The 115,343-nt window shown below is 50.3% G+C and carries 108 protein-coding genes (1 of these 108 running past the window's edge); 20 read left to right on the top strand and 88 right to left on the bottom strand.

From position 1 onward, the window contains the following. The first annotated feature begins 30 nt into the window (after positions 1-30). Both D3P07_RS09395 and D3P07_RS09390 read left to right on the top strand, forming a co-directional pair. Entirely contained in the window at positions 31-387 is a 357-nt protein-coding gene (locus D3P07_RS09395; protein ID WP_119799910.1) for a hypothetical protein, read from the top strand. A 298-nt stretch (positions 388-685) separates the two neighbouring features. Further along, on the top strand, positions 686-1,054 hold the full coding sequence (locus D3P07_RS09390) for a hypothetical protein (RefSeq protein ID WP_119799909.1): 369 nt from the start codon (positions 686-688) through the stop codon (positions 1,052-1,054). A 261-nt stretch (positions 1,055-1,315) separates the two neighbouring features. On the opposite strand, the gene D3P07_RS09385 is transcribed toward D3P07_RS09390, so the two are convergent. Both D3P07_RS09385 and D3P07_RS09380 read right to left on the bottom strand, forming a co-directional pair. Continuing rightward, positions 1,316-1,759, bottom strand: a complete 444-nt coding sequence (locus D3P07_RS09385; RefSeq protein ID WP_119799908.1) for a hypothetical protein — start codon at positions 1,757-1,759, stop codon at positions 1,316-1,318. A gap of 498 nt (positions 1,760-2,257) precedes the next feature. Continuing rightward, positions 2,258-2,902, bottom strand: a complete 645-nt coding sequence (locus D3P07_RS09380; RefSeq protein ID WP_182914237.1) for a transposase — start codon at positions 2,900-2,902, stop codon at positions 2,258-2,260. A 419-nt stretch (positions 2,903-3,321) separates the two neighbouring features. On the opposite strand from D3P07_RS09380, the gene D3P07_RS09375 reads away from it, so the two are divergent. The 3 genes from D3P07_RS09375 (at position 3,322) to D3P07_RS09360 (ending at position 5,722) form a co-directional block, all read left to right on the top strand. Continuing rightward, positions 3,322-3,525, top strand: a complete 204-nt coding sequence (locus D3P07_RS09375; protein ID WP_119799906.1) for a transposase — start codon at positions 3,322-3,324, stop codon at positions 3,523-3,525. Positions 3,526-4,893: 1,368 nt separating this feature from the next. After that, complete coding sequence (locus D3P07_RS09365; RefSeq protein ID WP_119799904.1) at positions 4,894-5,523, top strand: TetR/AcrR family transcriptional regulator; 630 nt, start codon at positions 4,894-4,896, stop codon at positions 5,521-5,523. A gap of 22 nt (positions 5,524-5,545) precedes the next feature. Continuing rightward, entirely contained in the window at positions 5,546-5,722 is a 177-nt protein-coding gene (locus tag D3P07_RS09360) for a DUF2197 domain-containing protein (RefSeq protein WP_119799903.1), read from the top strand. Positions 5,723-6,060: 338 nt separating this feature from the next. Here the strand turns inward: D3P07_RS09360 and D3P07_RS09355 are convergent, their stop codons facing one another. From D3P07_RS09355 to D3P07_RS09330, 6 genes are all read right to left on the bottom strand, one after another. Further along, positions 6,061-11,481: an OmpL47-type beta-barrel domain-containing protein gene (locus D3P07_RS09355; RefSeq protein ID WP_182914236.1), complete on the bottom strand. Its 5,421-nt coding sequence runs from the start codon at positions 11,479-11,481 to the stop codon at positions 6,061-6,063. A 277-nt stretch (positions 11,482-11,758) separates the two neighbouring features. After that, positions 11,759-13,054 (bottom strand): DUF6080 domain-containing protein, encoded by a 1,296-nt coding sequence (locus D3P07_RS09350; RefSeq protein ID WP_119799901.1) that lies wholly within the window; start codon positions 13,052-13,054, stop codon positions 11,759-11,761. A 39-nt stretch (positions 13,055-13,093) separates the two neighbouring features. Next, entirely contained in the window at positions 13,094-13,411 is a 318-nt protein-coding gene (locus D3P07_RS09345) for a permease (protein ID WP_119799900.1), read from the bottom strand. Then, on the bottom strand, positions 13,401-13,739 hold the full coding sequence (locus tag D3P07_RS09340) for an EamA family transporter (RefSeq protein ID WP_119799899.1): 339 nt from the start codon (positions 13,737-13,739) through the stop codon (positions 13,401-13,403). The genes D3P07_RS09345 and D3P07_RS09340 overlap by 11 nt, the downstream gene beginning before the upstream one ends. Beyond that, complete coding sequence (locus tag D3P07_RS09335; protein ID WP_259391409.1) at positions 13,703-14,353, bottom strand: HAD family hydrolase; 651 nt, start codon at positions 14,351-14,353, stop codon at positions 13,703-13,705. Before D3P07_RS09335 ends, D3P07_RS09340 begins: the two co-directional genes overlap by 37 nt. Positions 14,354-14,394: 41 nt before the next feature. Then, positions 14,395-15,312 (bottom strand): decaprenyl-phosphate phosphoribosyltransferase, encoded by a 918-nt coding sequence (locus D3P07_RS09330; RefSeq protein WP_119799897.1) that lies wholly within the window; start codon positions 15,310-15,312, stop codon positions 14,395-14,397. A 504-nt stretch (positions 15,313-15,816) separates the two neighbouring features. Between D3P07_RS09330 and D3P07_RS09325 the strand changes: the two genes are divergently transcribed. The 6 genes from D3P07_RS09325 to D3P07_RS09300 all read left to right on the top strand — a co-directional run bounded on the left by D3P07_RS09325 (position 15,817) and on the right by D3P07_RS09300 (position 22,962). Further along, on the top strand, positions 15,817-17,253 hold the full coding sequence (locus D3P07_RS09325) for a PTS mannitol transporter subunit IIBC (RefSeq protein ID WP_119799896.1): 1,437 nt from the start codon (positions 15,817-15,819) through the stop codon (positions 17,251-17,253). A 72-nt stretch (positions 17,254-17,325) separates the two neighbouring features. Then, positions 17,326-19,389 (top strand): BglG family transcription antiterminator, encoded by a 2,064-nt coding sequence (locus D3P07_RS09320; RefSeq protein ID WP_119799895.1) that lies wholly within the window; start codon positions 17,326-17,328, stop codon positions 19,387-19,389. Continuing rightward, entirely contained in the window at positions 19,386-19,817 is a 432-nt protein-coding gene (locus D3P07_RS09315; RefSeq protein ID WP_119799894.1) for a PTS mannitol transporter subunit IIA, read from the top strand. The genes D3P07_RS09320 and D3P07_RS09315 overlap by 4 nt, the downstream gene beginning before the upstream one ends. After that, positions 19,817-20,980 (top strand): mannitol-1-phosphate 5-dehydrogenase, encoded by a 1,164-nt coding sequence (locus D3P07_RS09310; RefSeq protein ID WP_119800032.1) that lies wholly within the window; start codon positions 19,817-19,819, stop codon positions 20,978-20,980. Before D3P07_RS09315 ends, D3P07_RS09310 begins: the two co-directional genes overlap by 1 nt. Beyond that, positions 20,977-22,689 (top strand): phosphoenolpyruvate--protein phosphotransferase, encoded by a 1,713-nt coding sequence (gene ptsP / locus D3P07_RS09305; RefSeq protein ID WP_119799893.1) that lies wholly within the window; start codon positions 20,977-20,979, stop codon positions 22,687-22,689. The genes D3P07_RS09310 and ptsP overlap by 4 nt, the downstream gene beginning before the upstream one ends. Positions 22,690-22,701: 12 nt before the next feature. Beyond that, positions 22,702-22,962 carry an HPr family phosphocarrier protein gene (locus D3P07_RS09300; protein ID WP_119799892.1) on the top strand — a complete coding sequence of 87 codons (261 nt, stop codon included), beginning with the start codon at positions 22,702-22,704 and terminating at the stop codon, positions 22,960-22,962. 194 nt (positions 22,963-23,156) lie between these two features. Here D3P07_RS09300 and D3P07_RS09295 read toward each other — a convergent pair whose 3' ends face one another. From D3P07_RS09295 to D3P07_RS09265, 7 genes are all read right to left on the bottom strand, one after another. Beyond that, the gene (locus D3P07_RS09295) at positions 23,157-23,390 is read right to left on the bottom strand and encodes a hypothetical protein (protein WP_259391407.1); all 234 of its coding nucleotides are present in this window, start codon (positions 23,388-23,390) and stop codon (positions 23,157-23,159) included. A gap of 47 nt (positions 23,391-23,437) precedes the next feature. Then, a complete protein-coding gene (locus D3P07_RS09290) occupies positions 23,438-25,051 on the bottom strand; it encodes an ABC transporter permease (protein ID WP_119799891.1) in 1,614 nt (537 codons plus the stop codon). 1 nt (position 25,052) lies between these two features. Then, complete coding sequence (locus D3P07_RS09285) at positions 25,053-25,928, bottom strand: ABC transporter ATP-binding protein (RefSeq protein ID WP_119799890.1); 876 nt, start codon at positions 25,926-25,928, stop codon at positions 25,053-25,055. 169 nt (positions 25,929-26,097) lie between these two features. Beyond that, entirely contained in the window at positions 26,098-27,183 is a 1,086-nt protein-coding gene (locus D3P07_RS09280) for a sensor histidine kinase (protein ID WP_119799889.1), read from the bottom strand. Next, entirely contained in the window at positions 27,173-27,898 is a 726-nt protein-coding gene (locus tag D3P07_RS09275; RefSeq protein ID WP_119800030.1) for a response regulator transcription factor, read from the bottom strand. Before D3P07_RS09275 ends, D3P07_RS09280 begins: the two co-directional genes overlap by 11 nt. Before the next feature lie 298 nt (positions 27,899-28,196). After that, positions 28,197-29,378: a multidrug effflux MFS transporter gene (locus D3P07_RS09270; RefSeq protein ID WP_119799888.1), complete on the bottom strand. Its 1,182-nt coding sequence runs from the start codon at positions 29,376-29,378 to the stop codon at positions 28,197-28,199. 682 nt (positions 29,379-30,060) lie between these two features. Then, positions 30,061-30,708 carry a GNAT family N-acetyltransferase gene (locus tag D3P07_RS09265; protein ID WP_119799887.1) on the bottom strand — a complete coding sequence of 216 codons (648 nt, stop codon included), beginning with the start codon at positions 30,706-30,708 and terminating at the stop codon, positions 30,061-30,063. A gap of 193 nt (positions 30,709-30,901) precedes the next feature. Between D3P07_RS09265 and D3P07_RS09260 the strand changes: the two genes are divergently transcribed. Next, a complete protein-coding gene (locus D3P07_RS09260; RefSeq protein ID WP_119799886.1) occupies positions 30,902-31,783 on the top strand; it encodes a deoxyribonuclease IV in 882 nt (293 codons plus the stop codon). Between the two features lie 226 nt (positions 31,784-32,009). Further along, the gene (locus D3P07_RS09255; RefSeq protein WP_119799885.1) at positions 32,010-32,942 is read left to right on the top strand and encodes a tyrosine-type recombinase/integrase; all 933 of its coding nucleotides are present in this window, start codon (positions 32,010-32,012) and stop codon (positions 32,940-32,942) included. 171 nt (positions 32,943-33,113) lie between these two features. On the opposite strand, the gene D3P07_RS28025 is transcribed toward D3P07_RS09255, so the two are convergent. The 32 genes from D3P07_RS28025 to aroA all read right to left on the bottom strand — a co-directional run bounded on the left by D3P07_RS28025 (position 33,114) and on the right by aroA (position 65,130). After that, entirely contained in the window at positions 33,114-33,314 is a 201-nt protein-coding gene (locus D3P07_RS28025; protein WP_483870193.1) for a hypothetical protein, read from the bottom strand. Positions 33,315-34,388: 1,074 nt separating this feature from the next. Next, complete coding sequence (locus D3P07_RS09245) at positions 34,389-34,925, bottom strand: flavodoxin family protein (RefSeq protein WP_119799883.1); 537 nt, start codon at positions 34,923-34,925, stop codon at positions 34,389-34,391. 57 nt (positions 34,926-34,982) lie between these two features. Beyond that, positions 34,983-36,239, bottom strand: coding sequence for an ATP-grasp domain-containing protein (locus tag D3P07_RS09240; protein ID WP_119799882.1), 1,257 nt, complete (start codon positions 36,237-36,239; stop codon positions 34,983-34,985). A gap of 162 nt (positions 36,240-36,401) precedes the next feature. Further along, positions 36,402-37,631: an MFS transporter gene (locus tag D3P07_RS09235; RefSeq protein ID WP_119799881.1), complete on the bottom strand. Its 1,230-nt coding sequence runs from the start codon at positions 37,629-37,631 to the stop codon at positions 36,402-36,404. After that, entirely contained in the window at positions 37,621-38,568 is a 948-nt protein-coding gene (locus D3P07_RS09230; protein ID WP_119799880.1) for a transketolase family protein, read from the bottom strand. The genes D3P07_RS09235 and D3P07_RS09230 overlap by 11 nt, the downstream gene beginning before the upstream one ends. Beyond that, positions 38,565-39,368, bottom strand: a complete 804-nt coding sequence (locus D3P07_RS09225; RefSeq protein ID WP_119799879.1) for a 1-deoxy-D-xylulose-5-phosphate synthase N-terminal domain-containing protein — start codon at positions 39,366-39,368, stop codon at positions 38,565-38,567. The genes D3P07_RS09230 and D3P07_RS09225 overlap by 4 nt, the downstream gene beginning before the upstream one ends. Next, positions 39,325-41,214, bottom strand: coding sequence for a M20/M25/M40 family metallo-hydrolase (locus D3P07_RS09220; protein ID WP_119799878.1), 1,890 nt, complete (start codon positions 41,212-41,214; stop codon positions 39,325-39,327). The genes D3P07_RS09225 and D3P07_RS09220 overlap by 44 nt, the downstream gene beginning before the upstream one ends. Then, positions 41,214-42,254, bottom strand: a complete 1,041-nt coding sequence (gene argC / locus D3P07_RS09215; RefSeq protein ID WP_119800029.1) for an N-acetyl-gamma-glutamyl-phosphate reductase — start codon at positions 42,252-42,254, stop codon at positions 41,214-41,216. The genes D3P07_RS09220 and argC overlap by 1 nt, the downstream gene beginning before the upstream one ends. Positions 42,255-42,262: 8 nt before the next feature. Then, positions 42,263-43,585, bottom strand: a complete 1,323-nt coding sequence (locus tag D3P07_RS09210) for a DegT/DnrJ/EryC1/StrS aminotransferase family protein (RefSeq protein ID WP_119799877.1) — start codon at positions 43,583-43,585, stop codon at positions 42,263-42,265. Then, positions 43,582-44,244, bottom strand: a complete 663-nt coding sequence (locus D3P07_RS09205; RefSeq protein WP_119799876.1) for a degT/DnrJ/EryC1/StrS aminotransferase — start codon at positions 44,242-44,244, stop codon at positions 43,582-43,584. The genes D3P07_RS09210 and D3P07_RS09205 overlap by 4 nt, the downstream gene beginning before the upstream one ends. 20 nt (positions 44,245-44,264) lie before the next feature. Next, positions 44,265-45,170, bottom strand: coding sequence for a RimK family alpha-L-glutamate ligase (locus tag D3P07_RS09200; protein ID WP_119799875.1), 906 nt, complete (start codon positions 45,168-45,170; stop codon positions 44,265-44,267). A 9-nt stretch (positions 45,171-45,179) separates the two neighbouring features. Then, positions 45,180-45,353: a lysine biosynthesis protein LysW gene (locus D3P07_RS09195; protein ID WP_119799874.1), complete on the bottom strand. Its 174-nt coding sequence runs from the start codon at positions 45,351-45,353 to the stop codon at positions 45,180-45,182. Positions 45,354-45,528: 175 nt separating this feature from the next. Beyond that, positions 45,529-47,211, bottom strand: a complete 1,683-nt coding sequence (locus tag D3P07_RS09190) for an ABC transporter substrate-binding protein (protein ID WP_119799873.1) — start codon at positions 47,209-47,211, stop codon at positions 45,529-45,531. Between the two features lie 83 nt (positions 47,212-47,294). Then, complete coding sequence (opp4C, locus tag D3P07_RS09185; RefSeq protein WP_119799872.1) at positions 47,295-48,218, bottom strand: oligopeptide ABC transporter permease; 924 nt, start codon at positions 48,216-48,218, stop codon at positions 47,295-47,297. Between the two features lie 15 nt (positions 48,219-48,233). Continuing rightward, positions 48,234-49,184 (bottom strand): ABC transporter permease, encoded by a 951-nt coding sequence (locus D3P07_RS09180; protein ID WP_182914235.1) that lies wholly within the window; start codon positions 49,182-49,184, stop codon positions 48,234-48,236. Positions 49,185-49,209: 25 nt separating this feature from the next. Further along, positions 49,210-50,223: an ABC transporter ATP-binding protein gene (locus tag D3P07_RS09175; RefSeq protein ID WP_119799871.1), complete on the bottom strand. Its 1,014-nt coding sequence runs from the start codon at positions 50,221-50,223 to the stop codon at positions 49,210-49,212. After that, entirely contained in the window at positions 50,220-51,236 is a 1,017-nt protein-coding gene (locus D3P07_RS09170) for an ABC transporter ATP-binding protein (protein ID WP_119799870.1), read from the bottom strand. The genes D3P07_RS09175 and D3P07_RS09170 overlap by 4 nt, the downstream gene beginning before the upstream one ends. A 251-nt stretch (positions 51,237-51,487) precedes the next feature. Then, on the bottom strand, positions 51,488-52,819 hold the full coding sequence (locus D3P07_RS09165) for an LLM class flavin-dependent oxidoreductase (protein ID WP_119799869.1): 1,332 nt from the start codon (positions 52,817-52,819) through the stop codon (positions 51,488-51,490). Continuing rightward, positions 52,798-53,334 carry a GNAT family N-acetyltransferase gene (locus D3P07_RS09160; RefSeq protein ID WP_119799868.1) on the bottom strand — a complete coding sequence of 179 codons (537 nt, stop codon included), beginning with the start codon at positions 53,332-53,334 and terminating at the stop codon, positions 52,798-52,800. The genes D3P07_RS09165 and D3P07_RS09160 overlap by 22 nt, the downstream gene beginning before the upstream one ends. A gap of 66 nt (positions 53,335-53,400) precedes the next feature. After that, entirely contained in the window at positions 53,401-53,883 is a 483-nt protein-coding gene (locus D3P07_RS09155; protein WP_119799867.1) for a DinB family protein, read from the bottom strand. After that, positions 53,880-55,094 (bottom strand): amidohydrolase, encoded by a 1,215-nt coding sequence (locus D3P07_RS09150; protein WP_119799866.1) that lies wholly within the window; start codon positions 55,092-55,094, stop codon positions 53,880-53,882. The genes D3P07_RS09155 and D3P07_RS09150 overlap by 4 nt, the downstream gene beginning before the upstream one ends. 6 nt (positions 55,095-55,100) lie before the next feature. Continuing rightward, positions 55,101-56,108: an LLM class flavin-dependent oxidoreductase gene (locus D3P07_RS09145; protein ID WP_119799865.1), complete on the bottom strand. Its 1,008-nt coding sequence runs from the start codon at positions 56,106-56,108 to the stop codon at positions 55,101-55,103. 14 nt (positions 56,109-56,122) lie between these two features. Continuing rightward, positions 56,123-56,875 carry an amino acid ABC transporter ATP-binding protein gene (locus D3P07_RS09140; protein WP_119799864.1) on the bottom strand — a complete coding sequence of 251 codons (753 nt, stop codon included), beginning with the start codon at positions 56,873-56,875 and terminating at the stop codon, positions 56,123-56,125. Next, positions 56,872-57,582 carry an amino acid ABC transporter permease gene (locus tag D3P07_RS09135; RefSeq protein WP_119799863.1) on the bottom strand — a complete coding sequence of 237 codons (711 nt, stop codon included), beginning with the start codon at positions 57,580-57,582 and terminating at the stop codon, positions 56,872-56,874. The genes D3P07_RS09140 and D3P07_RS09135 overlap by 4 nt, the downstream gene beginning before the upstream one ends. Next, the gene (locus D3P07_RS09130; RefSeq protein WP_119799862.1) at positions 57,579-58,364 is read right to left on the bottom strand and encodes an amino acid ABC transporter permease; all 786 of its coding nucleotides are present in this window, start codon (positions 58,362-58,364) and stop codon (positions 57,579-57,581) included. Before D3P07_RS09130 ends, D3P07_RS09135 begins: the two co-directional genes overlap by 4 nt. A 52-nt stretch (positions 58,365-58,416) precedes the next feature. Then, positions 58,417-59,217 (bottom strand): transporter substrate-binding domain-containing protein, encoded by an 801-nt coding sequence (locus tag D3P07_RS09125; RefSeq protein WP_119799861.1) that lies wholly within the window; start codon positions 59,215-59,217, stop codon positions 58,417-58,419. Positions 59,218-59,409: 192 nt separating this feature from the next. Then, positions 59,410-60,318, bottom strand: a complete 909-nt coding sequence (locus D3P07_RS09120; RefSeq protein WP_119799860.1) for a LysR family transcriptional regulator — start codon at positions 60,316-60,318, stop codon at positions 59,410-59,412. A 271-nt stretch (positions 60,319-60,589) separates the two neighbouring features. Continuing rightward, positions 60,590-61,054: a GNAT family N-acetyltransferase gene (locus tag D3P07_RS09115; protein ID WP_119799859.1), complete on the bottom strand. Its 465-nt coding sequence runs from the start codon at positions 61,052-61,054 to the stop codon at positions 60,590-60,592. A gap of 131 nt (positions 61,055-61,185) precedes the next feature. Next, a complete protein-coding gene (locus tag D3P07_RS09110; protein ID WP_119799858.1) occupies positions 61,186-61,653 on the bottom strand; it encodes an SRPBCC family protein in 468 nt (155 codons plus the stop codon). A 202-nt stretch (positions 61,654-61,855) separates the two neighbouring features. Beyond that, entirely contained in the window at positions 61,856-62,434 is a 579-nt protein-coding gene (locus D3P07_RS09105) for a nucleotidyltransferase family protein (protein ID WP_119800027.1), read from the bottom strand. Positions 62,435-62,534: 100 nt separating this feature from the next. Further along, positions 62,535-63,611 carry a hypothetical protein gene (locus D3P07_RS09100; RefSeq protein ID WP_119799857.1) on the bottom strand — a complete coding sequence of 359 codons (1,077 nt, stop codon included), beginning with the start codon at positions 63,609-63,611 and terminating at the stop codon, positions 62,535-62,537. 166 nt (positions 63,612-63,777) lie between these two features. After that, a complete protein-coding gene (aroA, locus tag D3P07_RS09095) occupies positions 63,778-65,130 on the bottom strand; it encodes a 3-phosphoshikimate 1-carboxyvinyltransferase (RefSeq protein ID WP_119799856.1) in 1,353 nt (450 codons plus the stop codon). 109 nt (positions 65,131-65,239) lie between these two features. Between aroA and D3P07_RS09090 the strand changes: the two genes are divergently transcribed. Further along, complete coding sequence (locus D3P07_RS09090; protein WP_119799855.1) at positions 65,240-66,124, top strand: LysR family transcriptional regulator; 885 nt, start codon at positions 65,240-65,242, stop codon at positions 66,122-66,124. On the opposite strand, the gene D3P07_RS09085 is transcribed toward D3P07_RS09090, so the two are convergent. The 3 genes from D3P07_RS09085 to D3P07_RS09075 all read right to left on the bottom strand — a co-directional run bounded on the left by D3P07_RS09085 (position 66,121) and on the right by D3P07_RS09075 (position 67,655). Next, positions 66,121-66,576: a GNAT family N-acetyltransferase gene (locus tag D3P07_RS09085; protein ID WP_119799854.1), complete on the bottom strand. Its 456-nt coding sequence runs from the start codon at positions 66,574-66,576 to the stop codon at positions 66,121-66,123. The genes D3P07_RS09090 and D3P07_RS09085 overlap by 4 nt on opposite strands. Continuing rightward, positions 66,573-67,097 (bottom strand): hypothetical protein, encoded by a 525-nt coding sequence (locus D3P07_RS09080; RefSeq protein ID WP_119799853.1) that lies wholly within the window; start codon positions 67,095-67,097, stop codon positions 66,573-66,575. The genes D3P07_RS09085 and D3P07_RS09080 overlap by 4 nt, the downstream gene beginning before the upstream one ends. 81 nt (positions 67,098-67,178) lie before the next feature. Further along, positions 67,179-67,655, bottom strand: coding sequence for a GNAT family N-acetyltransferase (locus D3P07_RS09075; RefSeq protein WP_119799852.1), 477 nt, complete (start codon positions 67,653-67,655; stop codon positions 67,179-67,181). Between the two features lie 162 nt (positions 67,656-67,817). On the opposite strand from D3P07_RS09075, the gene D3P07_RS09070 reads away from it, so the two are divergent. After that, positions 67,818-68,360, top strand: a complete 543-nt coding sequence (locus D3P07_RS09070; RefSeq protein ID WP_119799851.1) for an NADPH-dependent FMN reductase — start codon at positions 67,818-67,820, stop codon at positions 68,358-68,360. Positions 68,361-68,427: 67 nt separating this feature from the next. Here the strand turns inward: D3P07_RS09070 and D3P07_RS09065 are convergent, their stop codons facing one another. The 10 genes from D3P07_RS09065 to D3P07_RS09020 all read right to left on the bottom strand — a co-directional run bounded on the left by D3P07_RS09065 (position 68,428) and on the right by D3P07_RS09020 (position 84,087). Continuing rightward, positions 68,428-70,128 (bottom strand): hypothetical protein, encoded by a 1,701-nt coding sequence (locus D3P07_RS09065; protein WP_147384499.1) that lies wholly within the window; start codon positions 70,126-70,128, stop codon positions 68,428-68,430. A gap of 159 nt (positions 70,129-70,287) precedes the next feature. After that, entirely contained in the window at positions 70,288-71,577 is a 1,290-nt protein-coding gene (locus tag D3P07_RS09060; protein ID WP_119799849.1) for an MFS transporter, read from the bottom strand. A gap of 186 nt (positions 71,578-71,763) precedes the next feature. Further along, positions 71,764-73,530 (bottom strand): glycoside hydrolase family 2 protein, encoded by a 1,767-nt coding sequence (locus D3P07_RS09055; RefSeq protein ID WP_119799848.1) that lies wholly within the window; start codon positions 73,528-73,530, stop codon positions 71,764-71,766. Positions 73,531-73,582: 52 nt separating this feature from the next. Then, positions 73,583-74,395, bottom strand: a complete 813-nt coding sequence (locus tag D3P07_RS09050; RefSeq protein WP_119799847.1) for a carbohydrate ABC transporter permease — start codon at positions 74,393-74,395, stop codon at positions 73,583-73,585. Positions 74,396-74,410: 15 nt separating this feature from the next. Continuing rightward, positions 74,411-75,310 (bottom strand): carbohydrate ABC transporter permease, encoded by a 900-nt coding sequence (locus D3P07_RS09045; protein ID WP_182914234.1) that lies wholly within the window; start codon positions 75,308-75,310, stop codon positions 74,411-74,413. 99 nt (positions 75,311-75,409) lie between these two features. Continuing rightward, positions 75,410-76,732 carry an ABC transporter substrate-binding protein gene (locus D3P07_RS09040; RefSeq protein ID WP_119799845.1) on the bottom strand — a complete coding sequence of 441 codons (1,323 nt, stop codon included), beginning with the start codon at positions 76,730-76,732 and terminating at the stop codon, positions 75,410-75,412. A gap of 219 nt (positions 76,733-76,951) precedes the next feature. Beyond that, entirely contained in the window at positions 76,952-78,565 is a 1,614-nt protein-coding gene (locus D3P07_RS09035) for a response regulator (protein WP_119799844.1), read from the bottom strand. After that, a complete protein-coding gene (locus D3P07_RS09030) occupies positions 78,558-80,414 on the bottom strand; it encodes a cache domain-containing sensor histidine kinase (protein ID WP_147384498.1) in 1,857 nt (618 codons plus the stop codon). Before D3P07_RS09030 ends, D3P07_RS09035 begins: the two co-directional genes overlap by 8 nt. 59 nt (positions 80,415-80,473) lie before the next feature. After that, the gene (locus D3P07_RS09025; RefSeq protein ID WP_259391405.1) at positions 80,474-82,942 is read right to left on the bottom strand and encodes a family 43 glycosylhydrolase; all 2,469 of its coding nucleotides are present in this window, start codon (positions 82,940-82,942) and stop codon (positions 80,474-80,476) included. Between the two features lie 77 nt (positions 82,943-83,019). After that, positions 83,020-84,087, bottom strand: coding sequence for a GntR family transcriptional regulator (locus tag D3P07_RS09020; protein WP_119799841.1), 1,068 nt, complete (start codon positions 84,085-84,087; stop codon positions 83,020-83,022). Positions 84,088-84,366: 279 nt separating this feature from the next. On the opposite strand from D3P07_RS09020, the gene D3P07_RS09015 reads away from it, so the two are divergent. After that, a complete protein-coding gene (locus tag D3P07_RS09015) occupies positions 84,367-85,971 on the top strand; it encodes a basic secretory protein-like protein (protein WP_119799840.1) in 1,605 nt (534 codons plus the stop codon). Between the two features lie 75 nt (positions 85,972-86,046). Here the strand turns inward: D3P07_RS09015 and D3P07_RS09010 are convergent, their stop codons facing one another. The 3 genes from D3P07_RS09010 to D3P07_RS09000 all read right to left on the bottom strand — a co-directional run bounded on the left by D3P07_RS09010 (position 86,047) and on the right by D3P07_RS09000 (position 90,300). After that, entirely contained in the window at positions 86,047-88,008 is a 1,962-nt protein-coding gene (locus D3P07_RS09010) for a peptidoglycan D,D-transpeptidase FtsI family protein (RefSeq protein ID WP_119799839.1), read from the bottom strand. 48 nt (positions 88,009-88,056) lie between these two features. Further along, positions 88,057-88,608 (bottom strand): GNAT family N-acetyltransferase, encoded by a 552-nt coding sequence (locus D3P07_RS09005; protein WP_119799838.1) that lies wholly within the window; start codon positions 88,606-88,608, stop codon positions 88,057-88,059. A 354-nt stretch (positions 88,609-88,962) separates the two neighbouring features. Next, complete coding sequence (locus D3P07_RS09000) at positions 88,963-90,300, bottom strand: lytic polysaccharide monooxygenase (RefSeq protein WP_119799837.1); 1,338 nt, start codon at positions 90,298-90,300, stop codon at positions 88,963-88,965. A 621-nt stretch (positions 90,301-90,921) separates the two neighbouring features. Here D3P07_RS09000 and D3P07_RS08995 point away from each other — a divergent pair. Then, positions 90,922-91,116: a hypothetical protein gene (locus D3P07_RS08995; RefSeq protein ID WP_119799836.1), complete on the top strand. Its 195-nt coding sequence runs from the start codon at positions 90,922-90,924 to the stop codon at positions 91,114-91,116. A gap of 197 nt (positions 91,117-91,313) precedes the next feature. Further along, entirely contained in the window at positions 91,314-91,889 is a 576-nt protein-coding gene (locus D3P07_RS08990; protein ID WP_119799835.1) for a dihydrofolate reductase family protein, read from the top strand. 214 nt (positions 91,890-92,103) lie between these two features. Here D3P07_RS08990 and D3P07_RS08985 read toward each other — a convergent pair whose 3' ends face one another. From D3P07_RS08985 to D3P07_RS08950, 8 genes are all read right to left on the bottom strand, one after another. Continuing rightward, entirely contained in the window at positions 92,104-93,027 is a 924-nt protein-coding gene (locus D3P07_RS08985) for a Gfo/Idh/MocA family oxidoreductase (protein WP_119799834.1), read from the bottom strand. After that, a complete protein-coding gene (locus tag D3P07_RS08980; protein ID WP_310732541.1) occupies positions 93,024-94,223 on the bottom strand; it encodes a M20 metallopeptidase family protein in 1,200 nt (399 codons plus the stop codon). The genes D3P07_RS08985 and D3P07_RS08980 overlap by 4 nt, the downstream gene beginning before the upstream one ends. Before the next feature lies 1 nt (position 94,224). Then, on the bottom strand, positions 94,225-95,112 hold the full coding sequence (gene sdaAA, locus D3P07_RS08975; protein WP_119799833.1) for an L-serine ammonia-lyase, iron-sulfur-dependent, subunit alpha: 888 nt from the start codon (positions 95,110-95,112) through the stop codon (positions 94,225-94,227). Further along, entirely contained in the window at positions 95,109-95,792 is a 684-nt protein-coding gene (gene sdaAB, locus D3P07_RS08970) for an L-serine ammonia-lyase, iron-sulfur-dependent subunit beta (protein WP_119799832.1), read from the bottom strand. Before sdaAB ends, sdaAA begins: the two co-directional genes overlap by 4 nt. Before the next feature lie 31 nt (positions 95,793-95,823). Beyond that, positions 95,824-96,894 carry a dihydrodipicolinate synthase family protein gene (locus tag D3P07_RS08965; RefSeq protein ID WP_119799831.1) on the bottom strand — a complete coding sequence of 357 codons (1,071 nt, stop codon included), beginning with the start codon at positions 96,892-96,894 and terminating at the stop codon, positions 95,824-95,826. Next, positions 96,895-97,911, bottom strand: coding sequence for an NAD-dependent epimerase/dehydratase family protein (locus tag D3P07_RS08960; RefSeq protein ID WP_119800025.1), 1,017 nt, complete (start codon positions 97,909-97,911; stop codon positions 96,895-96,897). It abuts the gene before it with no gap. 110 nt (positions 97,912-98,021) lie between these two features. Beyond that, positions 98,022-99,341 carry a hypothetical protein gene (locus D3P07_RS08955; RefSeq protein ID WP_259391404.1) on the bottom strand — a complete coding sequence of 440 codons (1,320 nt, stop codon included), beginning with the start codon at positions 99,339-99,341 and terminating at the stop codon, positions 98,022-98,024. Between the two features lie 274 nt (positions 99,342-99,615). Further along, positions 99,616-100,017, bottom strand: a complete 402-nt coding sequence (locus D3P07_RS08950) for a GNAT family protein (RefSeq protein ID WP_119799829.1) — start codon at positions 100,015-100,017, stop codon at positions 99,616-99,618. Between the two features lie 197 nt (positions 100,018-100,214). Between D3P07_RS08950 and D3P07_RS08945 the strand changes: the two genes are divergently transcribed. Then, on the top strand, positions 100,215-100,940 hold the full coding sequence (locus D3P07_RS08945; protein ID WP_119799828.1) for a MerR family transcriptional regulator: 726 nt from the start codon (positions 100,215-100,217) through the stop codon (positions 100,938-100,940). A 248-nt stretch (positions 100,941-101,188) separates the two neighbouring features. Here D3P07_RS08945 and D3P07_RS08940 read toward each other — a convergent pair whose 3' ends face one another. The 3 genes from D3P07_RS08940 to D3P07_RS08930 all read right to left on the bottom strand — a co-directional run bounded on the left by D3P07_RS08940 (position 101,189) and on the right by D3P07_RS08930 (position 103,359). After that, complete coding sequence (locus D3P07_RS08940) at positions 101,189-102,373, bottom strand: MFS transporter (RefSeq protein WP_259391403.1); 1,185 nt, start codon at positions 102,371-102,373, stop codon at positions 101,189-101,191. A gap of 173 nt (positions 102,374-102,546) precedes the next feature. After that, positions 102,547-102,834: a hypothetical protein gene (locus tag D3P07_RS08935; protein WP_119799827.1), complete on the bottom strand. Its 288-nt coding sequence runs from the start codon at positions 102,832-102,834 to the stop codon at positions 102,547-102,549. A gap of 66 nt (positions 102,835-102,900) precedes the next feature. After that, a complete protein-coding gene (locus D3P07_RS08930) occupies positions 102,901-103,359 on the bottom strand; it encodes a DUF6376 family protein (protein WP_119799826.1) in 459 nt (152 codons plus the stop codon). 153 nt (positions 103,360-103,512) lie between these two features. Between D3P07_RS08930 and D3P07_RS08925 the strand changes: the two genes are divergently transcribed. Then, on the top strand, positions 103,513-104,733 hold the full coding sequence (locus D3P07_RS08925) for an oxalate decarboxylase family bicupin (RefSeq protein WP_119799825.1): 1,221 nt from the start codon (positions 103,513-103,515) through the stop codon (positions 104,731-104,733). Positions 104,734-104,805: 72 nt separating this feature from the next. On the opposite strand, the gene D3P07_RS08920 is transcribed toward D3P07_RS08925, so the two are convergent. From D3P07_RS08920 to D3P07_RS08860, 14 genes are all read right to left on the bottom strand, one after another. Next, on the bottom strand, positions 104,806-105,468 hold the full coding sequence (locus D3P07_RS08920; protein ID WP_119799824.1) for a hypothetical protein: 663 nt from the start codon (positions 105,466-105,468) through the stop codon (positions 104,806-104,808). 80 nt (positions 105,469-105,548) lie between these two features. Further along, positions 105,549-105,692: a hypothetical protein gene (locus tag D3P07_RS26935; RefSeq protein WP_182914233.1), complete on the bottom strand. Its 144-nt coding sequence runs from the start codon at positions 105,690-105,692 to the stop codon at positions 105,549-105,551. 217 nt (positions 105,693-105,909) lie between these two features. Further along, a complete protein-coding gene (locus D3P07_RS08915; protein WP_119799823.1) occupies positions 105,910-107,061 on the bottom strand; it encodes a serine hydrolase domain-containing protein in 1,152 nt (383 codons plus the stop codon). 159 nt (positions 107,062-107,220) lie between these two features. Next, on the bottom strand, positions 107,221-107,757 hold the full coding sequence (locus tag D3P07_RS08910; protein WP_119799822.1) for a YfiT family bacillithiol transferase: 537 nt from the start codon (positions 107,755-107,757) through the stop codon (positions 107,221-107,223). A gap of 128 nt (positions 107,758-107,885) precedes the next feature. Further along, positions 107,886-108,770: a hypothetical protein gene (locus tag D3P07_RS08905; RefSeq protein ID WP_119799821.1), complete on the bottom strand. Its 885-nt coding sequence runs from the start codon at positions 108,768-108,770 to the stop codon at positions 107,886-107,888. Positions 108,771-108,802: 32 nt separating this feature from the next. Beyond that, positions 108,803-109,744, bottom strand: coding sequence for a helix-turn-helix transcriptional regulator (locus tag D3P07_RS08900; RefSeq protein WP_119799820.1), 942 nt, complete (start codon positions 109,742-109,744; stop codon positions 108,803-108,805). A gap of 76 nt (positions 109,745-109,820) precedes the next feature. Beyond that, positions 109,821-110,792 carry an NAD(P)H-quinone oxidoreductase gene (locus D3P07_RS08895; RefSeq protein ID WP_182914232.1) on the bottom strand — a complete coding sequence of 324 codons (972 nt, stop codon included), beginning with the start codon at positions 110,790-110,792 and terminating at the stop codon, positions 109,821-109,823. A gap of 97 nt (positions 110,793-110,889) precedes the next feature. Continuing rightward, positions 110,890-111,612, bottom strand: a complete 723-nt coding sequence (locus D3P07_RS08890; protein ID WP_119799818.1) for a YebC/PmpR family DNA-binding transcriptional regulator — start codon at positions 111,610-111,612, stop codon at positions 110,890-110,892. A gap of 156 nt (positions 111,613-111,768) precedes the next feature. Then, on the bottom strand, positions 111,769-112,419 hold the full coding sequence (locus tag D3P07_RS08885) for a carboxylesterase family protein (RefSeq protein WP_119799817.1): 651 nt from the start codon (positions 112,417-112,419) through the stop codon (positions 111,769-111,771). Further along, on the bottom strand, positions 112,416-113,060 hold the full coding sequence (locus tag D3P07_RS08880) for an HAD family hydrolase (RefSeq protein ID WP_119799816.1): 645 nt from the start codon (positions 113,058-113,060) through the stop codon (positions 112,416-112,418). The genes D3P07_RS08885 and D3P07_RS08880 overlap by 4 nt, the downstream gene beginning before the upstream one ends. A 24-nt stretch (positions 113,061-113,084) precedes the next feature. After that, on the bottom strand, positions 113,085-113,777 hold the full coding sequence (locus D3P07_RS08875) for a class I SAM-dependent methyltransferase (protein ID WP_310732544.1): 693 nt from the start codon (positions 113,775-113,777) through the stop codon (positions 113,085-113,087). 57 nt (positions 113,778-113,834) lie between these two features. Next, positions 113,835-114,305, bottom strand: coding sequence for a hypothetical protein (locus tag D3P07_RS08870; RefSeq protein WP_119799814.1), 471 nt, complete (start codon positions 114,303-114,305; stop codon positions 113,835-113,837). A 35-nt stretch (positions 114,306-114,340) separates the two neighbouring features. Beyond that, on the bottom strand, positions 114,341-114,835 hold the full coding sequence (locus tag D3P07_RS08865) for a GNAT family N-acetyltransferase (protein ID WP_119799813.1): 495 nt from the start codon (positions 114,833-114,835) through the stop codon (positions 114,341-114,343). 14 nt (positions 114,836-114,849) lie between these two features. After that, positions 114,850-115,343, bottom strand: partial view of a hypothetical protein gene (locus D3P07_RS08860; protein WP_147384497.1) — the 3' portion only. The gene runs 217 nt beyond the window's last position; 494 of the gene's 711 nt are visible here — the last part of the coding sequence; the start codon falls outside the window, past its right edge — the gene reads right to left on this strand; the stop codon is at positions 114,850-114,852.

The raw sequence follows: 115,343 nt of genomic DNA, 5'->3' as shown, positions 1-115,343 counted from the left end.
GGGTGTGGAAAAGAAGAAAATGTTGGTGAAATGAACGATGAAATGAGTGCCACTGGTCAGCCAACACAAGAACAACCCGCACAAGAAACTCTTGAGAATGATGGAAGGGAACTTGTAAAGCTGCCAGATAATTATAGAGATGAGGTAATCTACACTACTGTAAATCGTGGAAATGCCTATGAGAAGAGGATCTTGCAGGAGCTGTTGACCATACAACTTCAGTTTTGGAGAATTTTACAAGCAAGGCGTGAGGGCGTCAGGCATGAAGTTGACATGAATTATTGTAACAAAAATTACTTTTATAAGCCGATTTTGAAGCATCTTGTTGATGGACATGAGCCGGGAGGGAATGCACCCCGGCTCTTATTATTATTTGGGGGCAATTGAAGAGTGGCCTTTTATCAATCCACATGGATTGTTTATTTCTCTAATAATCTTTAGGTTGTCAAGAAGACAATTCAATTGAATACCGCGTAAATCGCGGTTTTTTTGTTTTATAGGAACAATTCTTGTCAATTCCCCGGAGGGAGGACGGCTACTTTTTTCGCTTTCATGTATTTCCAATGATCTACTTATATATTTACCTCCATTTGCGAAACAGGCGATTTACTGAGGACTCTTATCCATATCATTCTATTATAAAGTTTCATAATCTATTTTATTACAGATATGGAGGTTGATAGAATTGGCAAATCGAGATGTTAGATTGGCACTGTTTAGAGATAATAACTTTTCTGGAAGAAGAATTTTATTTAGACGCGGTGGAGTAGCTATCAGAGACTTGAACGCATTTGCATTCAATGATGAGCTCTCTAGCTTTAGATTGCGCAATGTTGTAAATAGAAGACAAGTCACGCTTGTATTATTCTCAGATATTAATTTCCGAGGCTCGTTCCGTATATTCCGCGGCAATCAGAATGTATCAAGTCTGGGGGATTTCAACGATTTAACTTCTTCCCTCGTTCTCGTAGGACGCAATTTGACGAATGCTCAGATTAACGAGATTCGTCGTACGGGCGTACCGCCAAGAGATATTTTAAGCATTCGCCAATAAAGTTGTTGCCAAGCGTCAACGGTTGTTGCCTACCTTTGGGGCAAGTTTGTGTCACTGAGAAATCAAGAAAAAGCGATTCCTGACAGCAGTTTAAAGGAATGGCGATGCTAAGGGAGCACCCCTGCATCGCCCTTCCTTTATTTTTGCTGTTTTTAATCATACGGACGATCCCATGGAGAAAAAACTACTTTTGGACAGTCCCTCTATTTTATTTATTAGTCATATTTCAGTGGTCAACAAGGTGCTGTGTGTTTTTAACACTTAATTGTGGATGCCGGCCATAACATGCCAGCTACCGGGAGCGGACAACGTATAGAAATATTGGCCAGCTGTCGTTCCTATAACGATAGGGATAAGAGGAGCTCCTGATACGCCAGGATAGATGTATTGCTGTGAGGACAGGGAAATGGTTTTAGAACCGACCCATACGTTCGTGCAGGATGAGGTGGGTGTTGTATTACATACCTTTTCATACACATTGACGGTGAGGGTGTCGTAATATTGGCCGGTGTTGACGATTACTCCGTTGCCGAAATAGATGGTACCGCCGCTGAGGTTATAGATCGGGCTCGTATAAGAATAAGCAGCGGATGCCGACGGCACGAATGAAACCAACAGGGCGACCATCAGTAGAACGGAGATAAAAGCTCTTTTCATCACGGTACCTATGATCATACGATCAGGAATAAGTTGCTGTTGCATCATCTTTTACGATTCCTCCTTAGAATTGACTGCCGGTCAAACTGATTGATTCAAATTCGAATCATCTTGCAAATTCATGTTCATTCAATAAGTTCCATAATCTCCTTTCCAAAGAGTTTGAAGTTCGTTGTCCAACCCACAATGGATAGGGAGGCATGTTATCAACGCTGAAAGAATGAAAGGGGGGTCACTTACACAAATTCAATTTTATGTATGATTTAAACTCAATAGAACGAAGACATATTTTTACCTTTCGGCAAATGAAGAGCACGGTAACACCTGTCAAGAATATGCCGATTGCCAACAGCCGATTAAGTTCAAGATTGAGTTGCCGTGCCGTTGTATAACCTGTGCGAATTGACAGTGTCATTAAAGAGATTGCAAAAAAATGGAGCCGATAATTTGGTTTGTTTTTTGGTGAGTATTAAATGAATGTCGCGATCAAACTCCCCGCTAGAGGGAAAACGCAAGCCTGAAAGATATCATTGGAATCCAAATCCTTTACCCGTATGACGTAGTTCCACCCTTTGCGCTCAACATGCGCGAATTGTTGTAACTTTCATAACCTCTATCAGCCGTAACAATGGTTTTACCTTTAATGGGGGAACGGTCAACCATAGCAGCTAGCGCCCGTCCCTCGTTGCACAACCTTCGCGGCTGGACAATGGCATCCACGTAAAGTCGGTTGCAGAGGTCATAGGCTGCGTTCAAATGCAGAAGATTAAAACCTTTTGTGTTCGGCCCGCTTTGAAAATAGGTGTCCGTGTCCGCCGGGTCAGTTGTGATATGTAAATCCGAACCGTCAATGGCAAGTAAACGATATTCTCGGTAGTCCTTGATATCCGTATACGCTTGCGTAAAGGCGTGAAACAAGAATTCCACAGCAGACGGCAGGATTTTATTCCTTTGCTGAACAAAAGCAGACGTCGTTGCCGTGTTCACGTCATAGCCCTGCGATTCCAGGAGTTCCTTATACAGGCTGTTGCCACCCATTGAGATCAGGAGTTGCATAACCGTTTCAAAAGGCGCAACTTTTCTTTCGAGTAAAATCTTATTCAGGATTTTTGACATAGGGTGCTGGTGCGGATGACATTTCTCGTATGAGGATGTCAGTGTTTCTTTTAGCGAATTCGCGTACTCATTCATTGGCGAAACCTCCTCGTTTTTTAAGAGGCTACGCCAAGAAGTGTTCATAGAACTGCGAGTCCTCATGGCGAATCGAGAGACAATCGTCCATCGTTTGTCAGCGTCAAGAACCAGATCCATCGCTGGGTCGACATTGTGTTTCCAGAAATGAGGCAGGCATATAAGCACCTCATTGGCTCCGGTTCGCTCGCTACACTGCGTCTCTTTTCAACGCCTGCTGATTTTCAAAAGCTAACCGTTCGCCAGGTACTCGACGGCTGGAAAACAGTCATGAAATGGCACAGCGGTGAACGTAGAATCAGCGGCGAGTTGCTGGTTCTAGCAGCTAAATCAGTCGGCGCAAGGCATGCTGGAAAGCTTACAAGCTCCATCTAAAGCAACTGCTTGCAGAGTACGATCTGGCTACCGGGCAGTTGCAGGTGATCGAGAAAGAATTAGCAGTTACGCATAAACGGATCCCGCTAGCCACGCTAATGCTTGCGATAAAAGGCATAAGCGTCCTGTCTGTTGCAGGCATTCTAGTCGAAGCCGGCGACCTCAGCGGCTATTCGCATGGTAATGCGCTCCTACGGCAAGCCGGCCTCAACTTGGCCGAATCGAGTTCCGGCAAGTGGAACGGCTAGATGTCACTTAGCAAACGCGGCCGACCAAGGCTCCGACATGTCTTGTTCATGGCAACCATGGCTCTAATCTTGAACGATGAATCATTCAAGCGCCTACATGAAGCGAATGTGAAAAGCAAGAACATGAAATCGATACGCTCGGTAATGAAACTGGTCGGCAAGTTCGCTCGCATTCTGGTTGCCATGGCAAGCAGTGGCGAAGCTTACGAACCGAATCGAGCTCTTCTTATGAAACAGGTTGCTTAGCCGCTTCGCCATCCCGCGAAAATTGGCTTACCGATATAATAGGATGGATTGGATTTTGGTGGAATTTTGAAATGGGCATACGTGATCGCCTATAAAATAATGGAATAGATGTTGGTTAAACAGTTTCCAATGGCAAGTCAAGAACAGACCGTTGGAATAGTCCCAAAAAATGTTCCACATGCTAACAGGAATGACCGTTGCGGAGAAGGGGATAAGGATATGAACTACAGAATTGGTTAGAAGGATTCTTTTACACTCGGAGGCAAAACGAGGACGACAAGGACCAAAAATGGAGAAAACCTTAACCAATTTCCTGATCGTTGTGAAGTAAGGATTCCTGTTATGAAGAATTAGCAGCTCAAATGTAGAGAAGCCCTTGATCGTCCGATTGAACTGTGATCCACAAGAGGGTTACCATTCATCAGCCGATTCGAAGGGCTTCTGCTACTAATTGAATATTGTCACCTTCGATTAGGTATTAATAGAACGCAATCGTAGTGAAATCAGCACCTGCGGTAGGACCAGATCAATATTGATGGGGTTCCAGCCCCGCTGAAAGTACCAGAAACAACAAGATTTCCTTGTCCTTGAATCGTTCCTACGTCACTAGCACTTGCGCTTAACGGTAATGCGAGCAACATTGCAACAACAACAAATAACATCACTAATTTACGAGACTTCATTAAACACCATCTCCTCTAATTTGATAAATAGAATATCCAATCGGAGATCACTTCTGTCAGCGACTTGTTGTATGTTCCTTACTTTTCAACTAATGCTGTTCTAAATGATCGATTACACATTATGGTTTTACGATTAGAAGCATCACCCCTTTTACGCATAACCTCGCTAAAGCAGACACTTATAATTAAACTACTTGTACATGTCTACCTATAGTTTATATTTTTACCAGTATAAGTAAATATGTCTATTTTGATTTTTTAAACAGCATTAATGGAAAAATGCCCCTCAAACCTCACAAAGAGGAGCCCCTATACGTACACTGCTTATAATAATTGGACTATAATAGTCACTACTGCAGGCATGAAACTGAACCCTCATAAAGCCGATCTATATGGTTTTTTATTTGATTTTCTTGTACGACTGTACTAAAATTAAAATATGAGTATAAAAAATAAACCAACTGACCAAAAGCAAAGGTCATTCATCGAAAAAGCCCGTAGAGCTCAAATTGTGGAATGTGCGATTGAGACAATCGCAGAAGTAGGTTACACTCAAGCCTCTTTAGGAGAGATTGCAAAACGTGCGAAAATCAGTAAAGGAGTTATTTCTTATCACTTTGAAAATAAAGAGGAATTATTGGAGCAAGTAGCTATCGAATACTATATGGCTTGGCAATCATATATTGCTCCACGAATAGAAGCTCAAAAATCTCCTGAAGAAATGCTTCGGGTGTATATTGAATCCAATCTTTCATTTGTAGATGAAAATCGGCAGCATGTTTTCGCTGTTATTGAATTGCTTTCTAATAAGATAACTGCTGATGGTAAACTTCAGTTTGCAGCAGACCATGATGAAGCTGTTTTAGTTCCAATTGAAAATATTCTCACTCTAGGGATGCAAGAAGGAGTTTTTCGGGAATTTACCAAATCATCGGCAAGGGTGATGGCGCTAACAATAAGAAATGCCATTGACGGGTTCACCATGGAATTAATGAGAAAGCCTCATTTAGATATTCAGGAATATACGAGAGAACTGATTACAATCTTCGATATATCAACTAAGAAGTGATATGTCACCAAGGAGGTTATTAATGTTTTACTATGATGTACTTTGCTATAATTGTAAAAAAACAATCAGAGTATACGAAGGTTCACTAAAATATAAACAAGCCAAGGAAAGAAAGGTTAAGGTTTTTTGTTGTGAAGATTGTGCTGATAAAATACGCATTGAAGCAATTTTAAATTTTATGCGCGGGATTAATCAGTAAATACTCATCTAGAAAAGGTGCCTAAACCATTCCAGAGGAGAGTATTGATTCATGGCTCAGTATCAGGTCACACTAAATCACGAGAGTTATTAAACCAACTGTGACACACTAAATAGATGAAGAGATGAGAGCTGCAGTAAAATTCAGATGATTAACAGTCAATTCAGAGCCGTTACATTACATAAATCATTTAGGGAGTGGCCTTTAACTGATTTACATACATATGTACAAAATACGAGTTTTGTGAAATAGTAAGGAGTGAAAACTGAAAAAAAGGATAAAACTCCGATATGACGGGTTTCATCCTTTTTCCTGCAATTTGAGACATTTATTTGGGGTCATTCGATTTTTCGTTTTTTCTCGATAGCGTTTATTATGATAGTTACCGATTCCGCCCTGGTTGCATGCGCTTGGGGTTTCATCGTGTTATCCGGATAACCGGCAATCATTCCATGCTCTACTGCAGCAACGACTGCCTTTTGTGCCCATGTAGAAATCTCGCCATGATCGGCGAAGGTTTTAGTTGCTTGCACATCCTCTAACTGCAGAGCGTTTACCACCATCACCGCTATTTGCTCACGCGTAATGAAATCGTCAGGCGCAAAGGTATGCTGATCGTATCCATGAATAATTCCGTACGCATTCGCGGTGGAAATGGCCTCTCTTGCCCAATGATTCGTCATATCGGTGAATACGTTGCTTTTTTTATTCGGAACACCAAGCGCTCGAACCAAAATCGCGGTGAATTCTGCTCGGGTAATTGCGCTGTCTGGCTTGAAGGTCCCGTCCCTATAGCCGTTCACTGCGCCAATGCTAGCGAGTTTCTTAATGTTTTCTTCCGCCCAGTGACCTTTCATATCGTTAAAGTGAACGCCAGGTTCATTTTCCACTACAGGTTTCGCAATAACTGCAAATTTAGTAAAGTGGTCGGTTGTACCGCTTACGACGCCCTTCTCCCATTCGATCCCGATATTATTCAGTTCTATCCATTCATTCGTTGCTTCATTGAGCCAGTAAAGGCTGATTTCAACGTTATCTTCTCGAAGTGATTCAGCGGCAAATCGAAGCCTTATGGTCACATCCTTGTCGAATTTTTCTGCTTGATCCTTCTTGAACTCGATCACTTTACTTATCAGCCTTTGTCTATCGGACAAAGGAAGAGCATCTGTGCCTGTGATTTCGTTAATGGTTAAATACAAAGGTTGATGTACCGCTCCAGCAGGGATGATGATTTGCCCCTCGCCAAAAGAAATCGTACTCCCTTCGACTCCTACTAGGTAGGTATTGCTCGGCAGCCCGCTGCCGCTTGAAGGATTGGATTCACGGGTTTTCAGCCGAAATCGTTCGGATGCCGCGTTCCCCACATTTCCTGCCAAATCCCTTCCCCGGATGTGCAAATACCATTCTCCATCGGCGCCGCTTTTCGTGAGCGCTGCTCCGTTCGTAAATGGCATCCAGCCTTCAACCGGAGTAGTAGCGTCGGTTGTCCAAGCATACTGAACCGTGGATGCGTCGGCACCGCTTCCCGTATCGGCAACAGTCACCGTTGTTTCGGTCGATGTCGCCCACGTTTCACTGCCATTCGGGCTGTAGCCAACGGTTGGCGGCGTCTTGTCGATCTTCACCGCGAGCTCAGAAGAGAGCGTATTACCCGCCCTGTCCTCCACCTGGAATATAACCGTATGCTTGCCTTCGTCTGAAATCACGATTGGTGCCTTATTCTCGTAAGTTTGCGCGGTTCCTCCATCTAACGTATAGGTGAAACCGGTGATTTCACCGAATCCCGCCTCGGCATAGGCGCTCACGGTAACGCTTGCGTTCGTCCAATCACCGCTCGTATATGCGCTTCCGTCCGCCTTGGTCAACGTCGGTGTCAGCTTAAGTCCGCTCGTACTGATCTTCACTGTACGTGTTTCAACCGATTCATTACGCGCCGCATCTATTGCCTTGAAGGAGAGCGTATGAATGCCATCATCCCGAAGGACGATATCCGATTGATAGGTCTTCCACGTCGCGCCGTCATCCAGAGAATACTCGAACAAGCTTACACCGTTCGCATCCGATGCCGCTGCGCTTAACGTAACACTCTGGTTGGTCCATGTGCCGTCTTCATAATCGTTTCCGTCCGCTTTCGTCATCGTAATCATAATCGTTGGCGGCGTTTTGTCGATCTTAACCGTGAGTTCAGCAGACAGCGTATTATCCGCCCTGTCCTCCGCCTGGAATATAATCGTATGCATGCCTTCGTCTGAAATTACGATCGGTGCCTTATTCTCGTAAGCTTGTGCGGTTCTTCCATCTAACGTATAGGTAAAACCGGTGATTTCCCCGAATCCCGCCTCAGCATAGACGCTTACGGTAACGCTTGCGTTCGTCCAATCACCGCTCGTATAAGCGCTTCCGTCCGCCTTGGTCAACGTTGGTGTCAGCTTAAGTCCGCTCTTACTGATCTTTACTGTACGTGTTTCAACCGATTCATTACGCGCCGCATCAATTGCCTTGAATGATAGTGTATAAATGCCATCATCACGAAGGACGATATCCGATTGATAGGTCTTCCACGTCGCGCCGTCATCCAGAGAATACTCGAACAAGCTTACACCGTTCGCATCCGATGCCGCTGCGCTTAACATAACATTCTGATTGGTCCATGTGCCGTCTTCATAATCATTTTCGTCCGCTTTCATCATCTTAATCATAATCGTTGGCGGCGTATTGTCGATCTTCACCGTGAGTTCAGCAGACAGCGTATTACCCGCCCTGTCCTCCGCCTGGAATATAATCGTATGCATGCCTTCGTCTGAAATCACGATCGGTGCCTTATTCTCGTAAGCTTGCGCGGTTTCTCCATCTAACGTATAGGTGAAACCGGTGATTTCCCCGAATCTAGCCTCGGCATAGGCGCTCACGGTAACGCTTGCGTTCGTCCAAGCGCCGCTCGTATAAGCGCTTCCGTCCGCTTTGGTCAACGTCGGTGTCAGCTTAAGTCCGCTCGTACTGAGCTTTACTGTACGTGTTTCAACCGATTCATTATGCGCCGTATCAATCGCTTTGAAGGAGAGCGTATAAACGCCATCATCCTGAAGGACGATATCCGATAGATAAGTCCTCCACGTCGCGCCGCTATCAAGAGAATATTCGAACAAGCTTACACCGTTCGCATCCGATGCCGCTGCGCTTAACGTAACACTCTGGTTGGTCCATGTGCCGTCTTCATAATCGTTTCCGTCCGCTTTCGTCATCGTAATCATAATCGTTGGCGGCGTCTTATCCTCAGGGAGCTGATGCTCTACATTGTAGTCCGTTACACTTCGCATTGGATTGTTCGCCAAGTCCAAGATCGTTCCTGACTGCTCATCGTAGGAAAGGAGAACATGCTGACCTTGTTCGAACCTTTCGCTGACAGTAAAAGTGAGGGACTTTGTTCCCGTCCCCTTTATGTCCGTAATCGTCGCAGCATGACCATCCGCGTTAATCGTTACTCCGTCGCTATCTGAAATGCTTACTTCTTCATCGAATGATAAGATAACACGGTCGGGATGTTCACCCTCTATCTTTGCACTTAGGGCTGTAGGAGGAGCCAAGTCTACTCCAATATTGGCGGCTATGCCCTGCAAGACTGGATAGGCCTTGCCTTCTTGTTCGCTCCAGATTTGTGTGAAATCCCAGTCGGGATTGAACGTAGCGCGCTGTTTCATTTCCGATGTGCTTCGTGACTCGCCTTTGCCGGAGTCGGATTGACCGGTCGTTTCTTTGTTATAGATACTTGCGGACACCCTACCGAAATTCCGCCCAACCAGCCCGCCGACGTCGCCGCTGCCCGTGACGCTGCCAACCGCATAAGTATGGGTGATATCGCCCACATTGCGTCCCGTTAGTCCGCCAACCTCCGCCCGACCTGCAACGGAACTGGTGGCGTAGACATTGCTCAACGTGCCTCCCTCATTTCGACCCACCAACCCGCCTATAAAATCCGTGCCGATGATATTGCCGGTAGCATAGGACTGGTTGATCGTACTGCCCCTATCCATGTTTCCCGCCAACCCGCCGACATTGAATTGACCGTTGACGCTGCCATCGGCGTGGGATTGGGCAACGGTGCTGTTATCGCCTAAATTCCCAATTAGCCCGCCGACGCTGAAGGAGCCGCTAACACTGCCGGCGGCGTGTGACAGTGTGATTGCGGCATCGCTGCCAGCGTATCCCACCAAGCCGCCAACATAGGAATCTCCGTTTACTTCTGCTGTCGTGTAAGCCTTATCCACCGTGCCGCCATTGTTGTATCCCACCAGCCCGCCAATAGAATTATGGCCGCTGACGGAGCCAACCTCCAGTCCTACACTGTGTACAACGCTGCCGAAACCGATCATTCCGAACAAGCCGATATTATCGACTCCTTGACGTTTGATCATGAGATTGCGGATCGTGTGGTCCTGGCCGTTGAATGAGCCGGTAAAGGGCTTGCTGGCTTCGCTACCGATGGGTGCGAAGCCGGCGCCATCGCTCGAACTCGTCGCCCACATGTCGGAACGGCTGCTATCGTTGAACGTATCGCCGAAGTCGATATTCTGAGCCAGCGTGTAATTCGCCGTGAGATCCATCGCCATCAATTGCAGGTGATGGGCATTCCGAATGGTCGTTGACCATTCGGACCGAAGAAGCGGCCGAGTCGATCCGTCGACTATAAACCAGGTATTCGTGAAATCCCAGCCGGCATAGCTCGTTTGTGTCAGAGCCTGCGCGGTGGTGAGGCCGGTTTCCATGCAGGTTCCGTATCCGCAGGCGTTGCTCTGGCCGGTCGTTTCCTTATCCCAGAAACCGTTGCTCAATTTAGCTTCGTAATTGTACCCCACCAGACCTCCGACAAATTGGGTGCCGCTGACGATCCCTGTGGCGTAGGACTCGCCTATCAAGCCAAAGTCAGTGCCCCCCACCAACCCGCCGACATAACTCCGTCCGCTGACGGCGCCAGTGGCGTATGACTGACTTACAACACCGTTAAAAAGATTATACCCGACCAGCCCGCCGACATTCTCACCGCTCCCGCTGACGGTACTTGTAGCGTAGGACTGGCTCACTATTCCGCCTTCGTTGTCTCCTACAAGCCCACCGACAATGGAGGTGCCGTTGACGGTCCCGTTAGCGTGGGAGATACTCACTGTGTCGTCATTGCGCCCGACCAGCCCGCCGACATAAGTTGTGCCGCTGACAGCGCCTGCGGCGTGGGAGTTGGTTATTGTGCCGCCGATGCCATTGTAGCCCACTAACCCGCCGACGATACCGCTGTCGATGCCGCTGCTGCTGTTGACAGCGCCGGTAACGTAGGACTGATCCACTGAGCCAAAGTTGCGCCCTGCCAGTCCGCCTATGTAGATTTTTCCAGTGATGGAGACTCCCTCTAGACCGACATTTCTTATCACTCCGCTGGAGCCGACGATCCCGAACAGACCGATGTTCTCGGACAAGGGCTGTTTGATGGTCAGCCCGCGGATGACATGTCCCTGTCCGTCGAATACGCCGGTGAACTGGCTGCTGGCCTTTCCGGCGCCGCCAATGGGGATAAAACCATCGCCATTGCTCCAGTCAGCGGTCTCCGAAGCATCAATATCCGCCTCGAGCTTGTAGTGAGCGCTCAAATGATTTCGCACTGCATTCAATTGATCCAGCGTCATGATGAGGTATGGATCGGCTTCCGTTCCTGAGCCTGTCATCGTACTGTTCGAGTCGGCTAACACTTGAAACGGCACGATTCCTATCAAAAGAAAAAGTGCTGTTAAAAAAGATAGATATCTCCCTTTCGTTCCTCTCATTCCATTCAGTTCACCATTCATTACTGATTTAACCCGCCTTTATTGATAGATTTTTTTCAACATCAACCTATTCCCGAATTATAAATCAATTCATAGATCATGAAATCTAACTGCGGTTATAGGGGCGGTTATAGCAATCGCCCGCCTCATTTCCATTATCCTGGTAAGCAGAAAAAAAAGGACATCACCATCTTACATAGTGAATGTCCCATTATGATGTGTAGCTCTACTCCCCCGCTTTATCCATCTGCGCATACGACTGTTCGATTAAATCGAATGTCTCGATATGCTGGACGACATTGTTGACTAGCGTAACAATGACGAACAACAGGATCAGACCGATCAACACCCTCTTTACTTTCCGTTGGTCCAATTGCATCACGAACCGTGCGGCCAACAGGAAGAAGGCGAATAAGTAATGTCCTGCATATAGGTACATGTCGTAGTGGAACGTTCCCAAGCCGAACCCTATTACAATATGCAAGCCGACGGCAAATCCGATATAAGCGGCCAAAGACCACGCGTCACGCGACCTGATCCCTCTAATGAATCCAAGGATAGCCAGCACGATCAGGGATAGGCCGATAGCCTGCACATACCACGGATACGGAAGCGCAAGGTTGGTTGCGAATGCGACCATCCCCGGCCTCGGATCGATGAATGCCATATCCGGTGTCAGTATAGGGCTTATGACAAGCATATATAGAGCTTTCCAATGATGACTGAGCGAGAATGGAGCGGTATAGCTGAAGCCGCCAGCATGAATCGCTTTTAACCAGGTTGTATACCAGGATTGTCCGAATATAACGTACTGGAGCAGTGTGACAGCAAAGACCAGCACCAGAAAAACAAGCACGATTCGTATAAGCTTCATCAGATTGCTTTTGACTTCCCTGTTGAAGAGGTCGAAGACTAAAGCGCTCATAAACGGCACGATGTTCGTCGAAGTGACGGCGAAATTGCCCAAAGCCAACGAAGCGTTGGGCCATACGGACAGCTTGCCTTCCGCCCTGCTGTACTGCATATAGAGCACCGACAGAATAATGATGAACTGGGCGTACGGATACGAATCCGGAATCATAGCTGTGAATATTTGATAAGAGGCGACGCCAAAAAATATCGCGAACAATAAAGGCGTGAAGCAGCTCTCGCGACGATCCTTGCGCAAGTAATAATAGATCATGACAACATTGAGCGCGTTCATGACCGACTGTACCGTTGCAAAGAAGAATTGATCTGTGAAAAATCTCGAAGCATAAGCGAGCGGATCGGATATGAAATTAAGAAGCGGATGAATGACTGTTGCGTTGCCGTAGTACATCGAAGGGTCAAAATTAAATAAGTTAAGCGTAAACGGCATACCATAGAAAGGACTAACTTCGATCATAGCAGCCATGTTTTGATTCATATAGGTCAGAAACGGTACGTTCATAACGATATAAAATAGGGAAAAACCGACAAGCAGCATTAAAGCTCGGAGATTATCACTCCGATCATGAAACAGATAACGAAAAAAACTCATACTTCATTCTCCAATTCAAAAGATTAGTTCCAGCATCGTTCACGAAACAAGCAGCAATAGTCCGGATACGATGAAGGCGACGCCAGCGATTTTAATCATACCGACGCTTTCCTTGAAGATCCACTTGGCAAAAAGCAGCGTCCAGATAAATGTCATCGCATTGGCCGACATCACCACAGTATAAGGAAGGATATCAAGCAGGTAGATGTTGATCAACGCGCCCGATCCGTAGAACATGAACCCGGTGAGAAGATAAACTTTCGCTTTCTTTAGCGAGAACAATTTGAAGCACACGCCTCCAAGCGACCCGAACAATGTCATCACCAGAAGCAAGGCGAACATCCAGCTATTTATCATAGGATGTTAATGTCACCCCTGTCCCCAGCAAAGCAATGGCCGCCGCCTTTTTCCACGTTATATCCTCGCCAAGGAAAAGATCGCCGTAAATTAATGCAAAAATGTAACTCATGCACATGAGCGGGTATGCGACCGTCAGCTTCTCTAGTGCAAAAGCTTTGAGCATGAACAAGGCGCCCAATCCATAACAGACAAATCCGAGTGCCATGTACAGCAGGTTGGCATGCCCCCATTTCCAGTAAAGCTGGCCCGTAGCGGTGAGAAAAGCGGACACGATCATGTACATTTTTCCTATATGTCGGTTATTGAGGTTATTGCTCTGTTCCATCTTAGCTCCTCCATGCCCGGATAGCTCCGATTGATGAGATAGCGGTTCTTGACCAGCTTGAAGAGCGGCATGTCCGAGAGAGAATCTGAATACGCACAGGATTGGTCATAGTCAATGAGAAGGCTCCTGCTTTTCAAATAGTTGTGGATACGCACGACCTTCTCTTCTCCCTTGCAGTTTACGCCCTCTACCCTATTGGTATAGCGCCCGTCCTCTATGGCAAGATTGGTGCCAATGACTTCGTCGACATAAGGGATTTTTTTGAAAAAGCGCATATAAGCATAGGGAGAAGCGGAGACGAGGAGTATATGATAGCCCTCCGCTTTTTTCGTTTTGAGCTCCTCCATCGCCTCTATGAAGATGTGTTTTTTCAGTACGGTCTCGTAGAAGCGCTCCAGATCTTCTTCCTCCATATGACGGATCGCATAGAAAAAGGATGCCTTAACGTCCTCCACTTTCATAAGCTTCAATGTATAGAGAACCGTTTTGCATACAACTGCGATTGCATGGAACCATGTCAGAGGCTTCTTTTTCATCCCATACCATAAGAACAGAAACATGGAATCCTTGCTAATGATTGTTTTATCGATATCGAAAATGGCAAGTTTGTGCACGTTGTCTATCTTCCTATCTTCTATTAGTCTAGCAGCTAACCTTATTCAAACACGATCAGAATACAAACAACGGAAATGACATACAACACTACAGTAGCCAGTATATGCTTGTCCTGCAGCAAAACACTGTCGGGAGAACCGCCTTTATTCTCGATATGGATTAAATACAAATATCTGAAAATACCATAAATGACAAATGGAATCGTCCACATCAAATGGATCGTCCGCCCCGAAGTAAAGGTGAACAACGAATAACTTACAATGGTGGCGGTCGTTACAATGCTGCTAAGCTGATCCAGGAGCGGCAAGGAATACTGATCCAATACTTTCCGGTGGGTGCCTTTGCCATTCTGCAGCAAGCACAGCTCATGCCTTCTCTTGCCGATAGCCAGGAACAGGGATAACAGCATCGTACAGATAAGGAACCATGGCGTAATCGTCACGTGAATAACGAGCCCGCCGGCAATGGCACGCAAGACGAATCCTGCAGCAATGACCATGATATCGACGATGACGATATGCTTGAGCTTTAAGGAATACGATACGTTAAGCACAAAGTAAAAGAGCAGCAGTCCGGTAAACAGCGGGTTTAAATAATACGATACCCACAGCGAACCGACGAAGAGAGCAGCACCGAATGCTAACGCAGCTTTAGGGTTTAATTGACCGGAAGCCATCGGACGGAATCTCTTCTCGGGATGATTGCGGTCCGCCTCCCTGTCGGTGTAGTCGTTAATAATATATACGCATCCGGAGACAAAGCTAAAGAGCAAAAACCCTAGCCATGTATGCCAAAGCGTCCATGCGCTTATTTTTTCGAATGAAAATAACAATGCGGCGAAGATCAGCAAGTTTTTCGTCCACTGCTTTGGCCTTAATTGCAAAACCAGCAGCTGGAACGTATGCAATGGCTTCGCTGGCGCAGCTTTAGCCGATAAGTCTGATTTGACAAGATTCACTAATAGCAACCTCCTGGAAACTCTAAACGATCGTATGTATGATATTGTTCTGCCAAGCAGTTATTATACCATATCGAATGGCAATGTGTAATTATAAACATATTAATAATTATGTTAACAAAAGTTGCTAGACTCTCTTCCATAACAAAAGAATCGGCAAAAAAAATAAGCGCCTCCCGCTCCGGTGCTTATCCTATTCTGCTTACATGCTTACTCGTATAATTCGTTCAATGCGAATTGCGCTACTCGAGATCGCAATTATGATGGAAGAAGTATGACTCTTAGAATAAAAGTAAATAAAGAAAATAAAGAGCCACTTTTAATGCGCTTATTTCCTATATTATTCATGCTTTTGTGTGCGCCATCATAACATATTGTCAACAGCTTTCATGACGAAAGCTGCTTATCATTTGATTGATATTGAAAACGCTTACGTATTATGATGGCTACAGCTTCAAGAAAGCATTTATGAATAATTAACCCTATTAAGGAGGTCAACTGATCATGAGTCAACAACAGCAATCCGCTTCCGAGCAAGGCGGTGCCAAAGTCGCGATTCAGAAATTCGGAAGATTTTTGAGCGGCATGGTTATGCCTAATATCGGGGCTTTTATTGCTTGGGGCTTGATCACGGCCCTATTCATTCCGACCGGATGGTTCCCGAATGAAAGTCTGGCGACGCTCGTCGGACCGATGATTACGTATCTTCTGCCGCTTCTGATCGGCTATACCGGCGGTCAGATGATTCACGGCACACGCGGCGGCGTCATTGGCGCTGTGGCAACGATGGGCGTTATTATCGGATCGGAGATTCCGATGTTCCTCGGAGCCATGATTATCGGTCCGCTAGCCGCATGGATTCTTAAAAAATTCGATCAGTCGATTGAAGGCAAGATTCCTTCCGGATTCGAAATGCTGATCAACAATTTCTCCTCCGGGATTATCGGCGGCCTGCTGGCACTCGGCGCTTATAAAGGCATCGGACCGGTGGTCGAGATCATCAGCAAGGGACTTGCGAACGGCGTTCAATGGCTGATTGACGCGGGACTGCTCCCGCTCACGAATATCATTATTGAGCCAGCCAAAGTATTGTTCCTGAACAATGCAATCAACCATGGCGTGCTGGGACCGATCGCGCTTGATCAAGCGACCAAAACAGGCCAATCGATCATTTTCATGCTGGAATCGAATCCAGGCCCGGGCCTCGGCATTCTGCTCGCCTTCTGGCTGTTCGGACGCGGAGCCGCCAAGCAATCTGCTCCAGGCGCAGTCGCCATTCATTTCTTGGGCGGTATTCATGAAATCTACTTCCCGTATATCCTGATGAACCCGAGATTGATTCTGGCGGCGATTGCCGGCGGTGTTGCGGGTACATTCACCTTTGTCTTATTCGGCGCAGGTCTTGTTGCCACCCCTTCCCCAGGCAGTATCTTCGCATACTTTGCGATGACGCCAAAGGGCGGTTGGCTGCCTATGCTTAGCGGGGTTGTTGTGGCAACGATTGTATCATTCCTCGTCGCTGCCCTGCTGATGAAGACATCCAAGCAAAAAGAGGACGACGAAGATTTGGAATCTGCACAGGCCAAAATGAAAGAAATGAAGGCTCAGTCGAAAGGGACAGCAGGAGCATCCCAATCTCCAGAGGTTGCGCCTAAAACGATCGAAAATGTCCACAAAATCGTATTTGCTTGCGATGCGGGAATGGGCTCCAGCGCGATGGGCGCTTCGATCTTGCGCAAGAAGATGACGAAGGCAGGCATTGACGTGACGGTCATTAATACGGCGATCAACGATCTTCCGAACGACGCTGATATCGTCATAACGCATAAGACACTGACCGATCGGGCGCGGCTGAAGGTTCCTGCAGCGGAGCATATCTCCATTGATGACTTCCTGAAAAGCCCGCAATATGACGAGTTAGTAAGCCGATTAGGCACATAATAAGAATTCGTAACGCTGGCGTGCAGATACGCCCGCGTTACGTTAATTTTCCGTAAAGGAGGCCGCCGGACTATGAAAGTATCCAATAGACAACGCAAAATATTGGAGCTGCTGCTTAGCCGGCAGGACGATACGACAGCCGAACAGCTGGGTCAGACCATTGGCATCAGCTCCAGAACGGTACACCGCGAGCTTCAGATCTTGGACCCGGTACTGGCTGGCTACGACATAGCGCTTGTGAAAAAATCCGGCTCCGGCATTAAGCTCATGAGCGATCCGCGCAGTCTCAGCGTGTTTCAAGAGCAGCTGCGGAAATCGGATACCGAGACGTATTCGCCTGAAGAGCGCAAGGTACTCATCCTGTGTCAACTGCTTAGTCTAGACGAACCGATCAAGCTCTTTTCCCTGGCAAGCGAGGTTCAAGCGGCGATCCCTACCGTCAGTCGTGACCTGGAAGAGCTGGAGACATCACTGACGAACAGCGGTCTTGCTCTCGTTCGCAGACGCGGGTACGGCATTGAAATTACTGGTGAAGAAACAGACCGCCGCAATTTTATTGTCAAGCTGGCTGAGGAATATATCGATGATTTTCTTGGCGCCTTATCCCGAAAAGAAATATGGCCAACCACTCACGAACTTCTGAAGCTGGTCGGACACGAAGCCTTGTTTTCGGTAGAACGCACCTTATGGCAGCTGGACGAGATTTGGGTCAGGCGACTAAGAGAAGCCGACTATAATCGGCTCCTTGTCCGGTTATCCGTTGCCTTTATTCGTATCCAAAAAGGACATTTGATTTCGTCTGCTGCCCAACTATCCTCCGTCCAACTAAGTGAGGAAAGCAAGCAAAAGCTGAATGCACTCGCCTCTTCCCTCGGGATCGACGAAATGCCCGATGAGGAGCTTAGATACATGCAGTCTCTGATCGATCAGGCCAAAGAAAAAGAAAGACGCAGCGCCTCTGCGCTGCTGGAGCAATACGGGCTCGGACTTGCTGAGCGTGCGATTTCGCTCATTCGGCTGATGGAAGAAGAAACGGGAACTCCCTTTCACAAGGATCGAACGCTACTTGAAGGCTTGATCAGCCATCTGGGCCATGCGCTGGAGCGGCTGCATCAGGGTGAGACGATTCGCAATCCCCTGCTCGCTCAAATTAAAAACGACTATGAATCCTTGTTGGAATCGACGATACGCAGTGCAGCGAAGGCATGGCAGGACATTGCGGTCCCCGAAGAAGAAGCAGGCTATCTGGCTATGCATTTTGGTGCAGCTATTGAGCGCTGGAAGCTTGTTCCAAGGCAAGTGCGGGCCTTGCTTGTCTGCACGAGCGGCATCGGCTCCTCTAAGCTGCTTGCCGTTCGCATCGTGAAGGAAGTGCCCCAAGTAGAGCTGCTTGGACATTACTCCTGGTATGAGGCGTCGCGCATGCCGAGCGAAAAATACGATTTGATCATATCTACAGTCGATTTGCCGATTGAACAGGATCGATATATTAAGCTAAGTCCCCTTCTGACTAAGGATGAAGCCGAACGGCTGCGCAGCCATATTCGCGAGTTACCCGTATCCCCTGAGATCGCGGATGAGAAGGATGATAAGCAAGATGCTTGGCAGCGGCTTAATCTGCTCAACCGTTATGCAATGGAAACTGTGATGATTTTGGAGTCGTTCCATGTCTATGAGCTGGACGGCGGGCGTTCGCCAATGCTTGACGGGCTGCTGAAGGATGCGCTGCCGCTCATGCTTCAAGAAGACGAGCGGCAGTATACGAATGCGATCGCCAACCTGCTCATCCAGCGCGAGCAGCAAGGCAGTGTTTTTATCCCGGATACAAGCCTGGCCATGTTCCATACCCGAAGCGAGCTGGTTACGAAGCCGTTGATTACGCTGTTCCGACTGCAAAAGCCGTTTCTGCTGAACGAGCAGGAACACCAATTCGTCACACAATTTCTTATTATGCTTGCGCCAGCAGGTCTAAACCAGATCTCATTAGAGCTGCTCAGCGAAATTAGCGCGATGCTGTTGCACCCCGAGATGAACCAGTTGCTGAACGAAGGGGTAACGGAGAAGATCCGCTCCTTCATGTCACGTCAGCTAGAGATATATATGAAATCCAAATTGGAATGGAGAGAACCATCATGAGCATACTGACAACAAACACCATTATTTTGAACGCAACTGTTGCCGATAAATTCGAAGCGATCCGTCTTGCCGGACAGCTGTTGGTCGATGCGGGCCACGTACCGGCTGCCTATGTGGACAAAATGATTGAGCGCGAGCAAGTTTCCTCCACCTACCTGGGCGGCGGTCTCGCTATGCCCCATGGCACGAATGATTCGAAGAGCCTGATTCAGTCTACTGGCATCTCCGTCGTTGTACTGGCGAATGAAGTGGATTTCGGAGGAGAGGCTGCTCGCCTTGTGATTGGTCTGGCTGCTGTGGGCGATGAGCATCTGGAGCTTCTGTCCAGCCTGGCTGTTCTTGTGTCGGATGAAGACGATATGGAGCGGATTCTGAACGCTTCGAGCAAAGAAGAGCTTCTTCGCATCTTCGAAGAAGGAATGGAATGATGAAGGCCGTTCATTTTGGCGGGGGCAACATCGGGCGCGGTTTTATTGGCCTGTTGTTATCTCAAGCCGGCTACCAAGTCACTTTTGTAGATGTGGATCAAGAGCTTGTCAGGCAGCTCCAGGAGCGTAGGCAATATTCCGTTGTTTATGCGGGTGACGAGCAGCAATCCTTTACCGTAGACCATGTTACCGCCATTATTGGCAGCGACCAGGCGCAAGTTGCCGAAGCGGTTGCCGAGGCCGATCTGGTCACAACAGCCGTAGGCGTGAATGTTCTTAAGCATATTGCCGGTTCAATCGCCTCGGGTATCGTCAGAAGGCTTGAGAAGTCGGGCAGTCCGCTAGTCCTCATTGCCTGCGAGAATGCCATTGGCGGAAGCACACAGCTTCAATCGCTTGTCTATGGGCATCTTACGGAGCAGCAACAAGCAGAGGCAAGCCGGATGGCCTTCTTCCCTGACGCTGCGGTTGATCGCATTGTTCCGCTCCAGCAGCACGAAGACCGGCTTAAAGTGCTTGTCGAGCCTTATTACGAGTGGGTAGTAGACCGCTCTTCCCTGCCGCCTGGTCATAAGGAAATTCCAGGCGTTCACTATGCGGATCAGTTGCAGCCCTACATTGAGCGCAAGCTGTTCACCGTGAATACCGGCCATTGCTGTGCAGCCTATCACGGCTATCTCCAAGGCTTTGACACTATACAAGAAGTGATGAAGCAGCCGACTATTGTGGCACAAGTGGAAGGCGCCATGCAAGAGACAGGCAGCGCGCTAATCGCGCAATATGGCTTTGATGCAAATGAGCATAAACGTTATACTCAAACTATTCTGGAACGGTTCCGCAATCCGCATCTAACGGATGAAGTTGTTCGTGTTGGCCGTTCCCCCATTCGCAAGCTATCTCCGAATGATAGACTCGTACGTCCAGCCCTAGTCGCCTATGAGTTAGGGATCGAGACGCCGTACCTGACCAAAGCAATGGCAGCTGCGCTGCTCTTTGATTACCAGGATGACCCGGAAGCGGCACAGATTCAGCAAACGATAAGCCGGGATGGGATTTCCTCTGCTGTGACAGCGTTCACCGGTCTTGAAGAGAATCACCCGCTTCACGCCGCTGTACGGGAAGCTTACGCAACCTTAAAGACGGAAAGGAGTGATCGCGTATGACACGGTTATTGCAAGGAATCAACGCATCGCCAGGCATGGCAATCGCACCGATCTTAATCTATCGCGACAGTCAGCCCGTTATTGAAGAAACAACCATTACAGATGCCGATGCCGAAATCGAGCGGCTGCAGGCTGCGCTGCGCGAGACACGGGCAGAGCTGGAGAAGCTTCGCGACTCCGTGAAAACTAAGCTGGGCGAAGAAAAAGCGGAAATCTTCGAGGGTCATCTCATGATATTGGAGGATCCCGATCTTATAGATGCAGTTATGGAAGCCATACAAAATGAATCGGTTAATGCCGAGTATGCGGTACACACCGCCTCCTCTTCTTTCATTGAGGTACTGAAGCAGATGGACGACGAATATTTGAGAGAACGCGCGGCTGATGTACGAGATGTATCCGGCAAGCTGATTGGCCGCTTGAGCGGCGTCACACAAACTGATCTATCGCAATTAACCGAACCTTGCATTATCATTGCGAACGATCTCGCCCCTTCAGATACCGCCAAGCTGGATATGGGGGTCGTCAAAGGCTTTATTACCGAAATCGGCAGCCGCACCTCGCACTCGGCGATTATGGCCCGTTCGCTGGGTATTCCCGCTATAGTTGGTGTCGGAGCATTAAGCGACGATATCCAGACAGGCGCGTTGGCGCTGCTCGACGCAACGAATGGGACGGTTACGATTGAGCCGAGCGAAGAGCAACACCGCGATTTCATTGGCAAGAAGGAGCAATATGACCAGCAGCAAGCGGAGCTTGCCAAGTGGGTTAACCGCCCTTCCCTATCGAGTGACGGCCACCGCGTAGAGCTGGCTGCGAATATTGGCAAGCTGGAGGATGTTCAGAAAGCCCTGGACAACGGTGCTGAGGCGATCGGCTTGTTCCGTACCGAGTTTCTCTATATGGGCCGTAACTCGCTGCCTACAGAAGACGAACAGTTTGCCAGCTACAAATATGTATTGGAGAAGATGAACGGCAAGCCGGTGGTCATCCGAACGCTCGATATCGGCGGCGACAAGGAGCTCCCCTATATGGAATTACCAAAGGAAGCGAATCCGTTTCTTGGACAGCGCGCATTGCGCCTATGTCTGGAGCGTCCCGAACTATTCCGTACCCAGCTGCGCGCACTTCTCCGAGCCAGCAGCTATGGTAATCTGAAGATTATGTTCCCTATGATAGCCGTATTGAGCGAATTGCGGGATGCTAAGGCGCTTCTGGAAGAAGAAAGAACCAAGCTTCTGGCCGAAGGAATCGCTGTTTCCGATACAATCGAAATCGGGATGATGGTCGAGATTCCAGCTGCGGCGGTATCCGCTGATTTGTTTGCCAAGGAAGTGGATTTCTTCAGCATCGGCACCAACGACTTGATCCAGTATACGATGGCGGCCGACCGTATGAACGAAACGGTCTCTTATCTGTATCAGCCTTGCAACCCTTCGGTTCTCCGCCTTGTCCGAATCGTCGTTGAAGCGGCGCGCAAGGAAGGCAAATGGGTCGGCATGTGCGGCGAGATGGCTGGCGACGAAGCAGCCATTCCCCTGCTGCTCGGTCTTGGACTGCATGAATTCAGCATGAGCGCAAGCTCGATTCTGTCCGCAAGAGCACAGATCGGCGAACTCTCCTATGAACGCTGGTCGCAGCTAGCTGAGCAAGCATTAACTATGGCTACTCAGGATGAGATTCAAGACTTCGTTAGAAGCCAATCTTAAGGAGGTAACGGTATGATTAGCAAAACATTTACGATTATCAACCCGACAGGATTTCACGTACGCCCGACCAAAGCGTTCGTCCAGGCGGCATCCGCCTTCCCTTGCACGATCAAGGTCGAAAACAAAGGCAAAAAAGTGAATGGCAAAAGCTCGCTCAGCATGCTTACACTGGGCATAGCGGCACAGGATGAGGTTACGCTTGAAATTGACGGCGACCAGGAGCAAGAAGCGATGGAGCAGCTCGGCAAGCTGCTGACCGACATATACGAATAAACAAGGAAGCCTCCAACGATTGCTTAACTGCGTAGTTGGAGGCTTTTTCTATTGGAGTGATCCTTCAATCGGAAAATAACCATAATAATAATTATGTAAACTATAATCATTACATTTATGCATGTATCGATATCGTTAGCACAGCGATAAATTTCCTGACTCCGAGCTTAGAAGCGATCTATTCTGGTATGGAGTTATTTTTTACCTGTGGAAAAGCTGAAAATCGAGATGATAAAGCCAATTAGGATCACTACGATAGGTGAACCGATGAGCAGGAGAAGTGAAGCCTCCATCCCTTCATAAGTGGTTGTTCCGATCACAATCGGTATCTCAACCCCTGACTGCGTTAGGATGAATAATAGGACGCCTATGCCAACGCCAAAGAGCGCAATTATCTTCATCATACCGGCAAATGATTTTGAGTTCATGTTTCATTCCTCCATTATTCAATCGATATAAACGATGATTTCGATTTTTACCGCTGGGAGTCTTGCGCTAGACGTTTTCTTGCCCCAAAAGCGACCATCCATAATCCAATGCTGATTGACAGATAGATGGAGTTAACCGCCAAGATGCTTCCCCCTTCAGACCTTGTGCCCAAAAAATCGAGATATGGCATTTTGTTAAGCGGACCCAGATACCAAACAATCATATATAACACCTCAAAGGTACGATTGGTCTTGGTCAGCACCCCACACGCAAGAGAGAAGCTCGGAATCAAAATAACAGCAGAAATCCAATAGATGAAAAGTCCAGCCTCTCCTTCGAGGATCATTCGCACAGCCATGCCTCCCCCCGTCATACAGGCCAGCATAAAACCTGAGACCCACACCGCCGATAACTGACGGGTGGCATAACGCGGGCTGGCAGCTATAAGATATTGGGTCTGATATCTGGTTTCCCGGCTTCCCATTCCAGCCCATAGCACCAGCGGCCAAATCCATGTTATAGGCCATATCATCCACTGAACCGAGGTCGTAACAGGACATACCAGACTCAGGACAAACAGGAGACCGGCGACGGCATACCACCCCAGCGAAGCACTCTTCATCATTAAGCGCCATTCTGCACACACGAGGGACAGAAAAGAATTTCGAGCGGATGCAGGGGGAAGTGAAGATACCTGGACGCGTGAGCCCTTGCGCTCGTATTCCACGATTTCAGCTCCGGTATTACCCCATTCCATCACGGTCTCCGCATGGGTCGATCCCTTGGCTGACTTCTGCCGTACCTGTTTTTCCCTCACTGCATCATTCCTAAATCCATGGAACAACAAAGCGGCTGCAATAATGAACAAGAGGGCAATTAGAAATAAAGACAGCTGTTGCAGCAGCAAAGCTCCGGTCCATTCCACGCCCTGCCATTCAAACAGCTCGAGCGGCCTATCCGGAACAAGAATGCCGATACTGTAGGAGCCTGAAAAGCCGGGTTTTATCGAAGCAAGCTCCTTAGTCATAGCCGATGTGATGACGTTTGGTCCGAATGCGATGTAACTTGAACCGGTAACGTAGATCAGAAAAAGAATGAAATAAAGGACATTGCCCAATCCGCCATTCAATAGCTGTCGGGTTTCGAACAGCACCGCCATTGCAGCAACGATAGACATAGCAGGAAGCGTCAGCATCAGAAAAGGAGACAGCAGCGCCCATAGCTCAATGTCCATCTCCTCTCCCCGGATCATCTGCATGAATATAGCGACTAGGATAACGACCGCCACGATGATGGATAAAACGGCATAATTGCTGACCGATTTCCCGATCAAGTAGTGGAGCTTCTTTACAGAGGTCGATGCAATAATTTGTCCGACTCCGGATCGTTTATCCCGCTGGATGCTGTTTTTCACCAAATAGAAGCCAAACAGGGCCAAAAACAAGGTGGTCGAGATCGCAACCGATCCGCCTATCCAAGCTGAGTTATAGATACCCCGATATTCATCCAAATACAGCGTGACATACCCGGCCTCAACAGGGGGGACGAAGAAATAAGCCGCCAATATGGTTATTCCCAACACAACTAGAAAGGAATATTGTCTGATTCTTTCAAGCAGATCGGCACGCGCAATATGATAGATCGTATGGTGCTGGCCCACGCTATGCGCCCTCCTCGTTCGCCCTGACGTACAAGTAGGCGTCTTCAAGGTTTGGCGGCACGGCTATCGCTTGCGGAACCGGCGGTTGATCCGAGACAATACGGAGCTGCAGTCCATCCTCTCGTCGAATAGTACCGCTAATGGTCCATCTCGTGCGTAATTCCTGAATGTCCTGGTCTTGAATGATGACCGACCACACCTTTCCCTTTACATTGCGCAGGAGTAAGGTTGGATCCGACTTCGTCAGCAGCCGCCCTCTGGAAATAATGGCAATCTGGTCGGCAGTCGATTCAATATCGGAGATGATATGCGTGGAAAAAAGGATAATTCTCTCGCCAGACAAGTCTGTCAACAGACTGCGAAACCGCATTCGCTCTTCCGGATCCAGTCCGATGGTCGGCTCATCGATGACGAGCAATCTCGGATCATTCAACAATGCCTGTGCAATGCCAATCCGCTGTCGCATTCCTCCGGAGAAACTGCCGATTGGACGCTTCAAGTCATGATGCAAATGCAGAAGCTCGAGGAGCTCCAGGATTCGGCTCTTCATCTGCCTGCCGCCCAGCCCCTTCAAGGCAGCGGCATATTCCAAAAACTCAATCGCATTCAGATGGGGATATATCCCAAAATCCTGGGGCAAATAACCAAGCAGGCGGCGCAGTTCATCCGGTTCCTTCCGAATATCCGTCCCATTCCAGTTGACCGTTCCGATCGTCGGTTGCGAGATCGTCGCAAGAATACGCATAAGCGTTGATTTTCCGGCGCCATTGGGTCCAAGCAAGCCTGTGATTCCCGGCTTCAATTGCAAGTTGATTTCTTGCAGAGCCCAGGTGTCCCTCCTGTATTGTTTACTTAATTGGTTTATCTCCAGTAGCATACCCTGACTCCCTTACCATTTTAATATAAGCATCAAGCCGCCCGCCGCAGGACGAACCCTGCTCCCTCAGTCATCATGCAGACAACGGGATCGGCAGCACAACCTAGCTTATATCGAATATTGTAGGGGATGAAAGTAAACCGCAAGTAAACGGCAGACAAAACTCAGCTTAATTATGAAGAGGCAGCTTAACGGATATGGAGGTTCCTTCATGAACAAGGCTTGTCGCCTCGATCTCTCCGCCATGGGCGAGCACCAATTGCTTCGCAATAGCCATGCCTAGTCCGGTACCCGCTGACAGAATATCTGTGGAGGTTCCGCGATAATATTTGTTGAACAGTTGGTCTAAAGCTGCTTCCTCCATCCCTACTCCGTCATCCGTGATCATAATATGCAGATGAGAGTCCTGCCTAATCTGAATGTTAACGTTGGTGCCTTCAGGATTGTGAAGTACGGCATTGAGCACCAGATTATGCAGCGCCCGCCCAAGCAGCTTGACGTCCAGCCGCGCTTCGATATGCGATTCGCTCGTTTCGAGGAATAGATGATGTCGCGCAGCACGGGGATCGTTGGTCACATCAACCACAATCCGCCGAACAAGTTCAATCAGATCGGTTTTTTCACGCTTTAAAGGGGGCTGCTGTTCGTCCAATCGAAAAGATATATTCAAATCGCCGATTAGATCCTCCATGTGGCTGGCTTTTTGCTCGATCTCCATCAGAAATCCGGTTTGCTCTTCTTTCGTCCATTCATATTGAGGAGAAAGCATCATCGAAGAATATCCTTTAATGTATGTGAGCGGAGTTTTTAAATCATGAGAGATGCCAGCGATCCATTCCTTCTTCATTTCATCTAGCCGGCTTCTTTCTTGCTTACTCTTCTCCAAAGTATCAGATAAGGTCTGCAGTTGGATAAACAGCTCTTGAAACAAGCGATACGGTCTCTTTAGTTTCTTCTTTTTGCTCGAGTAAATCTTCCAATGATTCTGCGGCTCCACATAGATTCCGTTAGCCAAGCGATTAATCCACCTGATGATATAATAAAGCGGCTTTCCTATTGACCAAGCAAAAACGATCATAAAGCCTCCAAGAATGACGTACATAGAAATTAACCCTAAGTTATCCTGACGAACTCCCTCTTGCGGTATCATCCATTCTGTTAGCGAGATAGAACCCGATATGGATAGTGCAAGCAGAATAAGACTGAAAATGACATGCAGAACCAGTCGAAGGCCCAGGCGATAATTAAACTTCATGGGCTGCTGCCTTCTGGGGCGGGATAAATTTATAGCCAAGATTACGTAGGTTTACAATAAATCTCGGATTCGAAGGATCGGCTTCAATTCTTTTTCTAAGTCTGGAAATATGGATCACGACCGTTTTTTCATCGCCAAGCAGTGCCTCTCCCCACACTTGTTCGTATAATTGAAGAGCGGTAAAGACTTGATTAGGATGCTCGCACAGAAAGAGCAGCAATTCGAATTCTTTGGCTGGACAAGGAGTGTCGATTCCATGGACGGTCAGCTGAGCGGCGCTTTTATGAATAGCGAAAAATCCGAAATCCAATCGGTTGGATTTCAGCTGGGCAGGAGATTGATACAGCGTTTTCCTCCGCAGTTGAGCCTTGATTCTTGCTGCCACTTCCAAAGGGTAGAATGGCTTGGTGATATAATCATCTCCACCGATGCCAAGTCCCATTAATTTATCCATATTGTCCGAACGGGCGGTCAAAAATAAAAGGGGCACCGATGTATGCCTGCGAATTTGCTGGCATAGTTCGAATCCATCCGTATCAGGGAGCATCACATCAAGCACAATAAGATCATAGGAGACAGCCTCTACCTTGCGCATAGCTTCTCCTCCCGTGGTTGCCATATCGATTTGTTTAAATCCTTCTTTTTCCAATACCGTTTTCAACATCGTCAAAATACCTTTCTCATCATCCACTAACAAAATATGCTCGTTTCGCAGCCTTGTCACACCCTTTACTCTTATCCTCGCTGTTCAATCTCTTGCCCAAAGGCGACAACTTGATCTAGATCAGCATCTGTCCTAGGGCCATTGCAAACACCTGAAGGTTATTCTATCATAATCTGGAATATTACGCGCTAGGGGCGAGAATGATGCAAAGGGTGATTCCCTCTCCCTTCCGGCAAAAATAAACAAAAAAAATAAGCGCCTCCCGCTTCGGCGCTTATTACGTAAGCTTACAATATCTCTTCTGACTTTCTATCTCATGTCAAATTCATATTTCTTTATACTTGTTCATCTAATTCTGTTTTCTAACCAAAACAAAGCCAATCACAGCCATTCCGATACTTAATGCCATAAAATAAACGGGCATGGTCATCAGTGAGCCGTTATGGAGCTGCCCCATCCCCATTGTGATAAGACTTACAAGCACATAATAACCTGAGCTGAAGACAGCTCCTGCTGTTCCTGCCACATCACGGAAGTCGACTAGCGCTAAGCTCAAGCAATTCGGCAATGCGATCCCTGCGCCCAGCAGCATGATGAACAGTGTGAATATCATCGACCAGAAGAACAGACGATCAGTCATGGCAGCAGCATTGCTGCCAATGAGCAGCAATGCCCCTACCGTCATGACGGCTAATCCGAGATGGATAATCGTTTCCGGGCGATAACGGGCCAATAAACTTTTCGACCACAGCGCCCCTGCTGCTGTAGCTAAGGCGACCATCATGCCCAGAAATCCATACAAGCCAGGCGACAACTTAAAGTAGTCGATAAAAATAAACGGCGCCTCAGCGTAATAACTGAACAGAATGCCATTAATGCCCCCGATTAGCAGCGCAAAAGCGATTACCCTCGGCGAGGCAATCATTCGCTTTATAACCGGTACGACAGCTGCGCGAGTTCTAGCTGCAGGCGGATGAGTCTCCGGCAAGCTGGCGTAAGCATATGCGAACAGTCCTGCACTCATGACGACCAGCACGAGAAATACAGCTTCGAATCCCCAAATTTGGTCCACCCAACCGCCAATAAGCGGCCCTACCGCTGGTGTAAAAGCGATAACCGCCGAGATTTGGGCAAACACAGCATGTCGAGCATGCCCCGATAAGCTCTCGCGCAGGATCGTCTGCGTAATGATGGAGCCTGTCGCTGCGCCGAATGCTTGGATGAGCCTGCTCACTAACAGCCATTCAATCGTTGGCGATAGCAAACACATCAAACTCCCGATGCCATAACACACAAGACCGGCTAGCATGGCAGGTCTTCTCCCGATCAGATCGGAAATCCAGCCCCAGCAGAATACGCCTATCGCAAAACCGATGAAATAAATGCTTAACGTCATTTGTACCAGACGATTTGCTGCGTCGAAAGCAGCCGAAATGTCCGGCAGTGAAGGGGTATAAATTGTTTCACTAATTTGCGGAAACGCGACTAAAACGATCATTAACAATAAAGATGGTACAGCCTTTTTATTCACGTTGCATGCCCTCCTACAAGCATGGTCTAATGGATCGTTATAGGAGGAGCACAGCTAGGGAAATGGCGGGACCATCGTTAAGATACGTTCATACGATGTCATGTCAATCACCTTATTGGAATGAATTTTAGGAGGGCTTGCTCATTAGGCTCTACTATAGCTCATTTTCGATTGGATGAATAGCCATTCATGATATATGGAGCCAATACGACTTACCCACATACCCGACTCATCGTCTAAGCTTTATTTTATTCCCAGCAGGCGATTATACAGTGACGGCGGAATGCAGGCTTTATCCTAATATCATAAAAGGGGAAAACGTTATGCAGCAATGTACACTTTTTCTCTGTGTTAACCTGACGCATAATGGAAGCATGACAAGAGAAAAAAGGAGTTGGCAACCATGTTCATGAATGATTACGTATCGCATCAGCTGTGGAAAGTTCGTGAAGCAGAATGGGAGAAACAAGCTCGCTTTACCCAAACATGGTTTACGAACTTAAAACGAAAGCTCAGCGCGTAAAGCAAGTGAGGCTGTCTCAGACACTTCAGATATAGATCATTTCTAGTAATCGATATCGCACAAAGCCGTCGCATACGCGACGGCTTTTTCTTCATTATAATGAGTAACAAGAAATATCAATGATAGAACATATGTTCCAATAGCGGTTTTAACCCACTTTTAGTAGGGATGAAGTCGTTCTTCCAAATTCGCACGCACCTCTGGCCACTCTTCAGCAAGTATCGAGTAATAGGCTGTATCCCGTATTCCGCCATGGCTGGCAGGCACATGGGCTCTTCGAATCCCTTCATATAACGCGCCGATCCGTTCAATCGCCTGTCGGGACCGTGTGTTGCGGGCATCTGTCTTGAGTGTCACACGAACCGAACGCCATACCTCGAAGGCGTGAGTAAGGAGAAGCAGCTTGCACTCCGTATTGACGCCTGTCCGCTGAGCGGAGGCCGAATACCAAGTGCTCCCGATTTCCGCTACGGTTGGCGGATTCTCATCAGATGGCGATAGGCCTTTCGCTGCGCCTGGCGGCCAAGGCGGAGGCCAGCCGAATACGTCCAGGTCAAGAAATCGCGTTGTTCCGATCATACGTTCTGTTTCCATATGACGTACGACAAAAGGCAGCATACGGCCTGCTTCCCAGCCAGACAAAGCACCTTGAATATAAGCTCGCGCTTCCTCTACACTCTGCGGAACGTTCGTATACGAATAAGTTGACCGATCCTCCATAGCTGCGGCATATAGATCGCCCGCATGCTCGATGGTCATAGGCTCTAGCCGGACAATCTTTCCTTGAAGCGTGACTGGAGACAGCATGGAATCCCTGCTTTCTAGATGAAATAGTATCCTATTTTCTTTTCGTGAATGGCTGCTTCCACATTACCATGAGAGCTTGAACGGAGCCAAGCCCTTTATCCTCCTTTTTGGTTGAGCAATAGAGAGCTTGCCGTGCTTACTGAACCCAAAACAAGGCAACAATAAGAACAAAAAGAGTTGAAGGATGAACGCAATGGCCTTATTAGTTGGTTCTCATGTATCGATGTCCGGCAAAAAAATGCTGCTTCAAGCTAGTGAAGAAGCGGCTTCTTATGGAGCGAATACGTTCCTGATCTATTCGGGCGCTCCGCATAATACGAGGCGCAAGCCATTTTCCGAGCTTAATGTGGAGGCAGGACATGCGCATATGAAGGAACATGGCATTAGCCATATCGTAGTCCACGCCCCTTTCATCATAAATTTAGGAAACACGACAGACCCCGGCCGCTTTAAGCACGGGGTGGAATTTCTACGTTCGGAGATTGAGCGGACGGAATACCTTGGTTCGGATCAGATTGTCGTTCATCCGGGCTCGCATGGCGGAGCGGGTACAGTTCCCGGTTTGCTCAAAATCATTGAAGGCTTAAACGAAATACTGACAGAGAAGCGCAATGTTCAGATTGCACTGGAGACCATGGCGGGCAAAGGAACGGAATGCGGCCGTACCTTTGAAGAGATCGCCGCGATCATGATGGGTGTCAAGCATAATGATCGTCTATCCGTCTGTATGGACACTTGCCATATTCATGATGCGGGATACAAGGTGAAAGAAGATTTTGACGGCGTGCTGGAGACATTTGACCGATTGATTGGTGTTGACCGGATTAAGGTTATTCACGTGAACGATTCCAAAAACCCTCGCGGCTCTCATAAGGACCGTCATGAGAACATTGGCCATGGTTACATTGGGCTTGAGGCACTGCGATATGTGGTGCATCATCCGCAATTAGATGACATTCCGAAGCTGCTGGAGACCCCATCTATCGGTGAGAAGAAATACAGCAATCCGCCGTACAAACACGAGATTGCCTTGCTTCGCGGCGAAGTGGATGAGCCCGTGCGCAAATCCCAGTAGTTCGCTAATGCGGTATGCTATCCTAGAATATTTCACTCTACCTCACTCATTTCCTGCCCAGTTTTACGAATCCAGCTACAAAGAAGACCACGAGAGCAGCTGCTGTCACGAAACGTCCTCCATTCGCGATATTCAGGCCCTTTTTCCCTTAAAAAAGGTGTGATAAAATTGCATTAAATCTATATTTAATGCAACTTTGATTACAAACAACGAGAATAGGTGTGACATGATGAGTTATCCACCCGAAACGTATGAGCGAGAGCTTCAATTATTCCAAATGTATATGAAAGACCGGGAATATGCCAAGGATACCCAGACAGCTTATCTTCACGATCTGAAGCATTTCCTGATCAACATAGACGGCAAAAAAATTACGGACATTACAAACATTGATGTTATGAACCATCTTACCCTCGTTCGTGAGACTGGAGCGGGTGCCCGGTATCGGAACCGGTGCCAATCGGCTATTCGCCTCTTCTACAAAGTGATGATTAAGTTCAACGCGGCATCGGCCAATCCCGCTATGGATATCGAGAAAGCCAAAGTGGATAAAAACCGCAAGCCTGCTTTTCTGGAAAAGCAGTACCTGGATTCTTGCATGGGGTTGATCGAGGGCAAGTATCGTGTACGCGATGTAGCGATTGTTGCGTTGATGGCTTATGCCGGTCTGCGCGTCAGTGAAATCGTAAAGCTGAATACAATGGATATCAGCGGAACCACGCTAAGCGTTCGAGGCAAAGGCGACAAGTGGCGCTACATCCCCCTTCCCCCGGAGCTGCTGGAGCTATTGCAGCATTATAGGTCGGACGAGCGGCTAGAGCCGCGCAACAAAAAGGACGAGCATGCGTTTTTTATATCGCAATTCGGGCGGCGCATTAGCAAACGGATGGTCCAGACGATTACAGAAGCGACGTTTGATTCGTTGAAAACGCAATACCCGCAGTTGAGAGGCATACCTCTTTCCTCGCATAAGCTTAGACATTCTTTCGCAACCGATCTGCTGCGCAGCGGTGTTGATCTTCGTGCAGTTCAAGAGCTGCTTGGCCATGAAGATATATCGACGACGCAAATTTATACGCATGTGCTGGATGAAACGAAGCAGCGTGCGATGAGCGGCGTCCGTCCTTCTATTCCAAGCTTTGCCGCAAGCGAATCATGAATTTAGCTAGATACAGCTGCAAGCACTAGAGGCTGGTCGAGATGACCGCCTCTACCTTTATTAATTGGCTATGTTAAATTCAAATGTTGATATTTAACCACAAGAAAACCGCCTTAGTTGAAAAGGCGGTGTAATCTATCGTGTCCCTATAGCGTAATAAAGGAGAACTCGTTATTTATTTATTGTTCCTTCGTTGATCAGCCTTTCTTTATCCTTCAAAGAAAAAACACCAGGCTCCCATTCCTCTAATTGTCCGTTCCCACCAATGATATGACCTTTATATTCATAAATGGAGGCATATACTTTCTTTTCTGTTTTTTGTTTTTCTTTTAGCATGTAGGTTATAATTTCAATTTCTTTATACGACTGCAAATCAATGCCTGCGATTGTTGCAGGTAGAAAGTTTTTTGTAGCTTGCGTTCTTTCGTTAATTTTTTCCTCAATATGCCAGCCAAACGATTCAAGATATTTAACATGTTTACCATTGTTCTGATCGCTTGACTCTTTACTGCAACCAATCAGGAAAACAAAACAACATAATATAAAATAAAGAATAATCTTTTTAATCTTAATGCACCTCCATTTTTCAAATTTTTACATTTTAATATTAGACGTGAAGACGCACATGAATGTTGCGAACAAGAATAAGCAGAAGGCCGAATTTATGCACGGATTCATGGAGGGCATTTAGCTCCTATGCGATTTCAAAAGGCTTGGCTCTAGAAATAACCGCATTCCAGTTGCAATCTACCACTTGATACATATATGAATGTTACTATAATAACCATTGTATACGTAATTATATTTATGTAAACTTAATATCATTAACAAAAATGGCAGATGACCATATCGATTTTCGATGCGGTCGTCTGTGATTGATTCCGAACCGCCATTGTCGGCTGCGAAGCCAGCGTAAGCTCGTCAAATATTCGCTGGTCGGCAGCCAGTGAGTATTCGTAAAGTGTCTTTATTGTCGCTTACCATCTCTTTTTTCCGTCAAACCCGAGATGTGTTCAAGCTATTGGCGATTTTGGCGTCCTATTCACGGGCCTTTTCTACTTTATCGAGGAATTGGAATCCCGAATGAATATGCTTCAACAATATTTAATGCAATTAAATTAAAGTATTTAATATAGCTAAATAGTTTATGTATACTTGATGCGGTTATGTCATTTAACCCCAAACAACTAAAATATACATAACTATTATTATGTTAACTATAGTTGTGTGTAATCAATCTGGAAGTAAAAACTCATCCCCTGCTTGGTTGTTTCTTATGAGAAACGAATTTGGCCAGCTATGGTTCACATAAGCAGTCTGACTTCCCCATGCGCACAACAAAAAAACCTTCCCGCTTGGGGAAGGTTGAAAGCGTAAAGACGGTGTATGGAATGAATCCAAAGATTCAACCTCTAGATCAAGATCAAGATTCGGCATAATTCTGTGCTACGCTTGCCAGTTCTTGCGAATTTCCTCGACGGCTGCCAGAGCCGCATCATCCTGCAAGATGTCGCCTGGACGATTGGCTTTGCCTAAAATATAGCCTTCAAACGATGTGCCCGTATATTCGAAAATATACTGAAATTGCTGTACAAGCGGAATCCCTTTCAAGTGCGGCTCATCATCGCCGACCCCTATGAGCCAAGCGGATTTGGCGGCTAATCGTGCTAGAAAATCCGTTTTATTTTCCCTAAGCGATTGGGACCAGCGATCAATAAATGTTTTGGTCAATCCCGATGGCCCATACCAGTAGATTGGCGTGGCAAATACGAGTTTCTCTTGATCCAGGACCCGGCTAATCACGTGATGATAATCGTCATCAGGATAGGGTTCCTCCTCGCTATGCCGATAGTCTTGAATTGGATGAATGGCATAGTCAGACAAATAAATATGATCGGCGTCGAAGCCGTCAACCAGCCGTTTGGCCAATTGCTCTGAATTGCCGTTGCGGCGCGAGCTGCCGTAAATGATTGCAATTCCCATTGCAAGCCACCTTTCCTAAGGAGAAAATGAATGAGCGTAGTTTTTTAATGACATTAACTATGCAATGCCTGCTTCTTGTTGCCGGTACACCACCTGTAAATTGCCCAGCAGCTGTAGAGCAAGCTGCTTCGCTTCCTGTGGCGTCTCGGCTGTAGTGATGAAGTAGCCAAGTCGGTCGTCGGAGCTTCTGGCAACGGCAACAGCATCGCCGGGTTGTGCGATGAGATGTGTGCGAACGATATGAGGATGTGTTTGAAGCGCAGCTAACCCGTCAATACTCTCGAACAAGCCTTCGCGATCTGCCGTTACGTATGCAATTGCTGCTGCACGTTTATATTTCTTCTCGATTTCGATCGGACGGTTCAAGTAATAGTTGACCGTCGCTTCGAACATATCAATTCCGAATGCTTGAACGAGCAAATCAGAGGAGATATTGTCGCCTCCCGGTCTCCCATTTACCTCGATGATACGAGGGCCGTTCGGAGTGAGCTTCACTTCAACATGACTAGGTCCGTTCACGATGCCAATCGCATGAAGCGCATCGACGGCTGCACGAATCAGGTCTTCTTCTTGCTCTGAATAGGACGGCGTCGGAAGCGTGTGTACAATTTCCACGAAATAAGGCAGCGGCGAGGTAAGTTTCTCCGTGACCGTTTGGAACAATGGCACGCCTTCGCTTAAGAATAACTCCACACTGAATTCAGGTCCTTCCAAATATTCTTCGATCAAATATTCGTCGCGTACCTTAAAGTCCATATACGTTGCTTTGAACTCTACAATCATATTAAAAGCTTCTTTCAAATCGGCTTCATTGTGGATGAAATAGACGTTTTGGCTGCTTGCCGCATTGGTAGGCTTCAGAACAACCGGATAGCCGATCCCCTCGGATGCAGCCAGCGCTTCTTCATAGGTTTTCACCTTCTTGAATTTGGCACTTGGCACGCCATGTTCCGCATAGGCTTGGCGAGCCAGGTCCTTATTGCGCGCCTTAAGCGCGGCCTCGTAAGGAATGCCCCTCAGTCCCAGCCGCTCTGCCACTTTTGCCGTCACGTGCGACGCATAGTCGGTCGCCGGGATGAGCGCATCCAGTTTTCCTGCATAGGGTGAACCTTGAATTGCTTGATAAAGCGATTCTTCCTCTCTGATGTCGGCTACGATCAGGTCATGATAGATGCCCTCGTAGCCGTATTTCTGCGGATTATCCGTTGACGATACGATTGAGATCACATTATGACCCTGCTCGTAAGCAACTCTTGCGAAGCTGACCCCATAAAAGCTGGGTTCCACAAAAGCTACCGTTTTTACTGATGACATTGTTAATCCCTCCTCAAAGGTTTTCGAAGAAAACCTGCATCGTAAGCATAGGCTTAGGTTTTCAAAGAAAACCTGCATCGTAAGCAATTCAACATCCAAAACCAGGAAGGCGCGGCTTGCGCAAACAGGATCTCTACTGAACAAGCCGCTCCCCCCTCCGTGCTAACTCAAATTCGCTTCTGCTTCCACCGGTTTCTTTTGCATGGCTCGGCTATTCAGAACGTAGTAGATGACAAAGCCGAAGAACATGATGCCGCTCATGCACAGGAAGCCGATACCTGGCGAATAACGGTCGATGATAACGCCAAGTCCAGTGGCTGATACCGTCTGCAGCAGCAGTGAGATCGCCATCCATACCGAAGTGGCCCTGCCCATATACGCCTTCGATACGGTCTCCATCAGCGTTGTCGTAATTAATATCCGAAGAGATGAGTTCGTAAGCCCGATCAAGACGCTGCCGGCGTACAGCAGCAGGATCGTGCTGTTCACGGCTACAGCAATCAAATTCAGCACAGCAACAAGGAAGAATAGCACTATGGCACCGTGCGGAGACAATTTCTTCGCAAGCGGAGCTGCGAGAAATCCCGACAAAAGGCCTCCTATGCCGTAGAACATATCCGATAACCCGAATACGACAGAATCGCCTCGTACGACCTGGCTGACATAACCCGGAAGCACGACGTTGAACACCATAGTCGATACTAGCGGGATAACCGAGACAATGCCGAGCAGGAAGATAAACGGCCTGTCTGTCAGATAGCGAATGCCGTTTTTGAACGTCACGATGAACCGCTCGCCCTCCTGCTCCGCTTGAATAGGCGTATAGCGGATTCGGCTCAGAAAGCCGCTGCTCACGATAAAAGCGGCGGCATTCAAGAGCAAGATGACCTCAAACCCGATATATTTGTACAAAATGCCCGAGAGCGCACCTGCCATAAACATGCCAACCTGCAGGCTGATCTCGATCAGCGAATTGCCGTGGATCAAATCCTTATCCGGCAGGATTTCCTGGACCAGACTTCGTGAGGCGGACATATAGAGCGCCCACCCCATCCCGTTAATGGCGGCGAAGGCATACAAATATTCGATACGGAAGTCTGTTGTAAAAAAAGCGGCAGCGATCAGCAGCAAAGCGGCGGCGCGGATGATATTAGCCCATTGAATAATCGACCTGCGGTTCCACTTGTCAATCAGCGTACCGGCGAAGGAAGAAATCAGGAAGCCCGCAATAACATTCAAAGACAGCATAAGGCCAACGGAAGTCAGCGAGCCGGTTACATCCATCAGATACCAGTTGGCGCCAATTGTACTCATGCCTACTCCGAAGCCCGATACAATATCCGCAATGAAGTAATGCCGAAAGTTCTTCGGCTTCAATACGCTAAAGATCATGCGCTACACCTGCTTCTTCCAATTGGCTGATTTGCTTCCGCAGCGGCTCAAGGCCAAATCCCAAATCATCCAGCACTTCTGTATGAGTGCCGCCGTAGACCGGCCAATGCTCGCCGCAAGCATGCGAATGGATTTCATGCTGCGGGAGAAGCAGCGCCAAGTAGGAAGCTGTACCACCTGTAGCGCGATGCTCCTCTACGACGAGGAAACGGTCAGCTATGGAGGTCAGCATCATGCGATAAGACTTCAAGCTGTCAATATCGACATAGCAGAGATGGGCATGCGCAATCGATGGATCTTCCGCCACAATGGCTTTGCACAGCTCGGTCGCTTGCTCTCCTACCGAGATTAGACATAGTCGTGAGCGAGTCCCGCCTCCATCCGCTCCGCCTTGCAGCAGAAGCTCACGGCAGCTTGCATCTTCCGGACGGTAGAGGCTATCGAACGTATCATTCCGGGATAGCCGGATATAGTAAGGCTCCGGCGAGGCGGACGCTTCTCTAATGACCCGTCTCGTTTCTTCTTCCCCGTGAGGGCAAGCGATTCGGATATTTTGGAAGGATTGAATGACGGCAATATCCTCTAGCGTATGATGCGTTGTGCCGAACCAACCGCCCGATACGCCGCCGTACGCTGCGACAACCTTGATATTTTTGCCCATATAGCCCATCGACAGCTTGATGCTTTCGGAAGCCCGCAGCGCGGCAAAGGCTGCGAAGGTGGAGAAGAACGGCACATAGCCCGCCTCCGCCAAGCCTGCGGCAATGTCGATGCCGGCTAATTCCGCGATCCCCACATTGTAGAAGCGTTCAGGATGCTGATTCTGGAACGGATGATTTTTGCCGCCAAGATCGGCTTCCATACAGATGATTCTCTCATCTGCATACGCGAGCTTTGAGAGTTCGTCCTTATAGGCGTCACGGCCAGATAGCGTCATAGCAGGCTCACCTTCCATCTTCGGGCCAGCTTCTCCGGTATTTTCGCATAATGCGCTTCCGGATTGCCCTCAATAGCCGGTACGCCCTTTCCTTTAACGGTCTGGGCCAGAACAGCGACCGGACGGACGGGATCAGGCTCCAGCGCTGCCAATATCTCTTCAAAGCGGTGGCCGTCAATCTCTCGGACGGTGAAGCCGAATGCTTCGAAGCGTTCACGCAAGTTATGGATCGGCGATATATCCTGCACATAACCGTCGTTTTGTCCGCCGTTGCAGTCCACGACATAGATGAAGTTGGCGAGCGACTGGGCTTGCACGATTTGCGCAGTCTCCCAGCATAGTCCCTCCTGCAGCTCTCCGTCTCCGCCGATGACGATGCTGATGCCGTCCGTACCCTTCAGCTTCTGGGCAAGTGCCCATCCTGCTCCATACGATATCCCGTGGCCAAGACTGCCCGTAGCGAACGGAATACCGGGCAGCTTATGATTGGGATGCCCCGTGAACAATGATCCTGCGCGTCCATACCCGGCTGCCGGGTTATCCGCGATCGTTCCGTTCACATATAGCGCGGCATATAGCGCTGCTGCCGCATGTCCCTTGCTTAACAGGGCAAGCGACGCGGGGTCATCGACTATCTTCGCATAAGCTCCAATCAGCAGATCAATGACGGACAGACTTCCGCCGATATGGCAGCCTGTCGGTGTCGCAGCCATATCGATGATCAGCTCTCTGGCTTCTTTCGCTTTTCTCAGCAGCTCAGGAATAGCTTCCCTGCTTGGAAGCGATATCGCTTGCTCCATTTCGAACCTCCGTTCGCAGCCGGAACCACTCGCTCACGGCTTCTCTCAGAATTGATCGCGCGCCCTGTGCCTCTGCATGATGCAAGTATTCTTCGTTCGTATGGTCCAGACTGGAATCGCCGGGACCATAAGCGACCATCGGAACATGCTCCCAGGTAGTCGCGAGCGTATTCATATCGCTTGTGCCGCGCTTCTTGAGATAGCGAACGGACTTGCCATGCTTGGCGAAGCTTCGGACGAAAGCCTTAACAAGCGTATCCGATCGCGGATTGGCAAAACCGGGCGTCGTACGCAGCACTTCTATCGTGATCCCTTCACCCAAGTTCAAGTCAACGAGGTCCTTATAGTTCTTTCCCGCCGCAGGAGAGATGCGAAAGTTCAGCGTTCCGGCAACAGTGGAATAACCTTGCTCCTGCTGATGCTCGATATCAATCAGCGAGGATAAACCTTCGGGATCAATAGCTCTTACGCGCTGGCGAATCTCGGACACGACGCCATAGAGCTCGTCGATGACGCTGATGGTGTCCTTGGCCGCCGTATGCTCTTGCGCCCGGCGAATCGTTATATGCAGCTTGAACAGGCCGTAATATCCCAGCGTCAAGCTGTCTTCCCCGCTCGGCTCCCCGATGATAACTGCATCAGCCGTATAATGGTCCCGAATGAAGAAAGCTCCCTTGGAGGAAGAAATCTCCTCCTCCACCGCTCCGATGACAAGCAGAGAGCCCTGCTCCGGTACAGCTGCATCCTCCAACATGTGCAGGAAGTTAACGAAGCTGCCCTTGGCATCCACGACTCCCCTGCCGCCTACGCCTTCCGCATCGGCCCGAACCGGCCATACATGCGGAACCGTATCGATATGTCCCAGCAGAAGCAAGGTGTGCGGGCCGTTTCCTTTCCGAAAAACGATGTTTCCCGCGCCATCAATCTCGCCCGACACACCTCGTCGCTTTCCTTCAGCCAGCAGAAAACGGGCAAGCTCATGCTCATCGCGCGAGACGGATGGAATAGCTGTAGTCCAATGAAGCAACTCATGCTCCGCTGCATCGCGGTTGAACGGCCAAAACCAGGTGCGGCCTCCTTCCAGCGTATGTGGGCCCGCTATGCTCACATCGCTGACGCCTCCTTCTATAGCAAGCCGTGCGGCGCGAACCTTCTGCTTCATCCGGCCTTGCGCCGCGTCGACCTCATCGTCGGCATAGATATGCCGGATGGTAGAGCCCGGATCTCTAATATCGCGAAGCAAGCCGGGTGTGCCAGTGACGAAGCGCAGATGGTGGGCATCCAGTTCATTGGCTAGATGGGCAGCCAGCACATCTGCGTCAATATTAATGTAGGAGGCCAGCTCGGGGTCCCAGATCGGCGGCGTCAGCACGACGACATCGAAGGCTTCAAGCGCGGACAGCAGGAACGGCTTCAGGCTGTCTGTGAACGTGCCGAACATCGAGTCGCGAACAATAATGGTTCGCCCATCGCGAATGGCCTTAATCGGCTTTGCTTTCCGGCCGCGAACAAGTCCTTGCTCCCCGCCGAGCTGGGCATAGACGGTCAGCCCTAACGCTGATAGCTGGTCCCGAGTTACCGACAAAATGTATTCTTGGTACGCTTCACGGATATAAGGCATTTCCTCCGGCGAGCAATATCTGGCTTCATCACCGGATGGGAGCGTCAAGAACGGCATCGTACGGTCAATGGCCGCATATTTCTGCCGGATGGCTTCCGCGCCTCCGGCGACCAGCAGCAGCCGGTTTCCCCGCTGAACAATTTCATGGATTTCTGCAAAAATGTCTGGATGGTTCACGATTGTGCTGCTGCCAAGCTTAATGACGTACAGGCTTTCTTTTCCCATTAAGGCCACGCTCCTTCTCCGTCGAACCGAAGCCCTGTCTCCTCGGGAAATCCGAAGTACAGGTTAGCCGCTTGCACGGCTTGACCTGCCGCGCCCTTCAGCAAATTATCGATCGTAGCGATCGAGACGCAGCTGCGTCCATCGACATAAGCGCCCACCTCGGCGATGTTCGTACCGACGACCGTTTTGATCATGGGCGTACCGTTGCCGGAGCTGAAGTAATGCAGGAATGGCTTGCTTGCGTACGCGCTGAAAAAAGCTTTCTTCACATCGGCTGCAGATACCTCCTTCTTCAGATAGGAGTAAGACGTCGCCATGATGCCTCGCGGCAAATCCAGGCTAAAGACGGAAAACTGCAAATCGACGGTCTGCTGAAGGTGAAGGGACAGCGCATGCTCAATCTCCGGGCGATGCCGGTGGCCGTGCAGCTTGTGTGCCCGGAAGTTTTGCGAACGCTCCGCATGATGCTCGGTCGTCGACTTCCCGCCGCCGCTGGAGCCGGTCTTGGCGTCGGTGATGACGCGCTGCTCGATCAGTCCTGCGGCAACGAGCGGATACAGCGTATAGATGGTCGCTACCGCCATGCACCCTGGCAAATTCACGATTTTGGCTGAACGGTCGATTTCGCTGAATTCGGGAATATAGTAATGCGCGATTCCGTCAAAGCCATGCTGAAGCGACTCCGGATAATGCTTTTGCAGCAGATCCGCATCGGACAGACGGTAATCGCCGCTGACATTGAAGATGTAATCGGTATGCTGAGCAACGCGCTTGGCGATCTTCGGCAATTGCCCCGTGGGCAGGCAGGAGAAGATGGCGTCGTAATGACCGTCCAGATCGGCTGCCTTGCTGAATTTCAGGGAACTCGGCTTCTTCTTGTGGATGGAGCCGACAAAGTATTTGTCCACGGGGAAGCCGGCCTTCGACTCCGAAGAGATGAAGGCGACCTCGAATTCGGGATGTCTGCCGAGCAGCCGATACAGCTCAGCGCCGGTAAAGCCGCTGCCCCCGAGAATGGCTACCCGTTTTTTGCTAGTCATCGTATCCGTCATCCTAACCGCGCGTCTCTTTCATAAAGCACCGTCAAATCGCTGCTTCGCGTGGCCAGTTCCCTGATGGCCTTCGGATTGGCGTCGATTTTTTTGAAAGCAAGCGCATAAGCCTGGATACGTTCGTATTCAATCGGCGTTCGCAGCTCGCGGCATATCGTGAGCGTATTGCGCAGCATCCTAAGCGTTTCGGGGAAATGGCGAAGCTCATACCCGAAATCCTGGCGCTCCGACAGCGAGAATGGGTAGCCGTTGCCGAAGCCCTTGCGGTTCTTGAACGGCAGATGTCCCGGAATCGGCACGTTCTGCCACTCTCTGGCGTATACGCCTTCCTCGTTAATGAGCTGCTGTACCGCATCCTTCACCCGGTAATCCTCCAGATCATCCAGTCCGAGCCGTTCAGGAGACAGCTTCACGCGATACATATTGTAGCTGTGATTGTAGCCCTCGGGGACAAAGGGGCCGCTGAACAGCTCCGTTCCTTCCAGCTCCTTCGTCAAATACGCAGCGTTGCGCGCACGTATGGCGTCATAATAGGGCAGCCGATCCAACTGGCTAAGGCCAAATGCGGCGGCAATCCACGACATCCGGTAATCGATGCCCGACGAGCGGAGGAAGCTAAGCGCCCGATCATAATCTGCCTTCTCTCGGAAGAAGGCAATGCCGCCTTCTCCACCAACGGGGAAGTTTTTATCCGCCATCAGGCTTTGCCCGGCTCCGTCACCGATAGACCCCGCAATCTGACCGTTAATGGAAGCCGAATGCGCATGGGAAGCATCCTCGACAAGCCAAAGCGAATGACGATCGGCTATAGTACGCAGCGCATGCAGGTCTGCCGGCAGGCCGTGTACATGCACAGGCATAATCGCTTTGGTCTTGCTCGTAATGGCGCGCTCGACTTTCGACGGATCTAGGCAATACGTGACGGGATCAATATCGACGAAGATCGGAATCGCCTTGGCTGCGACGACCGCTTGCGCGGTAGCAATGAACGTGAAGGCCGGGACGATGACTTCGTCGCCGGGCTGAACCCCAACGCCCACGAGCGCCAGATGCAGACTGGACGTGCCGCTGGCCGTCGCTATAGCGTAGTTGGCGCCTACATACTTCCGGTAAGCTTCCTGGAACTCCTCTACGACTTGCTCTCCGTCCTGCTGGATGGAGACGAACATCTGAATCAGATCTTCCTTCGCAATGATTGGAAAATTTGTCTTCCGGACATCCTCCGGTATAATAGACGGCCCGCCAAGGAAAGCGAGGGGGTCGCTCACCCATTCTTCCTTCGGCAGAGCCAGCGGCTTGCGTATGAAATCGGTCTTCATGAGGCGTTGTTCCTCCTTAGCAGCGTCAGCTTCACGCATGCGGCTACGAGCGGACTTAGCCGGTAATTGAACTGAACGGCCGGCTGCAGCTCAGGCTCGCTCTCTTCCTGAGTCCACATCGTCTGCAGATCGAAGGCGCCGAATATTTTGAGTCGCTCTGCCTTCTTCCAGAACAGCTCGTCGGAAGCAGCGATTGCGGCTGCTGGCCCGAATCCAAGTCCCGTAAAGTCCAGCACGAGCACGGAGGCCGCAGCGCGCGCTTGCTTGATAGCTGGCTCCAGCTGCTCCAGATTGTCCCAGCTCACATGAACGGTTGCATAGGCGATCGGAACTTGAGAATCTTGTACAAGAGTAATGCCGAGCCACTGGAGAAAATTGCGCTCTTGCTCGCTCGGCCGGGCCAGCCTGGCAGTAGAGCCATGAACGAGATCCTGGCCCCAAAGCGCGCCGTGCAGCGCGCCTGTATACGTATTGAATAGGGAAACATAACGGGTCTGAGTCAGCTTGGCAATGCTTTTCTCCAGCCCTTTAAGCTCTTGATCGTTTTTTTCTATACTCATAATGACGCCTGAATTGAGTACCCGCGATAGCACAAACGATAATGAAAAGTAATGCTCCTTCTGTATGACCGTCTTTGGTTTAATCAGCGTCTCTCCCATGAATGGATCTCCTCTCTCTATCAAGTATGAATCGTAACGTTAGCAAGCTGCCCGCTATTGACTTGTTGATCGATCGTTTCCTTCACGTATTGGGCGATATGATAAGCGACATCCACCCCATGCACCTTCCATGACTTGGCGAATTCCGGATTCTGATTCACCTCGCATACGACGTAACGCAAGTTTTTGTAATCAAAAAACAGGTCTGCACCGTATACGCCTTCTCCCAGCACCTCCATCAGCTTGCTGCTGATGGAGGCAATCTCGTCGTTGATCTCAATCGGCTCAATCTCTGCGCCTAGATGGGTATTCGTCTTCCAGTTCTCCGCGGATACCCGCCGGAACGCCGCAATCGGCTTGCGGCCTACGATTACGACCCGTATGTCATAATCCCCCTTCTCTACATACTCCTGTACCAGTACCGGGAACGATTGGTGGCTGGGATCCACCGATTCTCTCGCAGCAATCCAGCCGTCCAGACACTCTCTTCCCGTTATTCTTGCTATTCCCCTCCCCCATGACGACGTCGCCGGCTTAATGACATACAGGTTGTCAAAATCATTCAGCGCGTCGTACAGCTTGGCGGGCGTAAAAACGACTTTAAACCTTGGCTGCGGAACGCCGTGCTTCTCGAATACGATCGCCTGGTGTATCTTGTTCGTGCAGATCGTAATGGCTTTGACCGAGTTTAGTGTGGGCAGACCCGATAATTCCAGCAGCCGCGACCGATGCAGTGCGCTCCTCTGTGACAGGCACCGTATCAGGGCGATGGCGAAGGAGGCTTCCTCTCCCGTGCCAAGCGGCAGCTCCATTGAATCCAGATTGACATGAACGCGCACGCCCAGCTCGCCTAGATAGCCGGCAATGCGCTGTTCCTCTTCCCTGAGCTTCGTCACGCATAATAGCACTGCATTAGATGGCATCATAGTGGCTGATTACTCCCCCCAGGTTTCTTCAATTTCCGGTGCCAGGGCGATCGAGACCAGATGGGATTCGACCTGCACTTCATGCTCCTGGCCGCAAGAAGCGCATTCCACAATCTCGCCTGTAGATGCTTGCTCCTCCACCTCAATATCCGACCTGCACACCAAACAACTCAAATTTGCCATGTTTCTTGCACCTCCTAAAGGATTGGTTAAAGCGATTTATTATAAAGGAAATATCCTCTACAACCGTAAGTTGAAGCGCATGCGCGAGCTAGAGAGGCTGACGCGCATGCGCAGGTCAGCTCAGAAAAGTAAGCTTGGTCAAGCAGGAACCCAATTGCTGATAATGCTGGCCGAGTTATTTTACAGCAATATCCCACTGGTTGACGTTGTTGAACGTACCCAGATTAAGCGGCTTGCCGACAAGCACATCCTTGGATACCACCTGAAGCCGCTTCTCGGAATAAACCGCAAGCGTCGGCACATCCTCGTGCAGCACTTCCTGCAATTGATGGTAGATTTCGTGGCGCTTCGTTTCGTCGATCTCCTTCTCGCCCTTCTGGATCAACTCATCAACGAGCGGATTGTTGTACCGGATGACGCTTTCGGGATCGTCGCTCTTGTAGGTCGTGAAGTATAAGCTAGGTTCGATATAATAGTCTCTTGTAAAAATCGTAATATGGTGCTCGCCTTTCTCCACCTTGTCGATAAGTGTAGGGAAATCGAATTTCTGCACGTCGATCTTGAAGCCGACGGCCTCCAGATTTTGAACCAGTATGTCAGCCGCTTGCTCCCGTACTTTGTTGCCGACCGGAATGAGGAAGGTGAGCTTTTGATTCGTATCCCAGTTCGCTTCTTTCAGGAGCTGCTTGGATTTTTCTGGATCGTAATCATAGTTTTTGATAGTCGCGTTGAAGTAGGGATGTTTGCTCGGAATGCCGCCGTCAATAATTTCGGCCTGCCCCTTCAGCAGTTTCTCGACGATCTGAGGACGATTAAGCGCATGGGCAATCGCCTGTCTGACTTTCTTGTCCGGCAGCTTCTCGACATTGAAAAACAGCTCGGCGGGCTCAGAGGCTGGCGCCGAAGTGACGTTCACATTGTCGAAGCCGGTCACTTTATCGTAATCTGTAATCGGGACAAGCCCGACCGGCAGGGAGTTCATCTGGATTTCTCCCGTCTGCAGCTGCGCAACGAGGTTCGCGGCCGGAAGCACTTTGATGAAGATCGTATCGATCTTCGGCACGTCGAGATAATAATTGTCGTTCTTCGTCACCTCGACATGCTGGCCTTGCACATAGCTGGCGAATTTGTACGGCCCAATCGTAACCGTCGGCTTCTGGAAATATTCATGGGTGGCAAGCTGCTCCGTATTAACGTCCTTCAAAATATGTTCGGGCAGGAAATTGACCTTCGCGCCAAAGCGTTCGTTGAATACGAGGGGATCAATCGGCGACTTCGTTTTGATCTCAAAAGTCGTCGCATCGATCACCGTGAGACCCGCAATGTCGTCGACGCCTTCATCAAGCTTGCCGGCTTCGTTCAAGCCTTCAATGAAGTTAAGCTGGAAAGAGGTATCGACCTTCGGGTGAAGCGCGGACTTCAAGGTGAATGCGACATCCGCAGTCGTGAACGGCGTTCCGTCGTTCCACTTCGCGCTTGCTTTCAGCTTGATGCGATACGTTTGTTTGTCCTGCGTCTCAATGGAATCTGCCAGCTTCGGTATAAATGCGGCTTCATCCGTCACATCGAGCAGCGCATCGTTCAGCAGATTGATGGGAGCGAGCGACGCGGAGCTGCCTTGCGTATTGATCTGGTTCAGTGTGACCGGCGCATTAACGATGCCGATTGTTAATGTCTTTGGAGCCGCAGGTGTTGCGGCAGGCGTCTCTTGGGTTGGATCAGCGGTTTTCTCCCCGGCTGACTTGGCCGAAGGATTTGCTGCGGGGCTTTCCGGCTTACTGCAAGCCGACAGCAGCAGCGCCAATATGGCGGCCATCAGTAAAATTGATTTTCGAGTTCTTGCTCTTCTGTTCAACATGGTTTCTCTCCCCTTATCTTTGTTTCATGAATTTGATCGTTTGTGGTGCAATGGGCATCCGACCAGCGGTGGAACGAGCTTCGTTACGATTGCTTGCCGTCTAGCGCGTCCCTCAGCCCGTCGCCGACAAAATTAAAGGCAAGCACCGTAAGCAGGATGACGAAGCCTGCCGGGAGCCACAGCCAATGCAGCTCTGTGAGAACCGTGAGCGACTGGGCGTCATGCAGCATATTGCCTAGACTGGCTTGCGGAGACTTTACGCCCATGCCTAGGAAGCTGAGTCCGGCTTCGCTTAGAATGGTGCTGGCTACTCCGAAGGTCGCGTTCACGATAATCGCGCCCGTTGCGCCGGGCAGGATATGACGCAGCAGGATGCGCGGCGTGCGGTACCCCAAGGCAACGCCCGCCCGGACGTAATCCGCTTTCTTGAGCGATAAGACGATTCCTCGGACAAGCATCGCAATCGCCGGCCACTTGAACAGCGCAAGCACGATAATAATCGTCCATAAGCTTGCGCCCATCACACTGACGATCACAAGCACCACCAGCATGTAAGGAAAGCTTAAAAAAATGTCAGTAATACGCATCAGCAGCATATCGACCCACTTGCCGTAGTATCCGGCGATCATGCCGACGAACGTGCCGAACGTTACGTATATCGCGACCGTGGTGAAGCCAATCAGCAAGGATACTCTCGTTCCATAGAGCAATCGGCTTAGCACATCGCGTCCGACCTGATCGGTGCCTAGCAGATAATCGGCAGACGGACTAGCCGAGAAGGAGTCGGTAATTTCGTTCGGCGGATAAGGCGCAAGCCAGGGCGCCAATATTCCGGCAGCGAGCAGCAGCAAGGTTGTAGCCAGCCCCCATAAGGCGAGCTTATGACGCATGAACCTCCGCCGCACTTGCCGGGCATAGCTTTCGTAATGTGGCGATATCGCATCGCCTTCGCTTTCTTTCTTCGGGTCCAAGGCATCCTTGCTCCAAGCAAGCTCCGTCGCACTCATCGTCTGCCCTCCCCTTTAGTTGAATTCGATTCGCGGATCGGCCGCTGCATACAAGACGTCCATGATCAGATTGGTCAGGAGCACGACGCATGCGGCTGCAAGATTAAGGCCCATCAGCGTCGGATAATCCCGAGACAGGATCGCTTCCATGGTGAGCTGTCCGATTCCCGGCCATTGGAACACTTGCTCGATAATAATGCTTCCTCCCAGGAGAAACGGGATTTCGGCGCCGATGACGGCAATGATCGGGATGAGCGCATTGCGCAGCGCATGCCGGTTCGTGACCGTCCATTCGCTCAAGCCCTTAGCCCGAGCGGTTCGCAAGTAATCCTGCTGAAGCACATCCAGCATGCTTGCGCGCACATAACGGACCTTTTTGCCCGCAATCGTAATCCCGAGCACCAAGACAGGCATAATGAGATGAACGGCGATATCGCCGATGCCCCCGTCACCGCCTAGCGTCTTCATTCCGCCCGTAGGCAGCCACTTCAGCTCAATGCCAAGGATATAAATAAGGCCAAGCCCAAGGAAAAAAGGCGGTATGGATGTGCCGAGAAACGATAGTCCTGTCATCACGTAATCCAGATTTGAGTTTTGCTTGACCGCGCTCAGTATCCCGACCGGGATGGCGATGATCAGGCCGATGGCAAGCGAAGAAGATGCCAGCAGCAGCGTCGGGCCGATACGTTCTCCGATTAATTGAGTGACGGGCGCGTACGTGCTGAACGAATAGCCCAGCTCTCCCTTCAGCAATCCGCCCACCCACTTCAAGTACTGCATGTAGAGCGGATCGTTTAATCCCAGCAGTTCTTTCCTCAGCTCACGCATCTCCGGCGGAACATTCGGATTAATAAACATATCCACGGGATTGCCTGGCGCCATATTCATAATGAGGAAGCTGAGTACGGTAATGCCCCAAAATACGGGAACGGCGATAAGGAGCCGTCGAATAAGGTAAGGACCCACGGTTAGCCTCCTATCTGCTTCAGCTTCAAGCTAGTGGGTAATGGCACGCTACGGCATGCCGATGATCGGTCAATTGGGGCGCTTCTACCCGGCAGCGCTGCTCGGCATACGGACATCGGGTATGGAACCCGCAGCCCGGTGGCGGGTTGGACGGGCTTGGCACATCGCCATGAAGGATCACGCGAGCGTCCTTCCGCCTGAATGACGGATCGGGAGGCGGATAAGCGTCAAGCAGCAGCCGGGTATAGGGATGTCGCGGCTGGCGGAACAGTTCTTCCGTATCCGCCAGCTCCACGATTTTCCCCAGATACATAACAGCAACGCGCGTGCTGATCTGTTTGACTGCACCTATGCCATGTGCGATGAACAAGTACGTAAGCTTAAGCTCCTCCTGCAGATCTTGCAGCAAGTTCAGAATTTGCGCTTGGATCGATACATCCAGCGCGGATACCGGTTCGTCGCATACGAGCAGCCTTGGCCGGAATGATAACGCTCTGGCGATGCCGATCCGCTGACGCTGGCCGCCCGAAAATTCATGCGGGTACCGGTTTCCCGCTGAAGTCGGAAGCCCCACCAGCTCCAGAAGCTGATCGACCTCCCGCCGGATTTCCTTCCTGCCCACCAACCGATGGACAAGCAGCGGCTCGGACAACGTGTCGATAATGCGCATTCTGGGATTGAGCGATGCGTATGGATCCTGGAAGATCATCTGCATGCGCATCCTTGCCGGAAGGAGCTGCTTCGGCGAGGCGTGCGTCATATCGTTGCCCTCGAACCGGATTCGTCCGCTATTCGGCTGCTCCAGCCGCAGGATCGTGCGTCCCAGCGTTGACTTGCCGCAGCCGGATTCTCCGACCAGGCCGACCGTTTCTCCTTCATATAGTGTCAGGCTGACATCGTCCACCGCCTTGACTGCTGCCGGCCGTCTTGTGAAAAAGGCACCGCGTAGAGGGTAGTGCGTGCTTAACCGTTCGATCTGCATGAGCGGCTTGCGATCAACAACCGGTTCATCATGTAGAATGGATAGCGCTTCGGTCATAAGGCCACCTTCTGTCTGTCGGGCGCCGTTGCTTCGTCTGACTCGGAAGCAACAGCCAGCCAACATCTTACATGATGGTCTTCGCTTGTGGGCTTGAGCTCGGGCTGCTGTTCCTTGCATCTCGCATCCGCATGCGGACATCGCGGATGGAAACGGCAGCCCGCTGGCATATCATGAAGCGCTGGAACCTGCCCCGGTATAGCGGGCGCTCGCCCTCCGCCATTCGTATTCAGCCTGGGAATGGAGTTCAGCAGGCCTTGCGTATAGGGATGCCGGGGCGATCGGAACAGTGTATAGACATCCGCCGCTTCCACGATTTGTCCGGCATACATGACGGCAACTTGGTCGGCCATTGCGGCAACAACTCCGAGATCATGCGTGACAAGCAGAATGGCAGTGCCGTTCTCGGCCTGCAGCGACTTCATCAGCTCGATAATCTGCGCTTGGATGGTGACGTCAAGCGCCGTAGTCGGCTCGTCGGCGATAAGCAGCTTGGGCTGGCATATGAGTGCAATGGCGATCATGACCCGCTGTCGCATGCCGCCGGAGAGCACATGCGGATAGGTCTTTGCAATCGATTCCGGTCTCGGGATGCCGACTTTGCGCAGCATATCAATCGCCAGTCGCTTCGCTTCCCTGCGCGAGCTCTTCAGATGCAGCCTGATCGCCTCTTCGATCTGCCTGCCGATGGTCATCACGGGGTTCAACGAGGTCATCGGCTCCTGAAAGATCATGGACATCTGGCTCCCTCTCAGCTTGCGAAGCTGCTGCTCCGTTGCCAGTGTCAAGCTCGTATCGAGAAATCGAATGCTTCCTTTTGCAATGGAGCCGCTTGCTCCCAGCAGCCCCATTATGGCTAATGAGGTGACGCTCTTCCCGCAGCCGGACTCTCCGACAATCGCCATCGTCTCGCCATGCCGGATTGTAAAGCTGACGTCCTCTACAGAGATGGTTTCCCCTTGATCGTTGCGGAACGCAACTCGCAGCTGCTCCACCCTTAACAGTTCCCCCATATCGATTCACCTGCCTTCTTAAGGGAATTCGCGCGTTTATTAATCCTTATAATTCCTATGTGATTAATAAACTTTATCTGTATCCAGCATACCGCAGCGGACAGGGTTTGAATAATAGAATAAATCTATCTATGAATAGAAAAGTTTTCCTGAAACTGATAATGAGGATTGGCTCTATGTTGCATCAAAAAACCGCTATCACCGATCCGGCGTTCGAATGAACGGAATCGGTGAAGAGCGGCTGATGAGTGCTAACTATTCAGTTGAACGGCTGCCGTATTACGGTTGACCGGGACGCGCAGTCCCAGATTGCCGCGCAGCGTATCGGATTCGTATTCGGCACGGAACAGGCCTCTCTCCTGCAAGATCGGTACGACAAGCTCAACGAAATCCTTTAAAAATCCCGGCAGCGGCGGCGAGATAATGAATCCGTCAGCCGCCTCCTCTTCATACCATTGCTGGATCAGATCTGCGATTGCTTCCGGCGTGCCAATGAACGGTGTTCGCGGCGTTGCGGAACGGAGCGCTGCTTGGCGGAGCGTCAGACCATGCTCCTTCGCGTATCGCTTGATCTTGTCCGTACCGCTTCGGAAGCTGTTCGCCCCGATCTCGCCCAGATCTGGGAACGCTTCGTCCAGCGGATATTGTCTGAAGTCGTGATGATCGAAGAACCGCCCCAAGTAATCCAGTGCTTTGTCGATGCTGACAAGACTCGCGAGCTCTTCATACTTGCGGTCCGCCTCCTCCTGGGTGCGTCCGATGATAGGGCCAATGCCCGGCAGAATCACAATATCGTCCCGCGAACGTCCGGCTTGGACGGTCCGGTCTTTCACTTCCTTGTAGAAGGCCTTCGCTTCTTCGATCGTATCATGACCGGTGAAGACGGCGTCTGCGCTCTTGGCGGCGAGCTGTTTGCCGCTTTCGGAGGAACCGGCTTGGAAGACGACCGGATGGCCCTGCCTAGAACGCGCGATGTTGAGCGGTCCTTCTACGGAGAAGTATTTTCCTTTATGATTCAGGCGATGCAGCTTCTCGGGGGCGAAGAAGATGCCGCTTTCTTTGTCGCGGATGAAGGCGTCATCCTCCCAGGAGTCCCACAGGCCGCGGACGACCTCCAGATATTCCTCGGCAATCTGGTAACGTTCATCATGGGACGGATGCACTGCTTTGCTATAATTGCGTGCGGAACCTTCCAATGGTGAAGTAACCACATTCCACCCTGCACGGCCGCCGCTAATATGGTCGATGGAGCCGAACTGGCGGGCGACGGTGAACGGCTCGCTGTACGAGCTGGACAGCGTTCCAACCAGTCCGATATTCGTTGTCGCGGCAGCCAGTGCGGATAAAATCGTGATCGGCTCAAACCGGTTCAGAAAGTGCGGAATCGATTGTTCGTTGATGTACAGGCCATCGGCTATGAACAGTAGATCGAACTTCCCAGCTTCCGCTGTCAGTGCCTGCTGCTTATAGAACGGGAAGCTGACGCTGGCATCCACCGGCACATCGGGATGCCGCCAAGCCGTAATATTTCCCCCAACTCCGTGAATCAGCGCGCCTAGCTTCAGCAGCTTGCGGTTACCCATGAATATTCACTCCTTAGCAGAAGTCGGTAGCTTTTCACTACAGATTCCCCTTTAATGATGTCCTTGTCGTACGCTCGTTCAAAGCCTAGCCGCTCGTATAGCTTAATAGCCGAGCTCATCATGTCATTGGTATGCAGATGCAGTGTCTCGGCGCCCCACAGCAGCGAACGGTTGACGCTGGCGCGAATTAATGCCGTGGCTACGCCGTGACCGCGCGCTTTTGTCGTGACGGCAAGCAGGCGCATAATCGGCGAATGAATGCCGAGCTCCGGCAGCCCATAGGCCGCTTCGGACGAATCGTACAGGAATACGCTGCCCACAAGCTCTCCGTCCAGCTCGGCTGCTATTCTCGCTTTCACTTTTTCATTATGAACAGCATCCTTCATATCCTCCTGGTATTGCTCCCAGCGGTCTTGCGGCAGATGCTGCTCATACTGGTTGTAAGCATTCAGAATAATGGATTGTATGATTTCAGCATCGGTCTTCTCCGCTTCTCGTATGACGATACGGGTCATGACACTCACCTGCCTTTCCTAGTATGGAGGAGACGCTCGCTCCTGAAGTGCAGAATACCATTGATGTTAATTCGCAGTCTCGGTTGTGAGAGCGCTCTTGGTTCTGCCTATTTGTTCCAAGTGATTCTGGACATGAGCGGTGAAGGAATGAACGATCTGAGGCAAAGTGACAGTATCGCCCTTGGCGTTCACCCCGGTCTTCTCCCAATCCTCCGGCGTTAACCGGCGGAATATCCCGCTGTTGTATTCCAGCAGCGATTGGAAAAGCTTCAAGTAATCATGGACGTTCCCGTCATTCGAGCGTTGTCCGGCTATCCAGGCGTCCTGGCTGAAGGCGGGCAAGCGCACTGAGGAGCCTGATAGAATCTCACGGAGACGGAAGGCGATGACGACACTATGGTCGACAAGATGGGCGATTACTTCCGTGACGCTCCATGACTCCGGCGCAGCCTTCCACTTTAATTGTTCATCTGTCCATTCTCCGACGGCCTCGCGAAGCTGTTCATGCGTATGCAGGTAGGCTTCGAGATTAACTGGCAATTGGCTCATTGCGATATCTTCCCTTTCGTACTGGTATGGGCTGTATGCGATAACCGGTTCAAGGCAATTTCGGCAAGCTCAGCAAAGAAAGAAGCTCCTAGCGGCAAGGCTCTCTCGTCGACGTCGAACGCGGGATGATGCCATTCTTGCGGCCCTTCTGTTCCGAGAAAAGCGAACAATCCGGGTACTTCTCTCCGATAAAAAGCAAAATCCTCCCCTGCGGGAGACGGCATCGGGGCAATGGGCGTCAGTCCAACGGCCCTCGCAGCTGATCGAGCCGCTTCCGCCCAAGCCCCGTCATTCACCACCGCAGGCGGCCCCTCAAGCCAGCGGACGTTCGCCGCTCCGCCGAATGCCCGGGCAACAGTTGTTGCTATTCGTTCGAAGCGCTCACGAACGGCAGTGCGCACATTCTCGTCAAACGTGCGAAGCGTGCCGTCGAATAGCGCTTTGTCGGGGATAACATTCCATGCTGTACCGCTGTTCAGGCGGGTGATGCTGACGACGGCGCTATCCAGCGCACCGACATTGCGGCTCACGATCGTCTGTAAGGCAGTAATGATGTGAGCGGAGATGACGATCGGATCTACGGAGGCTTCCGGAACGGCTGCATGGCTTCCCCGTCCCTCTACTTCCACTACAAAGCCGTCGGCAGCAGCCATTATGGGCCCTTCCTTAATGCCAATCGTGCCTACCGGGAGGTCTGGTTTGTTGTGCAAGCCGAAGATGGCTTGCACCCCTTTAAGGGCACCGCTGGCGATTACCTCAAGCGCGCCCTTCGCCTTCTCCTCGGCCGGCTGGAATAGAAAACGAACTGTTCCGGCCAGAGTCTCTTCGCGCTCCTTGAGCAAGAAAGCCGTCCCAAGTACGGCTGCCGTATGGAAATCATGACCGCACGCATGCATGCGGCCGGCAACTTCGGACGCGAACGGCAAGCCGGTCTCTTCCTGAATGGGCAATGCGTCGATATCCGCGCGAATGGCGATGAGTGGACCTTCCTTACCCCCGCCTATTTCAGCGACAATGCCGGTTCGCAGCGGGAACGGCGCAATGCGTATGCCTGCGTCCTGCAACTGCTTGCGAATATACGCTGTCGTCTCTACTTCCTCGTGCGACAGCTCCGGATGGGAATGAAGATGCCGCCGGATCGCGATAAGCTGTTCTTGAATGAATCGTGCAGCAGATGTGCTCACGTTGGATGCCTCCTTATGCTGTGCCATTTGGTATTAGACAACTTGCTCTGCCAATGCTTCCTTCAGCAGCGTGAAGGAACGGACACGCTGCTCGAACTCTCCGACAGCCGTTGTAATGATAAATTCCTCAACCTCGTACAAGCGGCCTAATTCCACGATTCGGCTGCGCACCGTTTCCTTGGCGCCTTTCGTCATATCGGCTGCGCGAACCTCTGTCGTATAGGACTCACCCGCTTGACGCGCGAACTCCTGCGCCTGTTCTTCGGTGCTAACGTTGACGGTTTTGCCGCTGGACAGCGTCACTCGGACACTCTTCAGCTCGCCCGCGAGCTCCGCAGCTTCCTCGTCGGAATCCGCAGCAATGACGGATAGTGCGAGTATGGAGCGCGGCGTTGAACCTCCCGTACTTGCGAACCGGCTGCGGTACGTTTCGAATGCTTGCTTGGCGGCAACCGGATCATTGTTGATGAACAAGGCGAACACGTAAGGCAATCCTCGCTCGGCGGCAAGTTCCGCGCTGGAGACGCTTGTTCCAAGAATATAGAGGTCCGCAGGCTGTTCCGGGATCGGGCTCGCTTTCAAGCCCTCAAGAGGATGACCTTCCGAAGCTGGCCCGCTTATATACGCTTGCACCTCTGCCAGCTTATCGCTTAATGTTCTGGAGTCATCCGTCCACTGCAACGCTTTGGTCGAGCGCGGCAAGCCGCCCGGCGCACGCCCGATGCCCAGCTCTACGCGTCCAGGCGCAAGCGAAGCCAGCACATTGAAATTCTCTGCAACCTTATACGGACTGTAATGCTGAAGCATGACGCCGCCCGAGCCGATCCGAATCCGCTCCGTACTAGCCAGCAAGTAGCCGATCAGCACTTCCGGCGAGGAGCCCGCGAACTGGGCCGAATCATGATGCTCCGATACCCAGAAGCGCTCGTAGCCGAGAGCCTCTGCCAGCTGGGCCAGCTTCACAGTGTTCGCAAGCGCTTCGGCAGTCGTCTGGCCGGCATATGCAATGCTTTGATCCAAGATGCCCAGCTTGATCGCCATATACATCCCTCCTCCTAGATGGAATAAACTCCTTCAGGTGTATACCTTTTTAGAAATTGCCGGGTCCGCTCCTCCTTTGGAGAATTGAAAATCTCGGCTGGAGTTCCTTCCTCGACGACTAGGCCATCATCCATAAAGATGATGTGGCTGGCCACATCCTGGGCGAATGCCATCTCATGCGTCACAATGATCATGGTGATGCCTTCCTTGGCAATCCTGCGGATAACCGACAGCACCTCGCCCACAAGCTCCGGATCAAGCGACGACGTCGGCTCATCCAGCAGAATGACCTTCGGATTCAACGCAAGCGCCCGCGCGATGCCGACCCGCTGCTGTTGTCCGCCTGACAGCTGGCTGGGATAAGCGTCCAGCTTGTTCTCCAGGCCAACCTTTTTCAGCAGGGCAACGCTGCGTTCACGCGCTTCCTCCTTTGGAACCTTCTGCACGACGACAAGTCCCTCCATCACATTCTCCAGCGCCGTTTTATGACGGAACAGATTATATTGCTGGAATACCATCGCAGATTGCTTGCGAAGCGTATGAATATCCGATTTGCTGGGCCGCTTGCACTGCACGGAGATTCCGTCTATCTCGATCTCTCCGTCGCTAGGCCGCTCCAGAAAGTTAATGCAGCGAAGCAGCGTCGTTTTGCCCGAGCCGCTGGGACCCAATATGGCGACGACTTGCCCTTTCTCTACGCTTACATCGATCCCCTTGAGCACATGCTGGCGTCCGAATGACTTTTTGATTTGCTTCAGCTTGATCATGCAACACCGCCCCGATTATACAGATTGATTCGTTTTTCAATACTTGCGGTTAACCGTTCGATCAAGATCGTTAGCCCCCAATAGATGAGCGCCGCTGCGATGTACGCCTCGAAAAACTTCCAGTTCGACGATGCGATAATTTGCGACTTGGCGTTAATGTCGACCACCGATATGGTGAAGGCAAGCGTCGTGCCGTGCAGCATATTGATCGTGCTATTCGAGAGGTTAGGCAGCAGGATCGCGAAGGCTTGGGGGAACACAATTCGCTTCATCGCTTGCCTGGTCGTCATGCCAATGGAGTATGCGGCTTCCAGCTGTCCCTTATTTACCGCAAGCAATCCGGAGCGAATGACTTCCGACAAATACGCACCTGCTGTAATCGAAAACGAGATATAAGCGAAGCCAATCATCGGAATGGAGACGGAGCGGAATGACCATCCGAGCTGCATGGCAAGCCCATCGATCAGATACGGCAAGCCGAAGTAGATGAGGAGCAGATGCGTCAGCATCGGCGTTCCGCGAATGAACGTCACGTAGGCAGCAGCCAGCTGATGCAGCACCGGCACTCGGTAGATTCGGATCAAAGCGACCGTCGTTCCGATGACCGTCCCGCAGCCCATGGCTACTGCTGTAATGACTAGCGTCGTCGGGATTGCGGACAGCAACAAAGTGAATGCCGTCCAGATGAAGGAAGGATCGAGTCTCATAATCTGGCCTCCTTATTGCGAAGCTTCGCTGCGCTGGACATTCTGCCAAAAAAGGACCCTTCCATGCGACGCAGCCGTTGCTCAGCGTCAGCCGAGTGCTCATGGCGCAGCAGCCTTCTCTCCAGCCGGAAGAACAACCGCTCCAGCACAAAGCAAATGATAAAGTACAGAAATGCAAGCGACAGATAGATTTCGGCGAATCGCTGCGACAGCGTGCCGATCGTCTGCGCCTTTCCCGTAATCTCGAGAATGCCAAGCGAGAACGCCAGTGACGTATCCTTCAAATTGCCTAGCACGACATTGGCAAACACCGGTATCGATATGGCCAACGCTTGGGTCATGACAATGCGCACAAAAGCCTGATACCCGTTCATCCCCATCGCATACGCAGCCTCGACTTGCCCCCGGTCGACCGCTGTGACGGCCCCGCGAATGACCTCCGAAATATACGCCCCGCTATGAAGGGAATACGTCAGGATGACAAAAAACAAGGTTGATGTCTTGCTGATATCGATATGGATCAGCTTCAGCAGCTCCGGCATGCCGTAATAGAATAGAAACAGCTGGATCAGAATCGGCGTTCCCCGGAAAAAAGAAAGGTAGATTCGCGCCAAACGCTGGAGCACCGGCACGCGGTACAGCTGTGGCAGCGCGACAAGCAGCCCGACAATCAAGCCGAGAAGGATTGAGCTGCCTACGATATAAAGCGTGATGCGCAGGGACGGAAGCAGTCTGACGAAATATTCGAATACATAGGAGATATCAAATGGATGTTGCCCCATCTATCGTCCTCACCCCACTTTCGGCAGCCCGGCTTGCGGGCTGCCTGGCGCATTATTTGGAGAAGTCCTGGCCAAGCCATTCCTCGCTTATCTTTTTGAGCGTGCCATCCGCTTTCAGCTCTTTGACTGCAGCGTCTACTGCATCGGCCAGCTTCTTGGAATCCGCATCATCCTTGCGGAAGACGTACAAGATGTTGCCTTCGTTCAGTGACTCCCCTACCGTCTTCAGCTTTCCTTGCGGATCTTTGATCGGGAGCAGGAAGTCAGCGCCAAGCGTTGCATAGACGCGGCCTGACGTAATTTGAATGACATCGTCATTGGCGTCATTTTGCTGATACACGATTTGGATACCGTCCTTGTGCTCCTTATTGTAGTTCTCCAGGATTTGAGCCTGTGCGCTGGTAGGCCCGACAAGCACCTTCTTCCCTACCAGATCGTCCAAAGTCTGAATGGAGTCGTTATTGTCTGAAGCGACAATGATTTTGTTCCTCCAATAAGCGTAAGGCTCCTCATTAAATAGAAACTTCTCGACGCGCTCCGGATTCTTCTCGAAGAGATGGGCGGCCAGATCGACCTTCTTTGTCTCCAAACTAAGCAGAATGTTGGAGAAATCCATCGTTTGGAATTCAAACTCATAGTCGTCCAGCCGTTTATCGATTTCGCGCAGAAGCTCAACGTCGAAGCCGGTCAGATTGTTTTTGTCGTCGAGGAAGGCGATTTGCTCAAAGTCGTTGCCGGTACCGATTACAATTTTTTGTGCTCCGCTTGATGATGCGGGGCTGGATTCGCTGGAGCATGCGGATGCTGCAAGCGTGAAGATGAGCGCTAAAGCAATAACAGATATTTTTTTCAAAACAGGTTCCTCCAATGGCTTATTATTAAACTCATAAATCCTACAGGTTAAGTAAGATTTATGGCTGACCTAACTTTAGCACCCACATTTCCAAGCGGTCAATCCATCCCATAATAGAGAAAATCTATACAACGATCCAATTATTTGATAGGTAATCGCGATACGGATAGGATGATGCCGGCAGTTCGCGGGTTAACTGATAGATGCGCTGAGCCCATCCTTGCGAGCCGTCAGCATCTTGCCAAATTCGCTTATGGCCGTCAAGAACTGCGAATGCTTGCCATGGCACGAGATAAGATTGGTTTGCAGGGATATCCCATCCGTATCCGGCAGTCGAATCGGGATTAGCTTGCCGTCGCGGGTTTCTTGCTGGGCGCTTTGGCTCGGCAGGAAGCTGATGCCTGCTTTTTGCATGACGAGCTTCTTCGCGGTCTCTGAATTGTCGACCAGAAATTGAATATTGGGCGGTCTGTCCAGATTGCCGAAGATGCGGTGGATACGCAGCCAGTCGAGCGCCCCGCATTCGAAGAACACCAGCGGCTGTGCCGCTATATCATCAATGGTAAGTCGCGTCTCGGACAGGAACGGATGTCCCTCGTATACGTACAATCGTATCGGATCTTCGAAGAACTTTACCGATTGCAGATTCGGATGGGCGACGTTGCGGATGAAGCCGATATCCGCTTCCTTGTTAATGACTTTATGAATGATCTCATCCGTCGTTCCGGTAATGAGTTTGAAGTGCGTATTCGGAAATCGGTCCTTAAGCCGCGGAAGCAGATCGGGAATGATATAATTCGATACAGAAAGCGTACTGCCGATCCTTAGCTCTTCAGGCAAGGATTTCTTCTGATTCGTATGCAGCTTTCCCTTCTGATACGTCATCAGGATTTGCTGCGCGTAAGGCAGGAATCTTCTTCCCTCCTCCGTAATCTGAATCTGCTTGCCTAGCCTGTCAAAGACTTTGCAATTCAACTCCCGTTCTAGGGATTGGATTCTAGCTGTAACGGATGGCTGTGACAAGTAAAGCACTTCCGCCGCTTTGTTGAAGCTCCCGTAATGATTGATGAATACAAATGCCTCGATATTTTCCAAATTCATGGCGTACACCTCCTGTTTTTTATGATTGGAACAAATGATCCCTCTCGCCAGTCAGATTTGCCGAAAATACAAAAAAGAGACCTCCTATGACGGTGCATAAGAAGTCTCCGGTCATCCGGTAGACGCTAGTATGGCGGGTATCGCATCCCTATGTGACTCATGATTGGCCCTTTTCTTTATCCTATAATTCCAATGCAAATAATAAGATTTAATCAATTATATGCCCGCTACCCATTTTCTGTCAATGGAATTATTAGCGTATAAGGCTTTGCTATAACGTTAAGAAGTAATGAAGATAGGTCTCGTCGCGTTCATAGCCATTTCTCTCATATAAAGCTTGTGCGGGTAAGTTGTCCGGCGCAGTTGACAGCTCGATTCCTTTAGCCCCCGTAAGCTGACCATGTCGTTTCGCTTGCTCCAGCAGCAGCTTGGCTGCGCCGCGGCCTCGCTCATGCTCTAGCACGTATAGATCGTTTAAAACCCAGGCGCGTGTCATCGAGATGGAAGAAAAGAGGGGATACAATTGAGTGAAACCGGTAGCATGGCCGCTTGCTTGGTCGATGGCGATGAAGATGACAGACTCCATGTGTTCGAAACGGTTGAACAGGAACTTCTTGGCACCGTCCAGATCGGATGGCTGTCCATAAAATACCCGGTAAGCATCGAATAGCTGAGCGACTTCCTCCAATTGCTCCAGTGTCGCTTGTTGCACGATAATAGACGATTCTTGTGACATGTTCGTTGCTCCTCCCTGCTTGCAAGTAATGCCTTAAGCATACACCTCAAGCAGGGAGGCGCCTATGAAGTTCATGACGATTTCTTTGCATTTTTTCTCCATTTAATTGGATATCGGCATGAATGTTTCAGCTATCCCTGCACATGAGCATCCGGCGCTTTGTCCGCGACCAGATTCAGGACGATGCCATGCTCCAGATAGGCTTTCAATCCGCATAGCACCATCGTATAGCCACCCATGGAGTCAATCGCTTGCTGGAGGATTTCATCTCCAGTGCCAGTGAAGCCCGAATTCGCGATGGTAACGAACGTGCCGTCCTCATCTCGTGTGGCAAATACCCATTCAATAAGCGTACCGTCCGACGATTCCAGCAGGATATAGTCGTTCTGGCGTATTTCTTTGACGTGGACGATATCGGATACGCCGTACATCTCCCACTCCCAACGAACGTGGCTGCCAGCCTCAAGCCTCCCGCTGCTTTTGGTGAACCAGAACTTGGTCGTTATAGCCGGGTTTTCGAACGCTTCAAATACTTCATAGGTTGGCCTGCGAATAAGCATCTCAGCTTTCACCACTGGAAACTTATGAGCTATCGTCATATCCCTCTCCCCTTCGTCAATGAAATCGCAAAAACGTGTGAGCTTTCAGATGAAGCAAGGTGCTGCTATTTAAGTTCATGCCATTAATGATTAATGTGTTTAAAGGTTTAGTGTTATGAGATAAGTATATCATCTATAGGCCTGTGCGCACAAAAAGAACATTGCCGTTCAGGTACAAGCTAAGAGATCAAAGAATGCACTGCTAAGCTTGATGTACAGGAATGATGTTGATTCTATACCAAGTTCTTACCCAATTTTTCTTGCGAATACGCTCTTCGTACATTTTCGTCCTTTCATCCGTTTGTTTAAAATAAGGTGTTGGTCTCACATTCAGGCCCAATACATCTTTTATGCCGCAAGGGGCTGCAAGAACAACTTCACCTTGTTCATCCAATGAAAGTCCTAATGCGGTAGCCGTCTCTGGAAATTTGGAGATGGCATCAACTGAGGATGAATAAGGCGGTATGTTGTTTGCGACATGCATTCTCGCTTCGTTTTTTACAGACCAAGGAATCGAAGTGTCCAACTGCTTAAGCCTTTGTTCCAGCTGTTTTTCATTTGCTTCATCGAGATTGAGATTGTCGAAGTAAATCACATCAACATCAGGCAAGGGGGTTCTTAATGTAAAGCCATGCAAGGCATCCCATACTTTTGATCGTACAAATCCAGCGCAAACCCACCAGTCGGGCAATTGAAGCGTTTGGACATGGTGCAAGATGTCCATCATCCACTTGTCCTCTTTTACTAAACGAATCATATCGCGCTCATTTTCTATTTTCATAATCATCCGCCCCTCCGAACATATATTCCCATTATATCATGCAGGCAAAACAAAAGCGTCCCCTCGATTTCAAAATCATCAGGGACGCCCTAGTAGATAACTATATCATTTTAATACCAAACAGTGTGCCATATCTCAAGCTTACATTCCACTCCCGTTTCTCTCCTGTTGTTTTATTAAGCAGATGGATTTTCTCAGGGATGACCAACGAAACAAGATAATCTCCCGGTTTGACCGTTCCGGTTGTATCTTTCATATACCAGGGGATAGTAAGTTGAAAGGCTTCGTCAGGCTCCAGCTTGCCCTTCAATGGCGGAAGCTTGTATTCCGTCACCTTTTTTGGATTAGAGCCATCCGGATTTGATTTGTACACAATAAAGGAAAGCGGCGCTTCATCCAGCACAAGAGGATCATCGCTAACATTAGTTAAGTTAAAAGAGAATGGCATAACGGCTCGATCCGCAATAGGGTACCCATCACCAGAACCAAACGGTGGGGTTAAGACACCATATAAGGGGTGTGTAAAGTATTCCTGCTCTCGCTCGTTAAGTTCTCCTATTGGATTGGACTTCACATGTACGAAGTTTAGTACTTTCAATCTGTATGTAACATCTTTATGATGATAAGCAAACGCTAGAGAAGTTTTGAACGCTCTTATGTCTCCAGGCTTTGGCGGGTTGATATTTTCATTATCGATATAGAAATAATCGGATTCGCCAACAACCTGATTATCCTTTATGGCTTCTAATACGATCTGCTTGCCTTTCATCTCTTTATTGATTTTGATGATGCCGCCTTCAATATAACCGTCGACATTCTTGTTCGTTAACAAATGACCTGCCGAGGCATAGCCTTCATTGCTCACCATATTGAGCCCCGACAGTGTTGACGGGCTGAATACTTGAATTTGATTCAAATTGCCATTGGCTGAAGATGCGGATTGAAAGCTGACTGTCGCTCCCAAGGATTCGGAGAAGAGGCGCAATGGAATGTAGGTTTGATTCTTGTAGTTAATGACCACTGTACCCTTTGTCGTGCTGAGTTCCTTCATTTGAGCGCCGTTATAAATCGTGATTTTACTCGGAAAGAGTGTGCCTTGTACCGCCTTTGACGCTACTGCTGCCGTGGCAAAACAGAGGATGATACCGCAAGCCATGCCTATCCAAAACTTATTCATGTGTTACACCACTCTCCTTTTTCTATTTATAACGTATCCTAGAAATATTTGTTGCTTGCGAATATGAAAGATATTGGATATATTTTCAAGAAATTAAAAAGCGTCCTATGTTAGGACGCGAAGGATGAGATACAGGATTTCATCATAACCATTCAGCCACGAATCTTTATTCGGATAAGTCCACTCCAACACCGAGTCCGCGAAGCCGCTCGAAGTAATCGGGACAAGTCTTCGACACACAGCCGGGATCGAGAATCGTAATACCGTCCGCTCTCAGACCGATGAGCGACAACGCCATGGCCATACGGTGGTCGTCATGAGAATCCAGCACGACCGGGACGGGAGCTCCCGGATAGACCGTTAATCCGTCAGCATGCTCCTCTACGTCAACCTGGAGTCTGCGCAGCTCTGTACAGATTGCCGATATGCGGTCGCATTCATGATGACGGATATGAGCGGCATCCTTCAGCGTGATAGGCGCATCCGCGAATAACGCAAGCACTGCTAGCGTGAGCGTCTGATCGGACCAGCGTTCCATGCTGATCTCAAGGCCCCCTCGTAACTGAGCCGCACCCTCAACCTCGACGTAACCATCTCCGCGCGTAACAGCGCATCCCATTCGCTCCAGTACGTCCAGCATCTCGATGTCGGGCTGGCGTGTACGAGCCGCATCAATCCCTTCGGTTCTTATACGTCCGCCTGTCAACGCGGCGGCAGCCCAAAAGTAACAGCTTGTCGAGATGTCTGGCTCCAGTGAAAGCGAACCAGCCGCATACGTACCTATCGGGATACGGTACGAGCTGCCCTCTTCTTCCGCCTGTATGCCGAATGCACGCATCAATTCTATCGTCATGTTGACATATTCCTTCTGTACCGTCGATCCCTGAAGCTTCAGTATTATCGGCTGACGGGCATACGGTGCAGCTAAGAGCAGCCCGCTTACAAACTGGCTGGATTGATCACCAGCTATCTCGACAATCCCTCCATCCAAGCCGCTAGCTTCCAGGACAAAAGGATAAGCATGGTCATGATTCAGATAGCTGATTTTGGCGCCTTGATTGATTAATGCCATTAACAAAGGGGTGCTCGGTCTCTCTTCCATCCGCTTGCTTCCCTTTAAGGTCCAGGAACCATGTCCAGCTGCAAGCGCACCTGGCAAGAAGCGGGCTACAGTTCCTGCCGCGCCCACATACAGCTCGCCATCCTTCACAGGCCAATCTCCTCCGCATCCCGTGACGATTGCGCTTTCCCCTTTGACGCTCACAGCAACACCGAGCTTCCGCAGACTTTCGATACACCAATACGCATCATCGCTTCTTAGAATACCGTCAATCCGAGATGTCCCTTCTGCCATTGCTGCCAGAATTAAAGCGCGATTTGTAAGACTTTTGCTTCCAGAGACACGGATTGCACCTGCCACCTTCTGTTGCGGCGGGCTAATCTTTACTTGCCTAATGCCTGGATGCGCAGACCATGGGGAACGAGCTTCCAGATCAGGCGCGCTCATACGTTTTACCATATCCTCTCACCTCTACTCATTGATTGAATGCCTTGAGTTGATTATAATGAGAGCAATGGAATAGAGGAAATACCGATTCTTTATCTCTGTTATAAAGGTGGTCTATATCATGATTAATCTGGAATGGTACCGCATTTTTTTGCAAACCGCAAAGCAAGGGAACTTGACGAAGGCCGCGCAGCTTCTTCACATTACGCAGCCATCTGTCAGCTATGCGATTAAGCAGATGGAGGAAGCGCTTGGACTAAAGCTCTTCCACCGGATGTCCAAGGGGGTTACGCTTACCGAAGAAGGCAGAGCTCTGCTGGCTTATGTGGAGCAATCCTTTTCGCTGCTGGATGCGGGGCAGCATTACATTCGGGAGATGAAGCAACTGAATGAGGGCGAGCTGCGGATCGGGGCGAGCGATTCATTGATTAAGCATGTGCTGCTTCCTTATTTGAACCGCTATCATCAACAATATCCGGGCATCCGCATCCGGCTTTCGCATGGCAAGTCGCCCGATATCGCCAATCGGCTGAAGGACGGGCTGCTGGATTGCGGCATTGTGCATATGCCGCTGATCGACCCTATGCTTCAAATTCGAGAGCTTGCTGCCTTCGAGCATTGTTTTGTCGTTGGCAAGCGATTCAAGGCATGGTCGGATCGGGTATTGGCTTCACAGGAGCTGGCGCAATTGCCGCTGCTCATGATGTCGCCAGGCAGCAGCACCAGAAGCGCGATCGATGAGTGGCTGACTCGCAGAGGTGTGGAGATGAAGCCGGATATTGAGCTTGGCAGCGTCGATCTGTTAATTGAATTCGCTATGCTGGGATACGGGGCCGCGTTCATCAACCGTTCTTTTATCCAAGAGGAAGTAGAGGCTGGAGAGTTATTCGAGCTTCGACTGGAGGAAGCACTCCCCTCCCGCAGCATCGGGCTTGCATTGCGCCGCGATATGAACCTGTCGCTAGCGGCAGACTCCTTTGTCCGAATGCTGATGGATCAGGACTAAACGCTCGTTTTGGCGAGATAGACCAAGATAAGACTGTCGTTCACCAGATATTTCTTGAATCTGCGATACCCTAGCCTTTCATACATTGCCAGGTTCTTCAAGCTCTTGTGGCCGGTAAACAATTCAAAACGGCGGACTTCGGCGTCCCAAGTCTCAATCGCCTTTATGAGCTTGGTGCCGATCCCTTGATTTTGATGAGACGGAGCGACGATCAACTTGCCGATCGACAGAATACCATCCTGTATGTGTCCTCTCACCGATCCGATAATGCTTCCGTTCAGCTCGGCCTTCAGCAAGATGCCACTGGCAAACTCCTGCTCCAACTCCTCAATCGTTTGTGTAAGCGGTTGGATGCTGTAATCTTGATACAGCTCCGCTTCGCTTTGGTAGGCTTCGACTTGCAGCTGCAATATAGCAGACAAATCAGTTAACTCGGCTGCACGAATGTTCATACCGGATTCCCCCATACTTCTAATAACAGGACATGCGTGCCATATCCCAATAAAAAGGCTGTTCCCATCACGATAGCATAAAAAATTCTGCCGACAAAAAGAACATTCCATATCGAACCTAGCTCTTGTCCTGTCTTCCTAGTGAGGAACGCCACAAACTTGCGAAGCAGATAGAAAGTATAGATCATGTAAGGCAGTGAAGCCGTGATGACCAGCAGGATTTCATGGTCTCCTCCATCCATACGATCATAGATGATGCGGGACATGATTGTGCTGCCGGCAAATAGGGTAAAGAAAAGCAAACGGTTGGCACTTTCTCTTGGCTTACCGTCGATATATCCATCCAGCCATAATGCCAGAATGACGGTGGTGAACAGATAAACGATCGTGCCATTTGTTTTCATATAGTCAGCCAATCCTGGATATTGGTAGAAGCTAACCCAGAACAACAAAAAGGAAAGGAGAAGACTATAGCTAATAAGGCGGATAACGGTTTGGTAAGAAATCTGTCCTTTGTTCATAAAGCTTTTCCTCTCTCTGTCGGGATGCACGCTACTCCCATTGTATATGTCTTAGGAAAATCTAACCAGAACAAGTTGACGCTATAATTCTTTTATCAGCCAGGCATCGCATGCATAATGCTCCGAGCCTGCCAGCGGTTCAGCAAGCGGCTTGAAGCCATGCTTGGCATAAAAGCGATTAGCGGCTCCCATCGTTTGGAGCGTCTCCAGATAACATTGTTGGTAATGGAGTCTCGCATAGTTCAGAGCCGTATGAAGCAGCGGCCCCGCCACTCCCGTTCCTCTTATCTGGGGAAGCAGGTACATCTTCTGCAGCTCACAGATCGACTCCGACTCCGCGAAGGGCGCAATTCCGCAGCCTCCGACGACCTGTCCGTCCAGCTCTGCTACCCAATAAGCACCATGTGCAAATTGATTATAGTATTGAAATAGCTTCGATAAGCTCGCATCTTCCCATGCCAGCCCGGCACGATTGCCGCCGAATTCGATCAAGCAGCTGCGCACGACAAGCTCGATCGCCGTATTATCTTCCTTGCGCAAATCCCGTATGATTGTCATGATGTCTCCCCTGCTGGCTGATTTGCCAGTACATGATGTATGAAATGTGGCATATAGCCGCATAATCTATAAGTGTAAAAGATATGATGAAACGATACTGCAAGCAGCGACTCCGTGTCTAAAGCTAGTACTTGATTTAATCATAATAAGGAGGACATAACGATGTCAAAGTTGAATATCGGAATTATTCTCGGAAGCACGCGTCAAGGACGTGTCAGCCCGCAGGTAGGCGAATGGGTAAAAGGAATTGCGGATAAGCGAGGCGATGCAAACTATGAAATCGTCGATATCGCGGATTACAAGCTGCCTCTGCTTGGCGAAGAGGATGCAACGGAGCAAGCGACGAAGTGGAATACGAAGCTGGCGAGCCTGGACGGCTTCGTATTTATCGTACAGGAATACAACCATAGCATCTCCGGCGCGCTCAAAAATGCGATTGATTACGCTCGCGACGCATGGAACAACAAAGCTGCCGGTTTCGTCAGCTACGGTTCTGTCGGCGGAGCTCGCGCCGTAGAGCATCTGAGAGGCATTCTGGGCGAGGTGTCTGTCGCCGACGTTCGGATTCATGCGGCATTGTCGCTGTTCACGGACTTCGAGAACGGAACTGTATTCAAGCCTGCGGACCTGCACTTGACCAATGTGAATGGCATGCTGGATCAAGTCATCGCCTGGAGCGGCGCTCTGAAGACGCTTCGTTCTTAATCCTAAACGGAAAGAGCAGCACCCCGTACAATCATGTACGGGGTGCTCCTGATTCCATCGATTTGAGCTAGTCGATGGAGATATAGTCCACAGACATTCCTTCGGTAGAATGCCAATAAACCACCTGCCCTTTGGGTGTCCAGGCTATTACCGGCCCTGATCCGAGCTTGCGCGCGTGCTGCTCTTCCCGATCAATCAGCCAGCTTCCAGATCCTGCCAATGTAACAGCAATATACCGCTCCCCCGCTGCTTCGGACCTCGGAAGCGCACGAATCAGATCCAATTCGTCCCATCCGTCAATAGTTGCCTTCAGAATTGCCATGTCAGACGCAGATAAAGACTCACTCCCTTGCTTCTGCTGCAACCCCTTCTTATAATGGAACGTCGCTTTACCCCGGAAAAAAGCTACACTCGGGCTGCCGACCAATGGCACCTCTATCCTCTCGTTGTCCGTCCATCTCACCGGATAGATGAAATACCAGCCGTCGCTATGTCCGCTATATGCCGCCATCTTGAATTCGGAAACCAGCTTCCCGTTGGCATCGATTACCCGCAAATCGGCATAAGGCCCCAGGCTCCCGCTCGAATCAGTCAATACGGCTACATGCTTCCCATCTGGCGATGAGGCTATGCCATAGATCGGTAGGTCCGAGCTATAAATCAATTTCTTCTGACCGCCGTTTGTCTCCACCCGGTAGATGGTTTCCCATCCGTGAACCATGTAAAGCTGTTCCTTATTTTCACTATATGAGAATGTAAAGCCTATTCCGTTATCGTTCACTGCAAGCTCAGATACATCGATTTGCTCCTTGGACAGAATATCCTCGACATGACCAGACTTCAAATCCAACCGATACGCCGGAATGTCATGATTGTAAATGATAATCTCCGACTCATGAGCAGAGAAGCTTGCCGGCATGATGGACACCGCCGTAGGAAAAGCATGCTCGCGTACCATTTTGCCCCCCGGATCTACCCATTGCAGACCGCTCCAAGCAAGCCCTTGATGAATGGTAATCAGCTTGCCTTCCAGCGGCGAGTTAATCTGGAATGACTGCCCCTCTCTCGTCAGCACACCGTCCAATTTGAACTCCGCTACCGAGCCTTCCGGCAAATAAGGAAATGCGATGACAACTCTGCGAGGGTCCGTCCAATTCAGCCTGTAGACAGATGCAGCATCTCCTGCAGACGGATAGATCACCATAAAAGTTCTTAGAGCTTCCTCTAGGGACGTCTTGTCAATCGCGCGATTCGCTGCAAGCGTGACAGAATCATTGACCTCATCCAGCGTCAATTGAATGACAGGTTCAGCTTGCTCAGCTTCTGAGCGCAGCAGGCTCTGTATCCATTCGGACGGCAGAGACCAAGCCCTGGTCCGCTCTTCACCGGGCAAAATCAGATATACTTTGGCACTGACATCGGTGGAGGCCGTAGCCGTCAGGTCATTCAGCTCCAAGACCAGCTTCTTCTTCGGACCAGTCAATTCAACCCTATATGGCGTACCGCTGTATTCAGGATCGCTAATATCGGATGGCTTCGCCTGCTTTAACCCCTCAATCAACACTTCTATCGTATCAGAGGCAGTATGCTCAACGACAATTTGATTGTGATGCTGCTCGAAAACGGTTATAGACCCGATATTCGCTGGCAGCGGGATTGGAACAGGCTGGTTATTTTGCTCTACTTCCGCTTTTGCGCTGCAAGCCTGCAGGATGAGGAAGAACATCAGGAAGACGACCCCATACCGCAGTTGAAGTCTAACCATCATCTTATCCTCCTTCACTTCATGAATCCATCATTTCCTACTATTTCCTAAACGAAACAAATTGGTTTAAGGTTGCTGGAATACCAAAAAGCAGCCATCCCTCAAGAATGGCTACTTTTGTTATAACCGCTACGCGCTGCCTGGACGGCGTAACTCAAACTGCTATTTTGATGATCTGGATGACCAGAACATAACGGGAATAAGCAGCAGAGACAACAAACCGCCTGCCAAAGCTAGAGTCGCATAGCTGGATTGCGCTACGATCATGCCGGATAACACGCCGCCGGAAGCACCGGCAAGTGCAATCAGCACGTCTACTGTGCCTTGCGTCTTCGCTCTAGTCGCTTGGCTGGTGGAATCGACAATGAGGGCTGTTCCGCTAATGAGCCCCAGATTCCAGCCAAGACCCAGCAGTGCTAGAGCCGTGATTAGCGACAGCATGGAATCCGCAGGTCCGAATGCTGCGAGCAGTCCGGAGGCGAGCAAGACGACGCCGGACGCGCAAGCCATCTTGATTCTGCCAATGCGATCAATCAGCATGCCGGTGAAGAGCGAAGGCAAGTACATGGCACCGACATGGATGCCAATCACGATACCTACTTCGTTTAGCCCGTGGCCATGATGAGTCATATGGATCGGTGTCATGGTCATAATGGCGACCATTATAATTTGCGTCAAGATCATAATGGCTGCTCCCAGCTTGATCCCCTGCCTGTTGCCCGCTTGAGTCTTGCCGTTCTGCGATGGGTTGGCAGCCGCTTGCGCTTCTGCTATCCTGCTGGCGACCAAAAATGGATCAGGACGCAACAACACCAGAATAATGAGTCCGGCAATCGTGAAGGCTCCTGCCGCTAGTATGAACGGTCCCGCCAATCTCGGAACGCCGATCGATTCGGCATAATTCCCCATTACGCCAATCAGATTCGGACCGGCTACCGCGCCGAATGTCGTGGATACCATAGCGATGCTGATAGCTGTTGCCCGTTGCTTCGGCTTCGCAAGATCGGTACCCGCATAACGTGCCTGCAGGTTGGTGGCGGTGCCCGCCCCATAGATAAATAGGGCGAAATATAATAACGGGATGCTGCCTGCTACGGCTGCCGTAATAATCCCGATCGCGCCAATACCTCCAGCGAGGAAGCCTGCTGCAAGACCGGACCGTCTTCCGAATCGTTGGGTAAGACGCCCCATCAGGAAGGATGCGAGTGCGGAGCCAAGCGTAATAAGGGCTGCCGGAATGCCGGCGTAACGCTCGGTTCCAAGCATATCTTGCGCGAGCAGGGCGCCCACGGTCACGCCTGCCGCAAGTCCCGCGCCTCCGAATAATTGCGATAATATGACAATGGCTAGCGTTCGTTTGTAGAGCTGTTGCTGCTTGCCGGGAGCTGTCCATTCCTGGAGCTTCCCAGTCTTGCTTTCTTGATGTTCTTTCGTGCGGGCTTGAATATGCATGGACTCGAGTCCTCCTCCTATTCTATCGAGTATTATGGAGGATCGGATCGTATAGTTCAACAGAAAAAAAGACCGCACACGATAGCGCGGTCCACATAAGGGGGATTTGTGAGAGCGATCAAGCCTGGTATAATCCAGCGATGACTGAGTGATGATCAAGTGTTCGATGGTCTCTAACTTGTAGGCTCAACCGTTATTCGTGTTTAATTCCTTTATGGCTTCCAGCGGAACCTTCAGCTCGCGGTTCTCTTCCAGCAAGCCGTTCACTTCCTGCTGAACATCGGTAATTTGGGTATAACAGTAGCCGACAATATAATCTGTCGCCTTGACCGCCTCATGAAGCTCCTTCAACCGGCTCAGGTAAGACTCCTCCGTCGATTCCTGGTTGCCATAACCCCATCCCGCATCATTCTTGAAGGCAACGCCTCCAAATTCGCTCAGGATTACCGGCTGTCCGCTATAGCGGTAACCGTCAGCATAAGCATATTTCTTATTGTTGAAGGCAATCCGGTTGCCAACAATGTTTTCCTTGTCGCTGTAGCGCTGACGGAATTCCTCACCGCTCTCCACATAATCGTGCAGCGTCAGAATATCTGAGATTGTATGCTCCCATCCGTCATTGGAGACGACAAGACGCATCGGATCAAAGGATTTGGTCAAATGATAGATCGACTCTGTGAATGCCTGCTGCCTGCGGTCCTTCGCCACATTCATGATGCCCCATGATTCGTTGAATGGCACCCACGTAATGATCGAAGGATGATTGTAATACTGGCGCACGATTTCCATCCATTCCCCGGTGAACCGCTGAATGGCATGATCGTTGAATTCGAAGGTCGCCGCCATCTCCGACCAGACCAGCAAGCCCTTCACGTCGCACCAATAGAGGAAGCGCGGGTCCTCCACCTTCATATGCTTGCGTACTCCATTGTAGCCCATTGCGAGAATCGCATCGATATCCTGCAGGATGGCTTCCTCCGAAGGCGGCGTGAGATGGCTCTCCGGCCAATAGCCCTGATCCAGCAGCAGCCGCTGGTAGATCGGTTCATTGTTCAGCAAAATTTGACCTTCTCGTGTAGAGATTTTCCTCATGCCAAAATAGGAATAGACATGGTCCAGCTTCTCCTCCCCTTTGTACAAGACAAATTCGATGTCGTACAAATGAGGAGTCGCCGGCGTCCAGTAGCTCATTTTCCACGGGCCGTTCATCTCATGCAGCAAATCGACATCAAGCTGGAGCCATGGACGATCGATAACGAGGCTCATGTGCTTGATACGATTTCCTTTCAGACTGATAATCGTCTCCACGCGGATATCTCCAGAGGCCAGATCCCCTTGAACCTGATATTCCAAGAGCAGCTTGCGCGTATCGATATCCGGGGTCATCTTGACCGCTTCGATATGTACGGGATGAACATATTCCAGCCATACCGATTGCCAAATGCCGGTCGTCTGAACATAGAAGCATTCGAAGCTGTCCTTCGTCCAGCGCTGTTTCCCGCGAGGCTGTGCAGCGTCCATGCTGTCCTCAGCTTTAACGGTAACGCTGTTGCTGCCGCCATATACGACATAAGGCGTAATATCAAAGGAAAAGGCGCTATATCCGCCTTGATGGAGGCCGACATATCGGCCATTCACCCATATCTTCGCGATGTAATCCACAGCCTGGAAGTGAAGCATGACGGACTTCCCAGCCTGGTCTTCCGGAATATCAATCATCCGTTGATACCACACCTGGCGGTGATGTGCTTGCTCCCCAATGCCGCTTGCCTCGGTCTCATAGCTGAATGGCACGATGATGGTTTTGTCCCCCCTGAATTGCCACGGCCACCCTTCGCTTTCGCCAATATTGGCATCATCGAAGCCGAAAGCCCATTCCCCGTTCAGATTCGTCCATTCATCCCTGACGAACTGCGGCCGGGGATAATCCTTGATATATCTGCTCGTTGTCATTATCGCATCCTGTTCTCCTTTATCGTGGTTTATCTATCGATGCAGCTATTCGTTAACCCTTCACCCCGGTCATAGCAACCCCCTGTACGATATGCCGCTGCAAAAGAATAAAGACGACCATCGTAGGAATCGCCGCTATCGCGCTCGCTGTCATAATCGTATTCACATGCAGCACGTTGTTCGCCAGGAAGGTCGGAAGCCCTGTCGCAAGCACCATGCTTTCCTCTGTGTTGATGGCGATATAAGGCCAGATAAAGTTGTTCCAGGACATAATGAAATAAAAAATACCGATCGAAATCATGGCTGAACGCGTCAGCGGTACGTAGATCGACCACCACATGCGCAGATCCTTGCAGCCGTCTATTTGCGCTGCCTCCTTGTAATCCTTCGGAAGTCCGTCCATAAACTGCTTGATCAGGATCAGTCCGAGCGGGTTCGTCAAGCTAGGCAGTATAATTCCCCATATATTGTCCAGCAATTGAATGTTCAGCACCGTCTCGTATAGCGGAATAAGCATAGCCTCCGTCGGAATCAGAAGCCCGGATACGCATAGTAGAAACCAGAAGCCTTTGGTTTTGAATTTCTTACGTGAAAATGCAAATGCGGCCAGTGAGCTGATTACAATCGTAATCACAGTCGTAATGGCGCCGATTACCAAGCTGTTCCAAGTCCAAGTGAGAATTTGGGATTCTGTCAGCACCTTGGTATAGTTGCGGAACGTCAGGTCTGAGAAATCAATCCATTCTTTAATCGTAATGGCGGAAACGCCCTCAGGCTTAAAGGAAACGACGAACATCCAGACTAGAGGAATCACAAACACGACGGCCAATAGCAGAGTCAAAATATAAATGAAGATACGCGCCATACGCATTCCCTCCTTCTAATCTGTCTTGCGATTCATGAACATGTATTGTACGGCTGCGACTAGCAGCATGAAGATGCAGAACATGGTGGATTGTGCGGCCGCTAGACCGAACATATCTTTTTTGAAGCCGGTGACGTAGATATAGCGAATAATCGTATTCGTCGCGTCTCCGGGACCGCCGTTCGTCATAATTTGCACTTGGCCGAACAGCTTCAGGCCGGCGATAATCTGAAAGAAGATCTGAATCTTCATCACGGGCATTAATCCAGGAAGCGTAATATAACGAAACTTATGGAAAGCCGATGCGCCGTCGATATCCGCCGCTTCATACAGGTCAGGCGAGATCTCTTGCAGTCCTGCCAGAAACAGCACCATGACAAATCCGACCGTCCACCAGACAGTGGCAATGACGATTGACCACCATGCCGCCCCGGGACTTGTCAGCCAATGGACTGTCGGCAAGCCGAGCGAATCCAGAATGACGTTCAGGAGCCCGTTTTTCGAATCGAACATCCGCAGCCAGATAAAGCTGATAACAGAAACCGAAAGCACATAAGGTAAAAAGTAGATGGAACGGAAGGTTGTCTGAAGCGGAACCTTTCTCTGAACCAGCAACGCCAGCAGCAAGCCCAGCGCAATAATGATCGGCACAATCAACAGTACGAAATAAAAGCTGTTCCAAAGGTAATGGAAAAAGTCTCCGCCTGTAAGCAGCTTCTTGTAGTTGCCAAGGCCGACATACTTCTGCATGCCGAGAATGCCCCATGAATGAAAGCTGATCCATACGCCTCTCAGCAGCGGCCAAATATAAAAGAGTAAAAGCGGAATTAGAAACGGAGCTAAAAAGGCGAGCGCCGACAGTTCAAGCTTTAGATTTCTTTTCCACCTGAAGCCGGCTCCTTGCTGAACTTTCACGGTTATCCTCCTCCATTGGCCGGCAAGCCAAATCTGTCTCTGTAGGATGAGGCTGAGGAGCGGCATCTGGAAAGACGCGGCTCCACAGCATTCATTTGATTAGTTTTGAACAATCTCGTTAATCTCTTTCTCCATGCCTTTCAAGCCTTCCTCAGGCGTGATCGTCTTGAAGATGATGCCTTGCAGAACTTCCTTCACGACTGTATCAATTGCATTGTATTGGTCCGTCTTCGGTGCATATTTCACGGTTTGCTGAGACTTGATAAACTCATCGCGGTAAGGCTGACTGAGGTATTCGTCGCTTGCAATTACGGCTTTGCCTGCAGGCACGTGACCCGCTTGGCCCCATACCTTGCCGCCTTCCATCGTGAAGTACTTCATAAACTTCATAGCGGCTACCTTCTTCTCGTCCGTTACATACTCCGGAATGACCAGCGTGTGCGAACCGGACCAGTGAGACTCGCTTCCGAAGAACGGAGGAATGGATGTAATGCCGACATTCAGCCCTTCCTCGCCCAGATGCCAGCCGGCTTCCCATACGCCGCCGAACCAAGTCGCAGCTTTGCCGCTGTGGAAGGTGTCCCATGGCGTCTTGTCATTGATGTCGCTGAGGCCTTGGTCATACAGATCCAGGTAGAAATTCAGTACGTTAAGTGCATTCTCGTTATTGAGAGCCGATTGGCTCAGATCGTCGGTCAGAATGCTGCCGCCTGCCTGGTAATAGAGATTGTAGAATGGCTCATGGAAGTAAGGCGTATTGACACCGAATGGCGTCACATCAGGCACCTTGCTCTTAATCTCGGACAGGAATTGCTTGAAGCCTTCCGGCGAGATCTCGCCAAACTTCGGAGTGCCGTCCTCGTTCAACAGTCCGGCCTGCTCCAGCAAGTCCTTGTTGTAGTAGAACATATGGAAATGCGTATCGAGCGGTACAGCGTACGGCTTGCTGTCATAGCTGACGCTCTCAACGTTTGCGTCCGTAATCTCTGTGAAGTTGAAGTCCGCTTGGCCTGCAAGCTCGTCGAGCGGGCTTAGCTGGCCGGCCTTCACGAACGGCGCCAGACGGTCTGCGTGAGCGACTGCAACGTCAGGACCTTTGCCAGATGCCAATGCCGTACCGAACTTTGCGTAATATTCATTCGATTCCAGTCTGAGCGTCTTCACTGTCACTTCTTTCTGAGATTCATTGAATCCGCTCACAATCTGATCGACGAAATCGCCTTCGCCGCCGCCGAATAAGTTCCAGAATGTAATTTCTACCGGCTGACTTGCCTCGCCTCCGTCAGAACCGCTGTTTGAAGCTGTTGGCGAAGGACTGCTCGTGTTCGCCGGCTTGCCGTTATTGCCGGAGCAGCCCGCCAAGACCAGCATAACCGCAAGCGCTGTCAGAAGCATGTTGACCCATCTTTTCTTTCCTACCATGGATGTACCCCTTTTCCTTATCGAATTCGGATGCGCGAATCCGCTTTACCTGTATGTTGTAAGCGTCTACATCGCGTTCCTGTATCCATCATAATGGCTGAGCTGACATGCTGGAACGTTAAGATCAACGCACTCTGTCGTAAAATCGCATGTAAACAAACAAGGCACGAACCCGTCGTGCGATCCGTGCGGTGTAAAATATTCCGGCAGGTGTCAAATCTACAGATGAGATGTGGCGTGAGCCGCTTCACGGTATTCGCTTGGCGTCACGCCGGTCATTTTTTTGAATAGCTTGGAAAAATACTTGGAATCAGGTATGCCGACCTTCAGGCTGATCTCACTGCTCTTCAAATCCGTGCCCCGCAGCAGCGACTTCGCCCGGTCCATGCGAACTCTTGTAATGTAGTCAATGACGCCTTCGCCTGTTTCCTTCTTGAACAGATTGGCCAAGTAATTTTTACTGAGATGGACATGTTCGCTCAATATTTGCAGGGAGAGCTCCTTGTCGTAGTTTTGATCGATAAATGCGATTATTTTCGGGATTGACCCTTGATCGCTGGAGTAAACGCTCCGCACTTTATGAATAAGCTCCTCATATACCTGGACGAACCATCGCTTCCTGTCCGACAAAGTCTCCAATTCCTTGATTTGGTCGTAGAGCTCCTTCTTCCGGTCATACAACCATTCATGGTCATGGGTTAAGTCAGTGTACATATTAGTCAGGTTAAGCAGCAGCTCAATGGAGATGAGCTGGGCTCTCTCCACGTCCAATCTGGCCTCCGCATCATTGAAGACATGATCGATATACGTTCTCATTGCCTCGCTGTCCAGCGAATACAAAAAATCGTTCAGCTTTTTGTTCATAATAGGAGCCGGTTGGTGGGTGGAATCATCTGCGGACCTGGCGTCCGCACGAATGACGCTGCCGCAGCCCAGAAAGAGCTTCAGCCGATACCCCTGTTCCGCTTGGATATAGGCCTCGCGAAGTTCTGTCAAGGCGTGAAACGCGCTGCTGATCCCGACTGTCGCGGATTCGTTCCAGACCTCAGAGAGGCGGTTGATTATCGCTTGGCCGAGCGCTTCCGCATGACTCTCACCGGCATTCTTAAGGAGAACGTTCCACTCTCCTGTACGGCTTGAGAACAACTCGATGCCATATTTCTCTGCTGAGCAAATATGGCGTACAATGCTGGCCCCTTCCGTATGAAGCCTTATAAGCTCGTTCTCCGAAAAGCGCTGCGTCACGTTCTCCATGTAATCCAAGCCGATATGCAAAAGAACCAGCTCTCCCTGATGGTTATTTAATTCAGAGGTCTGAAGCATGGCTCCAGTCATAGGTCCGGCAGATATTGTTCCGTGCGCCAAGCCCATTAAGAGAGCATCCATCGCAATGGCCTCTCTGGCCTCCGCGGTATCTTCGCCAGATTCCGGCAGCTTGCCCTGATCTGCGCGTTCCTCGTCCAGCAAGCCCTTCAACACCAGCATCACGCTTTCCATGTCCTGAGGCATCATATTGGATTTGATCAAATAATCGGTCGTGCCGAGCCTGAGTGCCCGCTGCGCATATTCGAAGTCCTCCAGACAGGTCAACAAGATCAGCTTCGCATCCCGGTCAATCATGCGGACCTGCGCAATCAGCTCCATACCGTCCATAACGGGCATCTTAATATCTGTAATGAGCACATCGGGCGCTAGCTCTTGGAATGCTTGCAGTCCCTCTCTGCCGTTGCTGGCCTCCCCGACGACCTGGAAGCCGATACTCTCCCAATCGATCATTGCTTTGATCCCATAGCGGACCAAGTGCTCGTCATCGACAATCAGTACCTTATACATGGTTGTTCTCCTCCTTCATGATGGGCAGTGTGATTGTCACCGTGGTGCCGGCACCCAGCTTGCTCGTGATGCTTAGCCCATATTCCTTGCCGCATATCAGCTTAATGCGCTCCTCGACATTGGACAGGCCGACACCAAGAAACGAAGCGCTCTTCGGCAGATCCTCTGCTTGATGGCCATATAGGTCCGGCATATCCGTCTCGAACCCGTGACCGTTATCCTTGATGATGAAGAGCAGGCTGCCATCCGCACGATGGCAGCGGATATGAATGACGGCGCCGTCGGATCGGTCAGCGAATCCATGGAGAACCGCGTTCTCTACAATCGGCTGCAGAATGACCTTCGGTATGCGGTACGACTTCACTTCTTCCTCGACGTCATAGACAACTTCAATTCGGCCTGCTGCGCGCAGGTTCTGTATCCCCATGTAACATTCCACATGCTCCATTTCCTCCTGCACCATCACTGTGTCACTGCCTTTGCCGATGCTAATATGGAGCAGTCTGGACAGAAGCCGCGCCATCTCTGCTGCAGTGTTCGCCTTCTGGAACAAGGCCGTCCACTTGATTGCATCGAGTGTATTGTACAGAAAATGAGGATTAATTTGCGCTTCCAGCGCTTTCACCTCGGCAATCCGTTTATTGTTCTGCTCTTGATACACCGCCTGCACTAATTCCTCGATCCGCCCGACCATATCATTGAAATGGTATTCAAGACTGCCAATCTCATCAATCCGCTTGTCGTTCCGATCGATTCTTGTCGCCAGATTTCCGATATGGACCTGCTTCATCGCTTTCACCATCCGCTTCAACGGACTGGATACGGAATTGGCCATCGCGTAAGCCGCAACAATCGAAAACAATGCACATACGGCAAGCAGGATCGCAATGACCTGAATAACCTGGTTCGAGTCCTTGTAGAGGCTGGAGCGTTCAATCACATGCACGACCCGCCAATTGCTGCTCTTAAGCTGCTGATAGTTGACCATCACTTCTTTTCCTTTGTAATGAGCGACGAAGCTGTCTTCTCTCTCTTCGCGCATCAGTATGGCAGCTTCTTCCGACTCGAATGAATCCTCTACAGGTGTGAACAGCATCTCCTTGTTGCTATGGGACAGGATCATGCCGTTTTGGTCGATGACAAAGCTTTCCGTGCGAAGGTCGCTAGCCGCATTGTTTCGCAGAATCTCGCTCAGCATCTCCTCGCGGATGTCCAGCACAACAGCCATACCCAGCTGACGCCCGTCATGAATATTGAATACTTGCTTGGAGACGGAGAATACATGTTCTTCATGACTATCCGCCGTATCGGAATAGTAGCCCCGCCTGGTAGGAAACCAGACAAAGTCGTTTCCTGCGCCCATCGTTTTGCTATAAAACTCGGTCTTCAGCTCCGCCTGGTCATCCCAGCGGAATATGCCTTTGATATACATGGAATCCGTGACGAAGGAGACGGATTTGAACTCCGGGGATACGGCAGTGAAATACGCCAGCTTGGATGTTAACGAAATATGCTCGACAACCTCCTCGTCCCGTTGGCTGATGCGGTTCAGAAGCGACATAATCTCCGGATTGGTAATCATCTGCATGACGATATCCTTATAGCCCGAGAAACGGATATCGATGTTCTCCGCAGTCTGCCTGATTAGCTGTTTGGAGGCATCCGTCACTTTTTTGTCTATCGCATTTTTAGTAATGGAATAAGAGACCGCACCGAGCACCAACAGCGGAATAAGTGTAATCGCAACTAACAGCAACAGCCATTTGTACGTGATGCTGGATCGTAATTGTGTTCTGCCTTTCCCGAGAGCCGCCATGTTCATCATCTCCGCATCTGTTCTATCGAACAAAGAAAGACCCGGCCGTTTGGCAGGATCCGTCTTTGCTTCCTTTCTGCTTGCCTATGAACTTAAGGATACAAGATTACATTGTCGAATGATGTACTCTTGTGTGCCGTTCTCAGGCCGATCTTGCCGTGGGTGAATGCCGTTGGCGAGTGATCGTTGTAATCAAGCTTCGGCGTCGTCATATCGCCTACGTACACCTTAATATTCGTGCCGTTCACGACAACCTTCATCTTATGCCACGTATTAATGGCAAGCGGCGTTGTGAATCCGGCCAGATTGCTCCAATTATAATTCTGTTTTCCAAGGTAAACCCCGTCTGTCTTGATATAGGCGTAGTAGCCCTGCAAGAAGTCGGCATTGCCTTGTCCACGCTCCAGCCCGTTAGCCGGGTTCTTCCCTCTTACGATAATCCCGGCATCCCCGCCGCTTTCATTCATTCTGATATCGGCTTCAATCGTGTAATTCGCCCAATTGTCATTGCCGAATGTCGTCTTCGCGAAGGTGCCGCCTGCCGAATGGTATTGGCCGCTGCTTACTGACCAGTTGCCCTCCCAGCGCTTCCATCCGTCGCTGTTATTGTCGTTGAAGTTATCGGTCAAGCTGGGTACAGCTGCATGAGCATGGAATTCCATGCTGGCGAAATCCGCCTCGCCCGTCACGAATTCGACTCTAAGTTCCCGCTGTCCTTGCGTCATCGGAATGTTCGTCACCGTGACCGATCGCCATGCGTCCCAGCCGCCGGTATTCGGGATGGAGACAACACCGGTCAAGGCAGTCGCACCGTCCCAGAGACGAATGCCTACTCCGTTCATCGTTGTCGCCATTCGGAACGTGACATCATACGCACCTGTTGCCGCGACATTCACCCGGTACTTCAGCCACTCCCCGGTCTGGTTCCAGCCGACGTTGTAGCCGCCCTCTGGATTGACGCGGATATCTACCGCATCGCTGCGATATTGGCCGCCAAGATTGGCTGGCGTCAAGTCATGGTAACCGACTCCTTCGCCGCCCTTCATGTAATGCACAGCCTCGATCTTGCCAGGAATCGGCTTATACGCATCCCAATCGCTGCTTCCGCCTGCTTGGTTGCTGAAGGCGACATAAGCGAAGTCTGCATGGGTGTCTTCGGACACATAGCCTACCTTGCCGCCTCCCAGGTTAGCGGATCTGGTCACCTTCAGCATATTATCCACGTAAATTTTGAACGAATTCCCCGATTTCTCCACCCGAATGTTATGCCACTTGCTATAGTCAAATCCGGCAGGAAGCGCCGCATTCACCCAGCCTTGGGAGACGCCGCCAACAACCATGTTCGTCTCCAGTTGGTTGTTCTTGGAGCTTAGCATCGCCACGCCATAATTGTTCTCATCCACATAGGAGAAGGTTGCGCCATATCTAGGCGCCGCGCTCGTTCCTCTCGCCATCTGCTTCGCATGGAATTCAGCTGTATAGCTGGAGGCGGTTGCAGCATTTGTGATTTGCTTGTACGCCGTCGTCGTTCCAATCGTATCCTGCCACATGAGCTCTTGATTGTAGATGCCCCATGTGCCGCCATTGACATTGGTCCAGCTTGATCCGATTGTGGTCCGGTTGAATCGGTCCTGGAAAGCTGGTAGCGCCGGATCGGGCTGTGAAGTCGTCGTAGGTCCAAGCACGGTCATCTTGTCGCCGTTCCAGACGACCCGGTCCATATTAATGCTGCGAATCGGCCAGCCCTCAGGCGAATAGCCCTTCCAATCATGATAGAACATGTACATGGAATCCAGATCAGGGCCTGTAACTAAGCCGTTATGCCCTAAGCCGGTTGTAGGACCTTCCGTTGAGATAAGTACCGGATTTTGGTTCTGCACAGGGACGAATCCGGTCAACGGATTATCGCTAACCGCGTAGTCAACCCTATAAGCGGGGCTATGGACATGATTGCCGGTGTAAGTCATATAATATTTGCCGTTGCGTTTGACGACTGTCGCCCCTTCGGTCCAGCCTCCGTTCACAGTAGCACCCGTATTGAAGCCGGGACCGAACGTATAGGGATCGCTCATGCGATGCGCGACCATCTGGCCATGCGCAGCGCGGTAGAAGTACCATTGACCGTCATCGTCGATAAAGACATGGCCGTCAATGGTGAGTCCTTTATTCGGAGTCTGGATGGTGAAGGGACCTGTCGGGCTTTCACTGCGGAGCACATAATGGCCCCCGCCTCCCGGTGAGGTATACATATAGAAGTATCCGTTCCAATAAATAACCTCAGGCGCGTAAGCAGCCTTCGTAATCGGGTCCGTCGCCACCAATCCGGCATACGTCCAGTTCACCAGATCAGTCGAGCTCCAAGCCTTAATGCCGGTTTCTGAGTCTTTGGTGCTGACATACAAATAATAGACGCCTTTGAATTTCAGAATGTACGGATCGCCGGAGCCATAGGTCGGCCATTCGTTGCTGAGCTGCCTTGGGTTCTGGTACGCGGTTGCCAGCGAAGCGGGCAACATCAGGCTTAAGACGAGGAGTGCTAGCAGTAGCTTCGATTTCTTCATAACGTCCTCCCTTTCCATCGGTTAATGTAATCGTTTTCATATTACGCCTACATCGTACCACCATGGCTTGTCCGGTTTTATATCTTATTAAGTATATTTTTGTGAAAAAGCGTGACGGGCACCGCCACTCTTCTAGGATTATAGGTTCCGTTAATTTGCTCGACCAGAAGCTCAATTGTTATCCTGCACATCTCCTCCACGTTCTGCTTGACATAACTGACATCCGCCCATTCGGATTGGTCGAAGCTCATAAGCTCAATCTTGTGGCCAGCCGGCTTGCTCATTGCGCTCATCGCGCGATGAGTGTAGCCTGTTAGCTCCGCATTGCAAGTGAACACCGCTGTAATGCCGGGAGTATCCTCCAGAAACTCCTGTATAATCGATACGCTCCTTCCCGAAGCGATATCCTCAATGCCCAGCGTGCACCACAGATTCTTATGAATGGGCAGATTGCGCTCCAGGAATGCTTTCTCAAAACCTGCAGCCCGATCCGCCGTCGCAGAGTTGGTCACCTTCACGGTGACGAACGCGATATTCTCATGACCCTTGCTAAGCAGATGGCCAACCGCACGGCAAGCGCCATCCAGATTGTCTGCGGCAACGCTGTACGTCTCGATTTCTTTCATATAACGGTCGATCAGCACAAGCGGGAACCGGTTCAGCGATAGCCGCAATATATCATTATTGTACATTTCCTGCTCGATCGGAAAAATAATAAGACCCTTCACCCGCAGCAGCATAAAATCGTCTATGGCTCTGCTCTCCTCAAGCGGAGATTCTTGTGTAATTTTGACTAGCAAGTAGTAGCCGCTTTCTCTCACATATTGTTCAATCGCATTCATGATGCGCTGGTCGACCTTGGTTTTCATGCTGGGCAAGATGAGACCAATAAAGCCTTTATGGCGGCTCATCCCTGGCAGTTCCTCATGATTGGCATTCACGAAAGTTCCTTTGCCGCGATGCCGGACAAGAATGCCCTCTTCAGCCAGACCGTTAATCGCGTTTTTGGACGTGATCTGGCTGACGTGATATTGTTCGGCAAGCTCTTTCTCCGACGGGACGCGATCTCCCGGCCTAAGCTGACCTGTTCGTATCAGAAACCGAATATCTTCTTGAATCCTCTTGTACAGCGGAAGCGATTTCATAATTATCCCTCGTTATAAGCTTAATAGCTAAAGAAATAAGTGAGATGATGTGCGGCTTTAGTAGGATTATAACATGAACGCTGATAGATTCCGCTCCATAATTTGGATAATCAGAATAAGGGCGATTGGGGCGGTCGATATCCAACATTCGATTTACAAGAAATACACTATGAGAAGTCGACATTATATGATATATTTTACATATTAGTTATTACTAGGATTAAGAGGTGAGTTTTTTTAATTCAGAGATTGACCATATAGAAAAAAGGACGTGGAGAAATGAAGAAACTGGGAGTACTACTATTGGCAGCGGCAATCGGTCTAGGATTTGGCAGCGAGGCCGCTATACCGAACGCGGTTGCTGCGGATTCTGTTACGACTATTTTGCCTATTAATCTCGCAAAAGGCGGAACAGTGACGGCAAGCGGCGAGAATGGCGAGCACCAAAGCAGGCTTAAAGCATTCGATCAATTTGTCTTTTCCAAGTGGCTGACCTTCACTTCGCCGGCATGGCTGCAATATGAATTCGCTACGGCAAAAATCGTAAATGCCTACTCCATTACTTCTGCAGAAGATGCGCCGGACCGGGATCCGAAAAACTGGGTCGTAAAGGGTTCCAATGACGGAATGGTATGGACCGTATTGGATATGCGGACCAATCAAAGCTTTGCGGGGCGCCATCAAACGAATACCTATTCATTCGTCAATTCAACCCCTTACAACTATATCAAGTTTGATCAATTCGTGAATCAATACGAGAACGGCGGTCTATTGCAATTAGCTGAGATTAAGCTGTTCGGTGATGAAACCCAAACCTTCCAATCGATTAAGCCTACCGTTACGGCCAGCGGCGAAAATGCGCCAACGGATGTCAAGGGCAACTTAGTAGACGGAACCAGCACGACCAAATGGCTGACGTATAACAACACGGCATGGCTGCAATTCGACTTCGGCGAGGCTGTGACGATCGACGGCTATGCTCTGACCTCTGCAAAAACGACGAATAACAGTCCAGATGCCGATCCCAAGAGCTGGGTGCTGCAAGGATCGAATGATCTTGCAAGCTGGACTACATTAGATACGAAAACGAACGAGAACTTCAGACTCCGGCATCAGCGAAAGCACTACTTGCTGGAAAACAATACAACAGCCTATCGTTACTATAAGCTGAATAATATTCAAAATCATAGCGGATGGACCGTTCAACTGAGCGAAGTAGAGTTTTCGCGTACGAATGATTTGTGGCATGCCGTAAATCCGGCTATCGAAATTCAGAATCTGGCAGGCTTCACGCCATTCGAAACGGCTCTTCCGAACGCCGAACAAGAAATATTAGCCATCGTGCGCAAGGTAAATGAATTGCTGTATCTGAGTCCGGCAGACGCCCCTCTAGAGGTGAAGAAAATCCTTGTGAAGATTGAAGATTCAGGCCCCGTCGCTTCCATGGGAGGAGACAGCGAGCTGAAAACGTTGACGTTTAACTCCCAGCATCTCGCTGGCGTGGCGGCAAATCCTAATCAGTCATTGCGAGATGAGATTATCGGAATTCTATATCATGAGCTAGGACATGCCTATCAATATGGCAACTTCGATGTAGAGGCTTTGACGGACAGCTTGCGCTTCTCGGCAGGCTATCATGACCGCTACAGTGTTGCACAGGGCGGCAGCTGGCATACTTATGGCACCGCAAATTTCATACGGTGGATTGAAGATACGAAGCACCGCGGATTTATTCGCAAATTAAACGAGGTTTCTTTGAATACTTATGGTCTTACAGAAGCTCAAATCTTCGCATGGAAGGAAAGCCAGTTCCAAATCATAACCGGCATACCTGTCAGCACCTTATGGACACAGTATCAGCAATCGCTTGCTCCATCATTGTAAAAGATAATACCCATGCAGACATTAAAGAGGGGGCTAGCGCCCCCTCTTCTTTATTACGCGATGATAGGTGAACCATTACTTTAATCCATATTCCTTATCATAAGCGTCGAATATTTTGCGTGCGATCGGCGCAGCTCCCCGGCTTCCGTATCCGCCTTCCGGCACAACTACGGCTACAGCCAGCACAGGATCATCCGCTGGCGCAGACGCGATGAACACGGAATTCTCCACAATCTTCCCGGCTACGCTTTGCTCTGACGTACCGGTCTTCCGTAAAAACTCATGCGGGAAATCATCGAAGCCCGTCACGCGAACCGCCCGCATGCCGGCTTCGATTTCATCCCAATAGCTCTCCGGGAAATCTGCCGTATTGAGAACAACCGGTTCAAATTTCTGCACAACGGTGCCGTCCGAATCTTTGATTTCGCTTACGAACAGAGGTTTCATCCGTTTCCCCCGGCTGGCGAGCGTTGCGGCATATTGAGCCAATTGCAGCGTCGTATACCGTCCTTGCTGACCGAAGGAAGCATAGATTAGCGCAGATTGCGTGCTTGCGTTTTTGGCTTCGTTAAAATATTCAATCGTACCTGGCCATTCATTCAGCCCGCTGCCCGTCGAGACGCCAAGCCCGAACATCTTCATATATTCGTCCCACTTCTGTACGCCTTCCTCGCCTTTATATTTCAAATACATCGCATTGCCGATCTTCTCCGTCATGAACGGATTGGATGATTTCTCAATGGCGCGCGCCGGGTCCATCGGTCCGTATACCGCATTCTCTGCGTTACGGATGCTTTTGCGGTGAATACCGGCCTGCCCGAATTGGAAGATGCCCGTATCTCTATAGCTCGTAGTAGGCGTTATCAGCTTCTCGTTCAAGCCGACGAGAACGGTCAACGGCTTGATGGTTGAGCCTAGCGGCACAATAGAGCCTGGATGTTTCGCACGCTCTTTATCATCATGGATGGGCTGATAGACCTCTCTGATCGTGCCATTGACCATATAAAACAGGATTTGGTTCAGTTCGTCATTGTTAACGCCGCCGCCCTCCCAAATATTTGTATCGTAATCCGGCATGCTGGCCATCGCAATAATATTGCCCGTCTTCACTTCCATTGCGACCGCATATCCGGTACGAGCATTTTTGCTTCGGGGATCGTCACCCTCCTGCAGGATCTTGATCTGCTCCATAATCGCTTCTTCGGTTCGCATTTGAACCTCTTTGTTAATGGTCAGATGAAGGTTATTCCCTTTAACTGGCGGCGTTACTTGAGGTTCGCCATTAACTCTGCCCATAGAATCGATAGGTATCAGCTTCAGCCCGTTTTTTCCGCGCAATTGCTCCTGGAACATATATTCCAGCCCGTCGAAGCCGACTTCTTCCTCCTCGATATAATTGAGGAGCGGATTGTCCTGCACCAGATTTTTATAGAAAGACAAGTCTTTGGAGCCTTTGAATTTCTTGAGATAACCGACTAGTTGAACGGCTACAGTATCCGGATCATAATGGCGAATGCTCTCCTCCACAATATCCACGCCATCGTATTTCGACAGATTTTCGGAGATATAAGCAACTTCCTTTTTGGACAAACCGGACTTGATTCTGCGGGGGACGGATCTCGTGTTTTTACGAAAGGTCAAATCCATATTTTCTTTGATCTGTTCAATGGTCATGCTTTTGGCCTGATCGCCGTACTGGTCGAATACTTCCTTGAGCTTTGCGGCAAACTCATCGGCTTCTTCAGATTTGAAGCCGCGCTCAATGGAAAAGTAAAGAGACTGCACAGATGTCGAATAAGCCAGCTGCACGCCGTCAGCGTCATAGATATTCCCGCGAATAGGCGCGATTCGGACCGGCGTATTGCCCAGCTTATCCTTCGCCTGCTGCAGGATGGTAGGGCCTTCGACAAATTGCAGGATAGCAAGCCGAATAATCAGGATGGCGAATAATACAAATACCAGGAGAAAAAACAAGTTAAGCCTAAAAAAATGCTGCCGCCGAATCGCAATCTCTTTCTTCTCTTGCTCCTCTGACACGGGTACGCCTCCCTTATCCGATCGAATTAGATGCTTAGATGCTGCTTCTTATTCTATCTCTTCATTCAAAAGGACCATATGCACATGATCCTCCCATTTTCCGTTAATTTTCAAATACTTGCGAGCCAGCCCCTCATGGCAGAAACCAAGCTTTTCAACGACACGGAACGAAGCCGCGTTTTGCGGCATAATATTCGCCTCGATCCGGTGCAGCTTCAGCTCCTGGAACGCATAGTCGATCAGAGCTTGAAGCGCCTCTGTCATATAACCCTTGCCTTCTTCCTCTCCATCAAGCCGATAACCGAGATGGCAGGACAAGAAAGCGCCGTACACAATATTGCTCAGCGCGACCGAGCCGATAATCCGATCTTCTTCGCCTAACCTGCTGATCCATAGCTTGACGAGCTGTCCGCAGGCCATATAATTAAGGTCATTAAACAACATGTCTTGTTGAGCCTGCAGCGTATAGAAGGAGTCGTCTCTGACGATCTCCCATGTGGACAGGAAGGATTTATTCCTTTTAAAATAGTCGAGTACAAGCGGCGCCTTTGCACAATCGTCCAAGGTAAACAACCGCAATCTGGATGTCAGCAGTTCCATTTCGTATTCCCGCCTTTACTTACTTATATGAGATCGACGTTATACAGATGTTATAACGGGTTTTGCCATTATAAGGTTGCCGAATAGGCGTTGCAATTTTGAAAATTACCAGCTGAAGAATATAACACAAACTTGTTCCAGGTTATCCTCCAATCAAATCGAATCTTCTCCCCTGTCGTATTTTGTAAGTAAAACAACTGATAATGACATTATATATAATTCTATCTAATATGGGTATGCTTAGCATTCATTAACATTCATTTGATAGATTCACAGGTTGAACAGCATATTTTACATAAGCATAAAAAACCTGCACAGCGGATGACCGCTATGCAGGCAATAGCTTAACTCGTATTAAGGGATAACCTTCCAGACATCGGCGTTGCCTGGCGTCTCGCCTAGCGTCCACCATTTGGCCTCGTAGTTGACGCCATTATGTGTCACTTTATTGCCGCCTACATAGACAGTTGTCGAGCTCCATGCAGGATAGGATGTTGGAACAGCCGTTGTGGTAACGTTTAGCGAATTGCTGGCAGCCGATACATTGCCAGCTGCATCAATCGCTTTCACCGTAAAGGTGTAAGCCGTATTGGAATTAAGAGCGCCAACCGTGTATTGCAGCGTTGTGCCGGTTACAGTGGCGGCTAGCGTACCGTTGCGGAAAATTTGATAGCCTGTTACGCCAATGTTATCTGTGGACGCATTCCACATGAGCGGTACCGAATTATGGGTGACCGTACCCATGACATGCAGGCTGTTCGGCGCAGTCGGCGGTTCCACATCCGGTCCGCTTACTTGCTGGGTCGTGAATGATACACTATTGCTCGCCGCGGAGAGATTGCCAGCAGCGTCGTACGCCTTGACCGTCAGGTTATAGGAGGTGTTAGAGGTTAAGCCTGTTAAGGAGTGGGTTGTGCCAGTGCCAGTTGTGCTGGCGATTTGGTTGCTGCCGTTGAAGATGCGGTATCCTGCCACGCCTTTATTGTCCGTGGAAGCATTCCAGGACAAGGAAGCGCTTGTTGTACCGATGTTCGAGACGGCAAGTCCGGACGGAGTTGTTGGTGGCTGCGAATCGACATCGCCGCCGAAGTTTACATCAATTACATTGTAGAACGCATTATTGGTATCATAGATTTCCCAAACGGCCAATATGATTTGATAACCGCTGCGGCTAGGGATGTTGCAAGTATTGGAGTAACTTCCGCCTGGCATTGCCCCTCCGGAATTTACGCTGCAGAAAGGAGTGAGGTCAAAGGAATCGCGAGTGAGCGGGGCGTTAGGGTTCCAGTTTTGTTTTGTAATATAGTATTTCCAACTAGTTGTAGCATGAGGAACTTTGATATTCCAGTTGAAGGTGTAGGAGCCGGGGCTAATGTTTACTTTTGTCCATCGAGTTGCCGATTGTTGATCCAGTTGAGTAAACCAAGTGTTAGCGCTTGCGATTTTCCCATCCGGCGGACCAGCAGCCGGGAAGCCTTTTGGTCCTTCTAAGCTGTACGGCTCATATATGATTTGCCCACAATTCTGATTCTGACCGTTGGCACACAAAGCTGCCCGGCTATTCGTAATGTTGCCATGAGCGGATACTTTTCCCGAAGGAATGAACAGCGTGGATACCACCATAATCAGCGCAAGCAAGCCGGCCATTATCATTTTCGTCCGAACCGGCATAGTCAAACGTAATGTATTCATCTGATAACCTCCTAATATGGATTGGGATGAACGATCGATTACGATGAAACATAAAGTAATAACGGTGCACACCGCCAAGGTCAAGCTTAAAGTTGTTTCCAATTTTTTTCTATGAAGCCTATGCGAATCCAATTCGAGTTAACCGGAGCCACCGCCTTTCTAGCTGCTATTTTTCTAGCCTATCCTTTAAAATACGACCTCTTCCCTCCTTTCCTGCCAATTGTGTATATAAACTCCCGAAGGAATTTATATCGAAAATATGAAACATAAAAAAGCGTTTCCAAAACCATATAAGTAAAATACTAGATATGTTCTAATAGTAATCCTGAATCGCCCAAGGGGCAATAAACAAGACGATTCAGTTTTATTCGGAATATTCTGATTCTTGAGTCATGCTGCGAATGTCGATGATATGCGGAAAGGCTTATTCTTTTCGACAAGTGAAAAGAACTTTAGAACTAAAGTGTTTTTCGGATTTCCTTGCTTTATTTTCTAATACTACCCGCCTATTGTTGTCGATCCTCTACGATTCTCTCATTCTTCAGATGGTAACATATAGGAATATATAGATGTGGAATTCTTTTTCTAGATCCTTCACACCAATTGTTGGGAGGTAACGGGATGGAGGATGTAACGGATGCGACTGCTTTTGAGATGTTTATTCGCGACGTATACGAGAAGTTTGGCAGGCTGGAATATTTGTTTAAAAATGCAGGGTGTCCCATCCCGACGCACTTCCTCCTCTTCCCCGCTGCACATAGAAAGCTGATGCGTCTCGTTGCAAAGTCGTGCGTCATAGTTAGAGTTATATGTTGACACCGGATTAGCAAAAGTATGGACCCTATCGAATATGAAAAATATGTTGGTTAAATCGTGTTTAGCTTCTGTTTATGCTTGCTAAGCTAATGGGCAGGTTTTGGGAATAGCAATCCATAAGAAACAACCTCAGATAAAATCTGCTAAAATGTAGGTGTATATTGTAGATAACCCTCATGAACAAAGGAGAACTGAAAGTGAGAAAACTCGTTCTATTTCTGCACACATCGCTTGACGGTTTTGTAGAAGGGCCGAATGGCGAAATGGACATTGGCTGGGTTTCCTACGATGCTGATTTGGAGAGACATGCGAAAGAAATTCTGAGTACTGCCGACACTGTCATTTGGGGACGTGGGACTTATCAGATGATGCACAGTTACTGGCCATCTGTGCCTTCGAACCCATCGGCTTCGCAGTATGAACGGAATCATGCCGAGTGGATCGAAAAGACAACCAAAATCGTTTTTTCCACGACGCTGGAGAAAGTCGAATGGAAAAATTCGAGGCTCGTGAAAGAAGATGTCGAAGAAGAGATTCATAACCTTAAACAGCAGCCAGGCAAAGATATGGTCATCCTCGGCAGTCCTAGATTCGCACACCACCTTATGCAGCTTGATTTAATTGATGAATATAAAATTACGGTTTCTCCCGTCCTGATCGGTAAGGGATTGCCGCTATTCCAAGGTTTCAAGGAGAAGATCAATCTTAAGCTAATCGAAAACAAGACCTTTGATTCGGGAGCTATAGGTCTCGTTTACCAGACGGTAAGATGACCTTGTCAATTATGGTGATTACGCCAACGGGAGACGATAGCTCAATTAACCGCCTTTTCACAAAGGCGGTTTTCTTATGGTCACAAATCAATATTAGAATTTAACATAGGCTTTTTTAAATGACGTAATAACCATTTGACATCCCTATAGGAATCACATTAGCCACATTTTAAATATAAATCCAACATACTTTAAGATGAAAATGATTGATATCCTATAACAGAAAAGATAAAGGTTGCACCGAACCGCCTGTCGCTCTGCTCTTCTCTGCAGCTTCGAGAAAGGCTATGATTTCTACCGTCTCACGCCAATGCACCAGAGATTGGCCGGTTTGAAAGAAATGCATGACCTGTGCGATCAGGCTTGCATAATACGGGGTAGCGCCGCTCTCCGCATCCAGTGTGGAAATAGTTGCTCCTCTATGAATATGTGCCATGAAACGGCTGTCACCCTCACTTATGCACAGGGCAGTCCCTTGCCGACCGTCCGACCATAAGCCGATCAGGCGCTCGCCGGACGGCTCAGCCACAACTTGAACCTGTCTGCAGCCTGGTCCCATAATCGCGTAAAGCATCTCCACCGAATGAAGGCCATACCAGAAATAATGAGATTGCGTAGGCTCGATCACCAGTGGTCCTTGCACATCGGCGGTCGTTATATGATGGCGGCCATGCAGGTCAAGGTCGCGAACGATCGGCTCTGCGTATCGTAAGGAAGAACTGCTCATGACCGGAACATCCCAATGATTCGCCAGCTTGAAGATGCTAATCGCTTCATCGACGGACAGTGCGAAAGGTTTATCGATAAAGACAGGTTTTCTAAAGGGGGCAAGCTTGTGAAATTGCTCCATATGAACGCGTCCATCCGCAGACAGAAGCAGTAAGGCATCGCATTGAGAAGCGACAGCTTCTGGCGAAACTCCCCGCTCTACCCCGTATTCATTCTCAATGGTCTCCATGAAACCGTCCACTCTGGATGCGCTGAGCGGAAAGTCCGGCGATCCGCCAGGAAAGGCAGCAATGACCTTCCCGCCCTGCACATGGTGCTGATGATTAATGTCATTAATAAACCTGGTGAACAGAACGGCATGCGACGTATCGGTACCGATGATTCCAATTCGGATCGGTTCTCTCATCATGCATGACCTCCCGACAATTGTGTCAAACGGAATTTTGCGATATGGGCAAGCAAGGATGCGCCATACGGCAAGCAGTCTTCATTCAGCCAATACTTCGGATGATGCAGCCCGAATGCTTCCTCCGCACGCTCCTTCGGCCCGGAACCGAGCCAGAAGAAACAGCCAGGAACATGCTTCAGGTAAATAGAGAAGTCTTCCCCGGCCAGCGTAGGCTTAGCGATAACGCGATACTCGCTTCCTAACGTTTCGTCTATGACGGATTCGATGACCTTTACGGGATCGTCATGATTCATCAGAACAGGCGTCTGGCTGATGTAATCAAGCTTAGCCTTGCAACGGTAGCCGTCCGCTATGCGCTGAACAATCCGTTCCAGCCGCTCCGGCAGCTTCTCCTGTACATCAGGATGAAAGGTCCGTACAGTTCCGGTCATGCGGCAATAGTGTGGGATGACATTGTTCGCCTCCCCTGCATGGATGCTGCCAATCGTAACGACAACGGGATCGAACGGCGATACTTCCCTGCTGATAATGCTTTGCAGGGATTGAATGATAGCCGAGGCGCATACGATTGGATCGACACTTTGATCGGGAATGGCTCCGTGGCCGCCTTTGCCTTCGAGCGTGATCTCGATGCGGTCGACCGATCCCATTAATGCTCCATATCGGGTCGCAGCCATCCCTGCCGGCAAGGTAGGCAAATTATGAAGTCCGTAGATTTCGCTGACTCCTTCCAGCACGCCTTCCTCGATCATTGCTGATGCGCCAGCATTCACTTCTTCGGCTGGCTGGAAGATCAACCGTACCGTTCCATGGAGCTGTTCCTTGCCGCGGGACAGCAGCTCCGCAGCTCCGATCAGCATGGCCGTGTGCGCATCGTGACCGCAAGCATGCATGATGCCGGGGCGGCTGGATGGGAAGTCAATTTCTGTCTCTTCTTGAATCGGCAAGGCATCCATATCCGCACGCAGCGCTATCGTCGGCCCCGGCAAGCTGCCTTCTACATCGGCCACTACGCCATGACCGCCCACGCCTGCACGATAGGGAATGCCAAGGCGGTCAAGCTCTCTTGCCACCCGGCTTGCCGTCTCCGATTCCTCATGGCTCAGCTCCGGATACTGATGCAGCTCCCTGCGCAAGGCGACAAGTCCAGGGGCCAGATCAAGCGCTTGCCGGTGCAGGTCCGTCATCTCCATCATCTCATGATTGCCCTCCCTTCCCATATAGTTGATTCATAATCTTGCGACCGGTCGGTGTCTGAGCCAGTCCGCCCTTGGCTGTCTCGCGATGCTTCTCCGGCATTGCCGAGCCAACCTCCAGCATCACCTCGATCACTTCATCCGACGGGATAACGCTTCGCACGCCTGCAAGCGCCATATCGGATGCAGCCAGCGCGGTTACCGCACCAAAGCCGTTGCGGACGATACATGGAATTTCGACGAGTCCTCCTACCGGGTCACAGATGAGGCCTAGCGAGTTTTTCAGCGCCAAACCGACCGCATGGACCGATTGTTCCGGCGATCCGCCCCGCAGCTCGGTCAGCGCCCCCGCCGCCATGCCGATTGCAGAGCCAACTTCCGCCTGACATCCTCCTTCAGCGCCCGACACGAACGAATTGTTGGCTATGACATAACCGATTGCTCCAGCTGCGAACAATCCGTATACCATATGCAGGTCCTCCCAATGAAATCGTTCCTGCGTACTTACGAAGACGCCTGGTATGATGCCGCATGAGCCGGCTGTCGGTGTCGCGATGATGCGACCCATGGAAGCGTTCACCTCCGATACGGCGAGAGCATAGGCCAGGGCGGTGCATGCCTCCGCCCCAAGCGAAGGTACGCTGCTATCCATATACGTGACGACGCGTTGGGCATCCTTGCCGGTTAATCCGCTGCGGGATGTTGTGTCCTCTTGCAGACCTTTTCGAACCGCTTCTTTCATAACTTCATAATATGCCGCCATCTGCTCAATGACCTGCGATTCGCTCTTGCCCGTCTCCAGAGCCTGTTCCTTTACCATCAACTGCCCGATGGTCAGCGATTCCGCCATGCACAGCTCCTTCAGCTCTTCCAACGTGGAGAATCTCATCGCGCTTCCTCCCTGTTCGTTAAGTCGATTATGCTAATCTCCCTGACATCGGGCAGCAGCCCCAGGCTTGCGATCGCCTCCGGCTTGAATGGCTGATCACTCTCAATAACAGTCAAGGCTTCACCGTTCCTCGACTTACGGTCGACCTCCATATAGCTTATGTTGATGCCGGAATGTTTGGCGATATCGGTAATCTCCGCCAGGATGCCGGAGCGGTCGCGATGGTAGATCAGGAGTGTGGGATAGATGGCGGTAAATTTCACATCAAATCCGTTTACACCGACCAATTCGATATTGCCGCCGCCAATGGAACATCCGGTCATCCGAACGGTGCACACCCCTCTTCGCAATAGAATAGTCGCGGTATTGGGATGCGGCCCGGGCCTCAGTTCAGATTGAAAGCTGATTGCAATTCCTTCCTCCGCTGCTAGCCTGATGGAATCACGTATGCGAGCATCATCCGTATCGTAATTCATGATGCCGGCGGTAATAGCCAGATCGGTGCCGTGCCCCATATACGTATCCGCGAAAGAACCGTAGAAACGAATTACCGCTTCCTCGGGAGAGGCGCCCAGCGCTTGCCTTGCGCACCGCCCAAGCCTTACGGCCCCTGCCGTATGGGAACTGGAGGGGCCGATCATGCTGGGACCGATAATGGAGAATACATCCTTGAATCGCATAAGACAAGTCCCTTTCTGCCTAAGTCATGCGTTAGTCGTTGTTCAGCCACTTCTCCAGGTTAGCCGCGACGAACGCATCGTCATGCAGATGCGGATACTGTTCGTAGACGCGGTCAATCTCTTCCGATTGGCCTGGAGACAGCTTCTCTTCCGGATTGAGGCACCATGTGCCTTTCAGCAATCCTTGTCTGCGGAGCACTTCATGAATGCCAGGGATGCACCCCTCGAAGTGGTTCGCCGGGTCGAAAAATGCCGCATTGGAATCGGTCACTTGAATGTTACGGGTCAGCCATTCCTTGGAAATGACCCCTACACCGCGGAATGATTTGATTTCTTCCATCAGCTCCACCGCCTTCTGCGTCCATACCGCCCAATGACCCAGCAAGCCCCCGACGATCGACTTCTCGACGATCTTGCCATCGACCTGGAAGCGATAAGTCGTGAGCAGATCCGCCACGATATTATCGTCGTTGCCCGTATATAGCGCAATCTCGTCCCTTCTGTTCGAATAGCAGACCGCGCGCACAACATCTATGGTCTGATAGCGGTTGAACGGAGCCATCTTAATCGCAACAACATTCGGAATATCGGCGAATGCGCGCCAGAAATCATAGGAGAAGATGCGTCCCCCGACTGACGGCTGCAGATAAAAGCCGATGACTGGCATAATAGCTGCAATTTGCTCCGTTCGTTTCAAGATATCGGCTTCGCTCCAGCCGGACAGTCCTCCCATGCTGAGAAGCGCTGCGTCATAGCCAAGCGCCAGCGCAATATGCGCTTCGCCGATCGCTTGCTCCGTACCGCCGCATACACCGGCGACCTTGATAAACGGGCGATCCAGCCCCGCTTTGTCGACTTCCTCCGCAGCCATGCGAAGCACCGTTTCGAATAGTCCATGCTCCGGGTCGCGAATTTCAAATTGGGTGGAGTGAACGCCAACCGCGATGCCTCCGGCGCCGGAGGCCATATAGTAACGGGTCAATGCCCGTTGATGCTTCTCGTCGAGCTTGCGATTCTCATCAAGCGCCAGCGGATGTGCCGGAATGACCAGTCCGTCATGCAGTGCAGCCAGCAGCGCTGGCGATAATTGTTGAGCGGTCATTTAGAATTTCCCCTTTCGTTCCTGGAAGTGAGTCGGCTTATTCCACGTAGCTCCGCCCTGAAGCACCCAATCCGCCGTCCAATCGATCATTTGCAGCAAGGAAACACTTGGATAACCGAACAACTGATGCGACTTCGACGCATTGTTCAGCAGCGCTGTTTCTGATTCTGTCCCTTCGAACAGCGCTTCCTTGCCGAGACGCTTCGCAAGCTCTGTTGCCGCCCAGCGAATGGATACCGTCTCTGGTCCTGTGATGTTAATGACGGACGGAGGACTGGAGCAATGCGTGAGGCAGCGAAGTGCCATCGAATTGGCGTCGCCTTGCCAGATCACATTCGCAAATCCCATTGCGATGTTAATCGCACGGCCTTCATGAATCGCTCTCGCCAGCTCCAGCAGGACGCCGTAGCGCATATCGATCGCATAATTCAGGCGGTACATGACCATCGGTGTGCCATTACGATGCGAGTGATATTCGAAGATACGCTCTCTGCCGAGCGTAGACTGCGCATATTCGCCAAGCGGATCGGGCGATACGCTTTCACTTGCGCCTCCGCTGCTCACAGGGGTGAATGGATATATATTGCCGGAGGAGAATACGACGATGCGTGAATCCTTGAATTTCTCTGCCACTCTTCCCGGCAGATACGTGTTCATGGCCCATGTGAAATGTTCATTGCCCGTCGTGCCGAATTTATTGCCCGCCATGTAGATCACATTGGCGGCATTCGGCAGCGCTGTCAGCGCTTCATTGTCCAATAGCTCACAAGAGATCGTCTCGACGCCGAATGCTTCAAGCTCGGCCCGCGCTTCCTGATTGGAGAAGCGTGACACACCGATCACGCGCTTGTTAAGACCGCCTTCGCGGATCGCGTTCATTGCGAGTCTGGCAAGGCTTGGCCCCATCTTCCCACCGACTCCGAGCAAGATCAAATCACCGTCTACCTTCGCCAAATCCTGAATTAAGGCCTCAGAGGGCTGAGCCAGCTTCGTTTCCAATTCCGCAATCGTTTTCATCATTTTCGTACCTCCTTGGTTGTCGTTACCCCCATGATACGACCCACTCCGATATAAAGACAAGTCTTTTAATTGACTTTAAATATGCGTAAAAAAGGACAGGCCGCAGCTTATGACTGAGACTTGTCCATTAGAAACGGAAAACGGTAGATTTGACGAGGCCTTCCTTTCGGCACCTTCTCCATGCCTGCGACTTCGACCAAACCATGATCAGCCCACAGAAGCAGCAGACGATGCGCGCTGCGAACAGAAACGCCCAGGACAGATGCCAGGTCATGAACTTTGTACTCATACTTGCCGAATCGGGCCATGTTCGCCAATAGCCGGCTCAGATAAGCGCTGGTCATGCCGGATTCTTCCGCTCGTTTAATGAGCGCAGCCTCAGTCGGCGCAAGAACGGCTTGCACAGGATCGGCCATCTCCAGCGGTCCAATGACCGTCACATCTTCTCTGACAATAAAGCAAGCATTGCCTCCGGCTTCCTTCGCTTTGCGCAGAGCGCTTCTTGCGTTAGTCCCGGCTTCATTCGCCGTCACACCGAAGCCGATCCCTACGCTAAGCGATATGCCGTAGCTTTTGTTCGCATCCTTAGCCAGCGGAATCGTCTTGTACCCTCCCGTCTCACGTTCGAAGATACCACGCGTCGTAAAGAACAGAAATTCGTCACCGCCAAGCGACATCGAATAGCCGTCAAGCGACTCAACATAGCCAAGCACCATTCGGTGAATATCGAGCTTAAGCTTCTGTACTTCATGCTCATTATGCCGCTGCATGACAAGCTTGCCGAAGTCATCGACATTGATCATGCCGACCACAATCTGCGCTTCTTTGTTGCGCCGGGATTCCGTAGACAGAAGGGCTCTCTCTAGCGTGACAATCATATCTTGTTCGGATGGAAGCAGCCATTCACTCGGTACTTGAAGCTTCTCAAGCTGCCTTGCGACATGCTCGACTCCGGTAAACGCAACGGAGCAATGATCGGCTGCGAATTGGGACTGGTGAAAGGCTACCAGCTTATCCGGCGATGCATAAGCCGGTCCGTCATAGACAACGATGCGCGTATGCTCCAGGCCAAGATCCTTCAGCGTTCGCATCACGATTGTTTTGGTCAACGTATCGACGGATATCCCGCCTTCCAGCTTTCCGTCCCGCATGGCGCGGAACAGCGCCTTATATAATCCGGCCCCTGTAAGCGGCAAATAATGAACCGGTATGGACGGCGGCAGCTGTTCCTTGACCAAGCGATGCGCTAATGGTCCGGAGAGAAGAAGCACCTCTACCTCGCCGCTTACTTCTAAGGCGGCGGCAGCCGCATCTTTTTCATGCTCAATGATGCGGGTGACGGGTACGAAGGTCGGGAATGCCTTCATAACCGACAGCGTCTTTACTACGATGGATTCTATCCCAATGATTCCGATTTTGATCTGCATGTCCTGCTCCTTCATCTACGATTTGGCTGATAGGTATCTTAAATAGACTTTATTTATTAAACTTGCTGGTGATTTCTCCCACAAGCGCACTCGCGAATCCCTTCTATCGCCAGGCAGCAATTCGATGAACGTCATGCTGCTACCCTGCTCTCCCCTGCCTAATCGAATAGCTCCTTTCCCCAAGGGAAGGAGCAGCAACTCGATCGGGCGTTGATTTTTTACAAGTGTACTGGCACTGTTAGAAGTTGTCAATCATCTGTTGCTTGTCTATCCGTCAGAGAGTCCGGCTTAAGCTAATCTTATTCGGATAGGTATAATTGAAGCCGTGCTTCTGATAAATCCCGATTGAAGGCACGTCAGCCATAATAACAATCTCCGCGCCTTGCGAAGCGTTTGATTCAATGAAGTCCATAAGCGCTTGGAGAATGGCACATATATGGTCTTCATGGGCAGAATCGGGATGAAGGATCAGATCAGTGATCATAAAGATGTAGCTCCCGTCTCCAATAATTCGTCCCATGCCAATCATCTCGCCATCCTCACCTGTCAAGGTAACTCCGAATAAGGACTTGCTCAAAGCCTCACCCAGCTTCACCTCCTCTTTATCCGGCAATCCCATTGCACGGGCAAGCTCATTGTATTGCTTGGGGGTTGGCCATTCATGATGCAGCTTCATCACTACACTCTCCTTTTCAAGTGGGATATAGATTATCATACTACCTTGATGCAAGTGCCAATGTTGTAACCCTGAGCCTTCTTGTCTGTGGAAGTAAGCTTCTTGAAGCACTTTAAGGTTTAAAATGAAGGCTTGCTGTGCTGCTGTTCGTCTGTTATAGTAGAAATCTACTTTTTTGACAAAGGACGGTGCAGTCCGTGCGATTCTACCGACCCATTGAAATTGCCCGTGAGCTTAGCATCAGTACAAGCGCATTGCGACACTACGAGTCCTGGGGTGTCATACCGAGTCCTGAGAGAGCGGCTAACGGTTACCGCCTATACACCGAGGTTCATGCTGCCTACTTCCGTTGTTTGCGGGCGATGTTCCCCGGCTTCGGGGTAAGCGTCACTTGCCAGACGCTGAAGCATGTCATGAATGGAGACATTGACGCCGCCTTCTGGCTGGTCAACAAAGAGCAGGCTATGCTGCATGAAGAAAAGTCAATCGCAGACCAGACGCTTGCCCTGCTCCAGCAGCCAGATCTTCCTCCTGTCAGCGGCAAGAAGCGGCTGGGACGGATGAGCATTGGCGAAGCAGCCGCTTATACGAATGTACAGGCATCCGCCATCCGCCACTGGGAGAAGGAAGGATTAATCGTCCCCGACCGCGATCCGGAGAATGGCTACCGGGTGTTCGGCGCTACGCATATCCGGCAAATTCTGCTCATTCGAACGCTTCGCCGCACTGTATATTTGCTGGACCGAATGCGCGCAATCGTCAAAGCGGTCGAGCATCATGACGTCGAGAAGGCGAAGGAAGTGACCGAAGAAGCACTGCATGTGCTGCATGGCCGCAATCGTCTGCAGCTAAACGGAGTCTATCAGCTCATTGAGCTTTGCCGAACGTCTGGACATATCACACCAATGTATGCACACTGGTAACGCTAAGAATTCGCATGATAAAGAAACGTCCCGGTTTGCACACGAAAGGACCTCAATGACCACTGCAACGTGGAGAATGAGGTCCTTTTTCTCGAAAAACTTCGTCTCTGGGTGGAGCTCGAAAAATCGCAAACCGACTTTCCGAAAAGCCCTTATTGTTTCTATTCACATCGAAAATCCGGATGCGGATGGTTGATCGATTGACATCAGAGTAACTCCCTCTGCAGATAATGGGACGTAGTTCCTGCTTATCCTTCAGCTGACAGCCGCTTCGGCCGGAACAGAATGCCTAGCAGCGCAAAAGCTAGAAATGCCGTCCCCAAAAACAGAAACATGCTGTTTGTTGAAACATAACGGATGCCGAAGCCCCCAAGCGTTGGCCCCAGAATACTTCCAATACTGAAGTGAATGGATGCAATCACGTTAGCGGCAGGCAAGATCGACTTAGGCAGCAGGTCAGCCGCGTAAGCCAGCCCCAGCGAATAGAACGAACCGACAACACCCCCCGCCAAGGTAAAGAGAACGAACAACAAGGCGATCTGGTTGCCCGCAGCTGGAATAGCAAGGAAGACGATCGATCCAATTATGCCGCAAGCAATCAATATCGGCTTGCGTCCAATCCGGTCGCTCCATATGCCGAGCGGCAACTGCAGAATCAAGCTTCCGATGCCGAACGACAGCAACAGCAGTGAAATCCAGTGTTGGCCTATGTCGATGCGCAATCCGTATAACGGGAAGTTGCTGTTCATCGACGACTCCATTAAGCCGTAGAGGAATCCGGGAATAAGGACAAACCATGCTACCCGGTAAGTCGTCAGAAAACGATTTTCTGTCTTCACGCCTTTGGCTGCCCGCTCTGGCCATTCGTTCGACATGCGAAGCACAATCAGCAGGACAGTAATAAAGAACAGACTGGAAACCAGAAATGGTACGGCTCTGCCCAGCGGCATCAAGTTAATGCCCAGCGGTCCGATACTGAAGCCGAGGCCATACGACATGCCGTAGAGAGATATGTAGCGGCCTCGTCGATCGGACGGAGCGGTACTCACAATCCAGAGCTGCGACGCATAGTGCAAGGCGCTATCACCTACGCCGACAATCAGCCGTAGAATAAACCATGCCGCCAACGAATGTGTAAGCGGGAATAACAGAGTGGACATTGTGACTAGCACAATACCGGTAACCATCACTTTTTTATAGCCAAACCGAAGAACCGGTTTTTCGATGAAAAACATCGTGCAGAAAATACCGATGTACATAGCTGCAGAATTGATGCCGTTCAGATCGGATGAGACGCCGGCATCCTCCAGCATAATCGATAATAAAGGCAGCAGCATGCCTTGGCTCATACCCGCAACTACGACTACGAGCAGAAGTGTCAGCAATCGATAGGGAGAAGGTTGCTGTGCTGATGATATAGACGCTGATGACAAGACTCTTGCACTCTCCTTGTGAATGATACCTGATGAGGCCCTCACACATTGTAACGTGGCCGGACCCGGTTGGCAACCATGGTTCACTGGAAGGTTTTCTGTCTGCACACCACATCCATTTGATCAGAGATCAGTAGCCCAAAGTCACATTTTTGCTTCTATAGGCATGAAGCTCATTTCGCTTCTGTATGCTGCTTGAAAATCTCGATAAATGCTGCCGGGTCTTCCGGCACGGTATAAGCGTATACGCCATGGCCAGTATGCACATACAGGATGCCACCCTCCTCACCCATCGGACGGAACGACAGATCATGGACCTCATCAAGCGGGAAGCTGCGCCGCTTTGTCTGAAGATGTCCGTCATACAGCAGCATCTGCCGCGGTTCCTTGACCGCCTTCATTTCTGTTCCCGTCAAGATGCGTTCGACTTTATAGTAGGACTGCGCCGCAATCCAGGACATAGCCAGTCCTCCTTCCTCTTTGCCTTATGAGAAGGAGCCTCCATGTCCGTGCCATGGAGGCTCCTTTTAGTTGGGATTCAGCGCGTTCAATTGGCCTAGCAGCTCATTGATTTTGTTCATCGTGTCGGGTAAGCCCGTGGATTCGAAGGCGGCTCTTCCTTGCTCGATGTTCGTCAGCGCCTGATCCAGTCCCTGCTGGAGCTTGTCGTTATAGCCTATTATGGTGGCATGAATATCCTTGGCATAATCGGGCACTTCCAGATTCTTGTAGCTCATGATTTGATCCTTCAATGCAAGAAGCTTATTCTTCAAATCCGTTCTTGCGTCCAGATTCGTTAGCGCTTGCTCGGCCAGCCCATTCATCTCTTGTCTGAAGCTATCTAGGTTATTCATATATTCTGTCGTTTCGGTTGCAAAGTTAACACCCTGGTTGACACTCTCCAATAGGCCGCAGCCAGATGTGACCATCATGGTTAATGCCATTAATAACAGGATGCTCCACTTCTTCATTTTCATACTCTCCATCGCCCTACCCTTCCTCTTTCTGCTGCTTCCTATGTCTAATTCATTGTACCCCTACATAACCATACGGAAACAACGTCGTTACGTTCCGTATTTCGTCCCGGGACTCTCCGATCTGCGAGCGGAACATATCGATGACTGAAGGAGGTAACTTGCATGAGTGAGGAGCATCGAGTTCCGGGTTCCGGAGTTCCGTCCTCTCCTTCGCCGATCCCCCAGCCGATCAGGAGCGACGGGGCTGGCGGCATCGACCGAGGCCCGCGGGATGTGATGCGGGATCGTCAAAATCCGGATATGCTGGTCCCCCCGGTTACGGACAACGGACTCATACCGAATGTCAGATTTTCGTTCTCGGATACGCATATGCAGCTCAATCATGGCGGCTGGTCGCGGGAGATCACCATTAGAGAGCTGCCGATCGCCACCACGCTTGCCGGCGTCAATATGAGTCTGACTCCGGGCGGTGTGCGCGAGCTGCACTGGCATCAGCAGGCGGAATGGTCCTATATGCTAATTGGACGCGCCAGAATCACAGCCGTCGATCAGAATGGCAGAAACTTTATTGCCGATGTGGGACCGGGCGATCTCTGGTATTTCCCTCCCGGCATTCCGCATTCCATTCAAGGGCTGGAGGAAGGCTGCGAGTTTCTGCTAGTATTCGATGACGGCCATTTCTCCGATCTGAACACGCTGTCGCTATCCGATTGGTTCGCCCATACGCCCAAGGAAGTGTTGTCCGCCAACTTTGGCATTCCGGAGTCAGAACTCGCCGCCATACCACGAGAGCAAGTCTATATCTATCAAGGTGAAGTTCCAGGGCCGATTTCTACTCAGGCCGTTCAATCGCCTTACGGAAAAGTTCCTTTGCCGTTTACGCATAAGCTGCTTGCGCAGCCGCCTTTAAAGACGCCCGGCGGCAGCGTGCGAATCGTCGATTCCAGCAACTTTCCGATATCCAAGACGATTGCCGCTGCGCTCGTGGAGATTCAGCCCGGCGCAATGAGAGAGCTGCATTGGCATCCCAATAATGACGAATGGCAATATTATTTGACGGGCCAAGGTCGGATGACCGTCTTCGGTGCTGAAGGCAACGCACGCACCTATGACGTTCGAGCGGGCGATGTCGGTTATGTGCCGTTTGCCTTCGGACATTATATTCAGAATACAGGCACCGAAACGCTGTGGTTTCTCGAAATGTTCAAAAGCGATCGTTTTGCCGATGTCTCTCTTAACCAATGGCTGGCTTTGACGCCGCAAGCGCTTGTAGCGAGCAATTTGAACGTGGGAGGAGGCTTCCTCTCCCATTTGCGCAAAGAGAAGTGGCCCGTTGTAAAAATGCCTGGCTTCACCTATGACAATCGATCGGGTAAGGCGTAACGCCGAATAAGCCTCCTCGCTAGAGGGGCTTATTTTCGTTTGCGCGGGTATGCTCTTCTATCTCATTCAAAATCAATATTCATCAAAATAAACGACAGCTTGTGATTTGTCGGATGTCTCTTGAATAATAGCTGCATAGGAAGCAATGGACAAGGGCTCTCTTAAAGGCACAACTCCATCATTGGTGAGTTGATAATAGTCGGCATCAAGCGCATAGAGATATTTTTGAGTGCTAACCGTCAATGAATAATCACTAGAATGCCCCCTTACCCAATTCTGCAACTGATCAAGCTTGACAAATAACTGGCTGGCGGAGACAGATTCGTCGAAGGATGACCAATGCTCCGTTGTATTGCTTCTTGTTCGAAGCGATTCTTCGCGTACGGCTATCCGATTCAGGTGAGCATTCACTAATTTGAACGATCCTCCCTTCATACGTGTCACCATGGTAAAGCCCAAGGCTTCCAATTCCCCGTCCGTTACCGTTGCTTGAAAGTCATTGACGATGGCGGGGCCAGCCAGCTTATAGCTGCTGCTGATCTCATTGCCTAGCAGAGTTAACTTCAATTGCGCCATTGCGGCCGGGACGGGGAATGATTTGGATTTGTTGGAACCCATCTGTAAGACAATAGCGACTCCGGCAATTAGAATTAGCGAGCAAATGCCAATGAGCCATCTCTGTTGTGACGCCGATCCTGCATGGCCTTCTCTACCTTCCGCCACTTGTTTTTTCAAGAGGCCCACTCCCCTTATTTCGTCGTGGATTGCCTATGATAAACGCCTTGCCTGCTCGAATGTCGCCATGACAATCTCACTTATTCCAGACGGCTGCGTACTTTTTTCCGGTATTTGGGGTCCAGTTCCAGCTCGATGAGCTTAAGCGATCCTTCGCGGATCTTCTCATCATGCACCCGGTCATAAAGCTGGCGGAACCCGACCAGGATATCGTACCTGATCAATGTGCCTCTGTTTGCAAGCTGCGATCGGTTGCATCAATTGCTGGATGCTGATTGGGACAGATTCATTCATGCAAAATACCTCCACGACGTCTTTGCTTCTATTATAGCGAAAAGTGAAGGAGAGCCAATCATTCGAATGTCAAAAAAAAGCCCGCTGACAGCGCGGGCTAAATGCTCATATGAATCTTTTGCGGCACACGGACCGTGCGCACTCGAATTATTTCAAGCTCGACCAAATGATTTGTTTTGTGCCAAGGACCGATTCCGGCACCCAGGAATATACGGACGGAACGAAGAAGGTGACGATCAATTTCTCAACGGGATCAACGAACATAGCCGATCTGCCGGCTCCCTCCATCTGATACGTACCAATGGATTCATAGGACATATGGTCAATGGCGAGATCGATGCCGAGCGCATGGCCTTTGTCCGTCACTTTGCCGCCCCAATGATAAGCCGGCACTTGGAACAGATGGCGCTTGGTCAGAAGCTCGACCGACTTCCGGCCCAAAATGCGGGTTCCCTCGAAAGTACCGCCATTCAGCAGCATCTGGCTGAATCTCCACAGATCATACAAGGTCGAGTACAGGCCGCTTGCCGATCTAGGCGGGTAACGAAGGTCCTCGTCATCCTGATCCTTGAGTGCATCCAGATCATATTGCGAGATCGTCAATACTTCACCGTGCAAGTACTCCGGAACTTGGAAAAACGTTCGACGCAGCTTTAGGGGTTCAACGATATTATCAATTATATACGATTCGTAGCTTTGCCCGGATACGCGGCGAATCACTTCGCCCAGCAGCATGAAGCCGGCACCCGAATAATTGTAGGCTGTGCCTGGCTCGCAAGCGAGCGTGCCCTCCAATTGCTTGGCGATCCAGCCTTCCATACCGTTTTCGCCCCACCATGGACGAGGATAAGGCTCATTGTAATAGCCGGTGACCGGCATAAGACCCGAGGTGTGCGTCAACAAGTGAAACAAGGTAATATTCCCATGCATGGGATTGTCGAATTCCTTCAGAATCGTCGCTACCGGCTGATCCAGATAAAGCTTGCCGTCTTCAATCAGCTTAACGATGGCTACAGCGGTAAAAGCCTTCGTAATAGACGAAATCTTCATTATGGCATCCGGCAGCAATTCGCCTGTGCCTGTCGTGCCGGTCAGTGCGCCCATGGAACGCCACGCCACAATCTTGCCGTGTCTTGCGACCAAATAGCTTCCGCCTTGAAGCTTCTCGGCGGCCATCAGTCCCTGGATATGATTGTCAAGCTTGATTAACTGGCTCTCGTCCATATCGACCGAGCCGGGACTCGCATCGAGCGCGCCTTCAATGACTCTGGATTCCAACTCCAACTCTACTTCACTCATGTCTCCACCCACCCTTTTATATACTAGAAATTCATTCTAATGGATAGGTTTTGAGCAGTCTAGCGGTGTATTGACAATTCATTGCAAAGTATAAAAGATCATGAAATTATATCATTTTTTCTATTCTGTTAACCGCAAGCTGCAAGTACGGGGACTGCTCTACCAGCCTTTGCGCTCCTTCAAATTCACGATATGGGCCAGATGATGACGGCCGTGCCAGGCGTACATGCCCAGGTTCACATCCAGTGAAGTCGACTTCTGCTGCTCAGGATGATAGAACGTACGTTGATAGACATCCTGTGATAAGGACTGAAGAAGCGTCGTCCATCTTCGATGCAGTGCATCCAGCAAAACCAGCGATGTCTCAGCGGGCTCCAGCTCTGAATCGTGCAGCTCCGCCCAGCGATCCTCGTGATACGGCTTGATAGCAGGATTATCTTCTGTCAGCGCCAGCTTCAAGCGAATATAAGCATTCATATGGCTGTCTGCGACATGATGGATAACCTGCCTGACCGTCCAGCCTCCATCCCGGTACGGCGTGCTCAATTGCTCGGCCGATAAGCCGGCAACGGCGTTACGAAGTTGGATCGGCAAAGAAGCGATCTGACCGATCCAGATCTTCCGCTGGGCTGCGTCAATCTCTCCATGAAAGTTAAACGTGCCTATTGGGTATCGAAAATCTTCCACTTGGCTCATCCCCTGTTCGTGAACTGTCTTCAGCTAGCTTGTCTTTATTGTAATAGAGAGTGCAGCGGCAGCCTATGAATAAACGCGATGAATGTTTGCAGAATTTCGTTCATAGCAACAGCTTGTAATGATCAGGATCAAAGCTTGCCGAATGCGCGAAGCGTCTTTAGCCTTTCTACAGTAAGTGCTCCGCGCCACTCCAGTTCACCGAGTGGGCTAGCCGCCGGAAAGCTGATCAGCCAGCCGCCGTCTTCCGACTGCTGCTTGATCATCGCATCAAGATGCCCATCCAATTCAGCCTGCAAAACGAACTTTGCAGCATAGCTGTCGGGAGCAGCAACCCAGTCCAGTACTTTCTGTACATATCCTTCCGCATAGGGATCGCGTTCGATTACCCCGTCCTTGGACAGCCAAGCATCCAGCTTCTCTTTGGCAAGCAAGGTTTGCGGCGTGACAGTCGCATGCTCCAGGAACGAAATCCATTGCACGCCTTCATGATATTCACCCGGTTCAGGCTTCTTCATGGCTTGCCAGACGAAGCGAAGGTTTCGCTGAACCCACTCCTCCTGCTCCCATTCCGCCCAGCGTGGATGCTTCATTAATAGTCCCAGGATATGACCAGTCGGGTTCAAATTCGGCACGTCATCCTTCTCCGTTATCCACCACGGGGCATGCGGATATGCCATAAGGCTGCGAAAGGCAAGCGGCAGGCCGCCCTCAGGTAATGTTATGCTCTTCAAATAGCGAATGATGCCGTCGATTAGCTTCGTGTCGTAGGCCTCCAGCTCATCGATGATAATGAGCGCTTGCTCGGTCGGAACAGGCTGGCTTTGCGGACAACGGATATCTGGCTCCAGCGCATGGCCGAATCCGCCATCCTCATTTTGATAAGCGGCCAGCGCTTCCAGCACGCTATCCTTGCTTCCTCCCTCGAACCAATACGCGAACCGCTGCCGGTCCAATAATCTAGCATTACGGTAAATGAACGTTCTTGCATGTTCGAACAACTGTGTGGATGACATCGTCGTCTACCTCCCTTTCATCTAAAAGGATTTCAATTTCTGGCATACCGATCGGCAAGCTTGCAGCCCAACTCATGCAATTCGCGCCGAAGCTCATCAGGTTCCACCACCGTGGCATCCATTCCCATGCCGTAAAAGAACTTTACCGCCCAGTCCCGTTCAACCGCAGGACAATCGAACCGCAGCTCCCACTCACTGTCGTCGATCTGCCTGACGTAATGTCCGACATGTGCATCCTGCTCTGCGAGTAGGGCCCCGCGATAAGTAAGAGTGGCATGGATGGCGATGGGGGCCTGCTTCGCCTGGATGCTCCCCGATTCGGTGCTCGCAGGTTCGGAGGCTGTGGACACCGGCGGCTGCGTTGGCTTCAGCTCCAGGAACCGGTCTACCCGGAAGCTTCTCTGCTCCCCATGTTCATGAGAGTATGCCTCGCAATACCAGAAGCCATGAGCCATGTACACACGCTTCGGCTGTATATGAAGCCATCGCTGCTGTTTCTCCGAACGGTAATGCGCTAGAATCCATACGGATTCAGCGACATGCGCCAGCAAACGATCAAGCAGCGGCGTACGCTGCGGACGATCCGGAATGTCGATCTCCAGCCTGTCCAAGACCGGCTCCACCTGCTCCAGCATGCTTTGCGGAAGTGTAGAGCGAATCTTGTCCATCACCGTCCAGCGCGCCTGATGGAACGGAGTATCAGATAACCGGATGACCGCATTAAGCGCAAACAGGATGACGAGAGCTTCCTTCGAGCTGAAGTGCAGCGGCGGCAGTGAATACCCCTCCATCAAGCGATAGCCGCCAGAAGGCCCAGACACTGCATATAGCGGGATGCCAATCTCCGCGAGCGACTGCATATCGCGCACAATGGTTCGTTTCGACACTTCCAGCTTATCGGCCAGCGACTGTGCGGTTGCCGGCTTCTGCTGCAAGGCAATAAGAATGGCCATAAGCCTGTCCGATCGTTTCAACCTTGAATTCCTCCTATGTGCCATCAGTATACCGGATGATTGGTGACAGGTTGGATGTCATCCATTTTGCCGCGGATTACAAAATCGTTAAAATAATCTTCCCGATGTTGCGATTGCTCTCCATATAGGCATGCGCCTCCTCTGCCTGGCTCCAATTCCATTCCGAGTCAATGACGGGACGGATAGATCCGCTCGCAAAAAGCGGCAAAAACCGCTCCTTGAACTCAGCGGTCAAGGCTTCCTTGCGGTCAGGGGGCAATGTCCTAAGTGAAGTTCCGATGATCTGCAGGCGCCGCGCAATGAGCTGTGACAAATTCACTTCTGTCGCCTTGGCACCGCCTAACAGGCCAATGACAATGAGCTTTCCGTCAAGAGCAAGCGCCGACAAATTCTGTTCCCAATAGGACGCGCCGACAAAGTCCATTATGACGTCTACCCCTCTTCCGGCTGTAGCCTCCAGCACCTTCGGCAGGAACGGACCCTCTTTATAATCAATTGTTGCATCTGCGCCCAGCTTCAAGCAAGCATCCAATTTGTCTGCGGAGCCTGCTGTCGCGATGACATCGCATCCCGCTGACTTCGCCAGTTGGATAGCCGCAGTTCCTACGCCGCTTGCTCCCGCATGAACCAGTACCGTCTGGCCGGCCTGGAGTCCGCCTAATTGGAACAGGTTGAGGTAAGCGGTCAGGAAAACCTCCGGGATACCTGCCGCTTCGGCAAAAGAAAGTCCTTTCGGAATCGGCATCGCCATACCGACAGGAATGCGCACACGCTCCGCATAGCCCCCTCCCGGCAGCAAAGCCATCACACGATCGCCGGGCTTCCAGGAGCCAGCCCCTTCCAGCACGGTTCCCGCCATTTCCAGTCCCAGTATCGGGGACGCGCCTGACGGAGGCGGATAGAAACCTCGCTTCTGCAGTAAATCGGCTCGATTGAGCGCAGTAGCTTTTACCTCAATCAACAGCTCGCCATAGGATGGATCGGGAGCTGCCGCTTCTCCAATAATCAAGCGATTCGATTCTGGTTCTTGTACAATGGCTCTCATCATAGATACCTCCTATTCTTTTTTCTAAATGAAAATGCAGCGTACTTATGCCAACAAAGCCGCGACAGTAGTCGCGGCTTTGTTCATGGGAGCAGATGACTTAGTCTTCCAGCTCCACGTTATGGTATACCTGCTGTACATCCTCGAGATCCTCCAGCGCGTCGATCAGCTTCTCGAATTGCGCCAGGCTCTCGGCGGATGGCAATGTGACATAGTTCTGAGCCAGCATCGTCAGCTCGGCAATGTCGAATTCCGTAATTCCCGCTTGCTTGAATGCTTCTTGTACCGCATGGAATTGATCTGGCTCCGCGTACACGATGACCGATTCGTCTTCCTCGACGATATCGCGAACGTCAACGTCGGACTCCAGCATCAGCTCCATCACTTCGTCCAGCGACTTGCCCGATACGCCGATAACGGCAGTCGCATCGAACATATACGCCACAGAGCCGCTGACACCCATGCTTCCTCCTGCTTTGTTGAAGGCGGAGCGTACAGCTGGCGCTGTACGGTTCACGTTATTGGTCAGCGTGTCTACGATAACCATCGAACCGTTCGGACCGAAGCCTTCGTAGCGCAGTTCTTGATAGTTCTCATCTCCGGCGCCTTTGGCCTTATCGATCGCGCGATCGATAATCGCTTTTGGCACGTTATACGTTTTGGCACGCTCAAGTACCACTTTAAGCGCACGGTTGGACTCAGGGTCCGGCTCGCCTTTTTTGGCGGCTACATAAATTTCAACGCCGAACTTGGCGTATATCCGGCTTGTATTCGCGTCCTTGGACGCTTTCTTTTCTTTAATATTGTTCCATTTACGACCCATGCTGCTCCCACTTTCTTCTTTATGGATTCTTCATCATTATAACCGATTTTGGGCGAATGTGGACAGGCTATCGCGCAAACTGGCCGAAAACCTGCATGTAAATCAGCTATGGGCTGTTGATATATTGCCTGGAGAAGATCGCATTGAACCACGTAGTCAGATCTTGAGCTTGTGTGACAGCATCCACTCGATCCACTCATCCTGATCGTAGGCATAATGCATAATTCGATGGCCTTCGCCGGGAATGGGGGTAAATCGTATTTGCGGATTCATGTCTTTCAATGCCTCAATCATCTCATGCGTTCTCTCGAACGGCACAACATCATCGGCATCGCCATGGAATGCCCAAATCGGAATATCCTTCAGCAATTCCGCCTGATCGGGGTTGAACCAGCCGGATAGTGGCGATACTGCTGCGAATAGTCCGGGCTTATGTGCCGCATAGTACCATGCGCCATGTCCGCCCATGCTGAATCCCGTCAGATAGACACATTTCCGGTCTACGCTATAGTGATCAAGGATATCATCGACAAGCAGCATGATATTCTCGAGTTCATCCGTCCATGACGAATCTCCCGGACATTGAGGGGTCAATACCAAAAAGGGCTGGCCATTGCCATGCTGCAATCTGGTGTTCAAACCATAATCGCGAAGAAGCGCAATGTCGTCCCCACGGCGATTGGAACCATGCAGGAACAGAATGAGCGGCCACTCTGCCGCGCCATCCTGCTCATAAGCTTCGGGCAAGGCCAGCAAATAATTGATGCTCTTCGAAGGCAAGGCAAATTTCTCATCCTGTACGATCATTCTGAATGCTCCCTTCCCCTGCTCATGATCAAGTCTAACAGCTCGCTCGGAGAGTTGAGCCGGTGCTTCGCATCAATGGTGTCCGGATTGCCGCAGCCCCATAAGGCAAGCGCAAAATCGATTCCAGCATCACGCGCGCATTGCGCGTCATAGATGGTATCTCCGATATAAAGAGATGTCGCAGGATTCGCTCCGGATAACTCCAGAAACTTTAGCAGCGGCTCAGGATGAGGCTTATGCCTGCTTGTGTCGTCTGCGCACACCACATAATGCAGCTTGTCCATGAGCCCATGCGGCACGAAATCCGCTTGAAGCTCATCCGTTGTTTTTGATGTGACGATGCCTGTAGTTACATCCTCATTATTTAATGCCATTAACATACTGTTAATGCCGTTAAACATCGTGATTGTATGGGCAAAATCAACCATATATTCGTTCCATCGCTCATTCGCGCGATCAATATCCTCAATCCCTAGCTGCGGAAGCGCGTCTGCGCCCGGTATGCCAAGCACAAACGATAATTGCTCCGCTTCCAGATGTTGTCCGTAATCAAGCTTCAGCAGCTTCTGCAGCGAACCCAGCACCGCCTTCTCGGTATCGATCAGCGTGCCGTCCACATCGAATATGAATGTCTGATACATGCCCTCTCTCCTTCTACCTGCTATCTATAGGCCCGGCTTTCTAACTACGTAAGTTATGCAATCCGATGCCAGTCTGACTGGTTCATCGCCCCTGGAAATCTCGAATACTAGCGGTTTGACGAGATGTTTCATGGTCTCCCATCCTTGATATGTATGTTGAAGCAGCTCATTCATCGCTTCTGTCGACATATTGATCTCGAACATCGGATCAAGTGCTTCATTCGTACGAATCGCCGTTTCCTGTATGTGGGTACCCATAATGATGCAAAGAATACCGCCTGGCTTAGTACCTAGCGCTATCTCAGCAAGTTTGCGCTTCAATTCATCCTCTGAGCCCAGATGCTCAAGCGTAGATACCGCGATGATCGCATCGAAGCTATCTGCTTCTATCCGGTAGCTTTCAATATCAGACTGAACAATTTCGATGTAGGGGTGTACCTGATGCTCACGGCTATAGCTCCTCAGCCCTTCAATGGCTGAGCTTAGCAAATCCACAGCGATCACCGTTCCGTTGAACGGCTTCAGGTAAGCGGCGATCGGAATCGTATTGCGGCCTACACCGCTCCCTAGATCAAGTACCCGCATGCCATCTGTTTGAATCAGCTCCGGCAGCACTTCCATAACCGTCTGTACCGGCTTATGCAGCCATGAACCGGCCTCGAATAATTTGTGCTGCTCATAGCATTGATCGTGATACCGTTTTTCCTCCGCACGGATGCGACCAATTCGATCCGATTGCTTGTGACTGGAATGGCTAAGTATAGTAATCCCCTCCTATTCGAATGGCTTCTCCAATAGGTTCTTAACGATCTCATTTGCTTCCTCAATCGTTGCTGCACCGTTGACAAAATAACCGTGATCTACAGGGTAATGTACGCTATAATCCTTAAGTTGCAGCCAGATATGATTAAAGTCAATTGTAAGGTACATCGAACCGATACTCGTAACATGACTTTCTTTTAATTCAGTTAGTACAGCAAAATAGTAGTGTCTGTCTTTCTTGAGATGGATATCATACGTTCGCTCTCCTGCAGTCAACGTCCCTTTAATGCTGTCACTTCCGAAGAGAAATCGCGATAGCTCGCCTTTGATGTAGACAGAGTCTTGAGCCGTAAAGCTGTTGTCATTGTCATAGACGATGCCTTGATAGGTTTGCTCAATGGCGATCGGGCGATGAAATTGATATAGGAAGTAAGCGGCAACGGCTATAACCAGTATGATTGAGAGATAGGCAAATTTCTTCATTGCAGCTGCATTCCACCTTTATGCAAATAGGTTGTTTATATAACCTGCATCTGATTGGCTAGCACAACAGACTCCTCAATCTGCCGTTCCGGCACATTCCAATATAAGCGAAGCAGCCGCTCTTTCTCCTGAGGGGATACAACTCTGAATCCATGCTTCTCATAAAAACCGATCGCCCAGCTTGCATCAGACCATGTGCCAATAAGAATGGGTTTGTCGGTGCAGGTTAACAAATGATGTAGCAGCTTGCCGCCTATGCCGCCATTGCGGGCAACAGACCGGACATATGCATGACGAATAAGACTGACGGCCCCCTTGTCTTGCAACCCCATTACACCAAACAACTCGCCGCTATCATCGGTATAACCCCAGAACTGGACCCCGTCATTCATTTCCTGCTCCAACTCCGATAAGGACATATAAGGCTCATGGTACCGGTCATCGGGAATAACCCCCTTATACACTACTGCCGCATCATTAATAATAGCGTGGATAGTCGTCACTTCATGAGCTTCGCATAACCGAATCATGGCGCTCCCCCTTTCTATTTCTCAGAAGTTTCTAGAAGCCTGAACTGATTATTCGCCTTCTCCCAGATATAGCGATTGGTGAACGTCTTCCCTTCGGAATTGTCATAGTAATCAAGTTCAAAGCCATGATCGCCCCAGATTTGCAATTCAATAGCGTTGCGGCTTCCGCCGCTGGCAAACAGCTCTTGGCGCCCGGCGATTACTAATCTTTCTATGGAATAATCCTCTCTTATCGTATAAAGCTGATAGAAATTACCGTTGCTTGTCCCATATTGACCAAGGGCAAAATCCATGTTGCCATCCCCATTATAGTCTGCGAATGACAGCTCGAAAAACTGATTGACCTGTTGAAAGAAGGAACTGTCGATATCGAATTGTCTCACGATTTGATCAGCGGCATCACGAATAATGAATTGAAAGCTCCCATTCCAATTTCGACCCATGAAAGCTCCCGGATTCCAATCTTCAAAATATCGGCCCTCCACCATCGATACATCCAAGTAGATGT

Source organism: Paenibacillus sp. 1011MAR3C5, assembly GCF_003591485.1.
Taxonomy (GTDB): Bacteria; Bacillota; Bacilli; order Paenibacillales; family Paenibacillaceae; genus Pristimantibacillus.
The sequence above is the reverse complement of the archived record's forward strand: the minus strand, read 5'-3'. Positions and strand labels throughout refer to the sequence as shown.

What these genes read in the sequence shown, in the direction of transcription:
- D3P07_RS09345 (WP_119799900.1), bottom strand. Translation starts at nt 13,411, where the DNA reads ATGATAAATAGCTGGATGTTCGCCTTGCTTCTGGTGATGACATTGTTC.
- D3P07_RS08950 (WP_119799829.1), bottom strand. Translation starts at nt 100,017, where the DNA reads ATGAAGCTGCATCATGAATGGCCAACCCCCAAGCAATACAATGAGCTT.
- D3P07_RS08955 (WP_259391404.1), bottom strand. Translation starts at nt 99,341, where the DNA reads ATGCAGATCAAAATCGGAATCATTGGGATAGAATCCATCGTAGTAAAG.
- D3P07_RS09135 (WP_119799863.1), bottom strand. Translation starts at nt 57,582, where the DNA reads ATGAGACTCGATCCTTCCTTCATCTGGACGGCATTCACTTTGTTGCTG.
- D3P07_RS09175 (WP_119799871.1), bottom strand. Translation starts at nt 50,223, where the DNA reads ATGACCGAAGCGCTATCCATTCTACATGATGAACCGGTTGTTGATCGC.
- D3P07_RS09150 (WP_119799866.1), bottom strand. Translation starts at nt 55,094, where the DNA reads ATGGCACAGCATAAGGAGGCATCCAACGTGAGCACATCTGCTGCACGA.
- D3P07_RS08910 (WP_119799822.1), bottom strand. Translation starts at nt 107,757, where the DNA reads ATGAGCCAAGTGGAAGATTTTCGATACCCAATAGGCACGTTTAACTTT.
- D3P07_RS09200 (WP_119799875.1), bottom strand. Translation starts at nt 45,170, where the DNA reads ATGATGCCATCTAATGCAGTGCTATTATGCGTGACGAAGCTCAGGGAA.
- D3P07_RS09145 (WP_119799865.1), bottom strand. Translation starts at nt 56,108, where the DNA reads ATGGCGATCAAGCTGGGCATCTTGGATCAAAGCATTGCATATGCCGGC.
- D3P07_RS09075 (WP_119799852.1), bottom strand. Translation starts at nt 67,655, where the DNA reads ATGACAATCATACGGGATTTGCGCAAGGAAGATAATACGGCGATCGAG.
- D3P07_RS09340 (WP_119799899.1), bottom strand. Translation starts at nt 13,739, where the DNA reads ATGGAACAGAGCAATAACCTCAATAACCGACATATAGGAAAAATGTAC.
- D3P07_RS09015 (WP_119799840.1), top strand. Translation starts at nt 84,367, where the DNA reads ATGAAGAAACTGGGAGTACTACTATTGGCAGCGGCAATCGGTCTAGGA.
- D3P07_RS09105 (WP_119800027.1), bottom strand. Translation starts at nt 62,434, where the DNA reads ATGAAAATAGAAAATGAGCGCGATATGATTCGTTTAGTAAAAGAGGAC.
- D3P07_RS09020 (WP_119799841.1), bottom strand. Translation starts at nt 84,087, where the DNA reads ATGAAATCGCTTCCGCTGTACAAGAGGATTCAAGAAGATATTCGGTTT.
- D3P07_RS09090 (WP_119799855.1), top strand. Translation starts at nt 65,240, where the DNA reads ATGATTAATCTGGAATGGTACCGCATTTTTTTGCAAACCGCAAAGCAA.
- D3P07_RS09040 (WP_119799845.1), bottom strand. Translation starts at nt 76,732, where the DNA reads ATGGTAGGAAAGAAAAGATGGGTCAACATGCTTCTGACAGCGCTTGCG.
- D3P07_RS09235 (WP_119799881.1), bottom strand. Translation starts at nt 37,631, where the DNA reads ATGATCTTTAGCGTATTGAAGCCGAAGAACTTTCGGCATTACTTCATT.
- D3P07_RS09225 (WP_119799879.1), bottom strand. Translation starts at nt 39,368, where the DNA reads ATGGAGCAAGCGATATCGCTTCCAAGCAGGGAAGCTATTCCTGAGCTG.
- D3P07_RS09140 (WP_119799864.1), bottom strand. Translation starts at nt 56,875, where the DNA reads ATGATCAAGCTGAAGCAAATCAAAAAGTCATTCGGACGCCAGCATGTG.
- D3P07_RS08985 (WP_119799834.1), bottom strand. Translation starts at nt 93,027, where the DNA reads ATGATGAGAGAACCGATCCGAATTGGAATCATCGGTACCGATACGTCG.
- D3P07_RS09260 (WP_119799886.1), top strand. Translation starts at nt 30,902, where the DNA reads ATGGCCTTATTAGTTGGTTCTCATGTATCGATGTCCGGCAAAAAAATG.
- argC (WP_119800029.1), bottom strand. Translation starts at nt 42,254, where the DNA reads ATGACTAGCAAAAAACGGGTAGCCATTCTCGGGGGCAGCGGCTTTACC.
- D3P07_RS09055 (WP_119799848.1), bottom strand. Translation starts at nt 73,530, where the DNA reads ATGACAACGAGCAGATATATCAAGGATTATCCCCGGCCGCAGTTCGTC.
- D3P07_RS09195 (WP_119799874.1), bottom strand. Translation starts at nt 45,353, where the DNA reads ATGGCAAATTTGAGTTGTTTGGTGTGCAGGTCGGATATTGAGGTGGAG.
- D3P07_RS08960 (WP_119800025.1), bottom strand. Translation starts at nt 97,911, where the DNA reads ATGAAAACGATTGCGGAATTGGAAACGAAGCTGGCTCAGCCCTCTGAG.
- D3P07_RS09360 (WP_119799903.1), top strand. Translation starts at nt 5,546, where the DNA reads ATGTTTTACTATGATGTACTTTGCTATAATTGTAAAAAAACAATCAGA.
- D3P07_RS08925 (WP_119799825.1), top strand. Translation starts at nt 103,513, where the DNA reads ATGAGTGAGGAGCATCGAGTTCCGGGTTCCGGAGTTCCGTCCTCTCCT.
- aroA (WP_119799856.1), bottom strand. Translation starts at nt 65,130, where the DNA reads ATGGTAAAACGTATGAGCGCGCCTGATCTGGAAGCTCGTTCCCCATGG.
- D3P07_RS09325 (WP_119799896.1), top strand. Translation starts at nt 15,817, where the DNA reads ATGAGTCAACAACAGCAATCCGCTTCCGAGCAAGGCGGTGCCAAAGTC.
- D3P07_RS09000 (WP_119799837.1), bottom strand. Translation starts at nt 90,300, where the DNA reads ATGAATACATTACGTTTGACTATGCCGGTTCGGACGAAAATGATAATG.
- D3P07_RS09240 (WP_119799882.1), bottom strand. Translation starts at nt 36,239, where the DNA reads ATGTCATCAGTAAAAACGGTAGCTTTTGTGGAACCCAGCTTTTATGGG.
- D3P07_RS09395 (WP_119799910.1), top strand. Translation starts at nt 31, where the DNA reads ATGAACGATGAAATGAGTGCCACTGGTCAGCCAACACAAGAACAACCC.
- D3P07_RS09050 (WP_119799847.1), bottom strand. Translation starts at nt 74,395, where the DNA reads ATGGCGCGTATCTTCATTTATATTTTGACTCTGCTATTGGCCGTCGTG.
- D3P07_RS09300 (WP_119799892.1), top strand. Translation starts at nt 22,702, where the DNA reads ATGATTAGCAAAACATTTACGATTATCAACCCGACAGGATTTCACGTA.
- D3P07_RS08885 (WP_119799817.1), bottom strand. Translation starts at nt 112,419, where the DNA reads ATGATCGTACAGGATGAGAAATTTGCCTTGCCTTCGAAGAGCATCAAT.
- D3P07_RS09060 (WP_119799849.1), bottom strand. Translation starts at nt 71,577, where the DNA reads ATGCATATTCAAGCCCGCACGAAAGAACATCAAGAAAGCAAGACTGGG.
- D3P07_RS08965 (WP_119799831.1), bottom strand. Translation starts at nt 96,894, where the DNA reads ATGACCGCTCAACAATTATCGCCAGCGCTGCTGGCTGCACTGCATGAC.
- D3P07_RS09070 (WP_119799851.1), top strand. Translation starts at nt 67,818, where the DNA reads ATGTCAAAGTTGAATATCGGAATTATTCTCGGAAGCACGCGTCAAGGA.
- D3P07_RS09265 (WP_119799887.1), bottom strand. Translation starts at nt 30,708, where the DNA reads ATGCTGTCTCCAGTCACGCTTCAAGGAAAGATTGTCCGGCTAGAGCCT.
- D3P07_RS09100 (WP_119799857.1), bottom strand. Translation starts at nt 63,611, where the DNA reads ATGAATAAGTTTTGGATAGGCATGGCTTGCGGTATCATCCTCTGTTTT.
- D3P07_RS09365 (WP_119799904.1), top strand. Translation starts at nt 4,894, where the DNA reads ATGAGTATAAAAAATAAACCAACTGACCAAAAGCAAAGGTCATTCATC.
- D3P07_RS08880 (WP_119799816.1), bottom strand. Translation starts at nt 113,060, where the DNA reads ATGTATCAGACATTCATATTCGATGTGGACGGCACGCTGATCGATACC.
- D3P07_RS09155 (WP_119799867.1), bottom strand. Translation starts at nt 53,883, where the DNA reads ATGAGCCAATTGCCAGTTAATCTCGAAGCCTACCTGCATACGCATGAA.
- D3P07_RS08865 (WP_119799813.1), bottom strand. Translation starts at nt 114,835, where the DNA reads ATGATTCGGTTATGCGAAGCTCATGAAGTGACGACTATCCACGCTATT.
- D3P07_RS09130 (WP_119799862.1), bottom strand. Translation starts at nt 58,364, where the DNA reads ATGGGGCAACATCCATTTGATATCTCCTATGTATTCGAATATTTCGTC.
- D3P07_RS08895 (WP_182914232.1), bottom strand. Translation starts at nt 110,792, where the DNA reads ATGATGAGAGCCATTGTACAAGAACCAGAATCGAATCGCTTGATTATT.
- D3P07_RS09255 (WP_119799885.1), top strand. Translation starts at nt 32,010, where the DNA reads ATGATGAGTTATCCACCCGAAACGTATGAGCGAGAGCTTCAATTATTC.
- D3P07_RS09165 (WP_119799869.1), bottom strand. Translation starts at nt 52,819, where the DNA reads ATGGGTAACCGCAAGCTGCTGAAGCTAGGCGCGCTGATTCACGGAGTT.
- D3P07_RS09170 (WP_119799870.1), bottom strand. Translation starts at nt 51,236, where the DNA reads ATGGGGGAACTGTTAAGGGTGGAGCAGCTGCGAGTTGCGTTCCGCAAC.
- D3P07_RS08935 (WP_119799827.1), bottom strand. Translation starts at nt 102,834, where the DNA reads ATGTCCTGGATTGCGGCGCAGTCCTACTATAAAGTCGAACGCATCTTG.
- D3P07_RS08890 (WP_119799818.1), bottom strand. Translation starts at nt 111,612, where the DNA reads ATGGGTCGTAAATGGAACAATATTAAAGAAAAGAAAGCGTCCAAGGAC.
- D3P07_RS09190 (WP_119799873.1), bottom strand. Translation starts at nt 47,211, where the DNA reads ATGTTGAACAGAAGAGCAAGAACTCGAAAATCAATTTTACTGATGGCC.
- D3P07_RS09035 (WP_119799844.1), bottom strand. Translation starts at nt 78,565, where the DNA reads ATGTATAAGGTACTGATTGTCGATGACGAGCACTTGGTCCGCTATGGG.
- D3P07_RS09310 (WP_119800032.1), top strand. Translation starts at nt 19,817, where the DNA reads ATGAAGGCCGTTCATTTTGGCGGGGGCAACATCGGGCGCGGTTTTATT.
- D3P07_RS09285 (WP_119799890.1), bottom strand. Translation starts at nt 25,928, where the DNA reads ATGCTACTGGAGATAAACCAATTAAGTAAACAATACAGGAGGGACACC.
- D3P07_RS09220 (WP_119799878.1), bottom strand. Translation starts at nt 41,214, where the DNA reads ATGGGAAAAGAAAGCCTGTACGTCATTAAGCTTGGCAGCAGCACAATC.
- D3P07_RS09160 (WP_119799868.1), bottom strand. Translation starts at nt 53,334, where the DNA reads ATGACCCGTATCGTCATACGAGAAGCGGAGAAGACCGATGCTGAAATC.
- D3P07_RS09280 (WP_119799889.1), bottom strand. Translation starts at nt 27,183, where the DNA reads ATGAAGTTTAATTATCGCCTGGGCCTTCGACTGGTTCTGCATGTCATT.
- sdaAA (WP_119799833.1), bottom strand. Translation starts at nt 95,112, where the DNA reads ATGAGATTCTCCACGTTGGAAGAGCTGAAGGAGCTGTGCATGGCGGAA.
- D3P07_RS09065 (WP_147384499.1), bottom strand. Translation starts at nt 70,128, where the DNA reads ATGATGGTTAGACTTCAACTGCGGTATGGGGTCGTCTTCCTGATGTTC.
- D3P07_RS09205 (WP_119799876.1), bottom strand. Translation starts at nt 44,244, where the DNA reads ATGGGAGAGACGCTGATTAAACCAAAGACGGTCATACAGAAGGAGCAT.
- D3P07_RS08870 (WP_119799814.1), bottom strand. Translation starts at nt 114,305, where the DNA reads ATGAAGAAATTTGCCTATCTCTCAATCATACTGGTTATAGCCGTTGCC.
- D3P07_RS09110 (WP_119799858.1), bottom strand. Translation starts at nt 61,653, where the DNA reads ATGACGATAGCTCATAAGTTTCCAGTGGTGAAAGCTGAGATGCTTATT.
- ptsP (WP_119799893.1), top strand. Translation starts at nt 20,977, where the DNA reads ATGACACGGTTATTGCAAGGAATCAACGCATCGCCAGGCATGGCAATC.
- D3P07_RS09115 (WP_119799859.1), bottom strand. Translation starts at nt 61,054, where the DNA reads ATGTCACAAGAATCGTCTATTATCGTGCAACAAGCGACACTGGAGCAA.
- opp4C (WP_119799872.1), bottom strand. Translation starts at nt 48,218, where the DNA reads ATGAGTGCGACGGAGCTTGCTTGGAGCAAGGATGCCTTGGACCCGAAG.
- D3P07_RS09025 (WP_259391405.1), bottom strand. Translation starts at nt 82,942, where the DNA reads ATGAAGAAATCGAAGCTACTGCTAGCACTCCTCGTCTTAAGCCTGATG.
- D3P07_RS09210 (WP_119799877.1), bottom strand. Translation starts at nt 43,585, where the DNA reads ATGAAGACCGATTTCATACGCAAGCCGCTGGCTCTGCCGAAGGAAGAA.
- D3P07_RS09350 (WP_119799901.1), bottom strand. Translation starts at nt 13,054, where the DNA reads ATGAGTTTTTTTCGTTATCTGTTTCATGATCGGAGTGATAATCTCCGA.
- D3P07_RS08905 (WP_119799821.1), bottom strand. Translation starts at nt 108,770, where the DNA reads ATGTCATCCACACAGTTGTTCGAACATGCAAGAACGTTCATTTACCGT.
- D3P07_RS09320 (WP_119799895.1), top strand. Translation starts at nt 17,326, where the DNA reads ATGAAAGTATCCAATAGACAACGCAAAATATTGGAGCTGCTGCTTAGC.
- D3P07_RS09230 (WP_119799880.1), bottom strand. Translation starts at nt 38,568, where the DNA reads ATGACGCTATCTGGCCGTGACGCCTATAAGGACGAACTCTCAAAGCTC.
- D3P07_RS09005 (WP_119799838.1), bottom strand. Translation starts at nt 88,608, where the DNA reads ATGGAACTGCTGACATCCAGATTGCGGTTGTTTACCTTGGACGATTGT.
- D3P07_RS09080 (WP_119799853.1), bottom strand. Translation starts at nt 67,097, where the DNA reads ATGAACAAAGGACAGATTTCTTACCAAACCGTTATCCGCCTTATTAGC.
- D3P07_RS09385 (WP_119799908.1), bottom strand. Translation starts at nt 1,759, where the DNA reads ATGATGCAACAGCAACTTATTCCTGATCGTATGATCATAGGTACCGTG.
- D3P07_RS08995 (WP_119799836.1), top strand. Translation starts at nt 90,922, where the DNA reads ATGGAGGATGTAACGGATGCGACTGCTTTTGAGATGTTTATTCGCGAC.
- D3P07_RS09245 (WP_119799883.1), bottom strand. Translation starts at nt 34,925, where the DNA reads ATGGGAATTGCAATCATTTACGGCAGCTCGCGCCGCAACGGCAATTCA.
- D3P07_RS08980 (WP_310732541.1), bottom strand. Translation starts at nt 94,223, where the DNA reads ATGATGGAGATGACGGACCTGCACCGGCAAGCGCTTGATCTGGCCCCT.
- D3P07_RS08930 (WP_119799826.1), bottom strand. Translation starts at nt 103,359, where the DNA reads ATGGAGAGTATGAAAATGAAGAAGTGGAGCATCCTGTTATTAATGGCA.
- D3P07_RS09120 (WP_119799860.1), bottom strand. Translation starts at nt 60,318, where the DNA reads ATGAATTTGGAAAATATCGAGGCATTTGTATTCATCAATCATTACGGG.
- sdaAB (WP_119799832.1), bottom strand. Translation starts at nt 95,792, where the DNA reads ATGCGATTCAAGGATGTATTCTCCATTATCGGTCCCAGCATGATCGGC.
- D3P07_RS09085 (WP_119799854.1), bottom strand. Translation starts at nt 66,576, where the DNA reads ATGAACATTCGTGCAGCCGAGTTAACTGATTTGTCTGCTATATTGCAG.
- D3P07_RS08915 (WP_119799823.1), bottom strand. Translation starts at nt 107,061, where the DNA reads ATGAGTGAAGTAGAGTTGGAGTTGGAATCCAGAGTCATTGAAGGCGCG.
- D3P07_RS09315 (WP_119799894.1), top strand. Translation starts at nt 19,386, where the DNA reads ATGAGCATACTGACAACAAACACCATTATTTTGAACGCAACTGTTGCC.
- D3P07_RS09295 (WP_259391407.1), bottom strand. Translation starts at nt 23,390, where the DNA reads ATGAACTCAAAATCATTTGCCGGTATGATGAAGATAATTGCGCTCTTT.
- D3P07_RS09380 (WP_182914237.1), bottom strand. Translation starts at nt 2,902, where the DNA reads ATGAATGAGTACGCGAATTCGCTAAAAGAAACACTGACATCCTCATAC.